Genomic DNA, 112,052 nt, shown 5'->3' on the forward strand with positions numbered 1-112,052 from the left:
CCCTCGGGCGAAGCTCCTGATCGAAGCCCCGGTAAACGGCGGCCGTAACTATAACGGTCCTAAGGTAGCGAAATTCCTTGTCGGGTAAGTTCCGACCTGCACGAATGGCGTAATGATGGCCACGCTGTCTCCACCCGAGACTCAGTGAAATTGAAATCGCAGTGAAGATGCTGTGTACCCGCGGCTAGACGGAAAGACCCCGTGAACCTTTACTATAGCTTCACACTGGATGCTGATGTTGCTTGTGTAGGATAGCTGGGAGGCTTGGAAACTCGGACGCCAGTTCGGGTGGAGCCAACCTTGAAATACCAGCCTGGCATCATTGGCGTTCTAACTCAGACCCGTCATCCGGGTCGAGGACAGTGTGTGGTGGGTAGTTTGACTGGGGCGGTCTCCTCCCAAAGCGTAACGGAGGAGCACGAAGGTACCCTCAGCACGGTTGGAAATCGTGCACTGAGTGCAAGAGCATAAGGGTGCTTGACTGCGAGACAGACACGTCGAGCAGGTACGAAAGTAGGTTCTAGTGATCCGGTGGTTCTGTATGGAAGGGCCATCGCTCAACGGATAAAAGGTACTCCGGGGATAACAGGCTGATACCGCCCAAGAGTTCACATCGACGGCGGTGTTTGGCACCTCGATGTCGGCTCATCACATCCTGGGGCTGAAGTCGGTCCCAAGGGTATGGCTGTTCGCCATTTAAAGTGGTACGCGAGCTGGGTTTAGAACGTCGTGAGACAGTTCGGTCCCTATCTGCCGTGGGCGTCGGAAGTTTGAGAAGCGCTGCTCCTAGTACGAGAGGACCGGAGTGGACGTACCTCTGGTGTTCCGGTTGTGATGCCAATCGCATTGCCGGGTAGCTATGTACGGACGGGATAACCGCTGAAAGCATCTAAGCGGGAAGCCCCCTTCAAGATGAGACTTCCCTGGGGCCTCGCGCCCCCTGAAGGGCCCAGCAAGACCAGCTGGTTGATAGGCACGGTGTGGAAGCGCAGCAATGCGTTGAGCTAACGTGTACTAATGGCCCGTGAGGCTTGACCATATAACCCCAAGGGGTCTGAGGTCACCTCGACAATTGCCGGATACCAAAGACGTATCGCGGTCAGCAGATCCATGTTGCGTCGTCGCGCGGCGGGCCGGAAGGCCTCGCGGGACGGCACCAGTTACGCCTGACGACCATAGCGTGCGGGAACCACCTGACCCCATGCCGAACTCAGCAGTGAAACCGCTCAGCGCCGATGGTAGTGTGGGGTCTCCCCATGCGAGAGTAGGTCATCGTCAGGCACCTATACCGTACCCCAGCTTCGAAAGAAGCTGGGGTATTTTATTGGTGTGGAGGAAAGCAAGGGGTCTCCTCATGGAGAGTCCCGGAACGCCGGCCGAGCCATCGTCAGGCACCTCTTCGAACCCCCTGTCCCCACGGACAGGGGGTTTTTGCGTTGGCCGGCCGTCAGCCTGCCGACCGGAAGGGGCGAGCCTAACGGCACAGCGCTTCCAGCGCCTCGATCGGCAGTTCACTTCCTCGTTGTGAGCGATGCTCATGGAGAGTGGCAAGGAAGGTTGTAGGCTGGCCCGTACGGGCGCTAGACTCTTGCGCTTTCATTCTGGTCTGGCTGCCCATGTCCACGTCCCGCACTGCCATTACCGCTAACGAGATTCTGTTCTACTGCCGCCCCGGCTTTGAAGCGGATCTCAGCGCTGAAATCACCGAAAAAACTGCCCGGCTGGGGCAGGCCGGTTACCCTGTCGCTGTTCCCAATAGCGGTTATGTTCGGTTTGTTCTGGTAGGTGATGCTTCCGCCAATGTCCTGCACCGAGCGTTATCTTTTGATGCGCTGATCTTTGCGCGTCAGTCTTTGGTGGCTTTGCCGCCTCTAGAGGGGCTTTCTCGAGAGGATCGTCTTACCCCTATCATTGAACTGATCGTTGCCAGTGGCTGGAGTTTCGAGTCGCTATATCAGGAAACGCCCGATACCAATGAGGCGAAAGCGCTCACTGGGTTAATGAAAGCATTGAAAAAGCCTTTGGAAAGCATGCTGCGCAAACGAGGTGCACTGCGTCGCAAAGCGGGCGGGCGCCGCCTGCACCTGTTCTGGAGCGAGGGTGACCGTGTGCAACTGGGCATAAGCTTTCCGGGGAATCGCAGCGATCACCTTAATGGGATATTGCGCCTGCGCTTCCCTCGCAGTGCCCCCAGTCGCTCTACGCTCAAGCTAGAAGAGGCTTGGCACATGTTCATTCCCTCCGAAGAGTGGCCCGAACGGCTACATGACGGTATGCAGGCAGCGGATCTGGGAGCGGCTCCCGGTGGCTGGACCTATCAACTGGTACGCAAAGGCATGTATGTCTATGCCATTGATAATGGTCCGATGAACAGCGAACTGATGGCGAGCGGCCAGGTAGAGCATCTACGTGAGGATGGTTTCGTCTGGGAGCCGCCTGCGCGGCTCGATTGGCTCGTCTGTGATATCGTGGATAAGCCGATGCGGGTGGTCGACATGATGGAGCGGTGGTTGGTCCGTCGTTGGTGTCGCTCCGCGATCTTCAATCTGAAGCTGCCCATGAAACAGCGCTGGCAGGAGGTCGATCGTTGTCTGGCAAGACTAACGGCATCACTCGAGGCGGCTCATGTCAGAGCCGAGATACGCTGTCGCCATCTCTACCATGACCGTGAGGAGGTTACCGTGTATGTTCGTCTGCTCGAGTGAGGAGACTGACGTCTACGCGGGCCGGCGCATTATCATTTTCTTCCCTCTACGAGGAAACAATGAACGAGATTCCTACTGTCGATAGTGAGCTGGATACTACCGGGCTGTACTGCCCCGAGCCCATCATGCTGATGCACAATCGCGTTCGCGATATGACGGCTGGGGAAATACTTCTGGTCGTCGCCACCGATCCGGCGACGACTCGGGATATTCCCAAGTTCTGTACCTTCCTGGGGCATGAACTTGTCGCTCAGCGCCAGGAAGGCGAACTCTATCGCTATTGGATCCGCCTGGCGTAGGTACGCTTTCAATGTCCCGGTGTGACCATCAGCGCTAGCGCTTCCAGAGTGTCCGGGTCCTCCTGCTTGATGAGGTTGGCTACCGTTCGCTGGAAGAAATACACCACGTTGTGACGGCTGTGCCCCGAATACAGGCAAGCATCGCCTGCCAGTACTGGCGTATGCTCGATCTTGCTTTCGTCGACCAGTAGAGCCTCGATTTCGCCATTGCTATAGAGCCGCCAGCCGAATACCTGCTTGAGTTGCCAGGGCTCGTCGCTTTCGTCCATGCATAGAGCATGTGTTCCCAGTGTATCGGGGAGCTGCTGGATCAGCGTTGGCTGGGAGGTCTCTTCGTAGTCGAAGTAAGCTGCCGCATGCTCTAGCTCGAATACCTTGTGGTCGGGTGGCGACTGGAAGATCTCCTCGGTTTCAGGATCGCGATAGCCAACGAAGTGGCCATGTTCGGGATCATCCAGCTCATGGCATGGCGTTAGTTCCTCCATCCAAGGTACCAATCCAACCACATCGCCTCCTTCACGCAATCCCCAGGCAAGCAACGGCATGCCGTAAAGTGTGTCGGGGTTGGAAGCAAGATGATAAATCATCTCCAGGCCATCCAGCTCGGGCGCCAAGCGAATCAGGCGACGCCTCGCTTTCAACCGGTGTCTCATCTCGTCCAGGTCGATGACCTGGGCGGGGCGGGGGGACAGTGGGATACCCATGGTTACCCTCCTCATCGGCAAGTAGACGGCCGTGGCCTCGCCTCACTATTAGCACAGGGTGACGAGTAAAGTTAACCCCCTTGATCATGACGTCTTTACCGAAGGCAGTTTTCCGCAGCTGCGCCAGATGTCCTGCCATAACGTGACATGGCGTTTTATCGCATTTTGAAAACGTGGCATGGGAGCAGCAGGATTGTCTTGGGAGAGCCAGGCATGACGATAGCGGTCGACAGCAGGACGCGACACGAGATAGGCGTCGAGCAGTGTATCCACGCCCGTCAACCAGAGTCGTGACAGGCGTTGAAGATCGGCCAGATACGGTTGAACCCTGCCGATGAAGTAAAGCATGAAAACATTGTACAGTCGCTCGGCTGCAGGATTGCTGTGTCCAAGATAGCAGACGGGGCGCTCGGCGAGGCGGCTCTCCAGGCTGTTGCTGGCTTCGTCGAGGCGCTGTGTCGCCAGCAGTAGAGAGCGTAGCAGTCGTGCACTCCATGGCTCGCTCTGCAACACGTACAGATGGCTTTCGAGCTCTTGTGGGTCGAGTTCCCAGTAAGGGTCGAACTGATGCCGAGTCGCGTGACGCAGATAGTCGATAGCCAGCAGCGCCTGCGTAAAAGGTACTGGCTCCCCGGGGGAAAGGGGCCGGCTGGCACGGGAAAAATTCTGTACCCACTCCTCGGAATCGAAGAGCACGTTCCAGCTTAGCCGAGGCAACTGTTGCGTCTTGGTCGACAGCAGGGCCAGAAGCCGTTGCCGAGTATCCTGCTCGAACTGCTTTGCCGTACCGTTTGCCCAACAGGCACGCAGCTTTCGCCACAAGGCTTGCTCATAGACCCAGCGTCGGCTGGGCAGCGCCATGCGTCCCAGTTGACTGTTGCGTTCAGCCACTAGCGAGACAATGCCGCATTCGCGCAGGGCATAGACATCGAGCATGCCTTGCCGCATCTCGGGAATGTCGAAAAGACGCGCATCGCGCGAGGGAAAGGCGGCCAGGTTGCGAGGTAAATGGGGAGTGGGCGCGGAGACGCCAAGCGTGTTGGCCAGACGATGCTGGTAATCTACCAGCATGGCGTCGGCTTCTCCTCGCGAATCACAACCGGCAAGTGTCGGGCCGAGCAGTAGTGAGATGAAGAGAATGACGAACAGGTCGTCAGTAGCCTTGTCGCGTATCGTCCACATGGAATCGTGCCTCGCCGTCGCTGGCCGACCTGCTGATGTGGTGCAGTCTAAGACCCAGCAGAAGAGCTGCCACCGTCAGGCCGGCATTGAGCCCGATCCAATAACCATGCACGCCAAGCGCAGGCACAACGCCCCCAAGGCCACGTCCCAGTAGATGACCGCCTCCCAGCCCGATGACCCAGTAGGACAGCAGGGTAATGACCATGATGATACGGGTATCCTTGTAACCCCGTAGGGCGCCGGCCATGTTGACCTGCAAGGAGTCGGAGATCTGGTAGAGCATGGCCAGCAGAATCAGCGACAAAGCCAGGTCCTGTACGGCCTCGTTATGAGTATAGAGGGCTATGGCCGGAGCCGAGGCAAACCATAGGATGGCATCGTTGAACAGGGCCACAACCAGACAGATGGCGATACCGTTCCAGGCCACGAAGCGTGCTTCCGCCGGCCGGCCCGTGCCCAGTGTGTTGCCTACGCGTACGGTGAGAGCCATACCCAGGGACAGCGGTAGCATGAACAGGATCGAAGTGAAATTGAGGGCCACCTGATGCGCGGCGACCACGATCTCCCCCAGGCCGGCGACGAAAAGCGCAATCAGAGTGAACAGTGTGACCTCGACGAAGATGGCCACGCCGATGGGCGCACCGACATGCAGCAGCTCGAGGATCATGGTACGCCGTGGCGGGACCGGAGATTGCCACAGCGACACGGGCAAATAGATGCGGCTACGCAGGGTATAGAGCACCATGGCCAGGCACATGACCCACATCGAGAGCGCCGTGGCGATACCGCAGCCCACTGCCCCGAGCGCCGGTAGCGAGGCGAGAACATCCGGCAGATAGGCGCCAAACAGCTGCGAAAGGCCATCGCCGCCATAGATCAGCACATAGTTGCAGGGAATATTGATGCCCAGTCCGATCAGGCTTATCCATAAGGCCGGGCGGGTATGATTCATGCCATCGGAGAAGGCGCGCAGGGCTTGATAGAGGCCGACGCCCGGCATGCCGAAGGCGACCGCAGCGAGATAGCCCGCCGAGAGCTCGGCAACGTGGATCGGCACGTGCATCAAGCGGAATACCGGCATAACCAGCGTCCATAGAAGCGCTGCGGATATCACTCCCAGAGCCAGCGCTATCCAGAACGCCTGATGGACATGGGGACGAATGTCATCCAGACGCCGGGCACCCACTAGCTGTGCCACTATGGGCGTCAGCCCCATCAGCGTGCCGGTCATGAATAGCATCAAGGGGAGCCACAGACTCGAACCGACCGATACGGCCGCCAGATCCGTGGCACTGGCGCGGCCGGCCATGATGACGTCGGTCGCTCCCATTCCCGATTGTGCCAGCTGGGCGCCGCAGATGGGGAGGGCAAGACGCAACAGCGCCGCCGTTTCGCGACGGCTCCGAGTCAATGTTGAGGAATGCGAGGCCAACGGGCGTCAACTCCTTGACGGGTAGAAGCGGGCATTCTAGCAAGCCGTGACGTACTGTGCTGCGGCACTATCCGCATCGCTATAATGCCAAGCCGCAGAGAGGAGGTCGCGTGACACATCACATCGACGATGCCATCGCCCTGTTCGATGGTCTTTTTCAGAACACTTACCATACTCGTCTGGTCCGGGGCGGGGATGAACCGCTATATCTACCTGCCTCGAGCGAAAGCGAATGGCATCAGGTGATCTTTGCCCGAGGGTTTTTCTCCAGCGCGCTGCATGAAGTCAGCCATTGGTGTATTGCCGGCGCTCGTCGTCGTCAGTTGGAGGATTACGGTTACTGGTACGAGCCGGATGGTCGGGATGCTGCTCGACAGCGAGCTTTCGAGAAGGTGGAAGTGGCCCCTCAGGCCCTGGAACTGCTCTTCTGCCAGGCATGTGGACTGCGTTTTCACGTCAGTGTCGATAACCTGGGCGAGGTGGAGGTCGATCGAGAGGCCTTTCGTGTTCAGGTGGAGGCGCGTGCCGAGCGTTATCGGCGGGAGGGGTTGCCGGACCGGGCCGAAGCTTTCAGACAAGCGTTGCAGGCCTTCTTTCGCGATCGGCTCACGCTTGCCCAAGCCGTTTCACGGGGACAGCTCGCCTTGATGAGGGTCAATGAAAAGATAAAGCAGGTTTAATATAAAGAGAGCTGCAAGCGTTTGGCGTAACGAAGGTCATCCGCAATGCTTCAGCCATCGGCTTGCAATCTGGCAGGAATATTCCAAGGTGAAAGAGGGCGACCGATAGTTTCGGTCGGTTAGGAAACCCGGTCCAAGGAGGACATCATGTTACACCGAATCGGAGCCATCCTGGCGGTGCTTGCTTCGCTATTTGCCATTTTCACTGCAGGCACTGCGCTCTACATGAGTGGCGTGGCGGGAGGAGTGGAACAGGACGCTGCCCGCGAGACCGTCACGGGCGTTGGCCTGGGCTGGCTTGAACTGCTGGTGGCGATCCTGGCGCTGATCCTGGGCGTCGCTGCGTTCTTTGCGCTTCGCCCTGGGGTCGGACTGGCGTTGACTATCGTGGGAGTGATAGGCGCGCTGCTGTCGAGCACTTCCAACATCGCTTTCATGCTGACCGTTGCCGTTGGCGGATTCATGGCTTACATGGGCCGCCGCCGGGCGCGCAAGCATGGCGTCGAGGATCCCTGATCCCTGATTGTCCTCAGGTCGTGTTCGACAGGCGCTGATGCAAATAGAGCATGACCTGCACTTCATGGTCCGGACGCATGGGTTCCAGCCCCAGCTCTGCAAACAGCTCACCACGCGCCCGGGCCCAATCCAGGGGCTCGATGTCCGGATAGAGTGTCTCGGCAGGCGCGAGTTCGATGAAAGGATCGACGCCATAGTCGTCGAACAGCAGCGAAAGCGCGGCTTCTTCATTGTTGATACCCGCCGTGTAAAGCGTGGCACTGTAGTGATCGCCTTCCAACTCGCGCAACACGTCCAGAGGACTCACTCCGAAGCTACGTAGCTCCTCGAGACTGTAATCCCCCAACTGGAGCAGTTCCTCATCCAGCCAGCTATCGTCAGGCTGAATCAGGGTATGCTTGATCTGGCCATTGGGCAGGGCCCATGCAATGGCAACCGGTAGCGCATTGTCATCACCAGTCTCGATAGCGATAAAACCAGGAAAGTCGGACATTTTCAGGTCTCCTCGTCGAGGCGGAAGAAACGCCTCGCGGTCTGGGTGGTGACGGTGGCGATATCACTCTCCTCTTCACCGCGCCAGTGCGCGATTTCACGCACGATCCAGGGTAGCAGGGCCGGCTCATGGCGCCGTCCCTTGAGCTTGGCGGGTAGATTGCGCGGCAGCAAATAGGGGCAGTCCGTTTCCACCATCAAGCGGTGGGCAGGAATATCACCGACCAGTTCACGCAAATGGTGTCCACGCCGCTCGTCACATAGCCATCCTGTCAAGCCGATATGCAGATCGAGATCCAGGTAACCGAACAGAGTGTCACGCTCGCCGGTAAAGCAGTGAATGACAGCGTCGCCGATATCGTCACGCCAGGCCCTGAGCATTTCCTGCATGCGCCGCCCCGCATCGCGTTCATGCAGGAACAGCGGCAGACGGCTCTCGGCGGCAAGTTGAAGTTGAGCTTCGAAGGCCTGCTCCTGGGCATGAGGCGTGGAAAAGTTGCGATTGAAATCGAGCCCACACTCACCGACGGCGACTACATGGGGCTGTCGGTGAAGATCTCGCATGGCGGCTTCGAGAGAGGCGTTCCACTGGCTGGCCTCGTGGGGGTGAACGCCGGCGGTGGCATACAGCCCTTCGTGGGTCTGGCTCAGCGCCAGGGCCTGCTCGGCGTGAATCAGGTCGGTTCCGGTCAGGATGAGGGTGGCTACGCCGGCGATGCGGGCACGGTCAAGAACGGCATCGAGGTCATGAGCGAAGCTCTCATGAGTCAGGTTGGCGCCGATATCGACCAGGGGGGCCGGCGAGCGGAAGCGTAACGCTTCGGGCAGAGCTTCGCTGGCAGGGGTATCGCGTCCGGTCACGAAGAGATCCTTTGACAGTAGAGATTCATGGTTGAGCGACAAGCCCTCGATACAAACTATTGTAACCAGCGGCATAACGAGCAGGCCATGCGTTACACTGTGGGATTGGCAAAACTCGATATGAGGTAGTCACGGGTGACACTGTTACGTCTGGAACAACTGCAGCTGGCCTATGGAACGCATGTCTTGCTGGATGGGGCAGACCTGGTACTGGAGAAAGGCGAGCGTCTGGCCCTGGTGGGGCGCAACGGGACCGGCAAGTCTACTCTGCTGCGGCTGGTTTCGGGCGAAATTCTGCCTGATGGAGGCAATGTCTGGCGGGCCCCGGGACTCAAGATCGGCGTACTGGCCCAGGAACTGCCGGAGGCGACGGGACAGACCATCTTTGATGTCGTGGCCGAGGGACTGCCGCAGGCTGGTGAGCTGTTGGCCGAATATCATCATCTGATCATGAGTGAGGCGCCGGACATGAGGCGTCTCGAGCAGTTGCAGACTCGGCTCGAGGCGATTGATGGGTGGTCGTTTCATCAGCGTATCGATACGGTGCTGACCCGCCTTGGGTTGCCTGCCGACACGCTGATGAGTGGTTTGTCCGGTGGATGGCGTCGTCGCGTGGCGTTGGCTCGAGCACTGGTGTCGGAGCCGGATCTGCTGCTGCTTGACGAGCCCACTAACCATCTCGATCTCGACACCATTACCTGGCTTGAGGAGCAGTTGCTGGCTTTCAACGGAGCCGTGCTGTTCATCACTCACGACCGGGCCTTTCTGTCACGTCTGGCAACCGCGATTCTGGAGCTCGACCGGGGGCGTCTGGGCCGTTATCCCGGCGAATATGCAAAGTACCAGGAACAGAAAGCTCACGAGCTGGAAGTCGAAGCGCGAGAACGGGCCGAGTTCGACAAGAAGCTTGCCCAGGAAGAGGCCTGGATTCGCCAAGGTATCAAGGCGAGGCGCACACGTAACGAAGGCCGGGTCAGGGCTCTGGAGCAGTTGCGGGTCGAGCGCGCCCAGCGTCGCGAGCGCCTGGGCCGAGCATCGTTGTCGGTCGATAGCGGAGAGCGCAGCGGCAAGCGTGTCGTCGAGCTCAAGGGCGTCAGTCAGCGCTATGGTGACGAATGGGTCATTCGCGATCTGAATCTCGAAATTCAGCGGGGAGACCGAATTGGCTTGATTGGCCGTAACGGGGCCGGCAAGACCACGCTGCTCAAGATATTGCTGGGGCAGCTCGAGCCGACCGAAGGGGAAGTGCGCCTGGGGACCAACCTGTCGATCGCCTACTTCGATCAGCTGCGTGCCGGGCTGGAGCCTGACCGTACGGTATACGACAACGTCGCTCAGGGCAGCGATCGCGTGACTGTCGGAGGCAAGGACAAGCACGTCATGAGCTACCTGCAGGATTTCCTGTTCACCCCCGAGCGTGCCCGGCAGCCGGTCAGGGCGTTATCCGGAGGAGAATCCAATCGTCTGTTGCTGGCGAAGCTGTTCACACAGCCCGCCAATGTCCTGGTGCTGGATGAGCCGACCAACGATCTGGATGTCGAGACGCTCGAGCTGCTCGAAGAGCTGTTGCTCGACTTCGACGGCACACTGCTGTTGGTTTCCCACGATCGCGCCTTCATGGACAATGTCGTGACCGGCGTGCTGGCCTTCGAGGGGGAGGGACGTGTGCGCGAGTATGTCGGGGGCTATTCGGACTGGATCCGTCAGGGTGGAAAACTGCCGCCTGCACCCGGAGAAATCGAGGGGAGAAAGGGGCGCAACCTCCCCAAGGCCGCGGAGACCTTGTCAGAATCGCATGACGCTGCACCGGTGGAAACGGTCAGAAAGAGAGCCAAGTTGTCCTACAAGCTTCAACGTGAGCTTGACATGCTGCCTTCGGTCATCGAATCGCTGGAGAGCGAGATTGCAACGTTCGAGGCGGAGATGGGCGCTTCGACCTTCTACCAGCAGGATGGCGACACCATTGCCCGCACACTGGATGCCTTGACGGCAAAGCAGGCCGAGCTGGATGCGGCGATGGAGCGCTGGATGGAACTCGAGGCCATGGCCGAAGGGGAAGACTGAAGCGACGTCGGCGAGCCGTTAGGCTCACCGACGCTTCCCGCGTGTCATTCTGCCGTTTCACCCTCCTTGCCGACACGTACCGCGAGTACGTCGCAACGGGCGCCATGCAATACACCCGTCGAGGTGGATCCCAGCAGCAGAGCAAAGCCATGGCGTCCGTGGGAGCCGACCACGATCAGATCGACATCATGCTTTTCGGCAAAACGATGGATCTCGGTATCCGGCATGCCCACCACGACATACTGGTCTTCGCGCGCCACGTCGTAGGGATCGGCGATCTCGGCCAGACGTTGCTTGGCGTGCTCGTCGAGCTGATCCTGGATGCTGGTGAGATCCATGGGGATGTCGCCGCCGTAGGCGAAGCCCAAGGGTTCGAGTGTATGTATGATCGATAGCTTGGCATCATTGCGACGTGCGATGGGAATGGCACGTTCAAGCACTTTGTAGGAATCCTTGGTCAGGTCGACCGCGACCAGGACATGTTGATATTCACTACTCATGGGCCTTCTCCCGTTGAAGGATGATGCCTCCACTCTAGGCGTGACGGCCGCATACGACAACGCTCTACATCAACGAAGCATGATTTCAGTCAACGAAGGCACAACGTTAGATGAAGCTTTTTCTGATTATCCTGTTCGCCATGCTGGTGATGCTGTCGCCAGTCCTATGGCTTCGCCCCAGTCGGCGTGAGTCTCGTCTCGGTACGGTGCGCCAGGAAGCGAAGGCGCGCGGCACGGAAGTCAGATTCGAGAATCCTCCGTTGGCCAATGCGCCGGGAGGAGTGGTGGCTTATCGATGGTATTACCCGCAGGCGACGCCCGGTGCCAAGTTCGTGGCGGTCCGCAACGCTGTTGCCAGCGAACAGTTGGAGACGTTCACGTCAGGTTGGCGCTGGCGTCAGGCACCGTTGCCGCCTATCGATTCCCGCAGACGAAAGGCAGTGGCAGCTACGCTCGATGACCTGCCCGAAGACGCCCTGCTACTCGAGTCGAGCAGTAGATCCCTGACCTTATGGTGGGGAGAATCGCTCGAGCCCGAAGCGGCTGGGGCCATGATCACCCAGATGCAGGCACTCATGACGCTCCTTGCCGGCAGCGGGCGAAGCGCTACAGCGAGCCGCCTCTCCGCTCGCCGGGAATGATCCGACCGACGCTACGCAGGCGTGTCGCGAGATTGCAGTCGCAAGACGTTGCGCTCGATACGGGTCAACAGGCCATCGAGTGTGCTGATGTCCTCCTGACTCAGTCCTTCGAGCATTTCCTGACGAACCTGGTCGACAATCGTCTCGATTTCCTGCAGAAGCGGTGTGGCGCGAGTCGTGAGAAAGACGCGTTTGGTGCGGCGGTCCTCGGCGCCCGGCCGACGCTCGATCAGTCCCTGCTCGGCCAATTGGTCAAGCGTGCGTACCAATGACGGCGCCTCGACACCGATGGCTCGAGCCAAGTCGCATTGCGGCTGGCCATCACCCATGCGCCATAAATGATACAGCGTGACCCAACGTGTCTGAGTCAGTCCCAGCGGTGCCAGCCGTTCATCAATGATGGCACGCCACATGCGTGGCAATCGAGTGAGTTTGAATCCTATATCCTTGTGCATGACGCTCCGGGTTATCGATGAATAAGAATAATTTTCCGAACACGTAGTGCGCGATACGAGTTAAGTGCTGTATAGCATGTTAACTTTCCTGTTCGATGCCTGCCAGCAGAGAGACCCATTTCACCGACTATGGTATCGAACGTCCGCAAAGTTGCGCATTTTCTGAATAAGGAGACCGTCCGGGTACAACCGGTGCGGTAGCGACTTGAAAGCGCCACCGGGCTGAGCCAGGCGCCGTATGTGGCTGAGAAGAAGTGGCAACGGAACATAACATGTATGTAAAATGATTTTTTGACTTGCGTCAGCGCAGAAAAGGTGGGAGAAGCGATGATGGAAGGGGGTGAACCAGCAGTGGTTCAAGGAAAGCGACCTTCCATCCACATGACGAGGACGCGGCAGGTCACACCTCATATTTTCTCCGTGTCCCATGAGGCGAGCTGCTGATACGGCAGTCATTTATCTGATGGGATCCAAGGGGCGGAAGCGAAATGCACATCACACGTTATACCGACTATGCCTTGCGGGTACTGATCTACCTCAATGCCCAGGGGCGGGAGTTATCGACCATCCAGTCCGTGGCGGACAGTTACGAGATTTCCAAGAACCATTTGATGAAGGTGGTGCATCAACTGACGCTAGGGGGATACGTCGAGTCCGTAAGAGGCAAGAATGGAGGGATCCGGCTCGCCAGGCCCGCGGAAGAGATCAATATCGGTGCCCTGGTTCGCGAAACCGAGCCGGACATGCTGCTGGTCGAATGCTTTCGCGCCCAGAACGAATGCGTGATCACTCCGGTATGTGCACTCAAGCCGATGCTGGCGGAAGCGCTCAGGGCCTTTCTGGAGGTTCTGGATCGTTACACTCTGGCCGATATCGTTCACTCCCGCCATCAGGCACGGTTGAGTGGCTTGTTGGGAATCGAGCTGGTCAACCTGGAAGTGGAATGAATGCCGGCTTCGCGACAGCGAGCGCCACGTATCGAATCCTAATGCTGCGGTACCCCTTTCACTCTAGTGTCAGTTCGCTCGACCAGACGATGCATTCGTGCCTGCCGACGTCGGCTAGACATTCCTCTGCCGGCGCAGCTCACCGTGTCGGCCGCTCTTGATTGCGGATCGGCTTGCCAGCATCGTGGCGATCGGAACAAGAACCGGTCAAGCAGGCTCATTTTCCCGTTCACAGTCCTGTCGAGCAATGTGAGGTATAAAGTAAGGGCGTGTCGGCCTGATTTGCCCTGATGACTCGACCATGCGCTACCTTGGTGGCACTTGACGCGGGCAGTCTCCTGACGCAAGCTGACGCGTATTCAAACGCTTGTATGAACCTGGTTGGCATGCGATCGCGGCCGACCCGTATCTGGCCGGTACGTTGCGTTGCGGAGTGAAATCCGGCATCGCAAGGTTCCAACCACCAACCGCGTGGAGATTCCTGGATGATTTACCAAGGCAATGCCATTTCGGTGGCGAAGAACGGCGACGATATCGCCACGCTGACCTTCGACCTGCAGGGCGAATCCGTCAACAAAATGTCCAGCGCCGTCATCGCTGAGCTGGAAGAGGCGGTCAAGGCCGTTCGTGCCGAAAGCGGACTCAAGGGATTATTAATCACCAGCGGCAAGGACGTGTTCATCGTCGGCGCCGATATCACCGAATTCCACGCCATGTTCGCCAAGGACGAAGCGTCACTCGTCGAGATGAACATGACGGTTCATGCCCTGTTCAATGCCATCGAAGACCTGCCGTTCCCAACGGCTACGGCCATTAACGGCATGGCGCTGGGAGGTGGTTTCGAAGTGACGCTGGCGACTGATTTCCGGGTCATGAGCGATCGCGCCAAGGTCGGACTACCGGAAACCAAGCTGGGCATTCTTCCCGGCTGGGGTGGCTGTGTCCGCCTGCCTCGCGTGATAGGCGCTGACAACGCCATCGAGTGGATCGCCGGAGGAACCGAGAACCGGGCCGACGCCGCTCTCAAGATGGGGGCGGTGGATGCCGTAGTGCCAGGCGAGCAGCTCGAGGCAGCGGCGCTCGACATCCTCAAGCGTGCCAACGCCGGCGAGCTGGATTATCAGGCACGCCGTGAGGAGAAGAAGGCTCCGCTCAAGCTCAATGCGATCGAGCAGATGATGGCTTTCGAGACTGCCAAGGGATTCGTGGCCGGCAAGGCGGGTCCGCATTACCCCGCGCCGGTCGAAGCCATCAAGGTAATCCAGAAAGGGGCCGGAGAAGGGCGCGAAAAGGCTCAGGCCATCGAGGCCAAGGGCTTCGCCAAGCTGGCCAAGACCGAAGTGTGCTTCAATCTGGTCGGCCTGTTCCTCAATGATCAGCTCGTCAAGAAGAAGGGCGGCCAGTACGAGAAACAGGCGGCAGCCGTCAACAAGACGGCCGTGCTCGGCGCGGGCATCATGGGTGGCGGCATCGCCTACCAGAGCGCCTACAAGGGAACGCCGATCCTGATGAAGGATATCAAGGAGGAGGCGATCCAACTGGGTCTCAAGGAAGCCCGCAAGCTGCTTTCCAAGCAGGTCGAGCGCGGCAAGATGAATACCGCCAAGATGGCCGAGGCCCTGTCCAACATTCGTCCCACGCTCTCCTACGGTGACTTCGCCGATGTGGATCTGGTGGTCGAAGCAGTGGTCGAGAACCCCAAGATCAAGGATGCGGTGCTCAGGGAAGTGGAGGAGTGTGTCGGCGAGAATGCCATTCTGGCTTCCAACACCTCGACGATTTCCATCAATCGCCTGGCGACCCATCTCAAGCGCCCCGAGAATTTCTGCGGCATGCACTTCTTCAATCCGGTGCATCGTATGCCGCTGGTAGAGGTTATCCGTGGCGAAAAGACCTCGGATGCCGCCGTCGCCGCGACCGTGGCCTACGCCCGCAAGATGGGCAAGACGCCTATCGTGGTCAACGATTGCCCGGGGTTCCTGGTCAATCGCGTGCTGTTTCCCTACTTCGGCGGATTCAGCTTCCTGGTAGAGCAGGGGGCCGACTTCCAGCGTATCGACAAGGTGATGGAGAAGTTCGGCTGGCCGATGGGTCCGGCTTACCTGCTCGACGTGGTGGGCATGGATACCGCTGTGCATGCCAATGATGTCATGGCCGAGGGCTTCCCCGATCGCATGGCGCGCGAAGGCAAGACGGCGATCGAGATCATGTATGACAACCAGCGTCTGGGCCAGAAGAATGGCAAGGGCTTCTATCTGTACGAGGAAGACCGCAAGGGCAAGCCCAAGAAGGTGAGCGACGACCAGGCCTATGAGCTGATCAAGCCGGTGACCAGGGAGAATCGGGAATTCTCCGATGAAGAGATTATCGCGCGCATGATGGTGCCGTTGTGCATGGAGACCGTGCGCTGTCTTGAGGATGGGATCGTGGGAACTCCCGCCGAAGCTGACATGGCACTGATCTATGGCATCGGTTTCCCTCCGTTCCGAGGCGGTGCACTGCGCTACATCGATGCCATGGGCGTTTCCGAGTTCGTTACGCTGGCGGATCGTCTCGCCGACGAACTTGGCCCGCTCTATCGCCCGACCGACAAGCTGCGCGAGATGGCCAACAACGGCACGCGTTTCTACGCCTGACCCCGGCCCCGCAACAGGAGATTAGGAATGAGTCTGAATCCGAGAGACATCGTGGTGGTCGACGGCGTACGTACTGCCATGGCCAAGGCCAAGAACGGCGCCTTTCGTAATGTGCGCGCCGAAAATCTGTCTGCTGCAGTCATGCAGGCACTGTTTGATCGCAATGCCGGCCTGAACCCGGCCGAAGTCGACGACGTCATCTGGGGCTGCGTCAACCAGACCCTGGAGCAGGCCATGAACATCGCCCGTAACGCGGCGATCATGACCGGCATCCCCAACACCGTGCCTGCGCAGACCGTCAATCGGCTTTGCGGCTCGTCGATGAGTGCGCTGCACATCGCTGCAGCTAACATCAAGGCCGGCATGGGCGACTTCTATGTCATCGGTGGCGTGGAGCACATGGAACATGTGCCCATGACCCATGGCGTCGATGTCAATCCGGCCGCGAGCAAACATGCCGCCAAGGCTGCCATGATGATGGGCCTGACAGCCGAGCTGTTGGGCAAGATGCATGGCATCTCCCGCGAGGATCAGGATGCGTTTGGGGTTCGCTCGCATCAGCGTGCCTGGGCGGCCAATCAGAACGGCCACTTCGACAACGAGATCGTGGGGATCGAAGGGCATGACGAGCGCAGCTTCCGTGCTCTGATCCAGCACGATGAGGTGGTGCGCCCCGAAGCCAGCATGGAAACGATGGGCTCACTGCGCCCGGTGTTCGATCCGCGTAACGGTACGGTTACCGCGGGTACGTCTTCAGCCCTGTCGGTAGGGGCGTCGGCGATGGCGGTCATGAGCTACGAGCGTGCCCAGGCAATGGGGCTGGAGCCCATCGCGCGCATCCTCTCGACCGGTGTGGCCGGCTGTGATGCTTCGATCATGGGGTACGGCCCGGTGCCGGCCACCAAGAAGGCCCTCAAGGCTGCAGGATTGAAGATCGAGGATATCCAGTCCGTCGAACTCAACGAGGCCTTTGCCGCGCAGTCGCTACCGGTACTCAAGGATCTGAAGCTGCTCGATAGAATGGATGAGATGGTCAACCTCAATGGCGGTGCCATTGCACTGGGTCACCCGTTGGGTTGTTCCGGGGCACGCATCTGCACCACGCTGCTCAACGTGATGCGCCAGCAGGATACCCAGATCGGCCTGGCCACCATGTGTATCGGCATGGGGCAAGGGGTTGCGACAGTTTTCGAACGGCTGAAATAACACGGCTGTGATAACTGGTCGAACTTAAGCAGAAACATGAACGCGGCGCTTGATGCGCCGCGTTCATGTATTGCGACAATGTGCCTGTCAGTGGAATTCAATTGCGCTCAAGGGGATTCGACGCGCCGATAGCGCGCTTCGATAAAGCTGTAGACGGCAAAGCTCAACAGCCCCAGCGAGACGATGACGAGCAGTACCGTGCCATAGGGCTGCGTACGCAGGGCATCGAAGACTCCCGCGAGTCCCTTGGCTTCGGATGAGTCATAGTGAAAGGCGGCGCTGATCAGAAAGAGCCCGATCATGCCGAAGACCAGGCCCTTGGCCAGCAGTCCGAAGCGACAGATATGACAGATCGTGCCCAGCCGGTTCCGGCTGACCTTGAAATGCTTCATGAATGTTGCCCGCCAACCCTTGATTCCCTGGGCGAGTCCTGCGGCAACCACGGCGATGCCGATGAGGGCCACTAACCAGCGCCCCCACTCATGCTGCATCAGTTGTGCGGTCCAGCCCTGATTTCCTTCGCTGCTCTGCTGCGGATTGCCCATTACCAGCCGGAAGGCGGTCAGAGCGAGAGAGAGGTGAATGAGTCCGCTGATGATCAGGGAAGCACGAATGATCACCGCCTTGGCACTCCAGCCATGGTGATCGGCATCGGCGATCCCCTGTACGAAACGCCACAGCGAGTAGCCGACAAGTCCTGCACCGATCAGCGCCAGACAGGTCTGGCCGAAGGGCTCATCGATGAGAACCGTCAACGCACCCTTCGAATCGGTCGTCTTGCCGCCGGGAGCGAAGGCGGACCACAGGGCAAGGCCTCCTACCAGAAAATAGACGACACCACGAGCGGCATAACCCAGACGTGCGATCCAACTGAACTTGGCGGGAATACCCATTTCCTCAGCCGTTGTATTTGCCACAAATACTCCTTCCGAGTCCGGCAGACTATAAATAAAATGAATTGCCTTCACCCTGAGCGACGCAGCTCAACGTGCAAGCTCAACTGCTTGTCCGCTCACTGAATGTCGAGGCATAGCAGGGAGGGGAGCTGACCTCATGGCCGGTGGCGTCGAGGTCTTCCTTGGCCAGGGCATCGAGAATGGCCTGACGCAGGATGGGAAGGTGAGAATTCTCCAGATCGCGCGCGGCACTGAGAAGGGTCAAGCGCCCCTGTCGAGCCCAGCGCATCAGCGGCAGCAGGCAATCCGCAGCCTCCTCGATCTCCCAGCGGTAGCGACGTGCGAAAACACCGTCACCGATCTCGCTCTGGTGCCATTGGCGGCGCAAGACATTGGAAGGGCTGGCATCGCGATACCAGTCGGTAAGCATCAGATTGTCACGGCGTTTACCGCGCGGCCAAAGACGATCCACGAGTACACGGGACCCGTCATGGGGATCGGCTTCACTGTAAATTCGCTTGAGCACGATATCGTAGGGCATGCGGAAATCCTTCCTTGGAACGCTACCTTCTTGATCAGTCTAGACGATCCTGTCGCTTCGGGCAGGTAGCCATGATGCAGATGGCGACATCAGGCGATCTGATACGCGTAAGGCATTTCGGCAAGCATGCCGCGGCCACCGGCCAGGGTCAGGGCCAGATCATGGAGCGCTTCCCAGACGGGCAGAGCGTGGGTGCCCTTGACCGCCAGATCGATGCGCTGTGAGAACAGCAGTAACTTGTGCATCCGGCGGTGGGGTAGGCGATTGAGCGCCTGCTGGTAGGCGGGGCGGCGTTTGTCGGGAATCATGGGGCGCTGCGCCTTGCAGGCGTGTTCCAGGCTCTGGCCCTGGTCGAGATGCTGATACAGGGAAAGCAGGATACGCAGTTCGCGGGTCAGGGCCCAGAGCACCACGGGGGCTTCGATACCTTCACCGCGCAGACCCCGCATGATGCGGGATACCCGTTCACGCTCGCCTAGCAGGCATGCCTCGGCAAGCGTAAAGACATCATAGCGAGCGCTGTCCTCCACCCCATTGGCGATGGCGTCGGTATTGAGCCTGGCGCCCGGGGGCATCATCAGCGCCAGCTTCTGCAGCTCCTGGTCGGCGGCAAGCAGGTTGCCCTCGGTGCGCTCACCGAGTAGGCGGGCGGCATCCATGTCGAGCTGAAGCCCGTGACGCGTAGCGCGATCGCGCATCCAGAAGCCCAGGCGCTGATGATCCACCGGCCATACCGGTACGAAGAGCCCGATCTTGTCCAGTGCCTTGAACCATTTGCTGGTCTGGATCTTGCGGTCGAGCCGGGCTGCACTGATCAGCAATACATTGTCGCTATCCTTGGCCTGCTCCGCGTAGGCTTCGAGTACCTTGCCCCCTTCCTGGCCGGGGGATTGCCCACCCAGGCGGAGTTCGATCAACTTGGCGCTGGCGAATAGCGAAAGGCTGGCGGCGGACTCGGTGAGCCGGCCCCATTGGAAGCCGTTCTCGACATGCAGGACTTCACGCTCCTCGATACCTTTCTGCCGGGCCGCCACACGTACGGCATCGCAGGCTTCCATGTGGATCAAGGGCTCGTCGCCCGCCACGATGATGATAGGCGAGAGACGCTTGGCCAAGGCCTCGGGAAGCTTGTCGGGAAAGACTTTCATGAGGCTTGGAGAGCTCTCAGGCGTTCGACGAGCTGGCGGGCCGCTTCCTGACGTAATTGATGGATGGCGTCTTCCAACTGGTCATCGCGGGCCAGCAGGTTCTCGTCGCTGACGAGCACCGTGTTCGAGACTTCCAGCCACTGCTGATCGAGCAGATAGGCGCCGTCAGCCACGCGCTGCACGGAGAAGGGCGCCCGCAATATCAGGCGCCTCTCCTGGCTACCGGTATCGTTGCTGGTGAGTCGCTGCTGGATGATCTGCTCCTCACCGAGATTGACACGTATGGCAGCCTGCTCGTCGAGACGGGCTCCCGAGCGCTCCAGTGCCGTGACTACAGTGTCGGTCAGAGGAGAGACGTCGCCCTCCAGATCCAAGGCCGGCAGCGTCTGCGTCGAGGCGCCCAGGCCGCGAAGGTGGAAACCGCAACCGGACAACAGCATTGCGCTTGTGGCCAGGCTCAGTGAGTGAAGCAGGAAAGTGCGGCGTTTCACGCAAGCCTCCTAGCAGTCCCGGCCCGTGGCCGAAAAATGGAACGATGCCATGCCGGCCCGACACGACGGCATGGCTTGCCTCCCGAGGAACGAATACCTGTCCCTGAGGAGCCGGATCAGTTGGCGACGATATTGACCAGCTTGCCGGGCACGACGATCACCTTGCGCACGTTCTTGCCTTCGATGTGGCGCTGGACGTTCTCGTTGGCCATGGCCTGGGCTTCGATCTCCTGCTTGCTCGCGGACGCGGCCACCTCGAGACGTGCACGTACCTTGCCGTTGACCTGCACCACCAACTCCAGGCTGTCCTTGACCATGGCCGAGTCGTCGGCCACCGGCCAGGGGGCATCGACGATCGGGTCGGCGTGGCCGAGTTCCGCCCATAGAGCATGGCAGGCATGCGGCGTGATCGGAGAGAGCAGCAGGACACAGGCCTCCACTGCTTCGCGTGCCACGGCCAGGTCCTGCGGCGAGGCATTGTCGCTTTCGCTCTGGAAGCGGCCGAGCGCGTTGCTCAGTTCCATTACGGCAGCAATCGCCGTGTTGAAGGTGGTACGCCGACCGATGTCGTCACTGGCCTTGCTGATGGTCTCGTGGGTCTTGCGGCGTAGCGCCTTCTGGTCATCATTCAGTGCGGCGACATCGAGTGCCGCTGGGGTGCCGGCAGCAAGATGCTCGGCCACCAGGCGCCACAGACGCTTGAGGAAGCGGCTGGCGCCCTCGACGCCAGAGTCCGACCACTCCAGGGACTGTTCCGGTGGGGCGGCGAACATCATGAACAGGCGCACGGTGTCGGCACCGAAGCGGTCGATCATCGACTGCGGATCGACGCCGTTATTCTTCGACTTGGACATCTTCTCGATGCCGCCCATCTCCACCGGTCGTCCGTCACTTGCCAGCACCGCACTGACCGGGCGTCCCTTCTCGTCGCGCTTGACTTCGACATCGGCGGGGTTGAACCAGTCCTTGCCGCCATCTTCGCTAGCGCGGTAGAAGGTCTCGGCAATGACCATGCCCTGGGTAAGCAGGCGTTGAAATGGCTCGTCGCAGTCGACCAGACCGAAGTCGCGCATCAGCTTGTGAAAGAAGCGGGCATAGAGCAGGTGCAGAATGGCGTGTTCGATACCGCCGATATACAGATCGACCGGAAGCCAGTACTTGGCGCGCTCGTCGAGCATGGCCTCCATGTTGTCGGCGCAGCAGAACCGCGCGTAGTACCACGAGGACTCCATGAAGGTGTCGAAGGTATCGGTTTCGCGGGTCCAGCCGTCACCCAGATCGTAGAATGCCGGCATCTTCTTGAGAGGCGAGCCGGAGGCGTCGACTTCGACCTCGAGCGGCAGTTCGACCGGCAGTTCCTCGTCGGAAAGCGGCACGGTCTGCCCCTCGGGGCCGTACTTGACCGGAATCGGTGCCCCCCAGTAGCGCTGGCGTGCCACGCCCCAGTCGCGCAGCCGGAAGTTGATCTTCACCTCACCGCACCCCAGGGACTCGAGCTTGGCGGCGATGGCGTCGAAGGCCGCTTGAAACTCGAGGCCATCGAACTCACCGGAATTGATCAGACGCCCATGCTCGGTATAAGCGCCCTCGGACAGATCAGGGGCCTCGCCGCTCTCGCTGGCGATCACCGGCTCGATGGGCAGACCGTACTTGGTCGCGAATTCCCAGTCGCGCTGGTCGTGGGCCGGGACCGCCATGACAGCCCCCGTGCCGTATTCCATGAGCACGAAGTTGGCCACGTAGATGGGGACCTCGCGTCCGGTCAATGGATGCACGGCTCGAAAGCCGGTGTCCATGCCGCGCTTCTCCATGGTGGCCAGCTCGGCCTCGGAACTGCCGCCCTGGGCGCACTCGACCAGGAATTCCGCCATCGCCGGGTCGTTCTCGGCGGCGGCACGCGCCAGCGGATGCCCGGCGGCCACGCCGACATAGGTCACGCCCAGCAGGGTGTCGGGGCGCGTGGTGTAGACGCTCAGCCGGTCATTGTGGCCGGCGACGGCGAAGACCAGCTCCACGCCCTTGGACTTGCCGATCCAGTTGCGCTGCATGGTCTTGACCTGCTCGGGCCAGTCGACTTTGTCGAGGTCCGCAAGCAGCTCTTCGGCATAGTCGGTGATCTTCAGGAACCAGAGCGGGATTTCCTTGCGTTCGACCCGCGCACCGCTACGCCAGCCACGACCATCGATGACCTGTTCGTTGGCGAGCACGGTCTGATCCACCGGATCCCAGTTGACCGTGGACATCTTCTTGTAGACCAGCCCCTTGTCGACCAGCTTGGCGAAGAACCATTGCTCCCAGCGGTAATAGTCGACGTCGCAGGTCGCGAATTCGCGGCTCCAGTCATAGGCGAAGCCCAGCGCCTTGAGCTGGCTGCGCATGTAATCGATGTTATCGTAGGTCCAGGCGCCCGGTGCGACACGGTTCTTGATCGCGGCGTTTTCCGCCGGCATGCCGAAGGCGTCCCAGCCCATGGGTTGTAGGACGTTCTTGCCTTGCATGCGCTGGAAGCGGGAAATCACGTCGCCGATGGTGTAGTTGCGCACATGCCCCATGTGCAGTTTGCCGCTGGGGTAGGGGAACATCGACAGGCAGTAGAACTTCTCGCGTGTCGCATCCTCTATGGCCTTGAAGCACTGGTTCTTGTCCCAGTATTGCTGGGCGGCTTGTTCGATGACGTGGGGCGTGTACTGTGCATCCATCGGTTTCGTCTGGCACCTTGCGTTCGGCTTTGGCTGTTTGACGATGACGGCTCGCCCCTGGTATGGGAGCCCGGCCATCGCCGGTGCGATAATTCCCAGTCTGTCCGCGTTGGAGAGCGTAAAAAAGCGGGCTGGGTCAGTGATTCGATTGGCCCACAAGCATACCCTAGACCTGTCCCGGCAGGTAGGGGCGCCATTCAGGTTCAGTATCGGGTAAGGAGAAAGCGATGAGCGAACGGCAGGAGCGGGAACATCGGTTGCGTGACGCCTACGAACGCATGCTGTCACGCCTGGAGGGAGGCGCAGACGAGCTTTCCTGGGAGGGACTGCAGCGCGAACTGGATGAGGCGGTGGAGTTCGAGGCCGAGTTCGAGGAGTTTTCCAAGGATGAGCTGGCGTTGTTGCGTGCCTGGGTCGAGCGTGACCTGCGGGATCTACGCCGCTACCTGGCCGCAGGCGGCTCGGGAGTGGCCAGCTGGCTGGGCATCGATCTGGAGGTCCTGTCGCGCCGCGTCGTCGACGCGCTGCTGTCGGTGGCCGATCGCAGCGTGATCGAGCGGGAACAGCTCACCGATGACCTGGAAGCCTCGCGTGCCGATTACGTCGAGGGTGAAATCGCCGTACCGGGGCGCATGACTTGCGTGCATTGCGGCGCCCCGGTCGTACTCGAGAGTGTTACCCGCCTGGAGCCTTGTCATCAGTGCGGGCATCGCTATTTCGAGCGCATATCGGCGGCGTGATGGCTTCGATCGTGCCGCCGCGCCGCGCAATCGCTCAGGAGTGCCGCGCAGAGCGGGGCCTGCGTAATCCGGGAACCATCAACAGGGCAGCCAATAGCCAGGTCGGCCAGCTACCGGTGCGGGTGAACGGTGTAACGCCCGCCATGGCATGCACATCGCCGACCACGCTGGCGGTTTCGAATTGTGGCGCGCGTGCGGTCACCCGGCCGAGCGGATCGATGATCGCCGTGACGCCATTGCTGGTGGCGCGCAACACGTAGCGGCCGTTCTCCCTGGCCCGCAGCCGCGCCATCTGCAGATGCTGCAGCGGGCCGATGGAGCGGCCGAACCAGGTATCGTTGGAGACTGTCAGCAGCACATCGGCCTTCCGGGCACGCCTGGCCACTAGGTCGGGATAGATGATCTCGTAACAGATGGCGATACCCAGGTTCACTTCGCCGGCGCGCAGCGGGCGGGGATTGGCGGTGCCGGACGAGAAGCTCGACATGGGCAGATCGAAGAAGGCGATGACGCCACGCAGCAGGCCTTCCAGCGGTAGATATTCACCGAACGGTACCAGGTGCTCCTTGCGATACTCTCCCTGCATGTTGCCGACGCCGATCACCGCGTTGTAGTAACGGCCGTCGGCGTCGCGCTGAACGATGCCGGTCAACAGCGCGGTGTCAGGCGCCAGGGTCGCCTGCAGACGCTCCAGAACGGGCCGGGCTTCCTGATCGAGCATGGGCAGTGCGGTTTCCGGCCAGACGATCAGATCCACATCATCGGCCTGTTGCCGGGTCAGTGTCGTGTAGGTGTTGGCCGCCGCGCGCTGGCCTTCCGTCGTCCACTTGCTCAACTGCGGGAGGTTGCCCTGCAGCAAGGCCACCCGGGCGGGCTCTCCGGTAGGGGTGGTCCACTGGGTGGGTAGCAGCGCCGCCGTAGCCCACAGCGTGGCGATCGGGATGGCGCACCACCAGCGACGTCTCAGCAGCTCCACACCCAGGGTGCCGGTCAGCGCGGTGATCAATGACAGCAGGTAGACACCCCCCACCGGGGCCCACGAGGCCAGTGGGGAGTCGATATGTGCACTGCCGAGCAGCAGCCAGGGGAAGCCGGTAAACAGGTAGGTGCGCAGCACCTCGCCCAGCACCCAGGCGCCGGCAAAGGTGAGAAAGGCCAGGCGTGGACCGAACAGGCGGCGATAGAGCCCGAAGGTGACAGCCGGGAACAGGGCCAGCGTAGCGGCCAGTAGCGCGGTGAGAAACACGGCCAGCGGGACGCCGGTATAGCCGTAGTCGTGGATCGAGACATAGATCCAGGAGGTGCCGGAACCGAACAGGCCGAGACCATAACTCCAGCCGCGCAAAGCCGCCTGAGCCGGCGATATCCGATGCAGGCCCACATAGGTCAGCGCCACGGCAACCGGGCCGAGCCACCAGAGCGAGAAGGGCGCAAAGGTTAGAGTGGTCAATACGCCCGCCAGTAGAGCGGCGATGTGTCCCACCCAGAGGGGAGAATAATTCAGTGATGCGCGACGCATAGGGCACTCCTTGACAGTCGTGCCCCTTATACCAGATCCCCGGTGCGGCGGGAAAAGCGCTTAGAGATATCGTAACGGAATACGGTATGAACGATGCGGATCATTCGTGCTGGGGATCGAGCTGAAGCTCCTCGTCGGGAATCCGCGAGGCCTGAAGCAGGCGAATGCGGCGATTGTCGGCATTGAGGACAGTGAAGCGCCATTCACCGAGATCGGCATATTCGTTGCGGCGCGGCAGGTGGCCGAAGCGTTGCATGACCAGTCCACCGACGGTATCGAACTCCTCGTCGGAGAATTCGGTGTCGAAGCGCTCGTTGAAATCCTCGATCGGCGTCAGGGCACGAATGGCGTAGACACCATCGCCAAGGTTGCGGATGTCGTCGTCCTCGTCGATATCGTGTTCATCCTCGATATCGCCGACGATCTGCTCGAGAATGTCTTCGATGGTGACGATGCCTGCCGTTCCGCCGTACTCGTCCACCACGATGGCCATGTGGTTGTGCGTGTCGCGAAACTCCTTGAGCAGACTGTTCAGGCGTTTGGATTCCGGAATGAACATGGCGGGACGCAGCACATCGCGTAGCTGGAACGTCTCGCGCTCCTTCGGGCCGGCCTTGAGCAACGGAAGCAGATCCTTGACCAGCAGCACACCGATCACCTCGTCCAGATTCTCGCCGATCACGGGGTAACGGGAATGCGCGGTTTCGAGAATGATGGGCAGGCAGTCTTCGGGGCGCTGATTGACAGGGATCGCGGCCACCTGGGAGCGGGGGATCATGACCTCACGCGCCTGCTGATCGCTGATCTGAAAGGCGCCTTCGATAATGGTCAGGGCATCCTGATCGAGTCGCAGGCGCGCGCCGGCTTCACGCAGAAAGGTCAGCAGCTCGTCGCGGGAGCTGGGTTCATCGGAATCGCTGGAGAAGGCGCTGAACAATTTGTCGAGCCAGGACTTGTTGCCCTGGCCGCTCGATCGGTCTTCGCTCATGCGTCTGGTCTCATGTCCTCATGGTGGATGGCGCAGATAGGCAGGCCGTCACGCAACTTCGCATCGTTTGCCTGTCGCATCAGTCATCTGGCGCATAGGGGTCGGCGATACCGAGAGTCTCGAGGAGCTCGCGCTCCACAGTTTCCATCTCCTCGGCTTCCTCATCATCTATATGGTCGTAACCCAGCAAATGCAAGCAGCCGTGAATGACCATATGGGCGTAGTGGTGCAATAACGGCTTGCCCTGCTCGTGGGCCTCGCGTGATACCACGGCATGGCAGATCACCAGATCGCCCAGCAAGGGCAGCTCCAGCCCCGGAGGCGCCTCGAAGGGGAAGGAGAGCACATTGGTGGGCTTGTCCTTGTGGCGATAGTCGCGATTGAGCGCCTGGCTCTCGTCAGGCTCGACGAAGCGAATCGTCAGCTCGCATCGCGCCTCGTCCGGATGAATGGCCAGTACGACGCCCACCCAGGCCTCAAGATCGGCCTGGGCAGGCAGCAGAGCGGCGCTATCGTCATCGACCGCGACCTGGCGGTCGATTTCGGTGCTGGCGTTCATGACGAAGCGTCATCCTGGCGCGGCGCGAGCCCGTTGGCCGCGTCACGGCGCGCCTGCTCCTCGCGGCGGGCCTGTTCGCGCTCCAGCTTGCGCTGGCGGGTCTGCTCCTCCTCGGCGGCCTCGAACACGTCGTAGGCCTCGATGATGCGCTGGACCAGGGGATGACGGACCACATCCTTCGATGCGAAGTGAGTGATGCCGATCCCCGGCGTTTCCTTGAGCACATCAAGGACATGGATCAGACCTGAACTGGAACCGCGCGGCAGGTCGACCTGGGTGACGTCGCCGGTGATCACCGCCGTGGAGCCGAAACCGATACGCGTGAGGAACATCTTCATCTGCTCGCGCGTGGTGTTCTGGCTCTCGTCGAGAATGATGAAGGCATTGTTGAGCGTACGACCGCGCATGTAGGCCAGCGGTGCCACCTCGATGACCTGACGCTCGATCAGCTTGCCGACCTGCTCGAAGCCGAGCATCTCGTACAGGGCGTCATAGAGCGGGCGCAGATAGGGATCGATCTTCTGGGCCAGATCCCCCGGCAGGAAGCCGAGCTTCTCGCCGGCCTCGACTGCCGGGCGCACCAGCAGGATGCGACGGACCTCCTGCTGGTTGAGTGCCTCGACGGCAGCGGCGACGGCCAGGTAGGTCTTGCCGGTCCCCGCCGGGCCGATGCCGAAATTGATGTCGTGCTTGCGAATGCTGGTGACGTAGCTCTGCTGGTTGAGCCCGCGGGGCTTGATCAATGCGCGAGGCGTGCGCAGGATGACGCCGCCGGCTTCACCGTCGTCCTGTCCATCCTCCTCTTCGAGGGCCTCAAGTCCCGATTCCTGAAGGAACAGGTGTACCGTATCCGGCATCAGGTCGCTGGCTTCCGCTTCGCGATAGAGATGCTCGAGAACGTTGGCCGCTGCCTTGACGCGTGGGCCGGGGCCGGCGAGCTGGAAGGTGTTGCCGCGGTTGCGCAGGGTAACGCCCAGACGGGACTCGACGAGCTTGAGATGCTCGTCCTGCTGACCGCAGAGATTGGCCAGCCGCATGGGGTCGTTGGGCTCGAGAGTCAAAGTGAGGATGCGATGTGCCTGAGAACTGTTCTGGCTCAAGTCGTAGGAGTCCGTGCGTTGCGAGTGAATGACCAGCTTACTGCCCCGGCGTGGACCGGGGCAATCGTCGTCTGGGCCAAGCCCGTTTCAGAACCGGCCTGTCACGATCAATATAGCGCGGGTGAGGCGAGTTCGCCGCGTAGCGAGTGGGGCAGAGCCTCGGTGATCTCGACATCGACGAAGTGACCGATCAGGTCGGTCGGGTTGGGAGCGCGAAAATTGACCACCCGGTTGTTTTCGGTGCGTCCGGAGAGCTGGCCGGGGTCCTTGGGGGCGAAGCCGGTCACCAGGATGCGCTCGACGTTGCCCACCATGCGTCGGCTGATCTGCATGACCTGCTGGTTGATACGCTCCTGAAGAATCGCCAGGCGCTGCTTCTTGACCGCTTCCGGCGTTTCGTCTTCGAGCTGCGCTGCCGGCGTGCCGGGACGTGCGGAGTAGACGAAACTGAACGAGGCGTCGAAGCCGATCCGCTGAATCAGGTCCATGGTGTCCATGAAGTCCTGTTCGGTTTCGCCGGGAAAGCCGATGATGAAGTCCGACGAGAAGCTGATATCGGGGCGTAGTGTGCGGATACGCTCCATCTTGGCGATGTATTCGTCACGGGTATGGCCGCGCTTCATGGCTGCCAGGATCCGGTCGGAACCGGACTGCACCGGCAAGTGCAGGTGGCTGACCAGTTCGGGTATCTCGCCGTAAGCCTCGATCAGGCTATCGGAGAACTCTACCGGATGTGAGGTGGTAAAGCGGATGCGGTCGATACCGTCGACGGCCGCCACGCAACTGATCAGCTCGGCGAGATCGATCTCGTCGCCCAACTGATTCAGGCCGCGGTAGGCATTGACGTTCTGTCCCAGCAGGTTGATTTCGCGCACGCCCTGGTCGGCGAGGTGGATAACCTCTTCCATGACCGCCTCGAAGGGGCGTGAAACCTCTTCGCCACGGGTATAGGGCACCACGCAGAACGTGCAGTACTTCGAGCAGCCCTCCATGATCGAGACGAACGCCGTGGCGCCATCCGAAGAGGGCTTGGGCAGATGGTCGAACTTTTCGATCTCGGGAAAGGTCACATCGACCACGGAGATCGGCTCGGCGCTGCGGTTGCGGGTGTCGAGCATGGCCGGGACGCGGTGCAGCGTCTGGGGGCCGAAGACCATGTCGACGTGCGGTGCCCGTTTGCGGATGTTGTCGCCTTCCTGGCTGGCCACACAGCCACCGACTCCGATGACCAGGCCCGGCTTGTTCTCCTTGAGCTTTTTCCAGCGGCCGAGCTGATGGAAGACCTTCTCCTGAGCCTTCTCGCGGATCGAGCAGGTGTTGAGCAGAATGACGTCGGCTTCGCGCTCGTCGTCGGTCAGTTCCATCTGGTGGGATTCGCCGAGCAGATCCGCCATGCGCGCAGAATCGTACTCGTTCATCTGGCAGCCGTGAGTCTTGATGAAGAGTTTTTTCGCCATACCGATAGCGTCGCGGCGCTTGAACGCCGGACATGTCCGTTGAGTGGGGTGAGTGTACGTCTATGCCCCGGGGATGTGCCCAGGCGGCGAACGGGATAAGGCCGACGATTATACGGGCGAGAGTCGTCGGGAACCAGCCCTATCAGAGGCCCGAAGCGCAAGGGCGAAAGGGGCTGTGGTATCCTTGCGGGCTACGCAGTGGTCGCGATCCGAAGATCGCGGCACACCGACACTTTCCATGACAAATTGAAGTCTCAGAGAGCGGGGCAACATGGCGTCGAAGCCAATCTATCGGGTAGTGTTTCACAATCAGGGAGAGGTCTGGGAGCTTTATGCCCGGGATATCTATCAGAGCGACCTATGGGGATTCATCGAAGTCGAGGCGTTCGTTTTCGACAAGGCGTCACGTGTGGTGGTCGATCCCTCGGTGGAGAAGCTGCGCCGTACCTTCGATGGCGTGAATCGAAGCTATATTCCGTTGAATGCCATCGTGCGTATCGATGAAGTCGAGCGTGAGGGAACGCCCAAGGCGGTCAAGATGGAGGGCAAGGTCGCGGAGTTTCCCCGTCCCATGTCCTGGCCCCCGCGCGATGACGGCTGAACCGTGATCGACACGTCGATGAAATGTATCCGAAGCAGGCAGTGCGGTTGCTAAAAGATTGTTTTTATTGCCTCGTTGCTGAAGCTACACGGTAGTCGGCGATTACGGGCCGGCTGGTTAAATTTTGCCCAATCTGTGTGGGGTGCAGATGTTTCGGTAGCATGCGCCGTGCAATTGGATATTTTTCCCAAGACTTATCCACAGAAAGTGTGGATGACGAAAGCGGGAGTTGCGAGTGGACAGGAAGTCCACCGCTGTCTCATCGTCGAAGACGTCAACGCTCCATGAGCCAAACATGAGTTTCGAAGAACACGACGATATGCGAAGAATCAAACACGTAATGATCGGTCTGGCGCTTGGAGCCCTGGCCCTGAATAGCAGCGCTCAGGCGCAGTCGACTCGCTGGGTAGCCGACGACCTAACCACGTTCGTGCGCAGCGGGCCGACCGATGAGTATCGGATCGTGGGGACGCTGACCAGTGGTGACAGGGTCGCACTGCTGGAAAGCAGTGGCGATTACAGTCGTGTCCGCGGCGAGGATGGCGAAGCCGTATGGGTGCTGACCCGCGATCTTCAGGAGACGCAGAGCGTACAGGAGCGATTGCCGGAACTGCAGTCCCGGGTGGAAACATTGAGCGCCGAGCTCGAAGGCATCAACGACGAGTGGGAGCGCCGTGTCAGCACCATGACCGATACGCTGGAGGTACGCCAGGAGCGTATTGCCGAGCTGGAGTCGCGCAATGTGGAACTCGATCGGCAGAGCACTCAGGCAGCGGAGACGATCCGCCGTCTGCAGGCGCGTCTGGATACTCAGGAGCAGGATCTGCTGATGCGCTATTTCATGTACGGCGGCGGCGTGGCCGGTGCAGGCCTGATTCTCGGCCTGATCGTTCCCCATCTGCCACGTCGACGCAAACGGCGTGATCGCTGGTTCTGAGCCGGTCTGGAGGGCGAGGTAACGTCATGGCTGGTGATCAATGGCTTGAGCGTTGGCGCGAAGGGCGTACCGGATTTCATCTCGATGCGCCGCATCCGGCGCTAGAACGGTACTGGGCGAGCCTGGGCGTGACCCGGGCGGGCAAGGTATTGGTGCCCTTGTGTGGAAAGAGTCTCGACATGCGCTGGCTGGCGGAACAGGGCCATCCCGTGCTCGGCATCGAGTTGTCCCGGATCGCTATCGAGCAGTTCCTCAGCGAGGGCCAAGGGGATGTGGCGCGTTACCGTCAAGGCTATTTCGACTGCTATCGCCAGGGGTATGTCGAGCTGTGGTGCGGTGACTTCTTTCATGTGCATATTGCGCAGGCGACGGAGCTCTCGGGTTTCTATGACCGGGCGGCACTCATCGCCCTGCCGCCCGCCACGCGTCACCGTTATGCCTTTCACCTCGCCCAGTTGTTGCCCCCGGGGGCGTGCGGATTGCTGATTGGTCTGACGCACTCAGGTGGTCCCGACCAAGGGCCGCCCTACTCGGTGAATGCCGAGGAGGTGCAACAGCTGTTCCTGCCCAACTTCGAGCTCGAATGTCTCGAAGTGGGCAGCCCGGATAGCAAGGGATATCGCGAAAGCATCTGGCGGATGAGACGCAGGGGGCTGCAGGAGACTTGAGCGATGCGCTGCATGGCCAAGCGATCTGGCGCTTCGTCCGGGCCGTCCCGGTCATGGAGGCCGGAATGGCCCGGATATTATGTGACGCTGATGCTAGAGGGGATCATTGCCACCAGAGATACCCGGGCTTGAGCGGATCAAGGGTGTTCGTGAAGTTATTGCCTTGTGTCTCGTGTCGCGATGCGAAAGCGCGTTCTTCCGAACCATGCTGACGCTGGCCGCTTTCGGCAGACCCTGTCGTACGATCGTGTCGCTGCGTAGTCGCCATGGCATGGCTCGCACCGTTGCTATCGTGGGCTCCATGAGCCGACTCACCGGGCTCATATTGCGTATTCAGCGTCTGATGAGCATGAGTTTCTCCCGGAGAGGCACCGCTGGCATTGGCTGCTAAAGGAAAGAGAACGGCTAGGGAAACGGCTGCGATAACGTGAGCAGGCAACAGGCTTTTCATTTTTCAACACTCCCGGTGTCATTGTCAGTTTACCGAATTTGTTAGCAAACTAACTATGAGCACAGTATGAGAGCTGCCAGGGCTTTATAGAAATTAATTGGATCTATCTGTTAGATTGAATTTAATTATTTTTGGATGGACGGCCTGATCGATGCGTCGCCAAGGTAGGCGAGAAATCATACGTCTGTCTGGATCGCAGGGAGATCTATGCGCACGTCAATCCGAGCGCGGTTCGTCTGGGGGATAAGATCGGTTGTGTACGATCTGGTCACGCTGACAGCCACCAGCTTCGACCGGTTACCTAAAGCTTTCGCAAATCACTGGATTGCATTGAAGGAGTGGAGCGGGCAACGAGATTCGAACTCGCGACCCTCAGCTTGGGAAGCTGATGCTCTACCAACTGAGCTATACCCGCCCGAAGTCATGATCATAATGAGTCCGATAAAGGCAGGCAAGCCCGTCAATGCAGCGATCTGAACGTCTGGATGCATGCAGGCAGATGAAAAATTTTTGATTAGAAGAGAACTTTTCGTATTTGTGCGGTCTGACTAGACAAGAGACATCCATCCAGCAGTCGCTGATGACCGTCTTGAGCTTCTGTTCTCGATCTTGACCGCCGCGCATCATGCGCGGCGGTTTTTTTATGTTCCCGTTATGTCCCGACGGACTCAGAATCGGCCGCGCATCGAGGCCAGCGCGCCCAGCACGTCGTGGCGGGTGACGATACCCATCAGGCGTTCGTTCTCGACGACCGGGTAGACCTTGGGTTTGTTGCCCAGCATTTCCTGAGCCAGATCGACGATGCTCTTGCGGGGCGTGACTGTCAGGACCTCATGGCGCATCAGTTCGCGCACCAGCGCGGGCTGACCGCAGTGATAGGCGCTGTCGAGCAGCTTGCCCAGCACGTCCTGTTCGGAGATGAAGCCAATCAGATGGTTGCGCTCGTCGACCACCGGCGCACCTGGCAGACGATGCAGGGCTAGCCCGGCCACCAGCGTGGCGACCGAAGTGGTGCCGGCCACGCAATAGCAGTCTCGAGACATGATTTCGCCGACGATGATCGGTGCCTTGGGAGTCGTCATGGTCATCTCCTCCTGCCAAGGACGATCGTGGCGGACGTCTTCCTGACGTACGATCAATCCCGGTCCGCGCTCCATGCAACGTTCCGAATTGCCGAGCCAACTGCACGTTGGCATCTCGCGCAGTGCCGTACGTCGCTTCTCTTCGACCATCGGGACGATAAACGGCCTGTCGCGCATTGCGGGTGTCGCTTCTTGACCTCAGCATAGTTCAGGCTGGCGGTGGTCATCCGCGGATCGCTGGACGCGACACCCAGCGGTGTCAGGTGACGCTCCGCTTCGCGAAGTAACGTGCCAGATCGTCGAAGCCGCCGATGTACTCCCCGTCGATCCACACCTGCGGCACGGTGGTGCGTCCTGTCATGGCTCGCAGTGTGCGGCTGGTCACGTCGCGCTGACCGATGAGGATCTCTTCGACGCTGTAATCGCCGCGATCGAGCATTTCCTTGGCGCGGGTGCAGTAGGGGCAGCCCGGCTTGGCGAGCAGGGTGGCGAAACTGGGACGTCCGGCTTCGGGATTGAGATAGTCGAGCAGAGTGTCGGCGTCCGAGACCTCGAACGGGTCACTGGATTGCTGCGGCTCGATGAACTGCTTTTCGATGATGCCGTTGCGCACCAGCATGGAGTAGCGCCAGGAGCGCTTGCCGAGGCCGAGATCGGACTTGTCGACCAGCATGCCCATGGCTTCGGTGAATTCGCCGTTACCGTCGGAGAGCAGGGTCAGGTTCCCGGCTTCCTGCTCCTGCCCCCAGGCTTCCATGACGAAGGGATCGTTGACGGACAGGCAGACGATCTCGTCGACCCCGCTGGTATAGAAACGGTCGGCGAGTTCGTCGTAACGGGGCAGGTGGGAGGACGAGCAGGTCGGGGTGTAGGCACCCGGCAGAGCGAATACCACCACGTTGCGCCCCTTGAATAGCGCCTCGCTGGTCACGTCGATCAGTTGTCCGTCACGGCGGATCTTGAACGTGGCCTGGGGAACTTGTTGCCCTTCGCGATTCTCCAATTTCATAACGATCCGGATACCTGAAAGTAAGCGGAGCAGTATGCCGAGAGCTGATTGGTTGATGAATTCGATTGCATATAATGCCTTGATAAATATTTTTGATGATTAATCGATTCCCCTTCTCGGCAGGAAAAGAGCGATAAGCCTATCTACACTGATGCGGTGACAGGGCTGCTTTCCTACAGTGATCGTCTGCCATCGCCAATACGAGGAAGCATGTTATGGATGCTCGTGAGTACATGGCCAGAAAGGGGCTTGATCCTGAAAGGGAAGAGGACAAGCCGTTGACACTGGAAGAGCAGGCTTGGGCCAGAGCCCTGGAATCGGCTTCGAAGCGTCCGCGTAGCGGTACGCCGCATGACTGGGAGGACTGGGAGCGTCATCATGACGCTCTGGCGACCGGGGCACGTGAGCTGCCGCAAAAAATCGATTCTCAGGCGCATGGTCACAAGAGTCGCCAAGGCACGGATGATGATGGTGATCACTCGCGAGAGAAGTGATCTTCGTCTCATGCCAGTGAGCCGAGTGAACGGATAAGCCGCCGATGCCCGGCCGAAAGGAAGAAGCAACCAGTGATTATCGCGCCCAGGCACATGCCTGGATGGATTTAAGGAAAGAAAGGAGATTCTGACATGGATATCGTTCGCATCATTCTCGCCATCCTGCTTCCGCCCGTAGGGGTGTTTCTGCAGGTGGGCTTAGGTCTGCAATTCTGGATCAACATCGTGCTGACCCTGCTGGGCTACATTCCCGGCATCATTCATGCGGTGTGGGTCATCGCCACGCGCTAATATCTTCACCTTTGCTTGCTTTCAGCCCCATTCCGGTGACCGGGATGGGGCTTGTCGTGTCCAGCCGTAGACATCATGCTCGAGTGTAGCGATAGAACAGGGTCTCGTTCTTGCGCGGGCCCTGGATCCGCCACTCGAGTCGAAACCCGTCTTCGGTGAAGTCAATCCGGGCCGAATATTCATCGGCTGCGCAGAGGTGGGCGTGTTCACTGCACAAGCCTTCGCCTAGCGGATCCGCCACCAGATCGAAAAGCCATACGGCATGGGCCGGTCCGCGTCGCTCGTGATAGAGGCCGATCCGCTCTTCCTGCATTTCCCAGCGGTAGACATTGCGAAAGGGGATGCCGCCAGGCGCCTTGCCTGGCGGCGCGGAGGTGACATGAAACTGGCCGCTTTCGTGGAAGCGGATCACGTTATCGGTCTGTTCCACTTCGACATCACCGATGCCTTCTCCGGACCAGGCGCACCGGGAGCCGGTCCCCGAGCGGGATTGAAACTGCAGGGTTCGAATACTGGGCAGACATTGTGCAAGGCGTATAATGGCAGTCAACTTTATTACCGTTTGAGGTTTACTGATGGGTTATCTGGTTGGCGTCACACTACTCTGGGCTTTTTCCTTCAGTCTTATCGGCGTCTATCTGTCCGGTCAGGTGGACAGTTATTTCGCCGTACTGACCCGGATCGCCCTGGCGACCGCCATCTTTCTGCCGTTTCTGCGCCTGCGCGCGGTGAGCGCCAGGATGATGCTGCAACTGATGGGAATCGGAGCCATACAGCTCGGACTGATGTACATCTTCTTCTATCAGTCGTTCTTGTTGCTGAGTGTGCCCGAGGTGCTGCTGTTCACCATCTTCACGCCGCTCTATATCACCCTGATCAATGACTTGATGGAGGGTCGCTTCTCGCCATTCTATCTGCTCACGGCGGCAATTGCCGTGCTGGGAGCCGCGGTGATCCGCTACCAGGGCGTCGATAGCGGCTACTGGTGGGGATTTCTGGTCGTTCAGGGCGCCAACATGTGTTTTGCGCTGGGTCAGGTGGCCTATCGTCAGCTGGTTGCGCGGGCGCGTCTCGAGATTCCTCAGCATCAGATCTTCGGTTGGTTCTTCCTGGGGGCGCTATGCCTGGCGTTAATCGCCTTTCTGTTGTTCGGGGATGCGACACGCCTCCCGACCCGCCCCGTACAATGGGGCATTCTCGGCTGGTTGGGGCTGGTCGCCTCCGGCCTGGGTTACTTTCTCTGGAATAAGGGCGCCTGCCGTGTCGACGCCGGGGCGCTGGCAATCATGAACAATGCCCTGATTCCCGCGGGCCTGTTGGTCAACCTGTTGATCTGGAACCGCGAGGCCGAACTGACGCGACTGGGGATCGGCGGAAGCATCATCCTCATATCGCTGTTGCTCAACGAGTGGTGGGCTCGGCGTCGCGAGCAGAGTCGTGCAAGGGCCTAAGGATTGTCGCACCCTGGCGGAGGTTTTCTGCCGCTGCGGAGACGACCTCCGCCTGCTCCGAGTCGGCTGCCAACTAGGGGCGAGGTGGCAGAGGCAGGCTCTCCGGCCAGGAGGGGCCGACCACAAAGAGCCGCAGCCAGTGATCGGGAGGAGAGTATAGAACCAGCTGACATGGCGCGTGCCAGCGAGCGAAGTGCCGGGCGAGACCGGCATCCAGTGCCTGACTGTCAAGCAACTGCTCGCGCCGTGGCGGGGCCAGCCAGTGGGGCTTGCCCAGCAGCGCGCCCTGGCGGAATTCCGCCAGGGCCGCGCGCAGAGTCGGCCACTGCTCCAGAGGAAGCCAGAGCCCTTGCAGGGCGTCGCAGGCGGCGGCTTCAGGGGCAGGCAGCGGTTGGCCCCAGCGCTGAAACAGCACGCCGGGCATGGCGAGCCGTTGGCGCAGTGGCGGAGCACTTCTGGGCAGGCCCGGCGCCTCGAGTGAAGCGAGGATGGCAGCGGCCTGCGGCCACTTGGCAAGCGGCAGCTGGTGGCTGAGGGTGCGTTGCGTTTTGATGGCGAGTGAATCGACGCCTCCCGGCCCTATCCAGCGGGCCGGGTGCGTCGGGCCTCCCGGTCCTTCGGGCAGCCCCAGGTAGAATTTCAGCGCCACCTCGAGATGCACCATGGCGGTGTCGGCGGTGCTGTAGAGCAGGTCGAGCTCCCCGAGCGTGCGGCCCGCCTCGCGTATCGCGACATTATGGGCCAGTAATTGCGTGTCGGGAGCCTGGGTCAGCAGAAACTGCCACAATCGTTCATGATAAAGACCCAAGCGCCCGCGCAGGCTGGCACTCACGTAGTGTTCGAGCTCCTGTGGGGCTTGCTGGAGAGCCTGTAGCCAGCGCATGCGCCGGTCCGGGTCTGCCAGCCCCAGTTCCTCGAGCGGCGGCCGGCCCGGATACACCGTGGCCAGCAGGTCGGGGGCGTGCAGCAGCCAGGCCAGATCACGCACCTGAGGATGGAAGAGGCGTTCGAGATCGGCAGTCAGGGCCGCCGGGCGGGCGGACATACGCATGATATCGGACATTCGGCGGGCCACGGATCAGGATTCTGGGAGTCTGAGCAATGCTCGGGCGGGATGCAACGATCGGCCGGCGCGCCGCCAGGCGAGGTTTGCCCGTGTTCCGCGCAGCCCGCATAATGGCAGGCCGCGACGCCGGAGGACATTCATGGAGCAGTTCAGGAACATCGGTCTGATTGGTCGGCTCGGCAGCGCCAGGGTAGTGGATACCCTTAAGCGGCTGATCCGCTTCCTCAATGATCGCGGGCTGAATGTGATCCTTGAGGAGCGCACGGCCACCGTGCTGCTCAATCATGGCCAGCAGGAGGCCAGCCGGCGCATGCTGGGGGAGATCTGCGATCTGGTCATCGTGGTGGGAGGGGACGGCAGCCTGCTGGGCGCTGCCCGCGCCCTGTGTCGTACCGGCACACCGGTGCTGGGCGTCAATCGCGGCCGGTTGGGGTTTCTCACCGACATTCTGCCGGACGACGTGGAGATGAAGGTCGGTGAGGTACTCAATGGAGAGTACGATAGCGAGGAGCGCTTTCTGCTGGACGCCGAGGTCTATCGGGACGGACGACTGGTCGGTACGGCGGACGGCCTCAACGATGTCGTCATTCATCCCGGCAAGGCCGCGCGCATGATCGAGTTCGAGCTGTTCATCGAGGAGCAGTTCGTCTACAGCCAGCGTTCCGACGGGCTGATCATCGCCACTCCGACCGGCTCCACGGCCTATGCGCTTTCCGGTGGCGGCCCCATCGTGCATCCCCGGCTCGAGGCCATCACCCTGGTGCCGATGTTCCCGCATACGCTGTCGAGCCGCCCGATCGTGGTCGATGCGGCCAGCGAGATCAAGATTCACATCGGCGAGACCAACCAGGCTTATCCTCATGTCAGTTGCGATGGGCAGACCCAGGTCGTCTCCAAGCCGGGAGACGTCCTCTACGTGCGCCGTAAGCCGCATCGCTTGAAGCTGATCCATCCACGAGGTCACAGCTACTTCGAAACCTGTCGTACCAAGCTCGGCTGGAGCAGCCGACTGGGCGAGTGAGAGGATAGACATGATCACGAACTCTCTCGAAGGTTACGACCTCATCGGGGACGTGCACGGCTGCGGCAGTACGCTCGCGGCCCTGTTGGAGAAGCTGGGCTACCATCAGCATGGTGGGGTCTACCGCCATCCCAGGCGCAAGGTCATCTTCCTGGGCGATCTCATCGATCGTGGGCCGCGTATTCGTCTGGCGCTGTCGATCGCCTGGCGCATGGTCGACTCCGGCGAGGCCTTCATCGTGATGGGCAACCATGAATACAATGCGCTGACCTATTGCCGGCAGGGGCCGCCGGGATCGGGACAGGAGTGGCTGCGCGACCACACGCCGCGTCACAATCGCGTCATCCGCGAGACGCTGGAGCAGTTTCGCGAACATCCCGATGAATGGGAGAAGTATCTCGACTGGTTCATGGACATCCCGCTGTGTCTGGAGCGTGACGGTCTGCGCGTGGTCCATGCCTGTTGGGACGCGCCGCTGGTCGAGGCGTTTCTGGCGCGTTTTCCGGATGGGCGCATGGACCAGGCGTTCCTTCTCGAGTCGGTGCACCAGGGCACGTTCGCCTACCGGGTGCTGGATCGTTTGACCCGGGGCGTGCACCTGCGCCTGCCTGAAGGCCTGGCGATTCAGTCGGGCGATGGCTTCACCCGACAGACCTTTCGGACCCACTTCTGGACCCGTACGCCCCAGACCTATGGTGACGTGATCTTCCAGCCCGACAATCTGCCGGGAAGCCTGGAAGATCGCGTGCTCAGCGATGAGGAAAAGGCCCGGCTGGCCTACTATGGTCCCGATGAGCCACCTCTGTTCGTAGGCCACTACTGGTGCGAAGGAATTCCTGCCCTGCCGGCGCCCAACATTGCCTGTCTGGACTACAGCGCGGTCAAGTATGGACGTCTGGTGGCGTATCGCTGGAATGGCGAAAGGCAGTTGAGCGCCGAACGTTTCGTGTGGATCAGGGTGCCGCGCAGCGAGCTGTCGCAGCCGCGCCCGTGGGAGATCGATGTGGATTGAGAATGTTGCGCCTGCCGGCCGGGCGGGCGGGCCTTCTCAACGCCTGGAGACATTCAGGAGAAATTTTTTTAAATTTTTTTGAATCGCGTGGAACTCGAGAGCGTCGCTGGCGTCATAGCAAGTGTTCCCTTGAATGATCCCTTGCTCATTGTCCGGCGGCTCTCTCCGCCGGACTTCTTTTTTTGTGTCCCGCATTCCGTCTCCCGCATTCCCTATTTTGCCCCAACAAGTGGTTCTGAGCGTTGGCCAGGGCCAGAACGGGCACGAGCCAGGAACAACAGCATGTACAAGGCGTTACAGCTACCTCGCGAGTCGGATACACGTGCCTTGCGCCAAGCGCTATGGGCACACCGCATTGGTCACCGCGTCACCGAGGAGGGCGACCTGCAGATCGTCTGGCTGGCCGATCCCGCCCAGCACGATGAAATGCTCGCTCTGCTGGAGCGCTGGCAGCGTGGCGAGCCGCTACCTGCCGCCGCAGCGCAAAAGAGAGCCCCACCGAGCGTGGTTCGCGGCGCCTTCATGCAGGCTCCGCTCACGGCGCTGTTGATCGCGGCATGCCTGGTCGTCTTTGGCCTGCTGGCCGCCTTCGGCGATGCGGTAGTACTGAAAATGACCATCGTGCCGGTCGTCGTTGCCGAGGATCAGTTATGGATCGGCAATCTGATGCACCATACCCTGGGCGGCGGAGAAGTCTGGCGCTTGCTGAGCCCGGCGTTGCTGCACTTCGGCTGGATGCATCTGATCTTCAATATGCTGTGGCTGTGGTATTTCGGAAGGCAGATCGAGGCGCTGCAGGGCAAGGGACGTCTGTTGCTGGTGGTGATCCTCGGCGCGTTGCTTTCCAATCTGGCACAGTACGCCACCGGCACGGTGCTGTTCGGCGGCATGTCCGGAGTCGATTATGCCTTGCTGGGCTATGTCTGGCTGATGTCGCGGCGCCTTCCCGAAAGCGGCTTCTTCGTTCCGCAGATGCTGGTAGTCTTCATGCTGATCTGGATGGTCTTCACCATGACCGATGTTGCCGGTGTCGTCGGTTTCGGCAACGTGGCGAACGAGGCCCATCTGGGAGGGCTGTTGGTGGGGCTGGCGCTGGGCTGGGTCGCCAGTCGCCGGCGTGCCTGACCTGCGCGGCCATGAGCGAAGTGCAGCCATGAACGAAGTGGTAGTGAAGGACGTAACAGATACCGCCTGGACATGAGCGGTACGAAACGAACGTGGAGAGAGCCCCATGGGTGAGATGACCTTCGACAGGATGGTAAGCCAGATGACGCCTGCCATCTACGAGAGCCTCAAGCAGGCGGTACAACTGCGTAAGTGGCCCGATGGACGCCGGTTGACACCTGAGCAGACCGAGCTTTGTCTGGAAGCGGTCATCAAGTACGAGGCCGAGCACAAGGTGCCGGAGGAGCAGCGCGTCGGCTACATCGGAACGGTCAATTGCAAGAGCGAGAATCCCCAGGATGGAGATGCCATCAAGTGGGTGAACTGATCGCGACGCAGGCGGCTTCGCCGGGGGCGGAGCAGCGCGGGGAGATCCGCGGGAGCTTGAGCAAGATGGGCATCGTGCCGGCTGGCGGGAACGCCCCGGTACGTTATGTGCTACGAGTCGGCGAGCATCGAGTGGATCTCAATGCGCGACTGGGCCAGCCGCTGCGCCTGACGCACACCGGGGCGATTCATTGCGCCCATTGTGGACGCAGGACGAAAAAGAGCTTCGGCCAGGGGCATTGCTACCCCTGCTTCAAGCAACTGGCACAGTGCGACACCTGCATCGTCAAACCCGAAACCTGCCATTTCTTCGCCGGTACCTGCCGGGATCCGGCCTGGGGGGAGCGTCACTGTTTTCAGCCGCATGTGGTGTACCTTGCCAATTCCTCGGGCCTCAAGGTCGGCATCACCCGCATGACGCAACTGCCCACGCGCTGGCTGGATCAGGGGGCGATTCAGGCGTTGCCGATCCTCGAAGTCGATACCCGTCAGCAGTCGGGGTTGGTCGAGATGCTGTTCAAGGAAGAGGTCGCCGATCGCACCAACTGGCGAGCCATGCTCAAGGGCGATGTCGCCCCGCTGGATCTGCGCGAGGCACGCGAGCGGCTAATGGCGCGTCTGGCCGGCGGTTTGGTCAGCCTGCGTGAGCGCTTCGGGAGCGATGCGCTGCGGACGCTGGATGCCGAGCCGGTGACCTTCGATTATCCGGTACTCGAGGCGCCAGAAAAGATCGTCTCCCACAACTTCGACAAGGTTGCCGATGTCTCGGGCATCCTGATGGGACTCAAGGGGCAATACCTGATTCTCGATACCGGCGTCATCAACTTGCGCAAGTTCACCGGTTACGACGTCACGTTGGCGTCGTGATCCGTTGGGGGCGCATGATTCGCTGCCTGAGCGACAGCGCCATGCTATGTTGAGGCGACCGACCATAACGATAAGGACTTCACGATGCGCAAGCTGCCCTGTCTGCTGTTGACGCTGGGGATCGCCACGGCCAGTGCCGCCACCCAGGCGCAGGAGAAGACGCTGGCGATCGGCACGTTGAGCTGGGCCGAGAACATTGCCGTCGCCAACATGTGGAAGCTGATTCTCGAGGACGAGGCCGACTATCGGGTCAAGCTGTCCAATGTAGGCAAGAGCCCGTTGTTCAGCGGAGTGGCCAATGGTGATTTCGATGTGTCGCTGGAAACCTGGCTGCCCACGACCGACGCGGCGTTTCTGGAGCCCTACGGCGAGCGCATCGCGGTACACGATGCCTGGTATGACGGAGCCGGGATGGGGCTGGTGGTGCCCGACTATGTCTCGATCGATACGATCCCCGAACTGGCCGAGCATGGCGACGAATTCCAGTACCAGGGACAACCGACCATTGTCGGCATCGATCCCGGCTCATCGATTTCCGGACTCACCGATGAGGCTATCGAGGCGTACGGACTGGACATGCAGCAGATCAGCAGCTCCGAAGCGGCGATGATGGCGGCCCTGGACGATGCCTACAAGCGCCAGGAGCCGATCGTCGTGACGCTGTGGAGTCCTCACTGGGCTTTTGCCGAATACGATCTCAAGTATCTCGAGGATCCGCAGAATCTCTATGGCGACAACGAAGCCATCCACTGGTTTTCCCGGCAGGGATTCAGTGAGGACGATCCCTGGCTGACTGCGGTATTGAACGCCTGGCAGATGGATGACGACTCGCTGGGCAGCCTGATGGCTTCCATCGAGACGGCAGGTGACCCCGAGGAGGGCGCGCAGGCCTGGATCGACGAACATCGGGCGCTGATCGATGACTGGCTGGCGGCCGGTGACGCCGCGAAGTAAACGTCGGTCGCTGACGAGAAACCCCGGTATCGCACCGGGGTTTCTCGTTCTCGCAGGCCCGCCTGTCGATCTATCGCGCCATCAGCCCGGCGAGTGGCGGCGGCGATCCTCCATGCGCTCCAGGAAGACCTCCATCACCTTCGAGTACAGGCGCGGCCCGAGTACCACGTCCTCGACGCCGGCATCCAGGTTGGGGTTGTCGTTGACCTCGATGACCACCACGCGTTCACCGATCTGCTTGAGGTCCACGCCGTAAAGCCCATCGCCGATCAGCCGGGTGGCCTTGAGGGCGGCCTTGACCACTGCCTTGGGAACCTCGGAGGGATCGTGAGTGGTAAACCCGCCGCTGCGGGTCTTGCCGCTGGAATGATCGTAGATCTGCCAGTGGCCACGCGCCATGTAGTAGCGGCTGGCAAACAGCACCTGCCCGTCCAGCACTCCAATACGCCAATCGAAATCGGTAGGCAGCCACTCCTGCAGCAGCAGCAGTGCCGAAGACTCGAACAGACGCTGCGCCTCCTGCTGCAACTGTTCGACGGAATTGATCTTGACCACCCCCTTGGAGAAGGCACCGTCGGGTACCTTGAGGACCAGCGGGTAGTTCAAATCGGCCGCCTTCTCTGCAAGGCGCTTGAGATCGTCGCGATAGAGCAACTGACCGCCCGGTGCCGGAATGCCCTTGGCATGCAGCAGGGCGTGCAGAAAGATCTTGTTGGTGCAGCGCAGGATCGAGCGTGGATCGTCGATGACCACCAAACCTTCGTGTTCAGCCCGCTTGGCCATGCGATAGGTGTGATGATCCAGCCGGGTCGTCTCACGGATGAACAGGGCATCGAACTCGGCCAGCCGTCCTTCGTCACGCTTGGTGATCAGTGAGACATCGATCCCCATTGTCCGCCCGGCACGGATGAAATGCTTCAGGGCGCTCCTGTTGCTCGGGGGCAGGGCCTCCTTGGGGTCGACCAGAATGGCCAGATCGAAGCGATAACGCTTGCGCGCCTTGGGCGTGCGCCAGACCTTGCGCGAATGACGGTTGAGCGCCGCTGCGAACAGGTCCTCCTCGGACGGGTGCAGCGCGGTGAGCCCCAAGGGTTTGAGCCGGGACAGACGCCATACGCCGTGGCGTTTGGAGAAGCGTGCTTCCAGCAAGGGGCAGGGCAGGCGTTCGAACAGGCGCCGCGCCAATTTGCCCAGGCCTTCATGGTTGCACTCGCCGAACAGGATGCGCAGGGTCAGGCTGTCGCCGGGCAGGACGCCACGCTTCTCCAGTTCGCTCATCAACGGTTCGAGAGACTCGAGCTGCAGATCCACCAAGGCCTTGCGCGACAACTGATTGAGCGTTTCTACCGTGGGCAGCACCCGCTGGCTGCGGGCCTGGGCCAAAAGTGATACGTAGTAACCCGTTTCAAGATAATCGAGCGCGCCGCAGAGGTTGATGATATGTGTCGTATCACCATTGTCTGCGGCATTTTCCAGAGCCAGGTATTCGGCGGCGGAAATCAGGTCATCGGAAGGGTAGTACGGGCGCCAGTCGGACGGACGGTCGACGACAATGCGCAGACGTGACATGGGCGAATTTTTCCTGTCATCAAAGGGCCCGAAACAGGCCGGAAAGGCATCTAGAATGAAGGTGGCAACGGCTGTGAACAATAGGGTCACAGCGTGAAATAATTTCATGTGGCGCGTCGATGACAACGCTGCCGAAGAAACCCAAAATCGCGCGCAAATCTATGGTTTCCCGAGAGCCTCATCATGTCCCGTACGCTTCGCCCCGCCAATGCCGCCGACCTCGACGCCCTGTGCCGGCTCGAAGATGAGAGCTTCGACGGCGACCGCTTCAGCCGTCGTCAGCTGGCGCATCTGCTGACACGGGCCAAGGCCTTCAATCTGCTGGCAGTGGACGAGAGCGGTCACCTGCTTGGCTATGGCACCCTGCTGTTTCGCCGCAATAGCCATATGGCGCGCCTGTATTCCTTCTGTGTCCATCCCGAGGCGCGCGGCGGCGGCCTGGGCCGGGCGTTGCTCGAATCGCTCGAAAGCGAGGCGCTGGCCCGGGGAGCCCAGCGCATCCAGCTCGAGGTGCGTGCCGACAACCGGGTGGCGATGGGGCTTTATCGGCGCATGGGGTATCTGCCGCTGCGCTGGCTGGATGATTATTATGCCGATGGTTGCGCTGCCTGGCAGATGGAGAAGCGTCTGGAGTCCGCACCGGCCCTGCGTGACGCGGGATAGACCAGTCAGCGAAGATGCATGGTCGGCGTGCTTGGGCTAGCATAGCGCTCTCGATTGCCATTCTGGAGCTGTCCCATGCCGTCTTTCGATATCGTCTCGGAACTCGATAAGCACGAAATCACCAACGCCGTGGATCAGGCCAATCGCGAACTGGCTACCCGCTTCGATTTTCGCGGTGTCACCGCCAGCTTCAGCGAGGAGGGGGATAGCGTGCAGATGGAGGCCGATGCCGACTTCCAGTTGCGGCAGATGATCGACATTCTCAAGGGGCGGCTGATTGCCCGCGGCATCGACGTGGCCTGCCTGGAAGAAAAGGACGCCGAGACCGGCGGTGTGCGGGCGCGCCAGCAGGTCCTGCTGCGTCAGGGCATCGAGCAGACGCTGGCCAAGAAGATCGTCAAGACGCTCAAGGACGCCAAGCTCAAGGTGCAGGCGCAGATCCAGGGCGACAAGGTGCGGGTCACCGGCAAGAAGCGCGACGACCTACAACAGGCCATTGCGCTGCTGAAAGGCGACGAGTCCATCGACATGCCATTGCAGTTCAACAACTTCCGCGACTGATGCCGCCCGCTGGCCGGGACTCGGCGGGAGTATGGTTCCGTTGATATTGCTGAATCGCTGTGTTCATGTCGTGGCGTGTAGCTACACTAGGGAACAGGCACTGGCCGGGCATGATAGTCTTTGTCTTGTCATGGAATAGGGACGGATCATTTCCCAACCGCCGCCCGCTGCGCTTGAATACCTGTGTGCCACCGGATCCTTGCCATGCCAGGCGTCCCGTCCGTGGATTCGGTGGCGCCTTCATGAACCCGAGGGAGCCGATTGCATGTTCCAGTTGCGAAATGCCATCTTCGTCACTCTGGCGGCCCTGAGCTTTACCCTCGGTGTGGTGGGGCTGTTTCTTCCCGTCATGCCTACTACCTGTTTCATGCTGCTGGCCGTGTGGCTGGCTTCCAAGGGATCTCCTCGCTTTGCCATGTGGATCCGTCAGCATCCCCGCTTCGGCCCCTCCATTCAGGCATGGGAATGCGAGCGTGCCATTCCCCGCCACGCCAAGACGCTTGCTGCCGTCATGCTGGGGGCGTCCATGCTGTTGCTGGCCTTCGTCATCGAGTCGTTATTGCTGCGGGTGGCTTTGATCGTTTCGCTGGCTCTGTTGACGGCCTGGATCGTCACGCGTCCCGAGCCCGGTGCAACCCAGTCGCCGCTTTCGCGGTCGTCCTCCCGTCGGTGAGGCTTGTGCCTGGCGCCTCCTGCGATCCTGAAGCACTCTCCAGTGGCTCGGCTACCCATCGCGGCGAACGTGATGGCCGTCGGATAACCTTTCGTCCCTTTGAGCCAGGTCCGTTCCCCGCCGTACAATGAGAAAGACTTACGAACAGGAGCGTTCCGCAATGTCAGAAACCACCGCGTCTGGTTTGGCCACATCCGAGCCGACTGCCGCTGAGCCGCAGGCGATTCATCTCGAGGATTATCTACCGCCGGCCTACCGGGTCACCCATACCGAGCTCAAGTTCGATCTTGACGCCTCCGCCACGCATGTCACCGCCCGGCTGCATCTGGAGCGCCATCCGCAGCGTCAGTCGGCAGAGGCGGGCGATCTGCCGCTGGTCCTGGAGGGCGAGCACCTGACACTCGAGCGTGTCGCCATCGATGGTCAGGAACTGCAGGAAGGCGAATACAGCGTCGACGAGCATCACTTGACGATCCATCAGGTGCCGGAGCGTTTCCTGCTCGATACCCAGGTGAAAATCGATCCTTCCGCCAACACGGCACTGGAGGGGCTGTATCTCTCCAATGGCATGTTCTGCACGCAGTGCGAAGCCGAGGGCTTCCGGCGCATCACTTATTATCCCGATCGTCCGGATGTGATGGCGACGTTCTCCACTACGGTAATCGGCGACCGCGAGCAGCTGCCCGTGCTGCTCTCCAACGGTAATCCGGTGGAGCGTGGCGAACTGCCGAACGGCAAGCACTTCGTGACCTGGGAGGACCCCTATCCCAAGCCGTGTTACCTGTTCGCGTTGGTCGCCGGCAAGCTCGAGAAGGTGGAGGATCACTTCACCACCATGAGCGGGCGCGATGTGCTGCTGCAACTGTGGGTCGAGCCGGAGAACCTCGACAAGACCGAGCACGCCATGCGTTCGCTCAAGGCCTCGATGAAATGGGACGAAGAAACCTACGGCCGCGAATACGACCTCGACCGCTTCATGATCGTGGCCGTCAATGATTTCAACATGGGCGCGATGGAGAACAAGGGGCTCAACATCTTCAACAGCGCCGCCGTGCTGACCCATCCGCAGACCGCCACCGATGCCGCCTTCCAACGCGTCGAGGGCGTGGTGGCGCATGAGTATTTCCACAACTGGTCGGGCAACCGCGTGACCTGCCGCGACTGGTTCCAGCTCTCGCTCAAGGAGGGTTTCACCGTCTTCCGCGATCAGAGCTTCTCCGCCGACATGAACTCGGCGCCGGTCAAGCGCATCGAGGATGTCTCCTTCCTGCGCACTGCACAGTTCGCCGAAGATGCCGGGCCCACCGCGCACCCGGTGCGCCCGGACCATTACATCGAAATCTCCAACTTCTATACGCTGACCATCTACGAGAAGGGCTCCGAGATCGTGCGCATGCTGCGCAATCTGCTGGGCTGGGAAACCTTCCGCAAAGGCTCCGATCTCTATTTCGAGCGCTTCGACGGCCAGGCGGTGACCATCGAGGATTTCGTCGGCTGCATGGAGGAGGTTTCGAACCTCGATCTCGACCAGTTCATGCGCTGGTATTCCCAGGCCGGCACGCCGGAGATCGACGCCCACGGCGAGTATGACTACGCCAATGGCGAATACCACCTGCGCCTCTCCCAACGCACCCCGGTGACCCCCGGACAGCCGCACAAGCGGCCCCTGCATATTCCGGTGCGTATCGGCCTGGTGGGAACCAAGTCCGGGCGTGATCTCGCGCTGACCCTGGATGGCCCCGATGGCAAGGAGAGTCTGGGCACCGAGACTGTGCTCGACCTCTGCGCCGAAGAGCAGAGTTACGTATTCACCGATGTCGCCGAGGCGCCGGTGCCGTCACTGCTGCGCGGTTTTTCGGCGCCGGTCAAGCTGCGCTTCCCGTACTCACGCGAGGAGCTCTCCTTCCTGCTGCAGAATGACTCGGACGGCTTCAATCGCTGGGATGCCGGTCAGCGCCTGGCGATGCTGGCGCTGGACGACCTGATCGCCGCGCACCGCAACGGCGTGGAAAAGGTCATGGACAGCCGTGTGGTGGAGGCCTTCCGGGCGCTGTTGACCGCACCGGTGGAGGATAAGGCGGTATTGGCGGAGATGCTTACGTTACCCTCCGAGGCCTATATCGCCGAGCAGCAGCCGGTCGTCGACGTGGATGCGATTCACGCGGCGCGCGATTTCGTCAAGCAGTCGCTGGCATTGGCGTTGCGCGACGAGTTCCTGGCGGTCTACCAGGCCAACCGGAGCGATGAACCCTACGAACCTTCGGCGGAGCAGATCGCCAGACGCAGCCTCAAGAACGTGGCGCTCGCCTATCTGATGAGCGTCGAGGACGAGGAGGGCGTGAAGCTGGCCGAGGAGCAGTTCGAGGCGGGGCACAACATGACCGATGTGCGTGCCGCGCTGACGTTGCTGGCGCACAGTTCGCGCGATGGGCTTGCCGGCCCCGCGCTCAAGCGCTTCGGTGAGAAATGGGCGCATGATCCGCTGGTCATGGATCAATGGTTCACCATTCAGGTCACCCGCCCGCAGGAGGACGTGCTGGAACGGGTCAAATATCTGATGGCGCATCCGGCATTCTCGCTGAAGAATCCCAACAAGGTGCGGGCGTTGATCGGCGCCTTTGCGCAGAACCGGGTCAACTTCCACCGTCTGGATGGCCAGGGATATCAGTTGCTGGCGGATGTAGTGATCGAGCTCAACCGGCTCAATCCGGAAATCGCGGCGCGGATCGTTACGCCCCTGACACGTTGGCAACGCTTTGACGAGAAGCGCCAGGCGCTGATGAAACGTCAGCTCGAGCGCATCCGTGACGAAAAGCTCTCGCCGAATGTCTATGAAGTGGTGGAAAAGGCGTTGGCGGTATAGCGACGGGCTTTCTGCCGCTTGGCATTACGACGACAGGCCGCTCCCATGAGCGGCCTGTCTTGTTTGCCGGTGCGTTGGCCTATGCCTGTCCGCTATAGCGGGCCAGAGGATGATAGGCGGGACCTTCAATGACCGAGCCGTCGGTGTCGAATCGGCTGCCGTGACAGGGGCAGTCCCAGGAGATATCGGCACCGTTCCAGTGCACCAGGCACTTCATGTGCGGACACACGGCGGAAACCACCGAGAGCTCGCCCGACGGAGTGCGATAGGCGGCGAGTTTTTCGCCGTCATGAGTCACCACTCTGGCCTCGCCGGGCGCAATCTCGTCAAGTGCCTTGAGACGTGGCGTCGTCAGGTAGTCCTTGGCCAGGTGCTTGGTGACATGCACGTTCTCCTTGAGCCATCCCTTGACGGACTTGCCAGGCGTGAAGCGTCTGGCGTCGAAGCGCTCATGCCAGGGATTGTGGCGGCCGGTGATCAGATCGCTCAGGATCATGCCGGCCAGGGTGCCCCAGGTCAGCCCATCGGCAGCGAAGCCGGTCGCGACATAAGCGTTATCCGCGCCGTGCATTCTGCCGATATAGGGCAGTCCGTCAGCGGAGCTGAACTGCTGGGCAGACCAGGCGTGCTCGAATCCTGCCACGTCGAAGTGTTGGCGCAAATAGTCGCGTAGCCGCTCGAAGTGGCCCTGTCCCAGTTCGCCTTCTCCGACCAGGTGCTCCTCGCCGACCACCATGAGGTAGTCATGACCGGCGTAGTGATAACTACGCAGGGAGTGTGCAGTGTCGAGCAGCCAGAAAACCCCCTCGGGATAAGTCGCGCCAGGGTTGAGGCGCGCACTCACGCCATGCTCGCGGGAGGGCTCCATGCCTGTCTGGAGGATCTGAATGCCCTTGGGCGTATGCGTGGCGTGAACGATGTGCGCTGCCTTGACCACGGCGCTGTCGGTCTTGACCAGGCCTTCCCGATAATCGACGTCGCTCACGCTGCTGTATTCGTGGATGCTCACGCCTAGTTGACTGATGGCGTGAGCCAGCCCCTGCGTGTAGCGTAGGGGGTTGAACTGGACCTGATTGTCGAGTTTCAACCCGCGATGCATCGTGATGGGCAATGCGGCCTGTTCAGCCCGGTTGACGGTAAGCCCCGCGCTCTCCAGTGCGTCACGTTCCTTTTCGAGAGCCTCGAAGAGCGTGTCGTTGGCAGTGGTCACGAGCCTGTACAGCGGGCGGCGATGAAACTGACAATCGATGGAGAAGCGTTCCACCAGGCTCTGCATATGATCGATGGCTTGGATACGAGAGGCGACCACATCGCGGATGACATCGTCACCCCACTTGCTGCGGATCTTCGCCAACCCCTTGGCCACGGTGCTGTAGAGATTGCCGGTCGAGTTGCCGGTGTTGCCCTCGCCGATACGCCGCGCCTCGAGCACAACGACGCGCTTACCGGCCTCGGCAAGTTGCAGGGCCGTCGTCAGCCCCGTGATGCCTCCACCGATGATCGCCACATCGGCGGTGACATCTTCCTGTATCGCGGGATAGGTATGCCCCTCGAGTCGAGCAGCTTTCCATACGGATTCCATAACGCCTCCCTACGTGCAGACACTTCCCTATAGACCCTTTTCAGTTATAGAGGCTCTGCGCAGAGGTGTACAACGCGGTATCCATACGACATGGCGGTGCAATCCGGGAGACAACGCAAACGGGCCGCTCCTGAGAGCGGCCCGTCCTTTGCAGAGGATGCGCGTCCCCACGTCATGGCGTGATCCGGTTACTGGCCGCGGTGAAGCCCATCAGCGAGATATCCAGATCCATCCGGTTTCCCTGCGGACTGATCAGACTCAGCGTCGCCGTGCTGCCATTACGCAACTGCTGAAGCAGTGCCGAATCGACCGGTATGTCGGCCCGGCATCCCTCCTGCTGGCAGAACTGATAAGGAAACTGGATCGGTTCGCCATTGTCGATGGTCAGTTGCAGTCCCGGAGCCAGGCGAACGCCCAGCGGCAGCAGGAAGGCCATCACCGCGCCATCGATCTGCGGCGGGTAGGCCAGCCCCACGCGCATCAGCGGGCGATCGCTTTGCGGATTGTTGACCAGCTGGGTCATCGTGCAATTACCCTGGCCGCTGTCGCTAGGGCAATGCACCTCCCAATCCTGGAAGCGCTGGGTATCGACGCTGGCGTCATCGGGGGGCTGCTGGGCAAGGGTGGTGGGGACCACCCCCATCATCAACAGCAATAGCGAAGCGGCTTGCAGACGGTGTACGAGACGGTTCAGCATGAGAGGAAGCTCCTGGAAATCGAGGTCATGGCGTTCGGTTCAAGGTAGTTCAACATGGCGTGAGGCTCGTGGCGAGCCGCAGCCACCAGGACGGGCGAGTCAGCTGATCAACCACCCCAGCACGACCAGGGCCAGAAAGATCAACATCAGTCCGCCGACAATGGAGCGGCGCAACAGGGCGCGAATGCCGTTGTAGAGCAGCAGCAGGCCGATGATCAGCACGGCGATGCCGAAGAGCGACGACTCCATGCCGAGCGAACCGGTAAGGCCCAGGATAAAGTCATGCGCTGCGATCAATATTCCCGCAAATAGGCTGGAAAGCGCCTCGACGATCACGCGGATCGCGTCACCTAACTTGTCACCCAGCCAGTTGAAAAAGTCTTCCATGCGCGTACACCTGACGGATTAGTTGGGTATGGTTTGGAGATCCTGCGTCGATTCCGGCTTTGACTGCTGCGCGCGCAGCCACTGGATTTCGTCTGGCCAGATGTCGGGATCGATGGTTTCCAGAATCATGGGAATATTGTCGATGCGAGGATCGCGCATGAGGGTGGTGAAAGCCTCCAGGCCGATGTTGCCTTGCCCCAGGCTGTGGTGACGGTCGACACGGCTGGCTAAGGCGCTCTTGGCATCATTCAGATGCATGCCGCGCAGGTACCGGAAACCCACCACGGCATCGAATTCGTCCAGTGTGGCAGTGCATGCCTCGGCGGTACGCAGATCGTAACCGGCGGCAAAGGCATGGCAGGTATCGATGCATACGCCCACCCGCGTCTTGTCATCGACCTGCTCGATGATTTCCGCCAGATGCTCGAAACGGTATCCCAGATTGCTGCCTTGACCCGCGGTGTTCTCGATCACGGCAATCACATGCCGGGTGCGGGAAACGGCCTCGTTGATCGATTCGGCAATCCGCTTCAGGCACTCGCTCTCGGAGATTCTCTTCAGGTGAGAGCCGGGATGAAAGTTGAGAAGGCGCAAGCCGAGCTGTTCGCAGCGTTGGAACTCGTCGAGAAACGCCTCGCGTGACTTCTCGAGCCCTTCGCGATCGGGATGACCGAGATTGATCAGATAGCTGTCGTGGGGAAGGATCTGCTCGGGACCGAAGCGATATGTCTCGCAGGCTTTTCGAAAGGCCTCGATAGTGCTGTCGGTCAGTGGTTTGGCGTGCCACTGTCGTTGGTTCTTGGTGAACAGTGCAAAGGCACTGGCACCGATCCGATGCGCGCGAATTACCGCCTGATCGACACCGCCTGCAGCGCTGACATGCGCCCCGAGATATTTCATAGCCGCCACACATCGTCTCAAAAACTGCCATGGTAGAGCATTTGCGCAAGACGCCCCAAGCCCTGCCAGGGAAGCCCTGCCATGGCGGCATGTCATGGCGAAGCCGCATCTCTCTTGATTCATCTTTTTTAGCAAGAATGAATTTATCGGTTGACGTCGGCCAGATAATCTTTATTACTTGATAAGCGGGACGGCGTTTTGCTTCCCGCTCAACCCTCAGGAACTGAACCGATGTTGATTCAAAGCTGGCGTACCGCAGACGTGAATGCAGCAGCCATGAATAATCATGGCCTGCGAGCCTTCGTCTGTCCGCGTGCCGCCTTCTGAATCACCCATGGCCGCGGATCTTACCGCGGCCCGTCGATCTCCGATCCTCTTTCCTGCCCCGATAAGGTCCCGGCCTCCTCTCAAAGGAGATTGTGACATGACGCTATCGGACCTTTTTCGCGCTGCACGTCGTCTGCTGAAGAGCACTCGCCGGAGTCGGCACGACTTCCAGTCATTGGCGCATCTGGATGCGCGCCTGCTGCGGGATATTGGCCTGCGCCTCGAACATGGTGTCGTCATGCCGTTCGCCGATGACGATTCTGCGCTAGGGCAAGCCGTTTCGCCGGTTCGGGACAGTCGTGAAGAGGCATGGAGTCCGCCGAAACTCTGTCCCCGCTGTGGAGAACCGCTGACGTAGCCATGCCACGGCCGCGGGAGGCGGCCGTGGCATTCCGTGAACAGGCAGGCCCGGGAGAAGCCTGCCTGTCCGCACGTACGACCGGAAGGGAAGCCGTCAATGAGTCATATACGATGGTTGTACCGTTGCGCTTGATTTATCAGGTGTTTTCGCCATGTCGGAATTATTTTTGCGATCCCTTGAGCCTTCGCTAGATTCAAGTGACATATGCAAAAGTATCTTCAGGAGCGACCATGGCGAAGGACAAAGGGGAGCCGGCCCAGCGCGGGCGTCAGGCGGACAAGCCCAAGCAGATACCCAAGGCAGGCTGGCGCGACGTGCTGTTGCGCACGAAGGTCGAAATGTCGCGTGATCATGTGAGTCTGATTGCGGCTGGCGTCGCCTTCTATGGGTTGCTGGCCATCTTTCCGGCGATTGTCGCGCTCATCTCGATCTGGGGAATGGTCTTCGATCCGCAGCAGATCGAACAGCAGATCGCAGCCGTCAGCACTTTCATTCCTCAGCAAGCGGCCGACATCATTCAGGGGCAAGCGCAGAAAGTCGCATCGAACGCAGGGGCCGGCATCAGCCTGGCGGCGATCGGTGGCATTCTGTTTGCGGTCTATAGCGCCTCCAAGGGTGTGAACGGATTCATCGAAGGACTGAACGTCATTTATGAAGAAGACGAGGCGCGTGGATTTTTCAAACGCTTACTGGTGACGCTGTCGTTGACGCTCGGGTTGATGATCATGACGATCGTCACGCTGGCCGCCATCATTCTGGTGCCCGTGATCGCCGGGTACCTGCCGTTCGGCGACCTCGTTCAAACGTTGATCAATCTGGCCCGCTGGCCGCTTCTGCTATTGCTGGTCATGTTTTCGATCGCAGTGCTCTATCGCTTTGCGCCTCATCGTGATGCTCCGCGCTGGAGATGGGTCAGCATCGGCACGGTTACCGCGACGCTATTGTGGATTGCCGGTTCGATCGGTTTCTCGATCTATGTGCGTAACTTTGGCAGCTACAACGAGACCTACGGTTCACTCGGCGCAGTAGTGGTGTTGCTGATGTGGTTCTGGCTGTCGGCATTCATCGTGCTGATGGGGGCCGAGCTGAACAGCGAAATGGAGCGTCAGACCGAGCAGGACACGACGCAGGGCGAGGCCAGGCCTCTCGGCCAACGTGACGCTTATGCGGCGGATACGGTAGGAGAAAAGCCTTGAACGCTACATGCGCCGTCAATAGCGGCGAGCAGGAAGAATCAGCCGGCGTATCCAGGTCCAGCGATTGACGACCAGTGCCAGAAAGATCAGCGCGCAACCGAACAGCTGGAGCGGGTTCATGGTTTCACCGAACCAGTAGGCGGCGAACAGGGCGGTCCAGACCGCTTCCAGCATCATGATCACCGCTGCATGGCTTGGGGTGGTCAGGCCCTGCGCATAGATCTGGATGAAAAAACGCAGGGTACTGGCAAGCAGAATGCTGGCAAAAAGCCAGCCGAGGATGGCGGGGCTTGCTCGACTGGGCCATATCTCGGTGAACACCGATAACAGTAGCGTCACTATGCCGACCACTACCAGTTGTATGGCGGTGAGCGGGACGGCGGGAACCGATCTGACCACCCGAGAGTTACAATTGAACAGGAAGGCGAAGGTGACGGCGGAGGCCAGAAACAGCCATTGGCCGGGCTCGACCCGAAAACCGTGGCTGAGCGACAGGCAGGCGAATCCCGTCATGGCAACCGGCAGGGCGGTCCAGGTCGTACGCGGCGGGATATCGCCGAACAGCAAGCGCGCCATCACCGGTACCAGAAGAATTCCCAGGCTATTGATAAAAGCCCCTTCGCCCAGGTGAGTGGTATGAAAGAGCCCCAGGCTCCAGAAGCCCATGGCAGCGGCAAATACAAGGCCCACGCCGGTGGCCTTGAGCAGGTCCGGCCGTCTCAGGACGCGGATCCCCGGCCAGCCGAATGCACCCAGTATCAGGCCTGCCAGCAGAAAGCGCGTGCCGATGAACAGCAGCGGAGGCATGCCGGCCAGAGCCTCCTTGGAGAATATCCAGCCCAATGCTGCCAGTAGCGTGACCAAGAGCAACAGAATATCGGCCTTGCGGGCATTATCGGCGTGGGGCATGGAAGCTCTTGTGAAGGTCGATTGTTGTGAAGATCGATTGTGGGCCACGGCTTCAATGTGACAGCCGGTCAGGGATAAGCGTCGGCAGGCGAAGCGGTTTAGGAGTGTGAGACGCACGCGCATAGCCGCTGCAGGCAGGCCCGGCGCAACGAAGCACGACATCGAATGGATGTTAACGTTGCAATGGTTCGCTTGGCCAGCCCCGCAGGCGGAACTCGAGGCCTGAATGCGAGGCCAAGCGAAAGGGAATCAGCGTGGCCTGACATTCTCAATGACGATGCGGCTCTCGGGAATCATGGGCATTCTCGACAGATCGACATGCAGGTCCTGCGCTGGCATATCGTACTCCATGGCACCGGTGAGCTTATCGACGGCCACTTTCATCAGCGCAATGGTAATCCATTCGCCGGGGCAGCGGTGGTTGAGGTAGTGATCGCCGCCGCCCTGAGGAATGAAGTCGAACGGACTGCCGTCCCAGTTCTGGAACCTTTCGGGGCGGAATACGAGCGGATCCTTCCAGCTGCGGGAATCCCGGCAGGTCCCGTAGAGATCCAGCAGGACCCGGGTTCCCTTGGGGAAAGAGTATCCTCTCCACACGAAGTTCCGTCTGACTCTGGCGGTCATGAACGGAAAGAAGGCATAAATCCTGCGCACTTCCTGCACGAAGGGCTCCAGCAGCCGGTTATCGTCCTGTAATTTCTGCCGCCATTGGGGGTGTTGATGCAACATCAGAGCGGCGAAGGCGATGAAACGGGCCACTGCAACGGTGGGGCGCAGCACGTTGAGCAGCTCCACCGAGGCGACGCGAGTCTCCAGAAGATCGCCTTTCTCGTTCCGATGCCAGCTGAAGACGTTCAGGGCACGCCCTTCGTCGACTTCCAGTTGGCCACTGCGGACCCGATCGATCAACTCGCAGCCCCAGGACTCGGAGCGATCGCGGGCGCGCTTCGCCTGAAGGTGTCGGGGGCCGACGCCTCCTGCGCCATCGATCATGTCGGCCATGTCCTGCGTACGCTGGCGAACCTCCTCTTCGGGCAGTGGCACACCGCTCCAGGCACAAACGGTACGACAGAGCAGTTCCTGTACCTCATGAAACAGTGTCGTGCTCTCCCTCCCGGCCCAGCGGTCGATGTATGTCTTCCACTGCGCTTCGCTGAGGCGGGCGATGTCCTCGATGCCTTCCTGTGTCATCAGGGACATGAACATACGTTTGCGGACCCGGTGGGCCTCGCCGTCCAGCCCCTGCACGCCGCCCCGGCCGACCAGCGTCCTCTGCAGCAGCAAGGGAAGCGCATCCTCGCGCACGAAGCGCTCATTGTCGTAGAAGAGTTCCGCAGCATCGGCGCCTGTCATGCAGATGGTGTTCTGCAGGAGGAGCCGGGTCTGGAATATATCGCTCTGATGGCGCTGACAATGCCTGGAAATGAAATCGTAACCGTCACGCAACAGGGCCAGAGAACTTTCCAGGCTCGTATCGTGAGGAATCTGCGGCATGTGATGGACTCCTGTCGTGCTTCGGATAGACGCCACGGTGGCACACGCTTCAATCTGGTTCAGCGGGGCGGCTCTGTCGAGCGCAGGGAAGGGAGTCTGACCTCCAATTCAGGCGCTTCAATCCGGGGAGTTCAGCATGCAGGCGGGCCGGGATCAGCGTGGCGATTCCACCGGTACCGCCGCATGGCTGATCACCTGACGCAATATGAAGCTCGAATGCGCTCCGGTGACACCCTCGATGCGCGTGATCTTGTTGAGTAGCAGGTCCTGATAATCCTCCATGTCGCGGACCACCACCTTGAGCTGGTAGTCGGCTTCCTGGCCGGTAATCAACAGACACTCCTGGACTTGGGGCAGGGCCGCGATCTTTTCCTCGAAGTTGGCGAAGCGCTCGGGCGTATGGCGATCCATGGCAATATGCAGCAGTGCCATCAGGCTGTAGCCCATGCGCTTGGCATCGACCAGCGCCCGATAGCCGCTGATCAGGCCACTCTCCTCCAGGGCTCGCACGCGGCGCAGGCAGGGAGAGGGTGACAAGCCGATACGCTCGGCAAGCTCCTGGTTGCTGAGACGTCCGTCACGCTGTAGTTCCTCCAGAATGCGGCGATCGTAACGATCCAGGGTGGAGGCAATATCCTTTGAAGTCATGGTTGCGCAATATTCTCTCTTGATTGTGTATGGTTTGAGCATTTTATGCCAAAAGTCACGATTCGTGCCGTCACTTCGCAATTCCTGACCCTGAGAAATGACGTAAGCTTTCCATATTGTCAAAACGATGCTTACCCGCTCCAAGGCAACGCACTTCACGAGAGTCCTGCCTTGTCCCGGCTCACGAGGCCGGTGAGCGTACAAGAAACCTCATCCGGCGCGCCTCTGATCGCAGCGCCTTCGATCCGGCAAGGACGTAACCATGACCCGCTCTCAACATACCGCTTTCGATCCTACCAAGTATCGTCCCGCCGAGACGGTACCGCTCACCCATCGTCAGTGGCCGTCTCGTACGCTATCCCGGGCCCCTGTCTGGGCCAGTGTGGATCTGCGCGACGGTAACCAGGCGCTGCTCGAGCCGATGAGCGTGGAACAGAAGAAGCGGCTGTGGGCGTTGCTGGTCAAGATCGGCATCAAGGAAATCGAGGTTGGCTTTCCCTCGGCCAGTCAGCACGACTACGACTTCGTGCGCTGGCTGATCGAAGAGAATCAGATACCCGACGACGTCCATATCCAGGTATTGGTCCAGGCGCGAGAGCATCTGATCGAACGCACCTTCGAGTCACTGATCGGCGTCGAGCGTGCCATCGTGCATGTCTACAATTCGACCTCCAAGGTGCAGCGCGAGCGGGTCTTCGAGCAGGAGCGTGAAGGCATCGTCGAGATCGCCCGTCAGGGCGCGCGCTGGGTGCAGGAACATGCGTTGCGTTATCCCGATACGCAGTGGACCTTCCAGTATTCGCCGGAGAGTTTCACCAGTACCGAGCCGGATTTCGCAGTGACGATCTGCGAGGCGGTGATGGATGTCTGGCAGCCCACCCCGGAGAAGCCGTGCATTATCAATCTGCCGGCTACCGTCGAGGTGGGCCCGGTCAATCATTTCGCTGACCAGATCGAATACTTCGTCACGCATCTCAAGAACCGCGACAGCGCGATCATCTCGCTGCACACCCATAACGACCGCGGCGGTGCCGCCGCCGCTGCGGAGCTGGGCCTGCTGGCCGGCGCGGATCGGGTCGAGGGCACCCTGCTGGGCAACGGTGAACGCACCGGCAACATGGATATCGTGACTCTGGCGATGAATCTCTACAGCCAGGGCATCGATCCGCAGCTCGATCTCTCCAATCCTGACGAGATAATTCAGGTCTGCACCGAATGCACCAATCTGCCGGTGCATCCGCGTCATCCCTGGATCGGTGAGCTGGTCTATACCGCCTTCTCCGGCAGCCATCAGGATGCGATTCGCAAGTGTCTGCACAAGCAACAGAGCGACGAGGCCTGGCAGGTCGCCTATCTGCCTATCGATCCCCATGACCTGGGGCGCGATTTCCAGGCGGTGATCCGCGTAAACAGCCAGTCCGGCAAGGGCGGCATGGCCTTCCTGCTGGAGCGCGACTTCGGCATCAGCCTGCCGCGCTGGATGACGCTGGAGCTGGCACCTCACGTGCAGGAGGCCAGCGAGCAGATCACCGGTGAGCTGTCGAGCCAGGCGATCCGCGACATCCTGCTCGAAACCTTCGTCAGCGATGCTCCATTGAGCCTGAAGGGCTATCGTCTCGATCGCGAAGGGGCGGAACGGCTGACCGCGACCATCGTCAAGGACGGCGAAACGCTCGCACTGGAAGGGCAGGGCAACGGCGCGATCTCCGCCTTCATGAATGCCTGGCAGCGCCATACCGGGCAGTCGGTCAACGTGGTCGACTACAGCGAACATGCGCTGGGGGAAGGCAGCGACGCGGTCGCCATCGCGTTCGTGCAGCTCAATGTCGATGGCCGCCGGGTCAGTGGCATGGCCGAGGATGGCGACACTGTCAGCGCTTCGCTCAAGGCGGTATTGTCGGCGCTCAACCGCACGGCGGATGTGGATGCTGTAACGAGACCGAGTCCGCAGGACGCGGTGAGCGTCTAGCTCCAGTATCTCTCGAAACTCGTGCAACGGCCGCCCTGAAGGCGGCCGTTTTCAGTTCGGCGCGATCAGGAAGGATCATCCAGACCATGGCGCTCATGCCAAGCGGCCAAGGATTCGTCGGGATACTCGTCAAAGCTGCGGTCGTTCTCGCCGGGGTGGTACATCACCCAATCGGGTTTGGAGCCGAGCATCATGTGTGTGCGATCCGGCGGCACGGGCAGGGGCGTATCGATGGCACCGGCATGAGGATGCACGAGATCGGGCCATTCGGGGGACCATAGCCAGAGCGCGGTGCCGCATTCACGGCAGAAGCGCCGCTCGGCGCTGCTGATCGAGCCATCTTCCATGTGGGCACGGTAGGTATTGATGTGCTCTTCCCCTTCCACCTTCAGTGTGTCGGCACGTGCCCCCAGGTTGATGGCGAAACCGCCGGTACCCGCCGTCTTGCGGCAGATGCTGCAGTAGCAGAGGTTGAACGGATAAGGAGCATCGGCTTCCACGCTGAAGTGGACTGCGCCGCAGTGACAGCTGCCGTCGAGATGCATGGGGCTCTCCTGTCATCGTTGGGATTACTGTCTCGGTGGCCCGGCCAATGATCGGTCGGTCGTCAGAAAGTGTAGATCCTTTCGCCACCGCCGGGTGACCAAGAGCGGATTGAACCGATCATGGCATGAACCGCGATCAATTATCGCTGCGTACCTGGGCATGACTGATCAGCGCGAAGATAAAGGTGCCGCCGATAACGTTGCCGGCCAGAACGGGAAACATGAAGTGAAAGAGGTATTCCGACCAGGACGCCTCGCCATGGAACACCAGAAACAGAATTTCGGTGGAGCCGACGATGATATGGGTGAATTCACCCAAGGCGACCAGATACGTCATGATGATGATGACCCAGATCTTGGCCTGATCCGCCGCGGGCATCAGCCACACCATGGTGGCGATGATCCAGCCGGCAAAGATCCCCTTGGCGAACATCTCCCCCTCGGTGTTGGCCATCACCCCCCGGCCCAGGCTGAGAAAGGCTTCGCGCGTCTCGTCGTCGAGTACGGGCATGGTCTTGAGAGCGTAGGCGAAAATCATGGCACCAATGATATTGCCCACGTATACCACGCTCCACAGACGCAGCATTCCCAGGAGGTTGCGCAAACTGGGCGAGGTCATCACCGGCAGAACAGCCGTCAGCGTGTTTTCCGTGAAGAGTTGCTGCTTGGCCAGGCCGATGACCAGGAAGCCCACCGTGTAGCCCAATGCTTCCACAAGAAAAGCGGTATCGCTATCCGGCAGGTGTGAGCGCAGCAGGCCCATGGTCACCATGGAAAAGCTGATCGATATCCCTGCCGCCACGGCGGACCAGAACAGTGCCGATGCCGTGCGCGTCAGCTCTTTTTCGCCTCCCTCTCGTATGGCCTTGTGTACGCCGACGGCTTCGGCGGGCGATTCCCGCTCGTGTTTCGGTTCCAGCTTCTGCGATGACGGACCGGACTGCTGCGCCATGGAATTCTCTCCTCATCCTTGAGAAAGCGTTTGCTGAATGTGGCTGATCCCGGCAACTCCTGCAAGAAGAGGTGCTAGCTGACTATCTTTAGTATGTTGAGTCATAACGCAAGGAGGCGTGAACATGCTGGATATTTCGGCACCGCACTGGGAAATGCTCCTGCATCTGGGCGCGGCGTGGCTGGCTGGTAGCCTGATCGGGCTGGAACGCACCTATCATAGCCGGCCTGCGGGATTTCGTACTCATGCGCTGGTCTGCGTGGCCTCGGCACTGCTGATGATGGTCTCCAACTACCAGTGGATCTGGCTGGGCGAGAACTTTGCCGAAGAGGCCATCCGCACCGATCCGACCCGTATGGCCCAAGGCATCATGACCGGTATCGGTTTTCTCGGTGCCGGGGTGATATTCAAGGAAGGTTTGACGGTGCGTGGCCTGACGACAGCAGCTTCGATCTGGGTCACCTCGGCGCTGGGCATCCTGTATGGGGTGGGATTTCTTTTCCCGGCAGTCCTCGTGACGATCGTCACGCTACTTACCTTATCCATGTTTCGCTTGGTGGAACGTCGTATCCCCACCCAGACCTTTGCCCACCACGTGCTGCGCTTTCACAGTGATCAGGCCTGGAGCGAAGCCAAGGTGCGTGACCTGATGAAAGAGCACGGCTTTTTCATCACCGGTCTCGAGTACCGGCTTGCCAGGGAGGGGGCGGTTTACGAGTATAGCCTGGTGCTGAAGACCAACGATCGGGGCAATATCGCGCGGCTTGCCGAACATCTCAAGCATCTCGAAGGGCTGCTGGAGTATCGCCTGGCCCCTCGCGACGTGTAAGCGGTACCTGCCAGGACTTTGCAGCGGACGAGGTAGCCCGTAATGTAGCGGGTCTTTCACTGCCGTGGAGCTATCGTGTCTGCCTCTGTCCGTGGTCCCTGGTTACTGCCGCTACTGGTCGGCTTCGTCATGCTGTCGCCGTTGGCGATCGATATCTATCTGCCCTCGTTGACTGCCATGGCGGCGGATTTCGATCAGCCCTTCGCCGCACTGCAGTTAACAGTCACCCTGTTTCTGCTCAGTGTCGGAATAGGCCAGATACTGGTGGGCCCTCTGACGGATCGCTACGGTCGCCGCCCCGTCCTGCTGAGCGGTATTGGCGTTTACGTACTGGGCGCTCTGGTGGGGCTGAGTGCAGCCTCGCTCGGCCCGCTGTATGTCTCTCGCGTACTGCAGGGGCTGGGTGCCTGTGCCTGCATGACGGTGGCCTTCGCCGCCGTACGCGACTGCTTCACTGCAGAGCAGGGAGCCAAGCTGTACAGCTATCTCAATGGGGCGTTATGCGTCATTCCGGCGCTGGCACCGGTTATCGGCGGCGTGTTGGCGGTCACGTTCGGCTGGCGCAGCAACTTTGCCTTCATGATGGGCTTTGCGGCACTGCTAGGCGCCTTGTCACTGTGGCGCTTTGCCGAAACGCGGCCGCCACAGACCGTCGATGCTCCCCGGCTATATCAATGGCAGCGCTACCGCCCGGTGCTGGGGAGTGCTCGTTTCGTCTATTTCGCTGGGCTCGCCGGTGTCACCATGTCGGCGATTCTGATGTACGTCTCGACGGCTCCTGTCATCCTGGTGGATCGGCTCGGTCTGTCGGAACTGGCCTTTAGTGGCTGGTTCGGTGCCAATGCGCTGCTCAATATCACGGCTTTCTTTCTGGCGCCACGCGTCATTCATCGCTTCGGCAGGCTGCGCACCGTTCGGATGGGGCTTTGTCTGATCCTGCTCGCGGGGCTTCTGCATGCATTGGCGGTACTGACGCTACCCTTGCAGGTATGGAATTATATGGGGCCGGTGGGCATCCTGTCGGTAGGGTTCTCCTTGGCCTTGGGTGCGGCATCGAGTCTGGCGCTGGAGCCGTTTCACGAGCGGGCCGGTACGGCAGCAGCCTTGCTGGGCGCTCTGCAGCTCGGTGGAGGAGCGCTGATTGCCACGTTACTGCTGGCAACGTCTCTGTCGCCGCAGTGGGCACTGGCATTCATCTGCGTCGTGCTGGTGTCACCGTTGCTGGGAATGTCGTTCAGGGTCGACGCATGGCGCTGAGGAAAGAGATTCGCCTACCTGTCATGGGTATGTAAGCGTGTCTATCGGTAATCGTTCATGAGGGCAGGGCATGTTCATCGTTTCGCTGGAATACGTGATGGCGCCGGAGGCGGTCGAGCCGCATCGCATGGCCCATATGGCTTGGGTGAGAGCGGGTTTCGAACAGGGCGTCTTCATCGCTTCCGGTCGCAAGGAGCCGCGTACCGGTGGCATCATTCTGGCCAGAATATCGTCACGCAAGCGACTGCAGGCTATTCTCGAGGAAGATCCGTTCATTGTCGCCGGGGTGGCACGTTACGAGTTGGTCGAGTTCATGCCGACAACGGTGGGCACGGGTTTCGAGGCGTTGAAAGGGCTTTGAGATCCACGCTGCCACCGTCCCGGTACCACGCTAAGGACAGTCAAACATGGCCGCAAAAGGTGCGGATGCACGTCTGATTCTGAATGGCAAGTCTGCCCAGCAACCTGAAGTACGTGAGGCCGTAATGGCGCTGCGGGGCGCTGGGTTCACCATTGATGTTCGTGTCACCTGGGAGGGGGGGGACGCGGCGAGCTGGGCGCAGGAGGCCGCCGCGGCGGGTATCGGGCGGGTCATTGCCGGCGGCGGCGATGGCACCGTCAACGAGATCGTCACCGGGCTCATGCACCTGCCCAAACACCAGCGTCCGGCGTTGGGCATACTGCCGCTGGGCAGTGCCAATGACTTCGCCAACGGATTGACCCTGCCGCTCGAGGCATATGAAGCGCTGGAAATGGCTCTGCAGATGTCGCCGCGCATGGTGGATGTCGGATGTCTTGATGGTGACGCTTTCATCAATATGGTATCCGGTGGGTTCGGTGCCGAAATCACCACCTCGACCCCGGTGGGGCTCAAGCGCTTGCTGGGGGGTGGGGCCTATTCGTTGATGGGCATGCTCAAAGCCTGGAATTACCATCCCTACCAGGGCCATCTACGCTGGCAGGACGGCGAGAGTTCCGTGCCGCTGTTTCTGCTGGCGCTGGGCAACGGCTGCCAGGCGGGAGGGGGGCAGCGTCTGGCGCCACTGGCACGGCTGGACGATGGCCTGCTGGAAGTTCTGATCGTTCGTCATTTCAGCTCCTTGCATGAAATGAAACAGGTCATCGATGAACTCGAAAACCTGCCTGAAAGCGGTGACTTCGTACACTATATCCAGTCGCCCTGGCTGGAGTTCGCCAGCGACAGCCCGTTTCCGCTCAACCTCGATGGCGAGCCGCGCCATCACCGTCGTTTCCGGGCCGAGCTCGAGCATCAGGCGCTGCCGCTGTTGATGCCGCAGTCATGTCCGCTCATGACTCCCGGTCATTCCCTGCACTCCCTCGTCGGGTAGGCAGCCTCGGCGGCGGCAGCGATTCTGACCATTGTGAAATCAGCCGGAGAAACCGTGATTATGGACTCATTCATGCAGGCGGCCATCGAGGAAGCCCGCAAGGGGCTCGAGAGTGGCGGCGTTCCGATTGGCTCCGTGCTGGTACATCGGGGTGCGATCATCGGACGAGGCCACAACCAGCGCCAGCAGAAGGGCAGTGCGATTCTGCATGGTGAGATGGATGCTCTGGAAAATGCCGGTCGTCAGCCGGCCTCGGTATATCGCGAGTCGGTGCTCTATACCACGCTGTCGCCTTGCTCCATGTGCAGCGGTGCAATCCTGCTGTATGGCATTCCCCGGGTGGTGATCGGTGAAAATACCACCTTCATGGGGGACGAGGCCTTGCTGCGCTCGCGTGGCGTAGAACTCGAAGTGCTTGACGACCCTGACTGTCAGTCGATGATGGCCCGTTTCATCGAGCAGCGGCCCGAGATGTGGAACGAGGATATCGGCGAGAGCTGACGCTCTGAGCGGGAGGCGCTGCCTTGCGAGGCTGGTCAGCAAGATGCAGTTGGCCAGGCCTCGGTACCGGAGCAAAGCGGTACGTTGGCGACATTCAAGGACGTGAAGATGGCACTCAGACTGTGTTGGATCGTCACGATAGCACCTCTTCTCCTTGGCCTGGGGGCGTGTGCCAGGGACGGCAGCGGTATGCCCGCGACCACGAGCGAGGCGAAAACCTATGCCGTGGCCGAGATGACATCAACTGGCGACGAGCGAAGTGCCTCCCGGTATCTGGCTATCGATCGCCAGTCACGCGAAGAAGCATTGCGTTTGCAACGCCAGCCAGCGCGCAAGGCTGACGGGGCTGTCGAAAATTCGCCGGATAGGGAGAACGCAGGAAGGCGGGAGGCCAGGTTGCGCGGGGCGGATCGATCACTGGACAGGCGGCGGTCGGCACCGGAAGCGTCCCGCCCATCGGCGGCCATGGGGAGCGAGGCGCTGGTACCGAAAAGCGCTTCCGATCCCTGGTAGCCGCTGCCAGGCTCCCGCGCCTTGCGATGCGACAGAACGGCACTCGCCAAGCGAGAGGTGCAAATCCATCGAGCACAAAAAAGCCCACCGCAAAGTGGGCTTTTCAGATTCCGCCGGTATCGCCGACGGTCTCTGCTTCAAGCAGTCAGTGCGCGCTTTGCTCAGTTGACCAGCTTGATGTTGGCGGCCTGAAGGCCTTTTTTGCCCTGAGTGACTTCAAAGGAGACCTTCTGGCCATCCTGCAGGGTCTTGAAGCCTTCAGCCTGGATTTCGGAGAAGTGAGCGAACAGGTCATCACCGCCGTCGTCCGGAGAGATGAAGCCATAGCCTTTGGTGTCGTTGAACCACTTGACAGTGCCAGTTGCCATTGTCGATTTCCTTAACTTACATAATGATGTTGCCGAGCCACGTCCGAGGGTAGGGCCCGAAGTGCGTAGGTAAGACGAGGAGGGAATGCGCAGGGGACATCGAGGGAATCGATTAACAGCCAACGTCATTCTACCTGCAAACCAACGCAGCGGATGCGCATCGTCACCGAGTGCGTCAATCTGGGTTCAGAACGCCTTGGTGTATGATGCCCGCACATGCACATTAGATGGAAAAACGATGAACGTCCAGAATGTAAATTGTCATGCTGACAAAAGCGGACGAGCGGTTGTTTGGTCCTATATGGCGCGGCTCGGACGTCGCTTGTCACCCTTGGGATTCTTCATGTGAGATGCCGATTATCGTCGGTGGATGAAGGCGGTATGATCGGGCAAGACAAGGCGAGCATGTTCTCTCAAGGAACATTGGCGCGAATTGGGCATCACCTAAACAGGGCGGAGCGCAACCGCGACAGGTATTGCTTGTCACAACGAGCTGATCATCGACCGTCCCAGGGGGGACGATCATCAACAGAAAAGGAGCGGGTTCGTGTCCTACACCTCCGTTACAGCGAGCGACACTCATAGCAAGCTGGTGGGGTACTGCTTGTGGATCTTCGGCTTTACCGGTGCCCATCGCTTTTATTATGGAAAACCGGTGACCGGGACGATATGGTTTTTTACCTTCGGTCTGTTCGGGATTGGCTGGCTGATCGATCTGTTCCTGATCCCCGGCATGGATCGCCAGGCCGATATGCGATTCCAGGCGGGGCCCGTCAATTACACGTTGGCCTGGGTGCTGCTGACTTTCCTCGGGGTCTTCGGCATACACCGCATGTATATGGGCAAGTGGCTGACGGGACTGATCTATTTGCTAACCGGTGGGCTGTTTCTCATCGGCGTGCTGTATGACTTCTGGACACTCAACGACCAGATTTCGCTAAGGCATTCGCAGCGCGATATCTTCAGTTGAGCCGTGTGAATGAATATCGTCCCTTAATTGCGAGTCGGTCACCCCATGTTTTTCGATGCCCAGTTCTGGCCCTTTCTTGTGGCGATCACCTTGCTGACGCTGACGCCCGGCGTGGATACGCTACTGGTGATACGCAATACGTCGCGTGGCGGTGTGCGCGATGGCGTCCTGACCAGCCTGGCGATCTGCAGCGGCCTGTTCGTGCATGCCGCGGTATCGGCAGCGGGCATTTCCCTGATACTGCTGCAGTCCGCCTGGGCGTTCGGCATGCTCAAGCTGGCCGGCGCCGGCTATCTGATCTGGCTCGGACTCAAGAGCTTGCAAAGTGCCAGGCGAGGTGTCCCGCTTCCTGTCGAAGGTGTCATGGGAGCCTGTCGGCGTGTGGCTGTCTGGGTGCCGTTGCGCGAAGGGTTTCTCTCCAACGTGCTCAATCCTAAAACGATAGTGTTCTACATGGCGTTTCTGCCGCAATTCATCAGTGCCGGCGACCCGGCGTTGCTAAAGTCCTTGTGGTTGGCAGGCGTGCACTTCCTGATTGCCAACCTCTGGCAGATCGGCGTGGCGTTGATGGTGAGCGGGGCGGGACGGCTGCTGGCTAATACGCGGGTGTCACGCTGTCTGGACGGCGTGACAGGACTGGTCATGGTCGCTTTTGGTCTCAAGCTGGCGCTGGCACAGCGTCCCTGAAGAGCGAAGAGCGAGCGGCTCCCATGGAGCCGCTCGCATAAACCACTCTACTTGCCGGCTCAATTGCGTGCCAGCAGCGAGGCATCGTAGCGGCCCGACGTTTCGGCCGGAGACAGCATTGCCACCTCCTGTGTGTCGCCGCCCTTGGCTAGGCTCTCGAAGATGACGCGGTAGGCCAGGACCGCCTGGACATAGTCCCGGGTTTCGCGGAAGGGAATGCTTTCGACGAAGAGATCGAATTCCTGCGGGGCGTCACGCAGCCAGCGATCGACGCGTCCCGGCCCGGCATTGTAGGCCGCAGTCGCCGCGATACGATTGCCGCGGTAGCGGTCGAGCATGTCCTTGATGTAGGCGCTGCCCAGCTGGATGTTGGTCTGCGGGTCCAGCAGCCCGGCCGCGCTCGGGGCAGGAATGCCCAGCGTCCGGCTCACCAGCTTGGCAGTGCCCGGCATCAGTTGCATGAGTCCCCGGGCGCCGACCGGCGACATGGCCTCAGGGTTGAAGGCGCTCTCGCGTCGTGCGATACCCATCAGTAGATAGGGATCGACATTGGCAGCGCTGCTCCATTTCATGAAACTGTCGCGATAGGCGGCGGGGAAGCGCCATTCCAGGGCATCCCAGAGCTTGGCGGTGATGGTGGAGTGGACTGTCATGGCATACCAGCCGCGCTCCAGGGCGTAATCCGCCAGCGCTTTCGCTTCGTCTTCGCTGGCCCGGGCGACGGCAGCGTACCATTCGCTGCGTGCCAGCCCATGCTCCCCGATGCGCATCAGGGCCTCGGTACGCTGCACGGCGGGACTCAGCGCGACCAGCTCCCGTTGCAGAGGAGTGAAGGTGGCGGGCGTATGGTTCAGGTCGTAGGGACGTCCGAGACGGTCGGCTGCGGCAAAGCCGAAGAAGCTGCGCTCGCTGGCGGCAGCGGCATAGGCCTTCTCTGCCGTCCGGGAGTCGCCGAGCTGCTCGAGCGCGCGCCCTAGCCAGTACTGCCAGCGGGCATCCTGACGCGGGTCATCGGGCATGGCATGCACCCAGTCAATGACTTCCTGCCATTGCCTTTCGGCCAGCGCACGACGCACACGCAGCTCAAGAAGATCACCGTCGGCGAGGCGTGGCAGGACTTCGTCGACCCAGCCCTGATTGTTCTCGACTTCACGCGCCATGGTGTAAAAGGCCAAGTCGTGCTCGATAGCGTGACGCTGGGTATCGCTGACCGGGACATGGGGGCCAATCTTGCGCCAGGCTTCAAGCGCGGCCTCGGTGTCGGCGCGGGTGAAGCCGTACATGGCCGCGGCGAACATGGCGCCGCTTCCTTCACCGCCGGGGCCGACATTGACCGGCACCTGCGTGATGGCAGCGTAGTCCTTGCTCAAGCGTTGCACGGCGTCGAGGCCGTCCTGCCACTGGCTACCCAGTTGGCGGCCAAGATACTTCATCAGACCGCTTTCGCCCGCTTCCCAAGCCAGCATCATGCGCACCCAGACGTCTTGATCGGTAATCTCGCCTCGCGCACGTAAGGTGTCGAACAGCGTATCGCAGGCGTCGGGCTGGGATCTGCCCACTCGCCACAGCGCCCGGCCGCCTTCGGCGGCTCGTGCAGGCTCCGTGTCGAGCAGGGCGGTGTAGTAGTAACACTGACGAATGACGCCGGCCGGTTCGCCGTCGCTGATCGTCAGCAGATCCTGGTAGCGTCCGGCTCTACCGAAACTCAGTTGGGCCTGCCCCCGCATCCAGTCGCTGAGTGGCGAGTCGGCGTAGCGTTCGAGATAGCTCTGTACTTCGGCAGTTGCGGCACTGGAAAGGCGTGAAAGCAGGCGATGATATTCCACGTATCCGGCAAGGATGTGATCTTCGACGGCGACCTGCTCGATACGCTCCCATTGATGATGGCGGGCTGCGGCCAGCGCCTGCTTCATGGCCTGATCGCTGGCGTCGAGGGCGAAGGCGTTGCCCATGACAGTAAAACTCAGCGTACCGGCGACCAGCAGGGCCAGCCAGCGTCTTGGTGGGCACAGTCTCGACATGACCCGGTATCTCCTATGCTTGCCTGGCAGGGGGCGTATTTGTGCATCCTCTCTTAAGCGCGCGGCGTTGAGTAGTGTCGTTAAGAAGAGACAATGCGTAACCAAAGTGTAAGTGCTCGCTTATTGTGTCGTAAAGGAGAGTCATCATGAAGCTATTTCGAATGTGGGGCGTGTGGTCGCGCCTGAAACGCCGGGGTGGGGCGCTGATGAAGATCAGCCGGGCGCTACGGGTATTCGTACCGATGACTCGCGATGTGCTCAGTGGCCGCTATCGTCCGGTACCCTGGGCGGCCTTTTTCTGGATGCTGGCGTCGCTGGGCTATCTGATCCTGCCTTTCGACCTGATACCCGATGTCCTGCTGTTGGTAGGGTTGGTGGATGATGTCTTCATCGTCGGCTGGCTGCTGACCCGGGTGGACAATGCCTTGGCCGATTATCGCCGCTGGAAGGGGATCGACCCGCCGCCCGAATTGGAAGAGCACCGTGACTAGCCTTTTGGTCGATTGTGCCTGCTGACGTACCGGCCTATCGTGGCCCTAGGTATGAAACGAGGGTTTGAAATGGCTGACGACTCCTGCCCTGCGCTGACACGAACGCCTGACGCATGGCGCCAGGCCCTGTCACGGTTTGTCCGGGTCATCCCGCATACCCGTGAATTGGGGCTCGAGGTGGTGGAGGCAGCGCCGCCCATGGTGCGCATGCGCCTGCCCTGGCATGACGATTTGCAGGGCGACTCCCGGCGTGGGCTGGTGCATGGCGGTGTGCTGTCGATGCTGTTGGACACGCTGTGCGGCAGTGCCGTGCTGTGTGGCCTGCCGTCGCCGGAAGTCTGTCCGACCCTGGACCTGCGCGTCGACCACTTTCGCCCGGCCATGTCTGGAAGAGACCTCTTCGGTGAGGCGCGGGTGGTGCATGTTACGGCCTCGATGGTCTTCACCGAGGGAACGCTGTGGCAGGAAGAAGGACGTCCGGTCGCCCGCGGCGTGGGTAATTTCGTGCGCTTGGGGGAGCGCAATACACCGCCCGGCTTCGCTGCGGCACTGTTCGGTGACGATGCTTCAGGGGAGAGGAAATGACCATGCAGGAACCGGCCAGCATGCAGGATTGGCTGATGGAGATGCGCCAGGCACGCAATCTCGAGGCGGTACTGGCGGATATGCCGTACGCCCGGCGTATCGGTGTCAGCGCCATCCATGATGCCCAGGGGTGGTGCTTCACCCTGGCGGCCAACGACCACAACGTCGGTAACGTCCTGCTGCAGGCCGTGCATGGTGGCGTGGTGGCGGCATTCATGGAAACCGCTGCCACCCTGGATGCCATGCTCGCCGTGAAGACGGCCCGCCTGCCCAAGATCATCGATTTCTCCATCGACTATCTGCGCCCGGCGAAGCTCAAGGCGACGCACGCTCGGTGCGAGCTGCTGCGTGAGGGCAGCCGCCTGGCCAACGTGCGCGTACGGGCCTGGCAGGAGGATGAGGCGAATCCGGTGGCCACGGCACGCATGCATTTCATGCTCGATTCTGTCTGATACGAAGGTTCGGCGTAAGCCGAGCGCTTGAAAAGTGTCCGGCAAGCCCCATATCGGAGGACATCGTCAATTCCGACACGCCATGAGGGGCTCGCCACATGACCACCGCCACCCATGAAGAAACTCTGGGTTTTCAGACCGAAGTCAAGCAACTGCTGCACCTGATGATCCACTCCCTGTATTCCAACCGGGAGATATTCCTGCGCGAGCTGATTTCCAACGCTGCCGACGCCTGCGACAAGCTGCGCTATGAAGCGCTCGATAACGATGCCCTCTACGAGGGTGACAGTGAGCTGCGGGTCGAGATCGAGCACGACGCTGAAGCCGGTACCATCACGCTGCGTGACAACGGCATCGGCATGAGCCGCGAGGAAGTCGTCAAGAATCTGGGCACCATCGCTCGCTCCGGTACCGCCGAGTTCCTCAAGCAGCTCTCCGGCGAGAAGCAGAAGGATGCCAAGCTGATCGGTCAGTTTGGTGTCGGCTTCTATTCCGGCTTCATTGTCGCCGATGAGATCACCGTACGTTCCCGCCGCGCCGGCCTGCCTGCCGATCAGGGCGTGGAGTGGCGCTCCCGGGGCGAAGGCGAATTCACCGTGGCGGACGTCGACAAGCCGCAGCGGGGAACGGAAATCGTTCTGCATCTCAAGAGTGATGCCAAGGAGTTTGCCGACGACTATCGTCTGAAGTCGCTGGTACGCAAGTACTCCGACCATATCGAAGTGCCGGTGCGCATGCCCACAACCGAAACCGCCAAGGACGATGACGGCAACGAGATCGAAGGCAGCGAAGTCGTCACCTGGGAAACCGTCAACGAAGCGCAGGCGCTGTGGGTACGTCCCAAGTCCGAGATCAGCGACGAGGAATACACGGCGTTCTACAAGCATGTGGCCCATGACTTCAGCGATCCGCTGATCTGGAGCCACAACAAGGTCGAGGGCAAGCTCGAGTACACCAGCCTGCTGTTCGTCCCCGGCCGTGCGCCGTTCGATCTGTATGAACGCGATGGCGCGCGCGGCCTGAAGCTCTACATACAGCGCGTGTTCATCATGGACGACGCCGAGCAGTTCCTGCCGCTGTATCTGCGCTTCATCAAGGGCGTGGTCGATACCAAGGATCTGTCGCTCAATGTCTCCCGCGAGCTGCTGCAGCAGGATCCGCAGGTCGACAAGATGAAGTCGGCGTTGACCAAGCGCGCCTTGGACATGCTCAAGAAGCTGGCCAAGGACGAGGAGAAGTACCAGACCTTCTGGAACACCTTCGGCAGCGTGCTGAAGGAAGGCCCGGCCGAGGACTTCGCCAACCGCGACAAGATCAGCGAGCTGCTGCGCTTCTCCACGACTCACACCGACAGTGCCGTACAGGACCAGTCGTTGGCCGATTACGTGGGACGCATGAAGGAAGGTCAGCAGAAGATCTACTATATCGTCGCCGACAGCTTCAATGCGGCGCGTCATAGCCCGCATCTGGAGATCTTCCGCAAGAAGGGCGTCGAGGTGCTGTTGCTCAGCGATCGCGTCGATGAATGGCTGATGAGCCATCTCAACGAGTTCGACGGCAAGGGCTTCGTCGACGTGGCCAAGGGCGAGCTGGACCTGGGCGACATCGAGGGCGAAGAGGAGAAGAAGGCGCAGGAGGAGACTGCCAAGGCCAAGGAGGATCTGGTCAAGCGCGTCAAGGAGGCACTGGGTGACGAGGTGCAGGAGGTCAAGGTCACGCATCGTCTGACCGATTCTCCGGCCTGTGTGGTGCTGCCCGAACATGAGATGGGCTTCCAGATGCGCCGGTTGATGGAGGCGGCGGGCCAGAAGCTGCCCGAGGTCAAGCCGATTCTCGAACTCAATCCCGAGCATGCATTGGTGGCGCGGCTCGAGACTGCCTCGGATGCTTCCTTCGCCGATCTTGCGCATATCCTGCTCGATCAGGCGATCATCGCCGAAGGTGGCCACCTCGAGGACCCGGCGGCTTACGTCAAGCGTCTCAACGGTTTACTGACCGCCTAAGCCTCTGCGGGCAGGCAAGCGCTGACCCGGCCGGCCCAAGTGGCCGGCCGTTTCGTTTGGCAGACGAATTTAATGCTTAGCGCTGACGAAGGATGCTGCTAATCTTGCCCACTCCCATCCATGGAGGGGTCGTGATGCAACGACGCTTTCTACCTGCCCGGCGATGGCGGGCACCTCTCGCCCTCGCAGTTGTCTTGAGTCTTGGTGTCAGTTTCGCCCCGTTTCCGATGACGGCTCAGGCCGAACCTTCATCCGAAACCGTACGTGACTCCAAGTTCTCTCCCGTCGATCCGCTCGAAGCGCTGCCCGACCTGCGAGAAATCTCCGCCGGCCCCCAGCGCAAGGCGGCCTTTCTCGAACTGGTCGTGCCCCTGGTCGAAACCGAAAATGCCCGAATCGCCGCTGATCGACAGTGGCTACTGGCACTGCGTGATCGCAAGGGCGCCTTGGGCGAGGCCGAGCGGACCCGCCTTGCGGATATCTGCAGCAGTTACGGTCTCGAGTGCGACGAGGGCAAGGTCAGCAAGCGGCTGCTGATGCGCGTCGACACTCTCCCTCTCGAGATGGTGGTCATCCAGGCGGTTGAAGAGTCGGGGTGGGGAACGTCGCGATTCGCCCGCGAAGGCAACAACCTGTTCGGCCTGCGCTGCTTCAGTCAGCAGTGCGGTATCGGTCAGCAAGGCTCGTCGCGTCGTTACCAGAGCTTCGCGACGGTTCAGGACAGCGTGCGGGCTTATCTGCACAATCTGAATACCCACGGGGCCTACGAGAGCATGCGCAAGCGTCGTGCCACCCTGGCCAGTAGCGGAAGCGCCGTGACCGCCGCGGCACTGATTCCGACGCTGGAGAGCTACTCCGTGCGGGATGACTACTTCGACGTGCTGCTGTCGCTGTTGCGCACCAACGGCCGCCTGATCCGCTACCATAGCAGCGAAGACAGCCCGGCCTGATACGCGCTCACGTCCATTCGTTTCGTCAGTTAAATCCATGGCGCCAGCTTGACCGGGGCGCCATGGATTTTCTCATGAGGCGACTCTTCTTGTTGAAAATAATTGCATCATTCAAGCTGAAACCTACGCTCCGACGGATCCCTCATAGGTCCTATTGAGTGGTCGAAAAATTTATGTCTTCCCGGGTATGCCGCGTAATTATTATATTGTTGCCGGATTGCCCGGGACACTTGCCAATACTCCTTTCCTCTAACATAAAGATAAGCTTATGGCTGCCATAAGCTTTTCATGTTTATGTGATTTTCAATGAATTTTCCATAGCCAACAGTAGGTTATGCTTTTTTTTCGGCTATAAGCGAAGCGTTATGGTTAATATAACATGCTGTTTATGAATGGGTTTTTATAAAACTCGTCTTGACCTTCAGACGCTTTTAGCAAAACAATGATTTCCTTTCATTCCTGTAATAGTCAATCGTGTCACTTGTAGGGTGAATCGCATGGGAGCACGGACGCGTCCTGCCAACGATCTATCAGGTCGGTCAGACCAGGTCGCCAAGTCAGATGCCGGATATAGAAATACCGCGATACCACGACTTTTTGCAGACAAGGAGCGATAGGATGCAGAAGACAACGATGTCGGCGCGAAACGTTGCGCCCTTAAGCCACATGGAGCGTTGCGAGGGGGACCTGTCGTGAGGATTGGAGCACCCAAGGAGACGGCGCGGGGTGAGGCGCGCGTCGCGCTGACCCCGGAGAGCGCCCAGCATATCCAGAAACTGGGGCATGAGTGTTTCGTGGAGACCGGCGCTGGTGAGCTGGCAGGCTTCAATGATGATGCCTATCGAGACGCAGGGGTTACCGTCGTGGATACCGCCCAGGCTCTCTGGGACGGCGTTGATATCGTCATCAAGGTTCGCGAGCCCTCCGAAGAGGAAGCCGACCGCCTGCGTAAAGATCAGACACTGATCTCGTTCTTCTGGCCGGCCCAGAACGAAGCGATGCTCGAGCGCTGCAAGGACCGGGGCGCCAGCGTGATCGCCATGGATATGGTGCCGCGAATCTCACGCGCCCAGAAGATGGATGCCCTGTCGAGTACCGCCAATATTGCCGGTTACCGCGCGGTGATCGAGGCAGGCAACCAGTTCGGGCGCTTCTTCACCGGACAGGTCACGGCGGCGGGCAAGGTGCCGCCGGCCAAGGTGCTGGTAGTCGGCGCCGGGGTGGCGGGGCTTGCGGCCATCGGTACTGCCACCAGTCTCGGGGCGGTAGTGCGGGCCTTCGACGTACGCCCCGAAGTGGCCGAGCAGATCGAGTCGATGGGCGCCGAATTTCTGTTTCTCGACTTCGAGGACAGCCAGGACGGTTCGGGCAGTGGCGGCTATGCGGCGCCTTCGAGCCCCGAGTTCCGCGAAAAGCAGTTGGCGCTGTTCCGCAGCCAGGCACCCGAGGTGGATATCGTCATCACCACCGCACTGATCCCGGGCCGGCCGGCACCCAAGCTGTGGCTCGAGGACATGGTCAAGGCCATGAAGCCCGGCTCGGTGATCGTCGATCTGGCCGCCGAAAAGGGCGGTAACTGCGATCTGACCGTACCCGATGAGCGCATCGTCACCGATAACGGCGTGATCGTCGTCGGCTATACCGATTTCCCGTCGCGGATGGCCACCCAGGCCTCGCTGCTCTACGCCACCAATATCCGTCACATGCTTACCGATCTCACGCCGGAGAAGGATGGCGTGATCAAGCACAACATGGAGGACGATGTCATCCGTGGTGCCACGGTGACTCACGAGGGCGAGATCACCTTCCCGCCGCCGCCGCCCAAGGTGAAAGCCATCGGGGCCGCCAAGCCCAAGGAGAAGCCCAAGGAACCCACGCCGGAGGAAAGGAAAGCCGCCGAGCACGCCGCCTTCATGGCCCAGACCAAGCGCCAGGTCACGCTGCTCGCCGTAGGCGGTGCGTTGATGCTGTTGCTGGGTCAGGTGGCACCGGCGTCGTTCATGCAGCACTTCATCGTCTTCGCCCTGTCCTGTTTCGTGGGCTTCCAGGTGATCTGGGGCGTGAGCCACTCGCTGCACACGCCGCTGATGGCGGTCACCAATGCCATCTCCGGCATCATCGTGCTGGGGGCGGTACTGCAGATCGGCTCTGGCAGTTGGCTGGTCGGACTGCTGGCGGGGATCTCGGTGCTGATCGCCACCATCAATATCGTGGGCGGCTTCCTGGTGACACGCCGGATGCTGGCCATGTTCCAGAAATCCTAAGCGGCGGAGACACGACATGTTGAGTCAGGGATTCGTATCTGCCGCGTCGATTGCGGCAAGTGTGCTGTTCATTCTCTCGCTGGGAGGATTGAGCAATCAGGAGAAGGCCAAGCGGGCGGTATGGTACGGCATCGTCGGCATGGCCGTAGCGGTCTTCTTCACCGCCTTCGGGCCGGGCATCGGTGGCTACTGGTGGATGATCCCGATGATGATCATCGGGGCGGCGATCGGGGCCTATCTGGCCAAGAAGGTCGACATGACCGAGATGCCGCAGCTGGTTGCAGCGCTTCACTCCTTCGTGGGGTTGGCCGCAGTGTTCGTCGGTTTCAATGCCGATCTGGAGCGGCGTCGCGTACTGGCCAGCCAGCTCTACGGCATTGCCAGCGAGCGCTTCTCCGCCTTCGCCGCCCTGGTGGCGCACAAGACACCCGCGGAGCTCACTTTCCTGCAGGTGGAAGTGGTACTGGGCGTGTTCATCGGTGCAGTGACCTTCACCGGATCGGTGGTCGCCTTCGGCAAGCTCGCCGGCAAGATCGACGGCAAGCCGCGCCAGTTGCCGGGAGGGCACATGCTCAATGCCGGAGCGGCGGTACTGGCACTGTTGCTGGCGATCGCCTACCTCAACGGTGCAGGTTTCTGGACACTCCTGCTGCTGGCGGCTCTGGCGTTCTTCATCGGCTATCACCTGATCATGGGCATCGGCGGGGCCGACATGCCGGTGGTGGTCTCGATGCTCAACAGCTACTCCGGCTGGGCGGCGGCGGCCATCGGTTTCACCCTCTCCAACGATCTGCTGATCGTGACCGGTGCCCTGGTGGGGTCCTCAGGTGCCATCCTTTCCTACATCATGTGCAAGGCGATGAACCGTAACTTCATCAACGTGATCCTGGGAGGCTTCGGCGGCAGCAAAGGGGAGGCCGCGGAGATCGAGGGCGAGCAAGTGGCCATCGACACCAGCGGTGTGGCCAACGCGCTCAACGATGCCGACAGTGTCATCATCGTGCCAGGCTACGGCATGGCGGTCGCCCAGGCGCAAAATGCGGTCAGTGAGCTCACCCGCAAGCTACGCGCCGCCGGCAAGACGGTACGTTTCGCCATCCACCCGGTGGCCGGGCGCCTGCCGGGGCACATGAACGTGCTGCTCGCGGAGGCCAAGGTGCCCTACGACATCGTGCTGGAGATGGATGAGATCAACGACGATTTCGCCGAGACCGACGTGGTGATCGTCATCGGCTCCAATGACATCGTCAACCCCGCCGCCCAGGAAGACCCCAACAGTCCCATCGCCGGCATGCCGGTACTGAAAGTCTGGGAGGCCAAGCAGGTGTTCGTCTGCAAGCGAGGGCAGGGAACCGGCTATTCAGGCATCGAGAACCCGTTGTTCTTCAAGGACAATACCCGCATGCTCTATGGCGATGCCAAATCCAGCATCGGGGCTCTGGTACCGATGATCGAGTAAAGCCACAAGGTAAGTAACGCCTGGACTGGCAGATCAGTCCAGGCGCTCCAGGCACTGTCAACGCCCCGATCCGGGGCGTTATTCGTTACAATGAACCTATCATTTTGCGTCTAGGAAGCGAGCATGACTGAGGATCGCCTGAAGGTCGCGGTACTGGGCGGAGGAAGCTTCGGCACCGCCATCGCCAGCATTGCCGCCGACAATGGAGCCCGGGTGCGTCAGTGGCTGCGTGATCCCGAGCTGGTAGCGCAGATCAACCGCGAGCATCGCAATGGCCGGTATCTGCCCGACTACGCCATCAATTCCGCGGTGGTCGCCTCGGAGGAGATGTCGGCAGCGCTCGAGGATGCGGAGCTCGTCTTCATCGCCATCCCCTCGAAGGCTTTCGCGGCGGTGGTACGTCAGGCGCGTCCTTGGCTGAATGCCCGCCAGATACTGGTCAGCACCACCAAGGGCATCCAGGCGGAAGGGTTCAAGCTGATGAGTGAGATACTCGTCGAGGAAACGGGCTTTTCGCATATCGGCGTGCTTTCCGGCCCCAACCTGGCCACCGAAATCGCTCAGAAACAACTCACTGCCACGGTGATCGCCAGCGACGATGCCTTGACCCGCGCCCGGGTCCAGACCGCGCTGGGCTGTGATTATTTTCGCGTCTATGCCAGCAATGACCGCTACGGCGTCGAACTGGGCGGCGCACTCAAGAATATCTACGCCATCGCTGCCGGCATGGCCGCGGCGCTGGGCATGGGCGAAAACACCCGCAGCATGCTGATGACCCGTGCGCTGGCCGAAATGAGTCGCTTCGCCGTGGCGCTGGGGGCCAATCCCATGACCTTCATCGGCCTGGCCGGGGTGGGAGACCTCATCGTCACATGCTCGTCGAGCCTGTCGCGCAACTACCGGGTGGGCTATGCACTCGGCGAGGGGCGGACTCTGGAAGAAGCCGTGGAGTCGCTCGGCCAGGTTGCCGAAGGGGTCAACACGGTGAGCCTGGTCTGCGAGCGGGCGCGGCGTGACGGCATCTACATGCCTCTGGCGGAGGGGCTTTACCAGGTCCTGTTCAATGGCGTGCCGGCCCGGCGCATGGCGCAGATGCTGATGCAGAACGAACAGAGCAGTGACGTGGAGTTCGTGCTGTCGCGCGAGGATGTCGTTCAGGCCCGTCGGCTCGAGCCCGGGGCGGAGAAAGACACATGATGTTACTGATCATGCGCCATGGCGAGGCGGCGCCGGGATTTCCCGATGAACAGCGCAGGCTGACCGCGCGCGGTGAAGAGGAGGCCGAGCGCATGGCACGGTGGCTGCGCTCGCGTCTCGACGATCGGGGACGACAGGCGCTGCGCATTGCCGCGAGCCCTCTCGTGCGAGCGCAGCAAACGGCGAAGCGAGTCGCCGAAGCGCTAGGCAAGGAGATCGAAACGGTATCGTGCCTGACGCCGGATGACCCTCCGGAAGCGGTAATCGACTGGCTGCAGGAGCACGGCGATGACACGCCATGGTTGCTGGTCAGTCACATGCCGCTGGTTGGCAGTCTCGTCGGCCGACTGGTGGATGGCGAACGCCGGGCCAGCCGTCCGATGGCCACGGCGACTGTCGCTCTGCTGGAAGCCGACGTGTGGGCCGCCGGCTGCGCGCAACTGATCGACTGGCGGGCTCCCGCGGACGTTTCCTGAGCCGGAAAAGCAGCATGCTGGCGCCAGTACGATACTTGAGCCATTCGCGAAGCGGTGGTCGCGAGCAGCACGAAGTGGTGAACGGGGGCTTCAGATCAAGCCGCTGACACGCAGCGCGAACACTCCCGCGGTAATGGTCACACTGGCCATCAAGGTAGTGATGGCGATGATGTTCGCCGCCAGGTTGGCGTTGCCGCCCATCGCTTTGACCATCACGAAGCTTGCCGCTGCCGTTGGGCTGGCGAAGAACAGAAACAGCAGGCCGAGCTCGGGGCCGGAGAAACCGACCAGCCAGGCCGTGGCGGTGGCGAGGATCGGTAACAGCACCATCTTCATCAGGCTGGCGTCGAAGGCGGTGGTACTGTCGTTGCGAAGGGCACCTACGGATAGCGTGCCGCCGATGCAGATCAGGGCCAGGGGCAGGGTAAGCGAGGCGAAGTAGTTGCCGCTGGTCATGACCCAGCCGGGGAGCGAGATGCCGGACCAGGCGGTCGGGATGGCCAGCAGTACGGCGATGATCAGGGGGTTGCGGATGATGTGCGTCAGGACGTTGCGCCAGTCGGCGCGCTCGCCTGGCTGATAGGTCGCCAGTACCACCACCGACAGCGCATTGTAGGAAAGAATCACCACTCCCAGCAGCAACCCGCCGGCGGAGAGCCCGTAATCGCCGTACATGCTGGCGGCCAGCGCAATGCCGACGATGCCGCAGTTGCCACGAAAGGCGCCCTGCACGTAAACCCCGCGATCGGAATGGGGCACGCGCCAACTGGCCCACAGCCAGCTAAGCAGGAATGTCGTCAGGGTAGCGACGGCAAAAAAGCCCAGCAGTTTGGGATTGAGCGTGGCGTCGAGGTCGGCACGGATGATGCTGAGAAAGATCAGGGTCGGCATGGTGGCCTTGAACACCAGGGCCGACGCCATCGAGATGAAGTGTGCATCGATCCAGCCGATACGCTTCAGACCGATGCCGATGAACACCATGGCAAATACCGGCAGAGTCACCTCAAGGGTGTGGGTGAAAACGGCGATAAGATCCATGCAGCGCCTCAGCCCCCCTGCCTGACGAGTACCAGACCCACCACGATAGCTGCGGCAACGATGAGCCAGAACAACCGGTTTCTCAGACGGGTATCGCGAGTGGGACGAGGCTTGGGCACGACGGTTTCCTTGATCCTGGATAAAGAGAATGCCGCAGGACGCCGGCACGGGCAGAGGGACACAACGAATGTCCACTCCCGAGCGGCCATCGCAGGCTTTGGCAGACAGGCGTTTCATGGTAAACCCGTTAGTCTGCTACGCCTAGCGGTGCAGCCAAGCGCATCATTGGCTCGAACGCTCTGCCAGGCGACCCGCCCACAATAATACGGAGTTTCCCATGACCGATCCCGAAACGCTGACGCTGGCCGAAGGCCGGATCGCGGCCCTGAGCTGGGGCGATACCGACGCCCCCGTGTGGCTGGCGCTGCATGGCTGGCTCGACAATGCCGCCAGCTTCAGCCGCCTGGCACCGCTGCTCGCGGAGCAGTTGGGCCTTCGCATCGTGGCCATCGATTTCGCCGGTCACGGCCTGTCGCAGCCGCGTCCTGCGGGGGGCGATTATGCCATGTGGGACTATGTGGGCGACGTGATCGATGTACTCGATGCGTTGGCGCTGGACAGGGCTACGCTACTGGCTCACTCCATGGGCGCGGGAGTGGCCTGCCTCACGGCTGCGACCCTGCCGGAGCGCGTCGAGCGCCTGGTGTTGATCGATGGGCTGGGGGCGTTGACCACCCCCGTCGAGGATACGGTCAAGCAGCTTCGCAAGGGATTGCTGGATCACCGCCGCCCGGCATCCGGCGTGCCGCGCTATCCGGACCTGGAGACGGCGATTGCGGCCCGCGTTGCCGGCGGCGTGACCCCGATCGATGCCGCCACCGCGGCACCGCTGGTGGCACGCAACGTAGAAGACGACGGCACGGGGCATGTACGGTTGCGTACCGATACGCGACTACTGCGACCGTCGCTGGTGCGATTCACACCGGAGCAGGTGCTGGTCATCCTCAAGGCGATCGAGGCGCCGGTGCTATTGATCGAGGGTGAAGAAGGGATCATGGTTAAGCGTGACTTTGCATCACAGGCTCGTGGCGCAGTGCGGTGCTTGTGCCGCGAGGTACTGCCGGGTGGTCATCATCTGCATCTCGAAACCGGTGCGGTGTCGCGCGTGGCGCAGACCATCGTCGGGCACGTACATCGGCCGTCGAAGGCCGGTTAGAGACGCCAGGCATGCCGGAAGCGCAATGACGACAGAGGTCGGAGGGAGGCGATGAACAAGCGTATCGCACTGGTGCTGGGAAGCGGCGGTGCGCGCGGCTATGCACATATTGGAGTCATCGACGAGGTCACGGCGCGCGGTTATGACATCGTGGCGATCTCGGGATGTTCGATGGGAGCGGTGATCGGCGGCATATACGCGGCGGGGCAGCTCGAGGGCTATCGCGACTGGGTATGCCGGCTCGACTACTTCGATGTGCTGCGCCTGGTCGACGTGACCTGGAGTCCGATGGGGGCGATGCGGGCCAGCAAGGTGATGAGCAAACTTTCGGGGCTGATCGGCGAGACACGTATCGAGGAGTTGCCGATTCCCTTCACGACCGTGGCCACCGACCTGGTGCGTCAGCGTGAGGTCTGGTTTCAGAGCGGCCCTTTGTTGCAGGCCATTCGCGCTTCCATCGCCGTGCCCGGGCTCATTACGCCGGTCCATCTGGGGGAGCAGGTGCTGGTGGATGGCGGATTGCTCAATCCCCTGCCGATCATCCCGACCGTGTCGGCGCATGCCGATCTGATCCTTGCGGTCAACGCCACGGCCCAGTCCTCACGCCCCGTGTCGCTCGAGGAGTTGCTTCCTCCCGAAGAGGCGGCGGCAGAGGAAGCCCGGGAACAGGCCCGCGCGGCGGCCGGCCAGCGCTTCAGTGGCTGGCTGGGCGGTATGCGTCAGCGCGCCCTGCGCATGCTCGATGTGGGGACTGCTGACATGGGAGGGGAGAGCGATGAGGTGGAAGGGCGTCCCCACGCAGCCAGTGAACGGGCCTGGGGACGACTGGACATGGTGCTGTCTTCCTTCGACATTGCCCAGGCGGCCCTGGCCAAGTACAAGGTGGCGGGGTATCCGCCGGATGTACTGGTCGAGATCCCCAAGACGGTATGCAACGCCTACGAGTTCCACCGTGCCGAGGCCCTGATCAGACTCGGGCGTCATTTGGCGGCACAGGCCATCGATCGCTACGAGGGCAAGCGTGAGACGTCCCGTGTCGGCGAGCGTGCCGCGTCCGCCGAGCGGCCGGTTTCGCCCCATCTCCCGCCGGCGAGGAAGTGACCGGAAAGGTGACTACATGTCCCGGCGTGTGCGCAGCAGAACGTAGACGGCACCCGTGCCGCCATCCAGATCCAGAGCCGAACAGAAGGCCAGCACCGCCGGCCATTCCCGCAGCCAGGCGTTGACATGGCTCTTGATGACCGGGTAGTCGGTCATGCCGCTGCTGATGTTGGTGCGCGCCTTGCCGTGCACCACGAGCACACAACGTGCACGCTGCGCTCGCGCATCGGTGAGAAAGCTCTCCAGTTCGGCGCGGGCCTCGTCGACGGTGTAGCCGTGCAGGTCCAGTCCCGCCTCCCAAGGGATCTGGCCGCGCTTGAGCTGGCTGCGGGTGCGGTGGGGCAGGTCGGGCAGGGCGAAGTCGAGGCTCTGGCTGGGACGTATCGGCTCTACCCGACCGTCCGAAGTGCGGCTGGTCGGGGCATCCGCCGCGGCACTGGCGGCAGCGGCACGCCGTTCGGCCAGACTGGCCTTGTCCTGGTGACGCCTGCGGCCGGGGTCGGCGCGGTTGCTGGTCAGACGACGCACTCCGGCTTCCTCCAGCGCCTGGCGAAACAGCGAGATCTCCTCGTCGTCGGGCGTACCGGGGCGTCGGCTCATGGGCATTCCTGTTGTCGGCGTCGAGAGTGGAGAGGAATGTTCCAGTATACTGGCTTGCCGACGGCTGTGAACCGGCGCCGGGCACGGTTACAATCGGCGGCTGTTTTCCTTTCCATCCTTCTATTATGGGGCGTCACGTGTCTGACTCCGGACTGTCTGCTGTTTCGACCCTTGCGCTTGACGATGGTGCCTTGGCCGAGGAGCTGATCACCCTGCGCGATTGCCTGCGTTGGGCGAGCAGCGAGTTTCATGCCCATCGCCTGCATTTCGGCCATGGTACCGCCAGTGCCTGGGACGAGGCGGTGGCGCTGGTGCTGGGGGCGTTGCACCTGCCATGGGACATCGACCCTGCAGTGCTGGATGCACGGCTGCTGCTCGTCGAGCGCAAGCGTGTCGTGGCACTGATTCGTGCGCGTATCGAAACCCGCACGCCGTTGCCCTACCTGCTCGGCGAGGCCTTCTTTGCCGGCTACCCCTTCGAGGTGGATGAGCGTGTGCTGATTCCGCGCTCCCCCATCGCCGAACTGGTCGAGCACGGCTTCGTGGCCTGGTTCCCCAATGAGCCTCCCGCTCGGGTGCTGGATCTGTGTACCGGTTCGGGCTGCATGGGGATCGCCACGGCGCTCAACCTGCCCACCGCCGAGGTCGATCTGGTCGATATCAGCGAAGATGCCCTGGCCGTGGCCAAGGCCAACATCGTCCGTCACGACGTCGGCACGCGGGTGCGCGCCGTGCACTCCGACCTGTTCGATGCCGTGGCGGGACAGCAGTATGACCTGATCATCTCCAATCCTCCCTACGTCGACGAGCGCGATCTGGCGGCGATGCCCGCCGAGTTTCGCCACGAGCCCGCCCTGGCGCTGGGCGCGGGCAAGGACGGCCTGGATATCGTGCGACGCATCCTGCGCGAGGCGCGCCAGTACCTGACCAAGGAGGGCGTGCTGATCGTCGAGGTCGGCAATTCCGAACGTCACCTGGAGGCGGCCTTCCCCAAGGTGCCGTTCCTGTGGCTGGAGTTCGAGCGGGGCGGGCAGGGCGTCTTCGCCTTGACCGCCCGTGAGCTTGACGAGCATGCGGCGTCTTTCGCCTGAGGATTCGAGGAATACGCAATGTCCGGCAACACCTTCGGTAAGCTGTTTACCGTTACCACCTTCGGTGAAAGTCACGGGCCCGCACTGGGCGCCATCGTCGATGGTTGCCCACCGGGACTGGCATTGAGCGAAGCCGACCTGCAGGGCGATCTCGACCGTCGTCGTCCGGGGACCTCGCGCCACACCACCCAGCGTCGCGAAGCCGATCAGGTGCGCATCCTCTCCGGCGTCTTCGAGGGCGTGACCACCGGCACGCCGATCGGTCTGCTGATCGAAAACACCGACCAGCGCTCCAAGGATTACTCGAAGATCAAGGATCAGTTCCGCCCGGCCCATGCGGACTATACCTACCATCATAAGTACGGCACCCGCGACTATCGCGGCGGCGGGCGCTCCAGTGCCCGCGAGACGGCGATGCGCGTGGCGGCCGGGGCGATCGCCAAGAAGTACCTGGCCGGACAAGGCATCCGCATTCGCGGTTACATGAGCCAGTTGGGTTCGCTCGAGATCGCCTTCAAGTCCTGGGACAGCGTCGACGAGAATGCCTTCTTCTGCCCCGATCCCGAGCGGGTACCCGAGCTCGAGGCATTCATGGATCAGCTGCGTCGCGATCAGGACTCCGTGGGGGCGCGCATCACCGTGGTTGCCGAAGGCGTACCGACGGGGCTGGGCGAACCGGTCTTCGATCGCCTCGACGCCGAGCTGGCGCATGGGCTGATGAGCATCAATGCGGTGAAGGGCGTGGAAATCGGTGACGGTTTCGCCAGCATCGCCCAGCGCGGCAGCGAACACCGCGACGAGATGACGCCCGAAGGCTTTCTCTCCAACCATGCCGGCGGCGTGCTGGGTGGCATCTCCTCGGGGCAGCCGATCGTCGCGCACCTGGCGCTCAAGCCCACCTCCAGCATTACCCTGCCGGGGCGTTCCATCGACGTGCACGGCAATCCGGTCGAGGTGGTCACCAAAGGACGTCATGACCCCTGCGTGGGGATTCGCGCCACGCCCATCGCCGAGGCGATGATGGCGCTGACGCTGATGGATCATCTGCTGCGTCACCGCGCCCAGAACATGGACGTGAGTGTCGCGACTCCCCGCCTGCGCTGATCTGCCGCTTCTCGCCGCCACCGAACGTGGGGGCGGGAGGCGGCCTGCCGGCTATCTGTCGGCTCTTGCCGCTTCCAACAGTTCCAGCATGGCATGCGCCGCGTTCGACAGCGTGCGGCTCTTGTGCACCAGATAGCCCAGCGGACGCTCGATGGGAAGGTGCGCGATGGGCAGCACCTCGATGTCGTCGTCGATCAACGTTTCCGGCAGTACGCTCCAGCCCAGCCCGATGGCGACCATCATTTTCAGAGTCTCGAGGTAGTTGGTCGATAGGGCCACGTTGACCTTGAGCCCTTCGCGCACGAAGGTGTCGACCACGATGCCGCGCGTGAAGGTCAGATGCCCGGGCAGTACCGCGTCATACCGGGACAGTTCCGATAACGGTAGTCGCTCGCGGCCGGCCAGCGGATGCTCATGGCCGCATACGAAGCGCAACTGGTCGACCCACACCGGTACCACCGTCAATTGCGGGGCGGGATCGGGAGCGAGCGTGACCACGGCCAGCTCCAGTTCGCCGTCGAGCACTCCCTGGTAGGCCTGCTCCGAATCCAGAAAGCGCATGTCCATCCTCACGCCCGGGTAGGTCTGGGTGTAGCGCTTGAGTATGGGTGGCAGGCGGTGCAGGCCGACATGATGGCTGGTGGCCATGGTCAGGCTGCCCTGAACTTCGCCATCCAGATTGGAGAGCGCGCGTCGACTGTCATCGAACATTACCAGGATCTGACGGGCCCGGGGCAGCAGGATCCGGCCCGCCTCGGTCAGGGTCACGCGACGATTGATGCGATCGAACAGTCGGGCATCGATCTGGGCTTCCAGTGTGGCGATACGCTTGCTGACCGCCGGCTGAGTGAGATGCAGCAGTTCGCCGGCAGCCGAGAAGGAGCCGGTATCCGCCACGGCGAGAAAGGCCTGCAGGCTTTGCGTATCCATGTCGGTTCCCACAATATCGAGTATGCGATTCTAATTTATTCCTTTTTGGAATCCAAAGCATAAATAACATGAATTGCCTTTATGGAAAGTTCTCCGTAGTCTCGGTATTGCCGAAGTGCAAATATCCTATCGGCACCCTTTATCACGAGACGCCACGAGAGCGTCACTAACGCGCCAGCGGGCGCCGGGGCCGGCGCCCCGTGGGAGGAGATCCATGGCAGGCCAGACACTCTACGACAAGTTGTGGTCACAGCACTTGGTCAAGTCGCGCGACGATGGCACCGCGCTGATCTATATCGATCGCCAGCTGCTGCACGAGGTCACGTCGCCGCAGGCCTTCGAAGGCCTGCGCCTGGCGAACCGCAAACCGTGGCGTCTGGATGCCAACCTGGCAACACCCGACCACAACGTGCCAACCACGATCAAGGAGCGCGCTGCGGGCAATGCCGGTATCGTCGATCCGGTCTCGCTGATCCAGGTGCAGACGCTCGATGACAATTGCGAAGCCTTTGGTATCGAGGAGTTTCGTATCAACGATGCGCGTCAGGGCATCGTGCATGTCGTCGGCCCCGAGCAGGGCGCGACCCTGCCGGGCATGACCGTGGTATGCGGCGATTCGCATACTGCGACCCATGGCGCCTTCGCCGCGCTGGCCCACGGCATCGGCACTTCCGAGGTCGAGCATGTTCTCGCTACCCAGTGCCTGATTCAGCGCAAGATGAAGAACATGCAGGTGCGCGTCGAGGGCAAGCTGGGCGCCGGCGTGACGGCCAAGGACATCGTGCTTGCCGTGATCGGCAGGATCGGTACCGCCGGCGGCACCGGCTATGCCATCGAGTTCGCCGGCAGCGCGATTCGCGACCTTTCCATGGAAGGGCGCATGACCATCTGCAACATGGCCATCGAGGCAGGTGCCCGTGTAGGCCTGGTGGCGGTCGACGCTACTACCATCGAGTACCTGCGCGATCGTCCCTATGCGCCGAATGCCGAGCAGTGGGATGCCGCCGTGGCCCGCTGGCGCGAGCTGGTCTCCGATGACGACGCGCCGTTCGACAAGGTGGTCGAACTCGATGCCGCTGCGATCGAGCCGCAGGTCAGCTGGGGGACCAGCCCGGAGATGGTCGCCGGAATCAATGACATGGTACCGGATCCTCAGGAAGCCGCCGACGACACCGTCCGGCGCGGCATTGTTCGGGCCCTGGAATATATGGGACTGGCGCCGAAGCAGAAGATCACCGACATCCGCCTCGACAAGGTGTTCATCGGCTCCTGCACCAATTCGCGCATCGAGGATCTGCGCGAGGCGGCCAGGGTCGCCCAGGGCAAGAAGGTCGCCGACAGCATCAAGCTGGCGATGGTCGTGCCCGGCTCGGGACTGGTCAAGCGTCAGGCCGAAGCCGAGGGGCTGGACAGGATCTTCGTCGAGGCCGGTTTCGAATGGCGCGAGCCGGGCTGCTCCATGTGCCTGGCGATGAATGCCGACAAGCTCGGCGCCGGCGAGCACTGCGCCTCGACCTCGAACCGCAACTTCGAGGGACGCCAGGGTTACGGCGGGCGTACCCATCTGGTGAGTCCCGCCATGGCTGCGGCAGCCGCCATCGCCGGGCATTTCGTCGACGTGCGTGACTTCGTCAACCAGCCCCAGCCGCAGGAGGCCTGAGCATGGAAAAGTTCGTTCGCAAGCAGGGGCTCGTCGCACCGCTCGATCGCGCCAATGTCGATACCGACCTGATCATTCCCAAGCAGTTTCTGAAATCGATCAAGCGTACCGGCTTCGGCCCCAACCTGTTCGACGAATTGCGCTATCTCGATGAAGGGTATCCGGGGCAGGACGTGGCGGGGCGGCCGCTGAATCCCGATTTCGTCCTCAACCAGCCGCGCTATCAGGGGGCCAGCGTGCTGCTGGCACGACGCAACTTCGGCTGCGGCAGCTCCCGTGAACACGCACCCTGGGCATTGGAGGATTACGGCTTTCGCGTGGTCATCGCGCCGAGTTTCGCCGATATCTTCTATAACAATGCCTTCAAGAACGGCATCCTGCTGATCACCTTCGACGAGGATACGGTCGACCGGCTGTTCCAAGAAGTCGAGGCTAGCGAGGGCTATCGCCTGGACGTCGATCTCGAGGCGCAGACCGTGACCACACCCGGTGGCGAGGTGCTGAACTTCGAGGTGGACGAATTCCGCAAGCACTGTCTGCTCAATGGGCTCGATGATATCGGTCTGACGCTGCAGGACGAGGCGGCGATTCGCAGCTTCGAGCAGCGTCATCGCCAGACCAACCCCTGGTTGTTCCGGGGCTGAGCGCACAATAACAACGCTGGACACGCATGACAGGGATGCCAACGCGCAAGGAAGCGCCTCATTCATGGATACGTGGCTCCTTTCGGTGGAGACGCGTCAGCTTTAGAGACACACGACATGAGCCGTAAGATTCTTGTTCTGCCGGGCGACGGTATCGGTCCGGAAATCACCGCCGAAGCCGTCAAGATCCTCGCCGCTTGCCGCGAGGCGGGCCTCGACATCACCCTGGAGGAGGGAGCGGTCGGCGGCGCGGCCATCGATGCGCATGGCGAGCCGCTGCCGGCCGAGACGCTGGACAAGGCCCGATCGGCCGATGCCATTCTGCTCGGCGCGGTAGGCGGCCCGCAGTGGGACAAGCTCGAGGACATTTCCAGGCGTCCCGAGAAGGGGCTGCTGGGGCTGCGCAAGAATCTCAACCTGTTCGGCAACTTGCGTCCGGCGATCCTCTATCCGCAGCTCGCCGAGGCGTCGAGCCTCAAGCCCGAGATCGTCTCGGGCCTGGACATCATGATCGTGCGCGAGTTGACCGGCGGCATCTATTTCGGCCAGCCGCGCGGTATCGAGGAGCGCGGCGGGCAGCGCGTGGGCTTCAACACCTACGTCTACTCCGAGGCGGAGATCGAGCGCATCGGCCGCGTTGCCTTCGAGATGGCGCAGAAACGCGGCAAGAAGTTGTGCTCGGTGGACAAGGCCAACGTGCTCGAGGTCACCATTCTCTGGCGCGAGGTGATGGAACGGCTGGCGGCGGACTATCCCGACGTCGAGCTGTCGCACATGTACGTCGACAATGCCGCCATGCAACTGGTGCGTGCGCCCAAGCAGTTCGACGTGATCGTCACCGGCAACATGTTCGGCGACATCCTCTCCGACGAAGCCGCCATGCTCACCGGCTCGATCGGCATGCTGCCCTCGGCTTCGCTCAACGAGAGCGGTCAGGGCATGTACGAGCCGTGTCACGGCAGTGCCCCGGACATCGCCGGGCAGGGTATTGCCAACCCGCTGGCGACTATTCTCTCCGTGGCGATGCTGCTGCGTTACTCCCTGGATGCCCCGGCGCTTGCCGAGCGCATCGAAAAAGCGGTCGGCACAGTGCTCGACGAAGGCCTGCGCACCGCGGACATCGCCTATCCCGGCACACGGAAGGTATCGACAAGCGAAATGGGCGAGGCCGTACTGGCCGCCTTTCGTAGACTCTAAATCCTATGAGGTCCGTGGCACCCGCGGGCCCGCGCTCCCCTGAGGGCGCACATACTCAGAATCCCAGGAGGATATGACTCATGTTGAAAGTCGGATTTGTCGGTTGGCGTGGCATGGTGGGCTCGGTGCTCATGGATCGTATGCGCGAGGAAAATGACTTCGCGGGGCTTGAGCCGGTGTTCTTCACCACTTCTCAGGTCGGCCAGCCCGGGCCCGACGTGGGTGTCGACGTGCCTGACCTGAAGGATGCCTTCGATATCGATGCGCTCAAGGCGCTCGACGTCATCGTGACCTGTCAGGGCGGCGACTATACCGGGAAGGTCTACAAGCCGTTGCGCGAGGCGGGCTGGAACGGCTATTGGATCGATGCCGCCAGCACGCTGCGCATGGCGGACGAGGCGACCATCGTCCTCGACCCAGTCAACCGCCATGTCATCGATGCTCAACTGGCCAAGGGGGCGAAGACCTTCGTCGGTGGCAACTGCACCGTCAGCCTGATGCTGATGGGGCTGGGGGGGCTGTTCGAGGCCGGCATGATCGAGTGGATGACCTCGATGACCTACCAGGCCGCCTCCGGCGCCGGGGCCCAGAACATGCGCGAACTGCTCAATCAGATGGGAGCGTTGCGTGACGGGGTCGTCAGTGAACTGCTCGATCCGAAGAGCGCCATTCTCGAGATCGACCGCAAGGTCTCCACCGCCATGCGCGGCGCCGACTTCCCCATCGACCAGTTCGGCGCGCCGCTGGCGGGCGGGCTGCTGCCCTGGATCGACAAGGCGATGGACAACGGCCAGAGCAAGGAGGAGTGGAAGGCTGGCGTCGAGACCAACAAGATCCTTGCCACCGGCGACCATCCGGTACCCATCGATGGGCTCTGTGTGCGTATCGGCGCGATGCGTTCGCATTCCCAGGCGTTCACCATCAAGCTCAAGCAGGACGTGCCGCTCGACGAGATAGAGGACCGTATCGCCAAGCACAACGATTGGGTCAAGGTCGTGCCCAACGACAAGGAGTCCACGATCCAGCAACTGACGCCGGCGGCCGTCACCGGAACGCTGGGCGTGCCGGTGGGGCGTCTACGCAAGCTGGCCATGGGCGGTGAATACCTGACCGCCTTCTCGGTAGGCGACCAGCTGCTCTGGGGGGCCGCCGAGCCGCTCAAGCGTATGCTGACGATTCTGCGTGAGCAGTGATGCATGGCTCCATGCGGTTCGCAACGCCTCCTTCGGGAGGCGTTTTCATGTCAATTCCACGAATAAGCATGTGATTAGCCGTGTGCGTTTGATGACGATCGTCCTCCTGAAAGGGTATGGTAGAGATAGAATGAAACATATTGTTACCTGATGTCGCGCGCTGGCGTTCTGAGCTGGTGCGTTGCGGGGCCTGCGAGAACGTAGAGGATCGTCATGAGGCGCAAGAGTTCATGGGGCGTATTGCTGGGGCTGGCCGCTTTCAGCCCGGTGGTGATGGCGCTCGGTATTGCCGAGCCGCAACTGCGTTCGAGCTTGAACGAGCCGTTACACGCCACCTTGACGCTGACGGACACGCAGGGACTGGACAGTTCGCAATTGCATGTCGGCCTGGCGAGCGAAAGCGCCTATGACCGCGCCGGGGTGCAACGTACCGCGCTGATAGAAAGTCTTCACCTGCAGGTGGAGAAAGCGTCTGGTGGCCTGCAGCTGGTGATGACCAGCCCGCATCCGATCCGCGAGCCCTTTCTCGATCTGCTGCTGGTGCTGGAGTGGCCCCACGGTCAGCTTCAGCGTCAGGTGACACTGCTTTTCGATCCCGCCGGCTATCAGTCGGCGCCGGCGCTAGTAGGTGGGCAAGCCGGTGCCGCCGATGCGGTGCCGGTACCAGCGCAGGCGACCCCGCAGGGCAAGCCCATGCCCGAGCGTCGCCAGGCGGAGAGGCGGGTCGAAATCCGCCCGGGCGATACGCTCTGGAACGTCGCCAGCCGGGTCCGGCCGTCGCCGGACATCAACCTTCGCCAGGTCATGCTGGCGCTTTACGAAGCCAATCCCGGTGCCTTTCCCGGCAACAACATGAATAGCCTGCGCGCCGGTGCCGTTCTCGAAGTACCCTCCTTGTCGGTCATGCAGGCGGAGGATGCGCAGCAGGCCGCCGAGAAAATCCGTTCCCAGTATCAGCAGTGGCTTGCCGGGAGCGGTGGGGACGACGCGACGGTGACATCCGGCAGTCACGCTTCCGAGCCCGAGCCCGACGAGGGCACCATGGTCTCCACCGAAGTCGCCTCCGGAGCGAGCAATGGCGAAGCCCGCCCGCGTCTGACACTGCTCAGCGATGATTGGCAGGGCAGCGGGGAGGGAGAGGACGGCGAACTTGCGAAGCGTCTGCATGAGCTGGAGGCCGCCTGGGAAACCCGCCGGACCGAGTTCGAGGAGATGGTGCAGCAGCGCGAACAACTGAGCGCTGAGGTCGAAGGATTGCGTGAACAGATCGCCGCACTGCGCGAAGCCCTCGACGACCGGGAGACGCCGGGCGCCGAGGGGCGAATCGTGCCCGCGGCCACCGATGCCGTGGCGATGGCAGGGGCGCCAAGTGCCGTTGCTGCGACGCAGGCGGCAGTGCCGGATGTCGCCTCTCGTCCTGACGGGCCGAGAGACGCTGCCCGCTTCCGGTGGCAGAATGCCCTGGAGCAATGGCAGTGGTTAGCCGCGGGGCTGGCCGGACTCTTGCTGGGGCTGCTGCTCTGGCGTCGCCGCCAGCGTCAGGAGGAGTCGGCGGCTGCGCCATCCGAGCCGGCTGCCGCCATCGCAGTGTCCGAGCAGGCAAGGCCGGCGTCGCCGGATGAGACGCTGACGGCCACCGCGATCAGCGAGGCCGACATCTATATCGCTTACCGACGCTATCCCCAGGCGCGGGAGTGGCTGCAGGAACGCCTGGAAGCGTCACCCGGCAACGAGGCGCTGCGCCTGAAACTCCTGACGGTGCTGGGTGAGCTGGGTGATGTGTCGGGCGTCGAACGAGAAGGCCGACGCCTGCGGGAATCGACGCGCGCCGACATCCGCCAGGAAGCGTTGCGCCTCTGCCAGCATTACGCTACTCATGCCGCTTCACGTGATCGCCATGAAGACACGCCATCTTCGTCGAAGGGGACCCTGCGCGGCGGGAAGAACGCAGCGGCGCCGGCACATGCATCGGCGCGCGTTATGTCCGACACGATAGTGTCGGGCTCCGACGGCTTGGATGTCGCCACCGCATGGCGCCATGACGATGCTCCACTGGAGGTGCCATCCGGCAGGGGCGAGGCGCCGTCGCTTGAAATCGTCGGGAATGAAGCTTCAGAGACGCCGCCGGAACCAAGGACGCCGGAAGCGCAACTGTCGCTTGCCGATGCTGAAGCCGAACTACCGCGTAATCCCGAAATGAAGGCCGGAGAGGCAGCGTCAGAGAGGCCTTTCGTGGCATATGAACCTCCGACATTGAACACGCCAGCGGTGCAGAACGAGCAGGATGGTGCATTACAGCAGCCGAGCATCGATTATGAACTGCCCGAGGTCGGCACGGAGCCTGCGCCTTCGGCACCCGCAACCCCGGCGTCTGGCTTCTCCGAGCAGGAGTGGGAGATCGAGGAGGTAGCATTCGAGGCCCTGCATCTGGATAATGAGCCCTCCTTCAAGCGCGGTGCGCGTTGATCGCGGCTTGATCCTGGGAGTGACGAGCACGAGGCGCCGGTCGGGCGCGATGGCTCGAATCTCCCGACTGTTCATACGCTACCGAACCTGGCCGGTCAGGTTCCTCGACGTAAGATTGTGGGCCCATGCCGTTCTTCACCTTCCTGGATGACACTCAACGCCACGTCGGACGCCTTGCGTTGGGTGTGGAATACGATGGTAGCGCCTACTGTGGCTGGCAGCGTCTGAAGCACGCCCCGTCGGTGCAGGCAGCTCTGGAAGCTGCGCTATCCAGAGTGGCCGGTGCGCCGATCCGGGCGCTATGCAGCGGGCGTACCGATACCGGGGTGCATGCCACCCGTCAGGTGGTACACATCGATACCGAAGTGCCGCGTTCGCAGAAGGCCTGGGTATTCGGCGCCAACGCCAATCTGCCCCGCGACATCGCGGTGCGCTGGGCGGTGCCGGTGGAGCGCGATTTTCATGCACGCTTTTCCGCCCTGGGCCGGCGCTATCAGTATCTGATTCTCAATCAGCCCAACCGGCCGGTGCTCGAGCGTGCCAATGCCACCTGGTGTCGCGAACCGCTGGATGCCGAGCGCATGCACGCCGCCGCCCAGGCGTTGGTGGGCGAGCATGACTTCTCGAGTTTTCGCGCCGCGGGTTGTCAGTCGAAGACGCCGTGGCGGCATCTCCATTTCATTGAAGTGCAGCGCCATGGCCCGCTGGTGGTCATCGACGTCCAGGCCAACGCCTTTGTGCATCACATGATCCGCAATATCGTCGGCGCGCTGGTCGTGGTCGGCAAGGGCGAGCAGGACGAAGGTCACATGAGGCGATTGCTCGCGCTGCAGGACCGCTCCCTGGCCAATGCCACGGCGCCGGGGTGCGGGCTGCACTTCGTCGATTCGCTCTATGACGAGCGCTTCAATCTGCCGCGCGAGCCGCTGGGACCTAATCTGCTGGCCTTTCGTGGCGAGTGGACAGGCGAGCGGCTCCTGCCCGAAAGCCGCTTCGTCCGGCCGAGGAGAGCACAATGCGTACCCGAGTGAAAATCTGTGGCCTGACCCGTGAAGAGGATGTCGAGGCGGCAGTCGAGGCAGGTGCCGATGCTCTTGGTTTCGTGATGTGGCCGGGCAGTGCCCGGGCCATCGACGAGGCTCGGCTGGCCGAACTGGCGGCGCGGGTGCCCGCATTCGTCACGCGAGTCGGGCTGTTCGTCGATCAGGACGCCGCATTCATCCGGCGCTGCGAGGCGCATCTCGATCTGCTGCAGTTTCATGGCGAGGAGGGCCCGCAGGCCTGCCACGGCTTCACGCGACCCTGGATCAAGGCGCTGCGCATGCGTGAAGGCATCGATCTGCACGCCGCGGCACGCGATTACCACGGGGCCTGCGGACTGCTGCTCGATGCCTACAAACCCGGCGTGCCGGGGGGGACGGGGGAGACCTTCGACTGGTCGCGGATCCCCCCCGACCTGGCAAAACCTGTTATCCTCGCTGGAGGTCTCGATCCGGCCAACGTCGGCGAGGCCATCCGCGCGGTCCGGCCCCATGCCGTCGATGTCTCGGGAGGCGTCGAGCGGGCCAGGGGCGTCAAGGACCCCGCCAGGATTCAGGCATTTCTCCATCAAGTGTTCCTAGGTCTAGCCTGAAAGGCCGACAAAACGTCGTGCATTGCAGCAGGCCGTAACTCAAGCCCATGAGGTGTCTTTCGTGACCAAGTTCAGCGACCTGACCCGACTGCCGGATGCCCGTGGCCATTTTGGCCCGTACGGTGGCCGGTTCGTCTCGGAGACTCTGAGCTTCGCCCTGGATGAGCTGGAGAAGACCTATATGAGTCTTCGCAACGATCCCGATTTCCAGGCGGAATTCGACTATGACCTGGCCCACTACGTCGGCCGCCCGTCTCCGCTGTATCACGCTGAACGATGGTCCCGCCAGCTCGGCGGCGCGCAGATCTGGCTCAAGCGCGAGGATCTCAACCATACCGGTGCGCACAAGGTGAACAACACCATCGGACAGGCGCTGCTGGCCAAGAAGAGCGGCAAGCCGCGGGTGATCGCCGAGACCGGCGCCGGACAGCACGGGGTGGCCACCGCCACGGTCGCGGCGCGTCTGGGGCTCAAGTGCGATATCTACATGGGGGCCGAGGACGTCGAGCGCCAGAAGCTCAATGTCTACCGCATGCACCTGCTGGGTGCCAACGTGATTCCGGTGGAGTCCGGCTCGCGGACGCTGAAGGATGCCATGAACGAGGCGCTGCGCGACTGGGTGACCAACGTCGACGACACCTTCTACATCATCGGTACCGTCGCCGGCCCGCATCCGTATCCGATGCTGGTGCGCGACTTCAACTCGGTGGTGGGGCGCGAGGCGCGCGCGCAGTCGCTCGAGCAGATCGGGCGTCTGCCCGATGCGCTGGTCGCGTGCGTGGGCGGCGGGTCGAACGCCATGGGACTGTTCTATCCCTTCGTCGAGGACGAGGAGGTCGCCATGTACGGTGTCGAGGCCGGTGGCGACGGCGTCGAGACCGGCCGGCATGCGGCGCCGTTGACCGCCAACGCCCCGGCGGGCGTACTGCACGGCAACCGCACCTACCTGATGTCCGACGAGGGCGGGCAGATCGCCGACACTCACTCCATCTCCGCCGGGCTCGACTATCCCGGCGTGGGGCCCGAGCACGCGCTGTGGAAGGATGTCGGGCGCGTCACGTACGTTGCCGCCAATGACGACGAGGTGCTCGAGGCATTTCGCGAGCTGACCCACGTCGAAGGCATCATGCCGGCACTGGAATCGGCCCACGCCATGGCGCATGCCAAGAAGCTGGCCCGCGAGATGCGTCCCGATCAGCATATCATCGCCAACCTGTCCGGGCGGGGCGACAAGGATATCCTGACGGTAGCCAAGATCGATGGCGTCGAATTCTAAAGGCGGAGTCCAGAACATGAATCGTATTGACCAACGCTTCGCCGCTCTCAAGGAGCAGGGCCGAACCGCGCTGATTCCCTATATCACGGCGGGTGATCCGGCACCGGAGCACACGGTCGGCTTCATGCATGCGCTGGTCGAAGCCGGGGCCGATGTTCTCGAACTCGGCGTGCCGTTCTCCGACCCCATGGCCGACGGCCCGGTGATCCAGAAGGCCTGCGAACGGGCGCTGGCGCACGGTACGCGCCTGAGCCATGTTCTCGACATGGTCCGCGAGTTCCGGACCCGGGATGGCGAGACGCCTATCGTGCTGATGGGCTACCTCAACCCCATCGAGCGCATGGGCTACCAGGCGTTTGCCGACATGGCGCGGGACGTCGGGGTCGATGGCGTGCTGGTCGTCGACATGCCGCCCGAGGAAACGGGGGAGGTCGCCGAGCGGTTCAAGGCGAGCGGACTGCAGTCGATCTTTCTGGTCGCCCCTACCACCTCGCCGGCACGTGCCGCTACAATATGCGCCCATGGTGAAGGCTACCTGTATTACGTCTCCCTCAAGGGCGTGACCGGGGCCGCGACGACGCTCGACGTCGATGCCGTGGATCGCCAGCTGAAGGGCCTGCGCGAGCTGACGAGCCTGCCGCTGTGTGTCGGCTTCGGTATTCGCGACGGACAATCCGCGGCGGCTGTCGGGCAGGTGGCGGATGGCGTCATTGTCGGCAGCGCGCTGGTGGGGCGTATCGCCGAACATGCGAATGCGCCCGAGCGTATCCCCGGCGAGCTCAAGGCCGTCCTGGGCGAGATGCGCGAAGCGCTCGATCGCTGAGCCGTACAGGCGGCCTTTGATTTCAACACTCGTAGGCCCGGCGCCGCCTCGCGAGCCGGGTGACCGACAAGCAACACGGAACTTTTCCTGACCATGAGCTGGCTAGACAAGATCGTGCCGTCCATGAGCCGCACTCAGCGCAGCGACCGTCGCAACAGTGTGCCCGACGGCTTGTGGCGCAAGTGTCCCAAGTGTGAATCCGTGCTCTATCTTCCCGAGCTCGAAAAGCACTACAACGTCTGTCCCAAGTGCGACCATCACCTGCGATTGACGGCACGCAAGCGGCTGAACTGGTTTCTCGACGCCGAGGGACGCGAGGAGATCGCCGCCGATCTGCAGCCGGTCGATCGCCTCAAGTTCCGCGACTCCAAGAAATACAAGGATCGCCTCGCGGCGGCCCAGAAGGAGACCGACGAGAACGATGCGCTGATCGTCATGCGCGGGACTCTCGACGGACTGCCGGTGGTGGCCGTGGCATTCGAGTTCACCTTCATGGGCGGCTCGATGGGCGCGGTGGTCGGTGAGAAGTTCGTGCGTGCAGCGACACTGGCGCTGGAGGAGAACATTCCCCTGGTGTGCTTTGCCGCGTCGGGCGGGGCGCGCATGCAGGAGGCCCTGTTCTCGCTGATGCAGATGGCCAAGACCTCGGCGGCGCTGGAGCGCCTCAAGCAGGCGGGCGTACCGTACATCTCCGTGCTCACCGATCCGGTGTTCGGCGGCGTCTCGGCATCCCTGGCCATGCTCGGCGATCTCAACGTGGCCGAGCCCTACGCGCTGATCGGTTTTGCCGGGCCGCGCGTCATCGAGCAGACCGTACGCGAAAAGCTGCCGGAAGGCTTCCAGCGCAGCGAATTCCTGCTCGAGCACGGCACGGTGGACATGATCGTTCACCGTAGCGAGCTGCGCGAGCGTCTGGGTGGCGTCCTGCGCAAGCTGACCCATCAGCCGGTGACCGGCGGTGTCGCGCCTGCGCCGGTCGAGGAGGGCACCGCCGAATCGTCACTGGATGACTTGGATACTCCCCAGGCCGAACCCTGAATGTCCGCTCCCCTGACTCTGTCGGATTGGCTGGCGCGCCTCGAGCGCCAGCATCCCGTCGCCATCGACCTCGGTCTCGAGCGTGTCGCCGAGGTCGCTCGTCGCCTGGGCCTGCTCGAGCGGCGTCTGGCGGGACGCGTCATCACCGTGGCCGGCACCAACGGCAAGGGTTCGACGGTCGCCATGCTCGAGGCACTGGCGCAGGCGCATGGACGAACGACCGCGACCTATACGTCGCCGCATCTGCTGCGCTACAACGAGCGCCTGCGACTCAGCGGGCGCGAAGCCAGCGATGACGCACTGGTCACGGGGTTCGAGCGTGTCGAGGCCGCGCGCCTTGACGGCGAGCCCATCAGCCTGACCTATTTCGAAGCCGGGACGCTGGCCGCGTTGTGGCTTATCGGCGAAGCGCAGCCGGACCTGGCTATCCTCGAGGTCGGCCTGGGCGGGCGGCTGGATGCGGTCAACGTCATCGATGCCGACATTGCCGTGATCACCACCATTGCGCAGGATCATGCCGATTTCCTGGGTACCGACCTCGATGGCATCGGCCGCGAGAAGGCCGGTATCATGCGTGCCGGCTGCCCCGTCGTACTGGGCAGCGAGCATCTTCCAGCCAGTGTGTCCGACACGGCCGATGCCCTGAAAGCACCTCAGTTTGCGCTGGGCCGCGATTTCGTTCGCAGCGGAGGCGCTGGCAAGTGGCAGTGGCACGGGCGCGATGGTGGGGAGGGCAAGTTACATCTCGAGGCGTTGCCCGATCCTGGTCTGCCGCTGGACAATGCCGCCTCGGCACTGCAGGCCTTCGCGCTGACAGGCGGAGGGCTCGATACGAGAGCCTGTGCCGATGCGCTGGCGTCGGTATCCCTGCCGGGGCGCATGCAGTGGCGCGGGCCGTGGTGTCTGGACGTGGGCCACAACCCTCACGCGGCGCACTATCTCGCCGCACAGCTGGCCGGGCGTGAACGTCCCGAGCGGCGCATCGGCCTGCTGGGCATGCTGGGCGACAAGGATGCCCGGGGCGTCATCGCCGCGCTGTCGCCGGTCATCGATGCGTGGGTGGCGGTCGGCCTCGAAGGTACACGTGCACGCAGCAGCATGGAGCTGGCCGGGCTGCTGCGCGAGCAGGCGCAGACGGTACTCCATGAAGCGGCGTCGCCTGCCGAAGGGGTCGCCTGGCTGCAGCCACGGCTGACAGCGAATGAGGAGGTGCTCGTCTGTGGCTCGTTTCACACCGTGGCCGGTGCTCTCGAGTGCTTGACGGCAATAGAAGGATAGCGTCATGAAATACGGAATGCGTGAGCGCATCAGCGGGGCCCTTATCCTTGCGGCTCTCGGCGCCATTTTCCTGCCCATGCTGTTCGATGAACCGACGCCGCGGGGCGAGCGCCCCGAGCCAGTACTGACGATCGAGCAGCCGATTCCCGTCGATCGCAAGCCGGTCGCTGCACCCGAGCCACCGGCGTCACTCGACCGCCCGGTTACCGCCGTCCCCCAGGCGCGCGAGCAGCAGCCACCGGCAGTGACCGATTTGCCCTCGAGTCCTCCTGAGGCGACGGCTACGGCATCTTCCTCCGAGACCGAGTCCCGCTCTTCCACGCCATCCAGCGAGGCTGATCCGATTGCGGAGATTGCCCAGTCGAAAGCGGCGTCTAAGACGTCGAAGCCCTCGACATCGATCGCCAGCGATTCCGACGGTGAGTGGGCCGTGCAGGTCGGCAGTTTCGGCAAGTCGGACAACGCCGAGCGTCTGACCCAGCAGCTCAAGGAGCAGGGGTTCACGGCTTACCGACAGTCGCGCGACAATAACCTGACCACCGTCTACGTGGGTCCCTTCGCCTCGTCGGAAACGGGGGAACAGGCGCGTGCGGAGCTCAAGCAGAAAGCCAACATCCAGGGCCTGCTGATTCGCATCAAGGAGTAGGAATGACCCTGACATGGCTCGACTGGGCCTTTTTGCTGGTCCTGACGGTCTCGATGCTGGCCGGTTTCCTGCGCGGGCTGGTCCGCGAGGCGCTGGGGCTTGCAACCTGGGTCGTTGCGCTGCTGGCGGCACGGCTGTTTGCCCAGCCGGTAGGCGACATGCTGGAGGGCGTCATTGCGCATCCCGATGCGCGTCTGGTGCTGGGCTTCGTGCTGGTGATCTTCGTGGTGGTCATGCTGTGCGGTTTCCTGATCCGGTTGATCAATGCCGCGGTGGAGTGGGTCGGCATGGGATTCTTCAACCGCGTGGCCGGCAGTGTGTTCGGGGCGTTGCGCGGGGCGGCGATTCTGGTGCTGGTCACCATCGTCATCAGCCTGACGCCTCTTGGCGATATTTCGGCCTGGCGTCAGGCCGAGTTGCGACCCGCTTTCGAGCAACTGCGCAACTGGTCGGTCAGCCGCCTGGAGGCCTGGGATGTCAACGCCGCGTCCGCCTCCGGCCTGATCGATCGATTGCCATCCGCAATGCCCGAGACGTTGCCGGTGCCTCTCGACTCCACACGCTTCGAGGAGCAATCCCCTTTCGGGGCCGGAGAGCCTCGCAACTGATGTCACGCAACTGAGCGTCGCCAACCGCAAGGGAGCGTGTCCGACGAGGCCTTCGGAGGTGGTAGGCGGCAGGCAACGAGTGGGTGGAATGTGAATTTATCGCTCACAAAGAAGTCTCTCTAGGGGCTCTTCTCGCGTCGGTGTCGCCTGGCGATGGCGGACGTGCACGATTCAATGAGATGACGGCGAGGCGGCGTACGCCTTGCTCAGGGTCTTCAACGCAAGCGAGGTAAGGCGGAATGTGCGGTATCGTGGGCCTCATGGCCAATCAGGCGGTCAACCAGTCGTTGTACGATGCAATGACGGTACTACAGCACCGTGGGCAGGACGCCGCCGGAATCATGACATGGCACGAGGGACGCTTCCTGCTGCGCAAGAGCAACGGTCTGGTGCGTGACGTCTTTCATACGCGTCACATGAACCGGCTGAAGGGCAACATGGGCATCGGCCACGTACGCTATCCGACCGCCGGCTCGTCGAGCGAGGCGGAGTCCCAGCCGTTTTACGTCAATTCGCCTTACGGCATTTCGCTGGCGCACAACGGCAACCTGACCAACTCCGATCAGCTCAAACAGGAGCTGTATTCCACCGATCTGCGCCATATCAATACCAGCTCCGACTCCGAGGTGCTGCTCAACGTCTTCGCCCACGAACTGGGCAAGCAGGGCCATCATCTGACGCCCGAGGATATCTTCGATGCCGTGCGCCGCGTGCATCGGCGTTGTCGCGGCGGGTATGCGGCGGTGGCCTTCATCAACGGCTTCGGCATGGTCGCCTTCCGCGATCCTTACGGTATCCGTCCGGTGGTCTTCGGTACCCGTGAGACAGAGGAAGGGGCGGATGTGATGATTGCCTCCGAGTCGGTGGCCCTGGACGTGGGTGGCTTTGCGCTCGACCGCGACCTGGCACCGGGCGAGGCGATCTTCGTCGACCTGCAGCGCAATATCCATACCCAGCAGTGCGCGGATCGTCCGCTGCTGTCGCCATGCATCTTCGAGCACGTCTATCTGGCGCGCCCGGATTCCATCCTCGATGGTGCCTACGTCTACGGCACGCGAATGGAGATGGGGCGTATGCTGGGCGACCGTATTCTCCAGGAATGGCCGGATCACGACATCGACGTGGTGATTCCGATTCCCGACACCTCGCGGACTTCGGCGCTGGAGCTGGCCCAGCATCTCGGCGTGAAGTTTCGTGAGGGTTTCATGAAGAACCGCTACATCGGGCGGACCTTCATCATGCCGGGACAGACCCAGCGCAAGAAGTCGGTGCGCCAGAAGCTCAATGCCATCGATATCGAATTCGCGGGCAAGAACGTGCTGCTGGTGGATGATTCCATCGTGCGGGGGACCACCTGCAAGCAGATCATCCAGATGGCCCGTGAAGCCGGTGCCAACAAGGTCTATTTCGCTTCCGCGGCACCGCCGGTACGCTACCCCAATGTCTATGGCATCGACATGCCGGTGGCTCGGGAGCTGATCGCCCATGGGCGCAGCGAAGCCGAGGTGGGCGAGCTGATCGGCGCTGATCGCATCTTCTATCAGGACCTGGAAGATCTGAAGGCGGCCTGTCGCAAGGTGAATCCGGTGATCGAGCAGTTCGATTGCTCGGTCTTCGATGGCGAGTACGTTACCGGTGACATCGACGAGGCCTATCTGGCCGCTCTGGAAGCCTTGCGCAGTGATGCCGTGAAGCACCAGGCAGGCGATGCCCATTCGGTGGTCGATCTGCATAACGACGTCGAGAATTACGACTGAGAGCCCAATCCCGTGCCGGACCGAGAACCGGCACGGCCGTAACGTTTCACGCGGTGCGGGCGAGGCTCGCCGGAGAGAAGGAAGTGCTGATCCATGAACGATGACTATCTGAACGACGTGGCGCTGGCTACCCTGGCGATTCGTGCGGGGCATGAGCGTACCGCCGAGCAGGAGCACGGCGAGCCGATCTTCCCCACCTCGAGTTTCGTCTACGCCAGTGCGGCGGAGGCGGCGCGCAAGTTCAGCGGTGAAGAGCCCGGCAACATCTATTCGCGTTTCACCAACCCCACGGTGCGGACCTTCGAGAAGCGTCTGGCGGCGCTGGAGGGCGGTGAGCGCTGCGTGGCGACCAGCTCCGGCATGGCGGCGATTCTCTCCACGGCATTGGCTCTACTGCAGGCCGGTGACGAAATCGTCGCATCGCGTTCGGTATTCGGCTCGACCGTCAGTCTGTTCAGCAAGTATCTGGGCAAGTTCGGCATTACCACGCGCTACGTGGAACTGGGCAATCTGGAGGCCTGGGAGGCCGCCATCACCCCTCAGACCAAGCTGCTGTTCGCCGAAACGCCTTCCAACCCGCTGTCGGAACTGGTCGACATCGCGGCCCTGGCCGAACTGGCCCACCGCCACGGGGCTTGGCTTGCCATCGACAACTGCTTCCTGACGCCTGCACTGCAACGCCCGCTGGATCTCGGCGCGGACCTGGTCATCCATTCGGCGACCAAGTACCTCGACGGCCAGGGTCGCGCCATCGGTGGCGCGGTAGTCGGGCGCCACCAGGAGCTCGAGGAGCTATTCGGGGTCGTGCGTACCTGTGGGCCGAGCCTGAGTCCTTTCAATGCCTGGATCTTTCTCAAGGGGCTGGAAACGCTCGGCCTGCGGATGAAGGCGCACTGCGACAATGCCCTGGCCCTGGCACGCTGGCTGGAGGCTCAGCCCGCGGTGGAGCGTGTGCATTTCAGTGGTCTTGAAAGCCACCCCCAGCATGATCTGGCCCAGCGGCAGCAGAGGGGGGCGGGAGCGGTGCTGGGCGTGGAGATCAAGGGCGGACGGGACGGTGCCTGGACGGTCATCGATGCCACCCGCATCATGTCGATCACCGGCAATCTGGGCGATGTAAAGACCACCATCACGCATCCGGGCACCACCACGCATGGGCGTCTCTCGGAAGAACAGAAGGCGGCGGCCGGGATACGCGAAGGGCTGATCCGCATCGCCGTGGGCCTCGAGGATATCGAGGATCTCAAGCAGGACCTCGCGCGGGGCTTGCAGCAACTTTAATGTTTAGCGCCACGGCCTGATGACTCGACACCTCGCATGCGCGAGGTGTTTTTTTATGTCGGGTCGCCTGGGTTGATTCAGGTCATCCCCTTCCCTTGGGCAACGGCTATTGTTTCCCTGTGGTAAATGATGCGTTCACGTCCGATGGGGTGTTGTCACGCCAGGGGCGGCATATGCTAGGGCAGACGAAGAATGGCTACGCTCGATCAAGGAGAAGCGCATGTGGCGCAACACGACTCGCGGTTGGGGGGGAGTGAGCATCGGGCTGCACTGGCTGAGTGCCCTGGCGGTCTTCGGGCTTTTTGCCCTCGGATGGTGGATGACCGGGCTGGGTTACTATGATCGCTGGTATCAGCTTGGTCCCTGGTGGCACAAATCGCTCGGCCTGTTGCTGTTGGCGGTCACCGTGCTGCGGGTCGTCTGGCGTCTGATGCAGCCGACGCCGCGGGCACATGGGCATCGGGCCGAACGCTGGGCTGCGCATGCCGGGCACTGGCTGCTCTATGTGCTGATGTTCGTCGTGATGATCAGCGGCTATCTGATCCCTACGGCCGAGGGCCGGGGCATCAGCGTGTTCGGGCTCTTCGAGGTGCCGGCGCTGGTCAGCGGTTTGCCCAACCAGGCTACCGTGGCGGGTGACGTTCACTGGTATGCCGCCTGGGCGTTGGTGATACTCGCCATGGGCCACATGCTGGCAGCCTTCAAGCATCATTGGAAAGACCGGCATGACACCCTGATACGCATGCTCGATCCCCGTCATGCCCGGCAGCACTAGGATCCCTTTTCATTCGCTGCGCTCGGCTATACGGTAGAAGACCCATGGCATCGGACATGCCGGGTCGAAGCGAGCATGACGGGACTGGAAAGAGTTGGAGTGCAAGAGTCGGGATGCAAGAGTTGGGATGCATGGTGGCACGACTAGCAGGCGAAGTGGATTCATTTGACTCACAAGGAGCGAAAGCGATGTTCAAGAAAACGGCATTGACAGCGGCATTGATGGCGGCCTCCATGGTTCCCCTGTCCCAGGCTCAGGCAGCCGACTACGTGATCGACACCGAAGGTCAGCACGCCTTCGTTCAGTTCAAGATCAGCCACTTGGGCTACTCCTATGTTCTGGGCACGTTCCCGGACTTCTCGGGCAATTTTACTTATGACCCGGAAAGCCCCGAGGATTCCAGCGTCAATGCCACCATTCAAGTGGCCAGCCTCGACAGCGATAATGCCGAGCGTGACAAGCATGTCCTCAGTGAGGACTTCCTGAACGCGAGCGAATATCCGGAAGCGACCTTCAAGTCCACCGGGTTCGAATCCACCGGTGACGGCGAAGGCGAACTGACCGGAGATCTTACGCTGCACGGCGAGACCCAGCCGATCACCATCGATGTCCACCATATCGGGGGCGGGGAAGATCCGTGGGGAGGATATCGCCAAGGCTTCGAAGGCACGACGACGCTGACGCTGTCTGATTTCGGTATCGATACCAGCATGCTCGGCCCGTCCGCTTCCGAGGTGGAGATGTATCTGGTCATCGAGGGTATCCGCCAGTAACGATATGGCGATACGACTCTGCTGAGCCGGCCCCGTGAAGCGCTTCACGGGGCCGGTTTTCGTCTGGGCGGTAGCCAGCATGGCGGCGCTCGCTTGCATGCTCAGGCAATCTGCCCTGAGGTGCCTATACTCATCAGGCATCGCGAGATCGACCCGGGCGCGTCGTGCCTGCTGACGACGGGCAAGATCGCCGGGAAGCGACCGGCGCCGGGCGCTGATCGCGAAGCGGGTTTCTCTGGTGCCGGCAGTGCCGGTGCGTCATTTCCGATTGATGAGGTGTTACATGCCACAAGCTCCACGTTCATTGCCCCGCCTGGGGTTGGGTACCTACCGCCTGCAAGGCGAGGCCGTCATTGCCTCGGTGACTTCTGCCCTGGAGCTGGGCTACCGGCTTATCGATACGGCGCAGATGTACGGCAACGAGAGCGAAGTGGGCGAGGCGATACGTCAGAGCGGCGTCCCCCGGGACGACATCTTCCTGACCACCAAGGTCTGGTGGGACCGGCTCACCCATGATGAACTCATCGCCAGTCTCGAGGAGAGCGTGAAAAAGCTCGATGTCGACCAGGTGGATCTGGCGTTGATCCATTGGCCGTCTCCCCGCGACGAGGTCCCGATGGAAAGGACACTGGCCGCCCTCAACGAGGCACGGGAAAGGGGGCTCACCCGGCACATCGGTGTTTCCAATTTCACCATGGCGCAGATCGACAGGGCCCTGGCGGCCCCGGGCGGCGAGCACCTGATGACCAATCAGATCGAAGTGCATCCTTACCTGGCCAACCGCAGACTGGTGGAGCATTGCCAGGCGAAGGGGCTGCAGGTTACCGGTTACATGCCGCTGGCTGTGGGCAAGGTGATGCAGGATCCGATCCTGCAAGATATCGCCAAGGTGCACGAAGTCTCCCCGGCGCAGGTGGCGCTGGCCTGGGTCGCGGCACGTGATATCACGGTCATTCCCTCTTCGACCCGGGCGGCGCATCAAAAGGCGAACCTGGACGCCATGCACCTGAAACTGTCCGATGACGATATCCGGCGTATCGATGCACTGGATGCCGGCGAGCGCATCGCCAATCCCGATTTTGCTCCCGACTGGGACGAATGATACCGCTTCGGTAGCTATCCACCCGCCTCTCTGCAGAACGGGGCGGAGTGCAGTTCGGCGGCGTTTGCGTGCTTTGATGATAAGATAGGGTGTCACCGCTCAGGACGATCCTTGCAGGCCATGTCCCCGACCATCGATTCAGGACATTGCCGAGACCGTCGCGAGCGAGCATCCACAATTGACGTGGAGTCACATCAATGCACCGGGGGAAGAATGGCATGGGAACCGGCCTGCAGGTAGGGCACTTGGTTCGGGGTGGTCTGCTGACTTGTGAGGCGTCCCTCTCGTTGGGGGAGGCTGCGCAGCGCATGTTTCAGGCGCGGGTCAGCTGCATTCTGGTCGTCGAGCATGATGAGATATGCGGTATCTGGAGCGAAGGTGACGCCCGGCGTCTCGATTTCGCTGATCGTACCCTGCTTTCCATGCCCATATCACGCCTGATGAGCAGTCCCGTGGTACGCATTGCACATGACACCGATCTCAACGAGGCCGCGCTGTTGATGAAGCGCAAGCGCCTGCGGCGGCTTCTGGTCGAGGATGGCGAGGGATGCCCGCTGGGAATGCTCACTCTGTCGGACATCGTGCGCGAACAGGGCATGGAATACTATCTGACGATGCGCGACGTGGGCAGTACTGTCATGCGACCGCCATTGATCCTTCAGGCCGATCTGGCACTCGACGAAGCGGTGACGCGTCTGCGGGAGGCCAACGTCGATGCAGCGGTCATCGATTACGGCGAGCAGAGCTACGGCATCCTCACCGAGCGTGATCTGATCGCAGCACTGGCCGGGGCGCTGCCCGGCGAGCGAGCCAGTGACGTCTGCAGCCGCAATCTGTTGTCGGTACCGTACACCATGGGGCTGGTACGGGCCGTGACCCTGCTGCGTGACAGGGATTTCCGCCATCTGGGGGTGCAGGATGCCAAGGGCCGATTGTGTGGCTTGCTATCCTATGCGGATATCGTGGCAAGCATCGAATACGAGGTGATGGATCAACTCAAGGAGGCGCTGGCCGAGCGTGACCATGCCCTGCGGGCTTCATCCGAGCATCTGCGGTTGGCCCAGCGCGTCATCAATGCCTCGGTGGATGGCATCATCATCACCGATGCGCATGGCATCATCCAGTCGGTCAACCCCAGCTTTACCACGCTTACCGGGTACAGCGCCGAGGAAGCCGTCGGCAAGACGCCGGGGATCCTGAGTTCGGGGCGTCAGGATGGTGCCTTCTACCGGCGCATGTGGAGCGCGCTGCTTGAACAGGACTACTGGCAGGGCGAGATATGGAACCGGCGCAAAAACGGCGAAATCTATCCCGAATGGCTAACCATCACGGCAATCCGCGATGACGAAGGTGAACTTCAGCAGTTCGCGGCGATCTTCAGCGATATCTCCGATCGCAAGCGCCAGGAGGCGCAGATTCACCGCTTGGCGTATTTCGATGACTTGACGGGGCTGGCCAATCGTCGGCTGTTTCTGGATCGTCTTGGCCAGGCGCTGGCCAGTGCGCATCGTCATCAGCATCGCATGGCCGTGCTGTTTCTCGATCTCGATCTGTTCAAGCGCATCAACGATACCCTGGGGCACCACATTGGTGATCAGGTGCTGCGTGACATCGCGCGACGTCTGCAGGTGGTGGTGGGAGAGGGGGAGTCCGTGGCGCGTCTGGGGGGTGACGAATTCACCATTCTCGTGCCGGAGCTGACCGACCCTGCTGACCTCGAGCGTCTTTCCGAGCGGCTGATCGTCGAGATATGCCGGCCGCTCGATGTGTTGGGGCATCAGCTTGGCGTTTCCACCAGTATCGGCATCAGCGTCTACCCTGAGGATGGCGATACGCCCGAGCGGTTGCTCAAGCATGCCGATACCGCGATGTACCGGGCCAAGGAATCGGGGCGTAATCAGTTTCGTTTCTATACGTCGAACATGGGCCAGCATAATCGCCAGGCGCTGACACTCGAACACAGCCTGCGCCGAGCGCTCGATGCGCAGGCGCTGGAGCTCGTCTATCAGCCCAAGGTTTCGCTGATCGATGGGCGGCTGACGGGATTCGAGGCGCTGCTTCGCTGGAACGACCCGGAGCTTGGCGTGGTCTCGCCGGCGCAGTTCATTCCGCTGGCGGAAAAGCTCGGCATGATCGAACGCATCGGCAGTTGGGTGCTCGATCGCGTCTGCGAACAGCAGCAAGCCTGGGTGGACCTGCCCCGGGTGCCTATTGCCGTCAACGTATCGGCCAGTCAGTTGAGCGAGGAGCGTTTCGTCGATGCGCTCGAGACGCGGCTATCGGAGCATGAGCTGGAATCTTCGCTACTGGAGCTGGAGCTGACCGAGAGCTGTCTGATTCCCGATCATTCGGACGTGACGCAGCGCGTTCTTCAACGGCTGCGTGCACTGGGGGTCCGACTGTCGGTCGACGATTTCGGCACTGGCTATTCATCGCTGTCCTATCTGCGTCGGCTGCCTATCAACACCTTGAAAATCGATGCCTGCTTCGTGCATGACCTGCCCAACAGCCGTGAGGATAGCCAGATCATCCGCGCGATGATCGCCATGGCCGATGCATTGGGGCTGGAGGTGGTGGCCGAAGGCGTGGAGACCGCGGCACAGGTCGCCTTTCTGCGTGAGGAGGGCTGTGCCACGGGGCAGGGTTACTGGCTGTCGCGCCCGCTCGATGCCGCCCAGGCCCGCCACTGGCTGGTCCGACACGCCAGCGCGGAAGACACCACCGGCGCTTCACCGTAGACATTATCCGCTTCGAACCTTTTCATTCATCAAGACTTGAGATCCGACGTGCAGGAACCTTCTTCGTTACGCCGGCAGCTATGGCAGCAGACCTGGCCGATGGCCATTGGAGTGCTGTCACTGCTGGGTTTCCAACTGGTCGACAGTGCTTTCATTGCGCGATTGGGCACCGTACCGCTGGCCGCACAGTCATTCACCTTTCCGTTGTCGTTTCTGATGATCGGCGTTCAGGTCGGACTGGGGATTGCCATCGCCGCGCTGGTGTCTCGTGCACTCGGTGCCGGAGAATCGGCGCGCGCGCGCCGGCTGGGCAGCCTGGTACTGATCGGCGGCAGCGCTGCCATTGCACTGCTGGCCGTGGTGCTCTGGGCGTTACAGATACCGATCTTCCGGCGTCTGGGCGCGGACGGTGAAACATTGATCCTGATTCGTACCTACTGGGCGCCGCAGTTGTTCGCCAATTGGCTGGGGGCGCTTCTGTACTTCGGTTACAGCCTGTTCCGGGCTCATGGTGATACGCGTCTGCCAGGCAAGATGATGGTGCTGACGAGCTTGCTCAACCTGGGGCTCGATCCGTTGTTGATCTATGGGGCCGGGCCGTTTCCCGGTCTGGGCCTGCCGGGGGCTGCCTGGGCGACGGCGCTGTCTTTCGGTACGGGACTGGTCATCCTGATGCGTCGCCTGGGGCGGCAGGACTGGCTGAGTCGCGAAGGGCTGGCAGAAGAGAGTCGCCGCTCCGCCGGGACCTTTCTGGGAATCGCCGGGCCGGCGATGGTCAGTCAGCTCATGCCTCCCTTGTCTGCCATGCTGGCAACGGCGATCGTGGCGAGGCTGGGGGAAACGGCCGTTGCGGCCTGGGGGCTGGCCAGCCGTCTGGAGACGGTTTGCTTGATGGTGGTGCTGGCATTGACCATGTCGTTGCCTCCTTGGCTCGGGCGCTGTTACGGGTCCGATGATTGGCCGCGTATCCGCCAATTGATGCGTATCGCCATCCGTGCCGTCGTGGCATGGCAACTGGGGCTGGGGATTGTCATGGCGCTGGCGGCGCCCTGGGTGGCACAGGCCCTGTCCGGCAATCCCGAGGTACGTGGCGATCTGGCCACGCTGATCCGTGCCATGCTGCCCAGCTATTCACTGCTGGGGCTGTGCATACTGGTGGTGTCGGCGTCCAACGCCCTGGGCTGGCCGTTCCGCGCCATGGTGCTGTCTTTCGTACGCCTGTTCGTCTGCTATCTGCCCGGCGTGTGGCTGGGCGTTACGCTGGGGGGGATGACGGGGCTGGCACTGGGGGCGGCATTGGGCAATGTGCTGGCCGGCGTGCTGGCGCTGGGGCTTTTCCATCGCTCGCTGGGCAATCGTGGGGCGGAGCCGGGCTCGAGTGGCCTTCTGAAGGACAGCTTACTGTAGCCGCCGTGCCTCGATAGACCAATGCAGCCTGACAAAAACGCCCGGGCTCGGCCCGGGCGTCGATGCGTATTGCGGTGCATTACGCTACTTCGACACGGCGGCGATGGCCTGGGTGACGTAGGGCAGATTCTCGGTGGAAAGCCCCGCCACGTTGGCCCGGCCTGAACGCACCATGTAGATGCCGAACTCGTCGCGCAGGCGGTCCACCTGTTCGGGCTTGAGGCCGGTATAGGAGAACATGCCGCGCTGCTCGGCGACGTGGGCAAAGGCCTTGTCCAGCCCGTAGGGCTTGAGTGCATCGACGAAATCGCGGCGCAGCCCGTTGATGCGATCGCGCATTTCGGTGAGCTCCTCGCGCCAGGTCGCTGCCAGTTCCGCGGATTCCAGTATCTCGCAGACGATGGCGCTGCCATGAGCCGGCGGGTTGGAGTAGTTCTCGCGGGCGACGATGGCCATCTGCGAACGAACGTTTTCCATCTGCTCGGCGTCCTTGGCAATCAGGATCAGACAGCCGGTGCGCTCGCGATAGAGGCCGAAGTTTTTCGAGCAGGAGCTGGTGATGATCATCTCATCGAGATTCTCGGCCAGCAGGCGTGCGCCGTAAGCGTCCTCTTCCAGGCCGTCGCCGAAGCCCTGATAGGCGAAGTCCACCAAGGGCAGGAGGTTGCGCTCCTTGACCACTTCCAGCACCTGCTGCCATTGGGCGTTGGAAAGATCGAAGCCCGAGGGGTTGTGGCAGCAGGCGTGCAGCAGCACCACGTCACCCTGAGGGATCTGCTTGAGGGCTGCCAGCATGCCGTCGAAGTCGAGGCGATTGTCGGCGTCGACGTACGGATACTTCTTCAGCGGGACGTCGGCAGCCTCGAAGATGCCCAGATGGTTTGGCCAGGTGGGGTCGGAAACCCAGATCCCCTTGCCGGGCAACTGGGTCTTGATGAAGTCGGCCGCCAGACGCAGGGCGCCGGTTCCCCCGGGGGACTGGGTGGCGCTGGCCCGGTTGGCAGCCAACACGGGGGATGAGTCGCCGAGTACCAGCGAAAGGATGAACTGGCCGAAGCGCGGGTCACCATGAGAGCCGATATAGCTCTTGGTTGTCTCGTTCTTCAGCAGCAGCGCCTCGGCTTCCTTGACGGCCCGCATCACCGGGGTGATGCCG

Annotated in this window: 107 protein-coding genes, 1 tRNA gene and 2 rRNA genes (2 of these 110 running past the window's edge); 71 read left to right on the forward strand and 39 right to left on the reverse strand. The window is 61.6% G+C overall.

The window, feature by feature from the left end; translation table 11 throughout:
- From ACYQ12_RS07030 to tusA, 4 genes are all read left to right on the forward strand, one after another.
- Window positions 1–1,039, forward strand: a 23S ribosomal RNA gene (locus ACYQ12_RS07030) (it extends 1,850 nt beyond the left edge of the window).
- A 126-nt stretch (window positions 1,040–1,165) separates the two neighbouring features.
- Window positions 1,166–1,281: ribosomal RNA gene (rrf, locus tag ACYQ12_RS07035) — 5S ribosomal RNA — on the forward strand.
- Between the two features lie 335 nt (window positions 1,282–1,616).
- Window positions 1,617–2,705 (forward strand): 23S rRNA (cytidine(2498)-2'-O)-methyltransferase RlmM, encoded by a 1,089-nt coding sequence (rlmM, locus tag ACYQ12_RS07040; protein ID WP_459869462.1) that lies wholly within the window; start codon window positions 1,617–1,619, stop codon window positions 2,703–2,705.
- Window positions 2,706–2,764: 59 nt separating this feature from the next.
- The gene (tusA, locus tag ACYQ12_RS07045; RefSeq protein WP_459869464.1) at window positions 2,765–3,004 is read left to right on the forward strand and encodes a sulfurtransferase TusA; all 240 of its coding nucleotides are present in this window, start codon (window positions 2,765–2,767) and stop codon (window positions 3,002–3,004) included.
- An 8-nt stretch (window positions 3,005–3,012) separates the two neighbouring features.
- Here tusA and ACYQ12_RS07050 read toward each other — a convergent pair whose 3' ends face one another.
- The 3 genes from ACYQ12_RS07050 to ACYQ12_RS07060 form a co-directional block, all read right to left on the reverse strand.
- Window positions 3,013–3,708: a hypothetical protein gene (locus tag ACYQ12_RS07050; protein ID WP_459869466.1), complete on the reverse strand. Its 696-nt coding sequence runs from the start codon at window positions 3,706–3,708 to the stop codon at window positions 3,013–3,015.
- 84 nt (window positions 3,709–3,792) lie between these two features.
- Window positions 3,793–4,890, reverse strand: a complete 1,098-nt coding sequence (locus ACYQ12_RS07055) for a DUF3080 family protein (protein WP_459869468.1) — start codon at window positions 4,888–4,890, stop codon at window positions 3,793–3,795.
- The gene (locus tag ACYQ12_RS07060) at window positions 4,862–6,322 is read right to left on the reverse strand and encodes an MATE family efflux transporter (protein WP_459869470.1); all 1,461 of its coding nucleotides are present in this window, start codon (window positions 6,320–6,322) and stop codon (window positions 4,862–4,864) included. The genes ACYQ12_RS07055 and ACYQ12_RS07060 overlap by 29 nt, the downstream gene beginning before the upstream one ends.
- Window positions 6,323–6,432: 110 nt before the next feature.
- Between ACYQ12_RS07060 and ACYQ12_RS07065 the strand changes: the two genes are divergently transcribed.
- Together ACYQ12_RS07065 and ACYQ12_RS07070 are read left to right on the forward strand one after the other, a co-directional pair.
- Window positions 6,433–7,002 carry an elongation factor P hydroxylase gene (locus ACYQ12_RS07065; protein ID WP_459869472.1) on the forward strand — a complete coding sequence of 190 codons (570 nt, stop codon included), beginning with the start codon at window positions 6,433–6,435 and terminating at the stop codon, window positions 7,000–7,002.
- A gap of 147 nt (window positions 7,003–7,149) precedes the next feature.
- Complete coding sequence (locus tag ACYQ12_RS07070; RefSeq protein WP_459869474.1) at window positions 7,150–7,518, forward strand: hypothetical protein; 369 nt, start codon at window positions 7,150–7,152, stop codon at window positions 7,516–7,518.
- Between the two features lie 13 nt (window positions 7,519–7,531).
- Here ACYQ12_RS07070 and ACYQ12_RS07075 read toward each other — a convergent pair whose 3' ends face one another.
- Window positions 7,532–8,011 (reverse strand): hypothetical protein, encoded by a 480-nt coding sequence (locus ACYQ12_RS07075; RefSeq protein ID WP_459869476.1) that lies wholly within the window; start codon window positions 8,009–8,011, stop codon window positions 7,532–7,534.
- 2 nt (window positions 8,012–8,013) lie between these two features.
- Window positions 8,014–8,871 carry a TatD family hydrolase gene (locus ACYQ12_RS07080; RefSeq protein ID WP_459869478.1) on the reverse strand — a complete coding sequence of 286 codons (858 nt, stop codon included), beginning with the start codon at window positions 8,869–8,871 and terminating at the stop codon, window positions 8,014–8,016.
- Window positions 8,872–9,006: 135 nt separating this feature from the next.
- Between ACYQ12_RS07080 and ACYQ12_RS07085 the strand changes: the two genes are divergently transcribed.
- A complete protein-coding gene (locus ACYQ12_RS07085) occupies window positions 9,007–10,935 on the forward strand; it encodes an ATP-binding cassette domain-containing protein (protein WP_459869480.1) in 1,929 nt (642 codons plus the stop codon).
- A 44-nt stretch (window positions 10,936–10,979) separates the two neighbouring features.
- Here ACYQ12_RS07085 and ACYQ12_RS07090 read toward each other — a convergent pair whose 3' ends face one another.
- Window positions 10,980–11,435, reverse strand: a complete 456-nt coding sequence (locus tag ACYQ12_RS07090) for a universal stress protein (RefSeq protein WP_459869482.1) — start codon at window positions 11,433–11,435, stop codon at window positions 10,980–10,982.
- A 110-nt stretch (window positions 11,436–11,545) separates the two neighbouring features.
- On the opposite strand from ACYQ12_RS07090, the gene ACYQ12_RS07095 reads away from it, so the two are divergent.
- A complete protein-coding gene (locus ACYQ12_RS07095; RefSeq protein ID WP_459869484.1) occupies window positions 11,546–12,076 on the forward strand; it encodes a preprotein translocase subunit YajC in 531 nt (176 codons plus the stop codon).
- An 11-nt stretch (window positions 12,077–12,087) separates the two neighbouring features.
- On the opposite strand, the gene slyA is transcribed toward ACYQ12_RS07095, so the two are convergent.
- On the reverse strand, window positions 12,088–12,531 hold the full coding sequence (slyA, locus tag ACYQ12_RS07100; RefSeq protein WP_459869486.1) for a transcriptional regulator SlyA: 444 nt from the start codon (window positions 12,529–12,531) through the stop codon (window positions 12,088–12,090).
- 488 nt (window positions 12,532–13,019) lie between these two features.
- Between slyA and ACYQ12_RS07105 the strand changes: the two genes are divergently transcribed.
- The 3 genes from ACYQ12_RS07105 to fadA all read left to right on the forward strand — a co-directional run bounded on the left by ACYQ12_RS07105 (window position 13,020) and on the right by fadA (window position 17,320).
- Entirely contained in the window at window positions 13,020–13,478 is a 459-nt protein-coding gene (locus ACYQ12_RS07105) for an RrF2 family transcriptional regulator (protein WP_459869488.1), read from the forward strand.
- Between the two features lie 485 nt (window positions 13,479–13,963).
- Window positions 13,964–16,114, forward strand: a complete 2,151-nt coding sequence (gene fadB / locus ACYQ12_RS07110; RefSeq protein WP_459869490.1) for a fatty acid oxidation complex subunit alpha FadB — start codon at window positions 13,964–13,966, stop codon at window positions 16,112–16,114.
- A 27-nt stretch (window positions 16,115–16,141) separates the two neighbouring features.
- Window positions 16,142–17,320, forward strand: coding sequence for an acetyl-CoA C-acyltransferase FadA (gene fadA / locus ACYQ12_RS07115; RefSeq protein WP_459869492.1), 1,179 nt, complete (start codon window positions 16,142–16,144; stop codon window positions 17,318–17,320).
- Between the two features lie 107 nt (window positions 17,321–17,427).
- On the opposite strand, the gene ACYQ12_RS07120 is transcribed toward fadA, so the two are convergent.
- The 5 genes from ACYQ12_RS07120 to leuS form a co-directional block, all read right to left on the reverse strand.
- Window positions 17,428–18,237, reverse strand: coding sequence for a DUF1206 domain-containing protein (locus ACYQ12_RS07120; protein WP_459869494.1), 810 nt, complete (start codon window positions 18,235–18,237; stop codon window positions 17,428–17,430).
- A 79-nt stretch (window positions 18,238–18,316) separates the two neighbouring features.
- A complete protein-coding gene (locus ACYQ12_RS07125; RefSeq protein WP_459869496.1) occupies window positions 18,317–18,757 on the reverse strand; it encodes a DUF488 domain-containing protein in 441 nt (146 codons plus the stop codon).
- Window positions 18,758–18,846: 89 nt separating this feature from the next.
- Window positions 18,847–19,905 carry a DNA polymerase III subunit delta gene (holA, locus tag ACYQ12_RS07130; RefSeq protein ID WP_459869498.1) on the reverse strand — a complete coding sequence of 353 codons (1,059 nt, stop codon included), beginning with the start codon at window positions 19,903–19,905 and terminating at the stop codon, window positions 18,847–18,849.
- Window positions 19,902–20,396, reverse strand: a complete 495-nt coding sequence (locus ACYQ12_RS07135) for an LPS-assembly lipoprotein LptE (RefSeq protein ID WP_459869500.1) — start codon at window positions 20,394–20,396, stop codon at window positions 19,902–19,904. The genes holA and ACYQ12_RS07135 overlap by 4 nt, the downstream gene beginning before the upstream one ends.
- 116 nt (window positions 20,397–20,512) lie before the next feature.
- Entirely contained in the window at window positions 20,513–23,095 is a 2,583-nt protein-coding gene (leuS, locus tag ACYQ12_RS07140) for a leucine--tRNA ligase (RefSeq protein WP_459869502.1), read from the reverse strand.
- A gap of 227 nt (window positions 23,096–23,322) precedes the next feature.
- On the opposite strand from leuS, the gene ACYQ12_RS07145 reads away from it, so the two are divergent.
- Window positions 23,323–23,835: a zinc ribbon-containing protein gene (locus tag ACYQ12_RS07145; protein WP_459869504.1), complete on the forward strand. Its 513-nt coding sequence runs from the start codon at window positions 23,323–23,325 to the stop codon at window positions 23,833–23,835.
- Between the two features lie 34 nt (window positions 23,836–23,869).
- On the opposite strand, the gene lnt is transcribed toward ACYQ12_RS07145, so the two are convergent.
- The 5 genes from lnt to miaB form a co-directional block, all read right to left on the reverse strand.
- Entirely contained in the window at window positions 23,870–25,354 is a 1,485-nt protein-coding gene (gene lnt, locus ACYQ12_RS07150) for an apolipoprotein N-acyltransferase (protein ID WP_459869506.1), read from the reverse strand.
- Between the two features lie 100 nt (window positions 25,355–25,454).
- The gene (locus ACYQ12_RS07155) at window positions 25,455–26,342 is read right to left on the reverse strand and encodes a CorC family transporter (RefSeq protein ID WP_459869508.1); all 888 of its coding nucleotides are present in this window, start codon (window positions 26,340–26,342) and stop codon (window positions 25,455–25,457) included.
- Between the two features lie 79 nt (window positions 26,343–26,421).
- Entirely contained in the window at window positions 26,422–26,901 is a 480-nt protein-coding gene (ybeY, locus tag ACYQ12_RS07160; RefSeq protein WP_459869510.1) for an rRNA maturation RNase YbeY, read from the reverse strand.
- Window positions 26,898–28,001, reverse strand: coding sequence for a PhoH family protein (locus tag ACYQ12_RS07165; protein ID WP_459869512.1), 1,104 nt, complete (start codon window positions 27,999–28,001; stop codon window positions 26,898–26,900). Before ACYQ12_RS07165 ends, ybeY begins: the two co-directional genes overlap by 4 nt.
- A 107-nt stretch (window positions 28,002–28,108) precedes the next feature.
- Window positions 28,109–29,458 carry a tRNA (N6-isopentenyl adenosine(37)-C2)-methylthiotransferase MiaB gene (gene miaB, locus ACYQ12_RS07170; RefSeq protein WP_459869514.1) on the reverse strand — a complete coding sequence of 450 codons (1,350 nt, stop codon included), beginning with the start codon at window positions 29,456–29,458 and terminating at the stop codon, window positions 28,109–28,111.
- A gap of 271 nt (window positions 29,459–29,729) precedes the next feature.
- Between miaB and ACYQ12_RS07175 the strand changes: the two genes are divergently transcribed.
- The 3 genes from ACYQ12_RS07175 (at window position 29,730) to ACYQ12_RS07185 (ending at window position 31,664) form a co-directional block, all read left to right on the forward strand.
- The gene (locus ACYQ12_RS07175; RefSeq protein WP_459869516.1) at window positions 29,730–30,059 is read left to right on the forward strand and encodes a DUF1820 family protein; all 330 of its coding nucleotides are present in this window, start codon (window positions 29,730–29,732) and stop codon (window positions 30,057–30,059) included.
- 295 nt (window positions 30,060–30,354) lie between these two features.
- Window positions 30,355–30,996 carry a TIGR04211 family SH3 domain-containing protein gene (locus ACYQ12_RS07180; protein ID WP_459869518.1) on the forward strand — a complete coding sequence of 214 codons (642 nt, stop codon included), beginning with the start codon at window positions 30,355–30,357 and terminating at the stop codon, window positions 30,994–30,996.
- Between the two features lie 26 nt (window positions 30,997–31,022).
- Window positions 31,023–31,664, forward strand: a complete 642-nt coding sequence (locus ACYQ12_RS07185; RefSeq protein WP_459869520.1) for a thiopurine S-methyltransferase — start codon at window positions 31,023–31,025, stop codon at window positions 31,662–31,664.
- 103 nt (window positions 31,665–31,767) lie between these two features.
- Here the strand turns inward: ACYQ12_RS07185 and ACYQ12_RS07190 are convergent, their stop codons facing one another.
- The 4 genes from ACYQ12_RS07190 to ACYQ12_RS07205 form a co-directional block, all read right to left on the reverse strand.
- Window positions 31,768–32,115, reverse strand: coding sequence for a hypothetical protein (locus ACYQ12_RS07190; protein WP_459869522.1), 348 nt, complete (start codon window positions 32,113–32,115; stop codon window positions 31,768–31,770).
- A 339-nt stretch (window positions 32,116–32,454) separates the two neighbouring features.
- Window positions 32,455–32,530 (reverse strand) — tRNA-Gly (locus ACYQ12_RS07195).
- A gap of 253 nt (window positions 32,531–32,783) precedes the next feature.
- A complete protein-coding gene (locus ACYQ12_RS07200; protein ID WP_459874478.1) occupies window positions 32,784–33,197 on the reverse strand; it encodes a CBS domain-containing protein in 414 nt (137 codons plus the stop codon).
- 259 nt (window positions 33,198–33,456) lie between these two features.
- Window positions 33,457–34,206 (reverse strand): glutathione peroxidase, encoded by a 750-nt coding sequence (locus ACYQ12_RS07205; protein ID WP_459869524.1) that lies wholly within the window; start codon window positions 34,204–34,206, stop codon window positions 33,457–33,459.
- A gap of 215 nt (window positions 34,207–34,421) precedes the next feature.
- Here ACYQ12_RS07205 and ACYQ12_RS07210 point away from each other — a divergent pair, with 215 nt between their 5' ends.
- Both ACYQ12_RS07210 and ACYQ12_RS07215 read left to right on the forward strand, forming a co-directional pair.
- Entirely contained in the window at window positions 34,422–34,700 is a 279-nt protein-coding gene (locus tag ACYQ12_RS07210; RefSeq protein ID WP_459869527.1) for a hypothetical protein, read from the forward strand.
- A gap of 132 nt (window positions 34,701–34,832) precedes the next feature.
- On the forward strand, window positions 34,833–34,991 hold the full coding sequence (locus ACYQ12_RS07215; protein ID WP_459869530.1) for a YqaE/Pmp3 family membrane protein: 159 nt from the start codon (window positions 34,833–34,835) through the stop codon (window positions 34,989–34,991).
- Window positions 34,992–35,064: 73 nt separating this feature from the next.
- On the opposite strand, the gene ACYQ12_RS07220 is transcribed toward ACYQ12_RS07215, so the two are convergent.
- Entirely contained in the window at window positions 35,065–35,541 is a 477-nt protein-coding gene (locus ACYQ12_RS07220) for a DUF6314 family protein (protein WP_459869533.1), read from the reverse strand.
- Between the two features lie 25 nt (window positions 35,542–35,566).
- Between ACYQ12_RS07220 and ACYQ12_RS07225 the strand changes: the two genes are divergently transcribed.
- Window positions 35,567–36,442: a carboxylate/amino acid/amine transporter gene (locus ACYQ12_RS07225; protein ID WP_459869536.1), complete on the forward strand. Its 876-nt coding sequence runs from the start codon at window positions 35,567–35,569 to the stop codon at window positions 36,440–36,442.
- Between the two features lie 73 nt (window positions 36,443–36,515).
- On the opposite strand, the gene ACYQ12_RS07230 is transcribed toward ACYQ12_RS07225, so the two are convergent.
- Complete coding sequence (locus ACYQ12_RS07230) at window positions 36,516–37,493, reverse strand: DUF1853 family protein (protein WP_459869539.1); 978 nt, start codon at window positions 37,491–37,493, stop codon at window positions 36,516–36,518.
- Between the two features lie 154 nt (window positions 37,494–37,647).
- On the opposite strand from ACYQ12_RS07230, the gene ACYQ12_RS07235 reads away from it, so the two are divergent.
- The 6 genes from ACYQ12_RS07235 to ACYQ12_RS07260 all read left to right on the forward strand — a co-directional run bounded on the left by ACYQ12_RS07235 (window position 37,648) and on the right by ACYQ12_RS07260 (window position 42,853).
- Window positions 37,648–38,529 carry an NAD(+) kinase gene (locus ACYQ12_RS07235; RefSeq protein WP_459869541.1) on the forward strand — a complete coding sequence of 294 codons (882 nt, stop codon included), beginning with the start codon at window positions 37,648–37,650 and terminating at the stop codon, window positions 38,527–38,529.
- 10 nt (window positions 38,530–38,539) lie between these two features.
- A complete protein-coding gene (locus tag ACYQ12_RS07240) occupies window positions 38,540–39,541 on the forward strand; it encodes a metallophosphoesterase (RefSeq protein ID WP_459869544.1) in 1,002 nt (333 codons plus the stop codon).
- A 282-nt stretch (window positions 39,542–39,823) separates the two neighbouring features.
- Window positions 39,824–40,666 (forward strand): rhomboid family intramembrane serine protease, encoded by an 843-nt coding sequence (locus tag ACYQ12_RS07245; RefSeq protein ID WP_459869547.1) that lies wholly within the window; start codon window positions 39,824–39,826, stop codon window positions 40,664–40,666.
- 106 nt (window positions 40,667–40,772) lie between these two features.
- A complete protein-coding gene (locus tag ACYQ12_RS07250) occupies window positions 40,773–41,033 on the forward strand; it encodes a YeaC family protein (protein ID WP_459869550.1) in 261 nt (86 codons plus the stop codon).
- Window positions 41,034–41,098: 65 nt separating this feature from the next.
- Complete coding sequence (locus ACYQ12_RS07255) at window positions 41,099–41,899, forward strand: DUF2797 domain-containing protein (protein ID WP_459874479.1); 801 nt, start codon at window positions 41,099–41,101, stop codon at window positions 41,897–41,899.
- Between the two features lie 84 nt (window positions 41,900–41,983).
- Window positions 41,984–42,853, forward strand: coding sequence for a glycine betaine ABC transporter substrate-binding protein (locus tag ACYQ12_RS07260; protein WP_459869553.1), 870 nt, complete (start codon window positions 41,984–41,986; stop codon window positions 42,851–42,853).
- Window positions 42,854–42,934: 81 nt separating this feature from the next.
- On the opposite strand, the gene ACYQ12_RS07265 is transcribed toward ACYQ12_RS07260, so the two are convergent.
- Complete coding sequence (locus tag ACYQ12_RS07265) at window positions 42,935–44,422, reverse strand: RimK family ATP-grasp domain-containing protein (RefSeq protein ID WP_459869556.1); 1,488 nt, start codon at window positions 44,420–44,422, stop codon at window positions 42,935–42,937.
- 183 nt (window positions 44,423–44,605) lie between these two features.
- Between ACYQ12_RS07265 and ACYQ12_RS07270 the strand changes: the two genes are divergently transcribed.
- The 4 genes from ACYQ12_RS07270 (at window position 44,606) to pepN (ending at window position 49,182) form a co-directional block, all read left to right on the forward strand.
- A complete protein-coding gene (locus ACYQ12_RS07270; protein WP_459869558.1) occupies window positions 44,606–45,085 on the forward strand; it encodes a GNAT family N-acetyltransferase in 480 nt (159 codons plus the stop codon).
- A gap of 75 nt (window positions 45,086–45,160) precedes the next feature.
- Window positions 45,161–45,646, forward strand: coding sequence for a YajQ family cyclic di-GMP-binding protein (locus ACYQ12_RS07275; RefSeq protein ID WP_459869561.1), 486 nt, complete (start codon window positions 45,161–45,163; stop codon window positions 45,644–45,646).
- Between the two features lie 265 nt (window positions 45,647–45,911).
- Window positions 45,912–46,319 carry a YbaN family protein gene (locus ACYQ12_RS07280; protein ID WP_459869563.1) on the forward strand — a complete coding sequence of 136 codons (408 nt, stop codon included), beginning with the start codon at window positions 45,912–45,914 and terminating at the stop codon, window positions 46,317–46,319.
- Window positions 46,320–46,479: 160 nt separating this feature from the next.
- Window positions 46,480–49,182, forward strand: a complete 2,703-nt coding sequence (gene pepN, locus ACYQ12_RS07285; RefSeq protein ID WP_459869566.1) for an aminopeptidase N — start codon at window positions 46,480–46,482, stop codon at window positions 49,180–49,182.
- A 79-nt stretch (window positions 49,183–49,261) separates the two neighbouring features.
- Here pepN and ACYQ12_RS07290 read toward each other — a convergent pair whose 3' ends face one another.
- The 4 genes from ACYQ12_RS07290 to nfo form a co-directional block, all read right to left on the reverse strand.
- Window positions 49,262–50,764, reverse strand: a complete 1,503-nt coding sequence (locus ACYQ12_RS07290; RefSeq protein ID WP_459869568.1) for an FAD-dependent oxidoreductase — start codon at window positions 50,762–50,764, stop codon at window positions 49,262–49,264.
- Window positions 50,765–50,936: 172 nt separating this feature from the next.
- The gene (locus tag ACYQ12_RS07295) at window positions 50,937–51,461 is read right to left on the reverse strand and encodes an invasion associated locus B family protein (protein ID WP_459869571.1); all 525 of its coding nucleotides are present in this window, start codon (window positions 51,459–51,461) and stop codon (window positions 50,937–50,939) included.
- A 99-nt stretch (window positions 51,462–51,560) separates the two neighbouring features.
- Window positions 51,561–51,848, reverse strand: coding sequence for a hypothetical protein (locus tag ACYQ12_RS07300; protein WP_459869574.1), 288 nt, complete (start codon window positions 51,846–51,848; stop codon window positions 51,561–51,563).
- Window positions 51,849–51,866: 18 nt separating this feature from the next.
- Complete coding sequence (nfo, locus tag ACYQ12_RS07305; RefSeq protein ID WP_459869577.1) at window positions 51,867–52,748, reverse strand: deoxyribonuclease IV; 882 nt, start codon at window positions 52,746–52,748, stop codon at window positions 51,867–51,869.
- A gap of 424 nt (window positions 52,749–53,172) precedes the next feature.
- Between nfo and ACYQ12_RS07310 the strand changes: the two genes are divergently transcribed.
- Together ACYQ12_RS07310 and ACYQ12_RS07315 are read left to right on the forward strand one after the other, a co-directional pair.
- Window positions 53,173–53,433 carry a hypothetical protein gene (locus ACYQ12_RS07310; protein WP_459869580.1) on the forward strand — a complete coding sequence of 87 codons (261 nt, stop codon included), beginning with the start codon at window positions 53,173–53,175 and terminating at the stop codon, window positions 53,431–53,433.
- Window positions 53,434–53,666: 233 nt separating this feature from the next.
- Window positions 53,667–54,632, forward strand: a complete 966-nt coding sequence (locus ACYQ12_RS07315; RefSeq protein WP_459869583.1) for a YihY/virulence factor BrkB family protein — start codon at window positions 53,667–53,669, stop codon at window positions 54,630–54,632.
- Window positions 54,633–54,647: 15 nt separating this feature from the next.
- Here ACYQ12_RS07315 and ACYQ12_RS07320 read toward each other — a convergent pair whose 3' ends face one another.
- From ACYQ12_RS07320 to ACYQ12_RS07330, 3 genes are all read right to left on the reverse strand, one after another.
- Window positions 54,648–55,541 carry a DMT family transporter gene (locus tag ACYQ12_RS07320; RefSeq protein WP_459869585.1) on the reverse strand — a complete coding sequence of 298 codons (894 nt, stop codon included), beginning with the start codon at window positions 55,539–55,541 and terminating at the stop codon, window positions 54,648–54,650.
- A 249-nt stretch (window positions 55,542–55,790) separates the two neighbouring features.
- Entirely contained in the window at window positions 55,791–57,035 is a 1,245-nt protein-coding gene (locus tag ACYQ12_RS07325; RefSeq protein ID WP_459869588.1) for a cytochrome P450, read from the reverse strand.
- A gap of 153 nt (window positions 57,036–57,188) precedes the next feature.
- A complete protein-coding gene (locus tag ACYQ12_RS07330; RefSeq protein WP_459869591.1) occupies window positions 57,189–57,683 on the reverse strand; it encodes an Lrp/AsnC family transcriptional regulator in 495 nt (164 codons plus the stop codon).
- A gap of 262 nt (window positions 57,684–57,945) precedes the next feature.
- Here ACYQ12_RS07330 and leuA point away from each other — a divergent pair, with 262 nt between their 5' ends.
- Window positions 57,946–59,652: a 2-isopropylmalate synthase gene (gene leuA / locus ACYQ12_RS07335; protein ID WP_459869594.1), complete on the forward strand. Its 1,707-nt coding sequence runs from the start codon at window positions 57,946–57,948 to the stop codon at window positions 59,650–59,652.
- A gap of 65 nt (window positions 59,653–59,717) precedes the next feature.
- On the opposite strand, the gene ACYQ12_RS07340 is transcribed toward leuA, so the two are convergent.
- On the reverse strand, window positions 59,718–60,197 hold the full coding sequence (locus ACYQ12_RS07340) for a GFA family protein (RefSeq protein ID WP_459869596.1): 480 nt from the start codon (window positions 60,195–60,197) through the stop codon (window positions 59,718–59,720).
- A 136-nt stretch (window positions 60,198–60,333) separates the two neighbouring features.
- Window positions 60,334–61,149 carry a formate/nitrite transporter family protein gene (locus ACYQ12_RS07345; RefSeq protein WP_459869599.1) on the reverse strand — a complete coding sequence of 272 codons (816 nt, stop codon included), beginning with the start codon at window positions 61,147–61,149 and terminating at the stop codon, window positions 60,334–60,336.
- Between the two features lie 124 nt (window positions 61,150–61,273).
- Between ACYQ12_RS07345 and ACYQ12_RS07350 the strand changes: the two genes are divergently transcribed.
- From ACYQ12_RS07350 to ACYQ12_RS07370, 5 genes are all read left to right on the forward strand, one after another.
- Entirely contained in the window at window positions 61,274–61,978 is a 705-nt protein-coding gene (locus tag ACYQ12_RS07350; RefSeq protein WP_459869601.1) for an MgtC/SapB family protein, read from the forward strand.
- 75 nt (window positions 61,979–62,053) lie between these two features.
- Window positions 62,054–63,235: a multidrug effflux MFS transporter gene (locus ACYQ12_RS07355; RefSeq protein WP_459869604.1), complete on the forward strand. Its 1,182-nt coding sequence runs from the start codon at window positions 62,054–62,056 to the stop codon at window positions 63,233–63,235.
- A 70-nt stretch (window positions 63,236–63,305) separates the two neighbouring features.
- A complete protein-coding gene (locus tag ACYQ12_RS07360; RefSeq protein WP_459869606.1) occupies window positions 63,306–63,596 on the forward strand; it encodes a YciI family protein in 291 nt (96 codons plus the stop codon).
- Window positions 63,597–63,642: 46 nt separating this feature from the next.
- Window positions 63,643–64,584, forward strand: coding sequence for a lipid kinase YegS (gene yegS / locus ACYQ12_RS07365; protein ID WP_459869609.1), 942 nt, complete (start codon window positions 63,643–63,645; stop codon window positions 64,582–64,584).
- A 60-nt stretch (window positions 64,585–64,644) separates the two neighbouring features.
- Complete coding sequence (locus ACYQ12_RS07370) at window positions 64,645–65,085, forward strand: nucleoside deaminase (RefSeq protein WP_459874480.1); 441 nt, start codon at window positions 64,645–64,647, stop codon at window positions 65,083–65,085.
- 674 nt (window positions 65,086–65,759) lie between these two features.
- On the opposite strand, the gene ACYQ12_RS07375 is transcribed toward ACYQ12_RS07370, so the two are convergent.
- The gene (locus ACYQ12_RS07375) at window positions 65,760–65,966 is read right to left on the reverse strand and encodes a cold-shock protein (RefSeq protein WP_459869612.1); all 207 of its coding nucleotides are present in this window, start codon (window positions 65,964–65,966) and stop codon (window positions 65,760–65,762) included.
- 547 nt (window positions 65,967–66,513) lie between these two features.
- On the opposite strand from ACYQ12_RS07375, the gene ACYQ12_RS07380 reads away from it, so the two are divergent.
- Complete coding sequence (locus tag ACYQ12_RS07380) at window positions 66,514–66,936, forward strand: NINE protein (RefSeq protein ID WP_459869614.1); 423 nt, start codon at window positions 66,514–66,516, stop codon at window positions 66,934–66,936.
- Window positions 66,937–66,981: 45 nt separating this feature from the next.
- Window positions 66,982–67,623, forward strand: a complete 642-nt coding sequence (locus ACYQ12_RS07385) for a LysE family translocator (RefSeq protein ID WP_459869616.1) — start codon at window positions 66,982–66,984, stop codon at window positions 67,621–67,623.
- A gap of 59 nt (window positions 67,624–67,682) precedes the next feature.
- Here the strand turns inward: ACYQ12_RS07385 and ACYQ12_RS07390 are convergent, their stop codons facing one another.
- Window positions 67,683–69,644, reverse strand: a complete 1,962-nt coding sequence (locus ACYQ12_RS07390; protein WP_459869619.1) for a transglycosylase SLT domain-containing protein — start codon at window positions 69,642–69,644, stop codon at window positions 67,683–67,685.
- 146 nt (window positions 69,645–69,790) lie between these two features.
- Between ACYQ12_RS07390 and ACYQ12_RS07395 the strand changes: the two genes are divergently transcribed.
- From ACYQ12_RS07395 to sixA, 9 genes are all read left to right on the forward strand, one after another.
- Window positions 69,791–70,135, forward strand: coding sequence for a YkvA family protein (locus tag ACYQ12_RS07395; RefSeq protein WP_459869622.1), 345 nt, complete (start codon window positions 69,791–69,793; stop codon window positions 70,133–70,135).
- Between the two features lie 69 nt (window positions 70,136–70,204).
- Window positions 70,205–70,720 carry a PaaI family thioesterase gene (locus ACYQ12_RS07400; protein WP_459869625.1) on the forward strand — a complete coding sequence of 172 codons (516 nt, stop codon included), beginning with the start codon at window positions 70,205–70,207 and terminating at the stop codon, window positions 70,718–70,720.
- Entirely contained in the window at window positions 70,717–71,172 is a 456-nt protein-coding gene (locus ACYQ12_RS07405) for a PaaI family thioesterase (protein WP_459869628.1), read from the forward strand. Before ACYQ12_RS07400 ends, ACYQ12_RS07405 begins: the two co-directional genes overlap by 4 nt.
- Window positions 71,173–71,270: 98 nt before the next feature.
- Entirely contained in the window at window positions 71,271–73,175 is a 1,905-nt protein-coding gene (gene htpG / locus ACYQ12_RS07410) for a molecular chaperone HtpG (protein ID WP_459869630.1), read from the forward strand.
- 194 nt (window positions 73,176–73,369) lie between these two features.
- Window positions 73,370–74,125: a protein bax gene (locus ACYQ12_RS07415; protein ID WP_459869633.1), complete on the forward strand. Its 756-nt coding sequence runs from the start codon at window positions 73,370–73,372 to the stop codon at window positions 74,123–74,125.
- Window positions 74,126–74,817: 692 nt separating this feature from the next.
- Entirely contained in the window at window positions 74,818–76,389 is a 1,572-nt protein-coding gene (locus tag ACYQ12_RS07420) for a Re/Si-specific NAD(P)(+) transhydrogenase subunit alpha (protein WP_459869636.1), read from the forward strand.
- Between the two features lie 16 nt (window positions 76,390–76,405).
- Complete coding sequence (locus tag ACYQ12_RS07425; protein ID WP_459869639.1) at window positions 76,406–77,848, forward strand: NAD(P)(+) transhydrogenase (Re/Si-specific) subunit beta; 1,443 nt, start codon at window positions 76,406–76,408, stop codon at window positions 77,846–77,848.
- A 123-nt stretch (window positions 77,849–77,971) separates the two neighbouring features.
- Complete coding sequence (locus ACYQ12_RS07430) at window positions 77,972–79,045, forward strand: NAD(P)H-dependent glycerol-3-phosphate dehydrogenase (protein ID WP_459869642.1); 1,074 nt, start codon at window positions 77,972–77,974, stop codon at window positions 79,043–79,045.
- A complete protein-coding gene (gene sixA, locus ACYQ12_RS07435) occupies window positions 79,042–79,521 on the forward strand; it encodes a phosphohistidine phosphatase SixA (protein WP_459869645.1) in 480 nt (159 codons plus the stop codon). Before ACYQ12_RS07430 ends, sixA begins: the two co-directional genes overlap by 4 nt.
- Before the next feature lie 90 nt (window positions 79,522–79,611).
- Here the strand turns inward: sixA and ACYQ12_RS07440 are convergent, their stop codons facing one another.
- Window positions 79,612–80,559 carry an AEC family transporter gene (locus tag ACYQ12_RS07440; RefSeq protein ID WP_459869648.1) on the reverse strand — a complete coding sequence of 316 codons (948 nt, stop codon included), beginning with the start codon at window positions 80,557–80,559 and terminating at the stop codon, window positions 79,612–79,614.
- Window positions 80,560–80,896: 337 nt separating this feature from the next.
- Between ACYQ12_RS07440 and ACYQ12_RS07445 the strand changes: the two genes are divergently transcribed.
- Entirely contained in the window at window positions 80,897–81,775 is an 879-nt protein-coding gene (locus ACYQ12_RS07445; RefSeq protein ID WP_459869650.1) for an alpha/beta fold hydrolase, read from the forward strand.
- Between the two features lie 51 nt (window positions 81,776–81,826).
- Window positions 81,827–82,876: a patatin-like phospholipase family protein gene (locus ACYQ12_RS07450; RefSeq protein ID WP_459869652.1), complete on the forward strand. Its 1,050-nt coding sequence runs from the start codon at window positions 81,827–81,829 to the stop codon at window positions 82,874–82,876.
- A gap of 12 nt (window positions 82,877–82,888) precedes the next feature.
- Here ACYQ12_RS07450 and ACYQ12_RS07455 read toward each other — a convergent pair whose 3' ends face one another.
- Window positions 82,889–83,476: a Smr/MutS family protein gene (locus tag ACYQ12_RS07455; protein WP_459869654.1), complete on the reverse strand. Its 588-nt coding sequence runs from the start codon at window positions 83,474–83,476 to the stop codon at window positions 82,889–82,891.
- 137 nt (window positions 83,477–83,613) lie between these two features.
- Between ACYQ12_RS07455 and prmB the strand changes: the two genes are divergently transcribed.
- Entirely contained in the window at window positions 83,614–84,567 is a 954-nt protein-coding gene (gene prmB / locus ACYQ12_RS07460) for a 50S ribosomal protein L3 N(5)-glutamine methyltransferase (protein ID WP_459869657.1), read from the forward strand.
- 18 nt (window positions 84,568–84,585) lie between these two features.
- Window positions 84,586–85,671, forward strand: coding sequence for a chorismate synthase (gene aroC / locus ACYQ12_RS07465; RefSeq protein ID WP_459869660.1), 1,086 nt, complete (start codon window positions 84,586–84,588; stop codon window positions 85,669–85,671).
- Window positions 85,672–85,722: 51 nt separating this feature from the next.
- Here the strand turns inward: aroC and ACYQ12_RS07470 are convergent, their stop codons facing one another.
- On the reverse strand, window positions 85,723–86,601 hold the full coding sequence (locus tag ACYQ12_RS07470) for a LysR family transcriptional regulator (RefSeq protein ID WP_459869662.1): 879 nt from the start codon (window positions 86,599–86,601) through the stop codon (window positions 85,723–85,725).
- Window positions 86,602–86,815: 214 nt separating this feature from the next.
- Here ACYQ12_RS07470 and leuC point away from each other — a divergent pair, with 214 nt between their 5' ends.
- The 20 genes from leuC (at window position 86,816) to ACYQ12_RS07570 (ending at window position 110,896) form a co-directional block, all read left to right on the forward strand.
- On the forward strand, window positions 86,816–88,261 hold the full coding sequence (gene leuC / locus ACYQ12_RS07475) for a 3-isopropylmalate dehydratase large subunit (protein WP_459869670.1): 1,446 nt from the start codon (window positions 86,816–86,818) through the stop codon (window positions 88,259–88,261).
- 2 nt (window positions 88,262–88,263) lie between these two features.
- Entirely contained in the window at window positions 88,264–88,905 is a 642-nt protein-coding gene (gene leuD / locus ACYQ12_RS07480; protein WP_459869675.1) for a 3-isopropylmalate dehydratase small subunit, read from the forward strand.
- A 117-nt stretch (window positions 88,906–89,022) separates the two neighbouring features.
- Window positions 89,023–90,102: a 3-isopropylmalate dehydrogenase gene (gene leuB / locus ACYQ12_RS07485; protein ID WP_459869677.1), complete on the forward strand. Its 1,080-nt coding sequence runs from the start codon at window positions 89,023–89,025 to the stop codon at window positions 90,100–90,102.
- A gap of 80 nt (window positions 90,103–90,182) precedes the next feature.
- A complete protein-coding gene (asd, locus tag ACYQ12_RS07490; protein WP_459869680.1) occupies window positions 90,183–91,295 on the forward strand; it encodes an aspartate-semialdehyde dehydrogenase in 1,113 nt (370 codons plus the stop codon).
- A 213-nt stretch (window positions 91,296–91,508) separates the two neighbouring features.
- Window positions 91,509–93,761, forward strand: coding sequence for a type IV pilus assembly protein FimV (locus tag ACYQ12_RS07495; RefSeq protein ID WP_459869682.1), 2,253 nt, complete (start codon window positions 91,509–91,511; stop codon window positions 93,759–93,761).
- 125 nt (window positions 93,762–93,886) lie between these two features.
- The gene (gene truA, locus ACYQ12_RS07500; protein WP_459869684.1) at window positions 93,887–94,792 is read left to right on the forward strand and encodes a tRNA pseudouridine(38-40) synthase TruA; all 906 of its coding nucleotides are present in this window, start codon (window positions 93,887–93,889) and stop codon (window positions 94,790–94,792) included.
- The gene (locus tag ACYQ12_RS07505; RefSeq protein WP_459869687.1) at window positions 94,777–95,394 is read left to right on the forward strand and encodes a phosphoribosylanthranilate isomerase; all 618 of its coding nucleotides are present in this window, start codon (window positions 94,777–94,779) and stop codon (window positions 95,392–95,394) included. Before truA ends, ACYQ12_RS07505 begins: the two co-directional genes overlap by 16 nt.
- A 61-nt stretch (window positions 95,395–95,455) precedes the next feature.
- Window positions 95,456–96,670, forward strand: a complete 1,215-nt coding sequence (gene trpB, locus ACYQ12_RS07510; RefSeq protein ID WP_459869689.1) for a tryptophan synthase subunit beta — start codon at window positions 95,456–95,458, stop codon at window positions 96,668–96,670.
- Window positions 96,671–96,686: 16 nt separating this feature from the next.
- Window positions 96,687–97,493: a tryptophan synthase subunit alpha gene (gene trpA, locus ACYQ12_RS07515; protein ID WP_459869690.1), complete on the forward strand. Its 807-nt coding sequence runs from the start codon at window positions 96,687–96,689 to the stop codon at window positions 97,491–97,493.
- 93 nt (window positions 97,494–97,586) lie between these two features.
- Complete coding sequence (gene accD, locus ACYQ12_RS07520) at window positions 97,587–98,531, forward strand: acetyl-CoA carboxylase, carboxyltransferase subunit beta (protein WP_459869693.1); 945 nt, start codon at window positions 97,587–97,589, stop codon at window positions 98,529–98,531.
- Complete coding sequence (gene folC / locus ACYQ12_RS07525; RefSeq protein ID WP_459869696.1) at window positions 98,532–99,809, forward strand: bifunctional tetrahydrofolate synthase/dihydrofolate synthase; 1,278 nt, start codon at window positions 98,532–98,534, stop codon at window positions 99,807–99,809.
- A 4-nt stretch (window positions 99,810–99,813) separates the two neighbouring features.
- Window positions 99,814–100,455: an SPOR domain-containing protein gene (locus ACYQ12_RS07530; RefSeq protein WP_459869699.1), complete on the forward strand. Its 642-nt coding sequence runs from the start codon at window positions 99,814–99,816 to the stop codon at window positions 100,453–100,455.
- A 2-nt stretch (window positions 100,456–100,457) separates the two neighbouring features.
- The gene (locus ACYQ12_RS07535; protein ID WP_459869701.1) at window positions 100,458–101,063 is read left to right on the forward strand and encodes a CvpA family protein; all 606 of its coding nucleotides are present in this window, start codon (window positions 100,458–100,460) and stop codon (window positions 101,061–101,063) included.
- Window positions 101,064–101,302: 239 nt separating this feature from the next.
- A complete protein-coding gene (gene purF / locus ACYQ12_RS07540) occupies window positions 101,303–102,820 on the forward strand; it encodes an amidophosphoribosyltransferase (protein ID WP_459869704.1) in 1,518 nt (505 codons plus the stop codon).
- A gap of 93 nt (window positions 102,821–102,913) precedes the next feature.
- The gene (locus ACYQ12_RS07545; RefSeq protein WP_459869707.1) at window positions 102,914–104,101 is read left to right on the forward strand and encodes an O-succinylhomoserine sulfhydrylase; all 1,188 of its coding nucleotides are present in this window, start codon (window positions 102,914–102,916) and stop codon (window positions 104,099–104,101) included.
- Window positions 104,102–104,321: 220 nt separating this feature from the next.
- Window positions 104,322–104,876, forward strand: a complete 555-nt coding sequence (locus ACYQ12_RS07550) for a cytochrome b (protein WP_459869708.1) — start codon at window positions 104,322–104,324, stop codon at window positions 104,874–104,876.
- Window positions 104,877–105,064: 188 nt separating this feature from the next.
- A complete protein-coding gene (locus ACYQ12_RS07555) occupies window positions 105,065–105,649 on the forward strand; it encodes a YceI family protein (RefSeq protein WP_459869710.1) in 585 nt (194 codons plus the stop codon).
- A 283-nt stretch (window positions 105,650–105,932) separates the two neighbouring features.
- On the forward strand, window positions 105,933–106,751 hold the full coding sequence (gene dkgB, locus ACYQ12_RS07560) for a 2,5-didehydrogluconate reductase DkgB (RefSeq protein WP_459869712.1): 819 nt from the start codon (window positions 105,933–105,935) through the stop codon (window positions 106,749–106,751).
- 218 nt (window positions 106,752–106,969) lie between these two features.
- Window positions 106,970–109,489, forward strand: coding sequence for an EAL domain-containing protein (locus tag ACYQ12_RS07565; protein ID WP_459869714.1), 2,520 nt, complete (start codon window positions 106,970–106,972; stop codon window positions 109,487–109,489).
- Window positions 109,490–109,588: 99 nt separating this feature from the next.
- Complete coding sequence (locus tag ACYQ12_RS07570; RefSeq protein ID WP_459874481.1) at window positions 109,589–110,896, forward strand: MATE family efflux transporter; 1,308 nt, start codon at window positions 109,589–109,591, stop codon at window positions 110,894–110,896.
- 84 nt (window positions 110,897–110,980) lie between these two features.
- Here the strand turns inward: ACYQ12_RS07570 and ACYQ12_RS07575 are convergent, their stop codons facing one another.
- Window positions 110,981–112,052 carry the 3' portion of an amino acid aminotransferase gene (locus ACYQ12_RS07575; RefSeq protein WP_459869717.1) on the reverse strand. It continues 119 nt past the right edge of the window, so the window shows 1,072 of its 1,191 coding nt (coding positions 120–1,191); its start codon lies beyond the right edge, outside the window — the gene reads right to left on this strand; it ends in the stop codon at window positions 110,981–110,983.

This window comes from Halomonas shantousis (assembly GCF_054654615.1).

What these genes read in the sequence shown, in the direction of transcription:
- ACYQ12_RS07440 (WP_459869648.1), bottom strand. Translation starts at nt 80,559, where the DNA reads ATGGATCTTATCGCCGTTTTCACCCACACCCTTGAGGTGACTCTGCCG.
- miaB (WP_459869514.1), bottom strand. Translation starts at nt 29,458, where the DNA reads ATGGCGAAAAAACTCTTCATCAAGACTCACGGCTGCCAGATGAACGAG.
- ACYQ12_RS07190 (WP_459869522.1), bottom strand. Translation starts at nt 32,115, where the DNA reads ATGAAAAGCCTGTTGCCTGCTCACGTTATCGCAGCCGTTTCCCTAGCC.
- ACYQ12_RS07455 (WP_459869654.1), bottom strand. Translation starts at nt 83,476, where the DNA reads ATGAGCCGACGCCCCGGTACGCCCGACGACGAGGAGATCTCGCTGTTT.
- nfo (WP_459869577.1), bottom strand. Translation starts at nt 52,748, where the DNA reads ATGAAATATCTCGGGGCGCATGTCAGCGCTGCAGGCGGTGTCGATCAG.
- ACYQ12_RS07275 (WP_459869561.1), top strand. Translation starts at nt 45,161, where the DNA reads ATGCCGTCTTTCGATATCGTCTCGGAACTCGATAAGCACGAAATCACC.
- ACYQ12_RS07125 (WP_459869496.1), bottom strand. Translation starts at nt 18,757, where the DNA reads ATGCCCTACGATATCGTGCTCAAGCGAATTTACAGTGAAGCCGATCCC.
- ybeY (WP_459869510.1), bottom strand. Translation starts at nt 26,901, where the DNA reads ATGAACGCCAGCACCGAAATCGACCGCCAGGTCGCGGTCGATGACGAT.
- ACYQ12_RS07385 (WP_459869616.1), top strand. Translation starts at nt 66,982, where the DNA reads ATGTTTTTCGATGCCCAGTTCTGGCCCTTTCTTGTGGCGATCACCTTG.
- ACYQ12_RS07145 (WP_459869504.1), top strand. Translation starts at nt 23,323, where the DNA reads ATGAGCGAACGGCAGGAGCGGGAACATCGGTTGCGTGACGCCTACGAA.
- ACYQ12_RS07075 (WP_459869476.1), bottom strand. Translation starts at nt 8,011, where the DNA reads ATGTCCGACTTTCCTGGTTTTATCGCTATCGAGACTGGTGATGACAAT.
- ACYQ12_RS07280 (WP_459869563.1), top strand. Translation starts at nt 45,912, where the DNA reads ATGTTCCAGTTGCGAAATGCCATCTTCGTCACTCTGGCGGCCCTGAGC.
- asd (WP_459869680.1), top strand. Translation starts at nt 90,183, where the DNA reads ATGTTGAAAGTCGGATTTGTCGGTTGGCGTGGCATGGTGGGCTCGGTG.
- fadB (WP_459869490.1), top strand. Translation starts at nt 13,964, where the DNA reads ATGATTTACCAAGGCAATGCCATTTCGGTGGCGAAGAACGGCGACGAT.
- lnt (WP_459869506.1), bottom strand. Translation starts at nt 25,354, where the DNA reads ATGCGTCGCGCATCACTGAATTATTCTCCCCTCTGGGTGGGACACATC.
- ACYQ12_RS07450 (WP_459869652.1), top strand. Translation starts at nt 81,827, where the DNA reads ATGAACAAGCGTATCGCACTGGTGCTGGGAAGCGGCGGTGCGCGCGGC.
- accD (WP_459869693.1), top strand. Translation starts at nt 97,587, where the DNA reads ATGAGCTGGCTAGACAAGATCGTGCCGTCCATGAGCCGCACTCAGCGC.
- aroC (WP_459869660.1), top strand. Translation starts at nt 84,586, where the DNA reads ATGTCCGGCAACACCTTCGGTAAGCTGTTTACCGTTACCACCTTCGGT.
- ACYQ12_RS07295 (WP_459869571.1), bottom strand. Translation starts at nt 51,461, where the DNA reads ATGCTGAACCGTCTCGTACACCGTCTGCAAGCCGCTTCGCTATTGCTG.
- ACYQ12_RS07445 (WP_459869650.1), top strand. Translation starts at nt 80,897, where the DNA reads ATGACCGATCCCGAAACGCTGACGCTGGCCGAAGGCCGGATCGCGGCC.
- leuS (WP_459869502.1), bottom strand. Translation starts at nt 23,095, where the DNA reads ATGGATGCACAGTACACGCCCCACGTCATCGAACAAGCCGCCCAGCAA.
- ACYQ12_RS07105 (WP_459869488.1), top strand. Translation starts at nt 13,020, where the DNA reads ATGCACATCACACGTTATACCGACTATGCCTTGCGGGTACTGATCTAC.
- ACYQ12_RS07180 (WP_459869518.1), top strand. Translation starts at nt 30,355, where the DNA reads ATGAGTTTCGAAGAACACGACGATATGCGAAGAATCAAACACGTAATG.
- ACYQ12_RS07320 (WP_459869585.1), bottom strand. Translation starts at nt 55,541, where the DNA reads ATGCCCCACGCCGATAATGCCCGCAAGGCCGATATTCTGTTGCTCTTG.
- pepN (WP_459869566.1), top strand. Translation starts at nt 46,480, where the DNA reads ATGTCAGAAACCACCGCGTCTGGTTTGGCCACATCCGAGCCGACTGCC.
- ACYQ12_RS07470 (WP_459869662.1), bottom strand. Translation starts at nt 86,601, where the DNA reads ATGGATACGCAAAGCCTGCAGGCCTTTCTCGCCGTGGCGGATACCGGC.
- ACYQ12_RS07050 (WP_459869466.1), bottom strand. Translation starts at nt 3,708, where the DNA reads ATGGGTATCCCACTGTCCCCCCGCCCCGCCCAGGTCATCGACCTGGAC.
- ACYQ12_RS07430 (WP_459869642.1), top strand. Translation starts at nt 77,972, where the DNA reads ATGACTGAGGATCGCCTGAAGGTCGCGGTACTGGGCGGAGGAAGCTTC.
- ACYQ12_RS07535 (WP_459869701.1), top strand. Translation starts at nt 100,458, where the DNA reads ATGACCCTGACATGGCTCGACTGGGCCTTTTTGCTGGTCCTGACGGTC.
- leuA (WP_459869594.1), top strand. Translation starts at nt 57,946, where the DNA reads ATGACCCGCTCTCAACATACCGCTTTCGATCCTACCAAGTATCGTCCC.
- ACYQ12_RS07155 (WP_459869508.1), bottom strand. Translation starts at nt 26,342, where the DNA reads ATGAGCGAAGACCGATCGAGCGGCCAGGGCAACAAGTCCTGGCTCGAC.
- ACYQ12_RS07495 (WP_459869682.1), top strand. Translation starts at nt 91,509, where the DNA reads ATGAGGCGCAAGAGTTCATGGGGCGTATTGCTGGGGCTGGCCGCTTTC.
- leuB (WP_459869677.1), top strand. Translation starts at nt 89,023, where the DNA reads ATGAGCCGTAAGATTCTTGTTCTGCCGGGCGACGGTATCGGTCCGGAA.
- ACYQ12_RS07390 (WP_459869619.1), bottom strand. Translation starts at nt 69,644, where the DNA reads ATGTCGAGACTGTGCCCACCAAGACGCTGGCTGGCCCTGCTGGTCGCC.
- yegS (WP_459869609.1), top strand. Translation starts at nt 63,643, where the DNA reads ATGGCCGCAAAAGGTGCGGATGCACGTCTGATTCTGAATGGCAAGTCT.
- ACYQ12_RS07315 (WP_459869583.1), top strand. Translation starts at nt 53,667, where the DNA reads ATGGCGAAGGACAAAGGGGAGCCGGCCCAGCGCGGGCGTCAGGCGGAC.
- ACYQ12_RS07265 (WP_459869556.1), bottom strand. Translation starts at nt 44,422, where the DNA reads ATGTCACGTCTGCGCATTGTCGTCGACCGTCCGTCCGACTGGCGCCCG.
- ACYQ12_RS07505 (WP_459869687.1), top strand. Translation starts at nt 94,777, where the DNA reads ATGCGTACCCGAGTGAAAATCTGTGGCCTGACCCGTGAAGAGGATGTC.
- ACYQ12_RS07330 (WP_459869591.1), bottom strand. Translation starts at nt 57,683, where the DNA reads ATGACTTCAAAGGATATTGCCTCCACCCTGGATCGTTACGATCGCCGC.
- ACYQ12_RS07310 (WP_459869580.1), top strand. Translation starts at nt 53,173, where the DNA reads ATGACGCTATCGGACCTTTTTCGCGCTGCACGTCGTCTGCTGAAGAGC.
- trpA (WP_459869690.1), top strand. Translation starts at nt 96,687, where the DNA reads ATGAATCGTATTGACCAACGCTTCGCCGCTCTCAAGGAGCAGGGCCGA.
- slyA (WP_459869486.1), bottom strand. Translation starts at nt 12,531, where the DNA reads ATGCACAAGGATATAGGATTCAAACTCACTCGATTGCCACGCATGTGG.
- ACYQ12_RS07250 (WP_459869550.1), top strand. Translation starts at nt 40,773, where the DNA reads ATGGGTGAGATGACCTTCGACAGGATGGTAAGCCAGATGACGCCTGCC.
- ACYQ12_RS07400 (WP_459869625.1), top strand. Translation starts at nt 70,205, where the DNA reads ATGGCTGACGACTCCTGCCCTGCGCTGACACGAACGCCTGACGCATGG.
- ACYQ12_RS07175 (WP_459869516.1), top strand. Translation starts at nt 29,730, where the DNA reads ATGGCGTCGAAGCCAATCTATCGGGTAGTGTTTCACAATCAGGGAGAG.
- ACYQ12_RS07325 (WP_459869588.1), bottom strand. Translation starts at nt 57,035, where the DNA reads ATGCCGCAGATTCCTCACGATACGAGCCTGGAAAGTTCTCTGGCCCTG.
- ACYQ12_RS07565 (WP_459869714.1), top strand. Translation starts at nt 106,970, where the DNA reads ATGGGAACCGGCCTGCAGGTAGGGCACTTGGTTCGGGGTGGTCTGCTG.
- ACYQ12_RS07290 (WP_459869568.1), bottom strand. Translation starts at nt 50,764, where the DNA reads ATGGAATCCGTATGGAAAGCTGCTCGACTCGAGGGGCATACCTATCCC.
- purF (WP_459869704.1), top strand. Translation starts at nt 101,303, where the DNA reads ATGTGCGGTATCGTGGGCCTCATGGCCAATCAGGCGGTCAACCAGTCG.
- ACYQ12_RS07555 (WP_459869710.1), top strand. Translation starts at nt 105,065, where the DNA reads ATGTTCAAGAAAACGGCATTGACAGCGGCATTGATGGCGGCCTCCATG.
- ACYQ12_RS07225 (WP_459869536.1), top strand. Translation starts at nt 35,567, where the DNA reads ATGGGTTATCTGGTTGGCGTCACACTACTCTGGGCTTTTTCCTTCAGT.
- ACYQ12_RS07360 (WP_459869606.1), top strand. Translation starts at nt 63,306, where the DNA reads ATGTTCATCGTTTCGCTGGAATACGTGATGGCGCCGGAGGCGGTCGAG.
- ACYQ12_RS07090 (WP_459869482.1), bottom strand. Translation starts at nt 11,435, where the DNA reads ATGAGTAGTGAATATCAACATGTCCTGGTCGCGGTCGACCTGACCAAG.
- ACYQ12_RS07095 (WP_459869484.1), top strand. Translation starts at nt 11,546, where the DNA reads ATGAAGCTTTTTCTGATTATCCTGTTCGCCATGCTGGTGATGCTGTCG.
- ACYQ12_RS07570 (WP_459874481.1), top strand. Translation starts at nt 109,589, where the DNA reads ATGGCCATTGGAGTGCTGTCACTGCTGGGTTTCCAACTGGTCGACAGT.
- truA (WP_459869684.1), top strand. Translation starts at nt 93,887, where the DNA reads ATGCCGTTCTTCACCTTCCTGGATGACACTCAACGCCACGTCGGACGC.
- ACYQ12_RS07345 (WP_459869599.1), bottom strand. Translation starts at nt 61,149, where the DNA reads ATGGCGCAGCAGTCCGGTCCGTCATCGCAGAAGCTGGAACCGAAACAC.
- ACYQ12_RS07230 (WP_459869539.1), bottom strand. Translation starts at nt 37,493, where the DNA reads ATGCGTATGTCCGCCCGCCCGGCGGCCCTGACTGCCGATCTCGAACGC.
- ACYQ12_RS07245 (WP_459869547.1), top strand. Translation starts at nt 39,824, where the DNA reads ATGTACAAGGCGTTACAGCTACCTCGCGAGTCGGATACACGTGCCTTG.
- fadA (WP_459869492.1), top strand. Translation starts at nt 16,142, where the DNA reads ATGAGTCTGAATCCGAGAGACATCGTGGTGGTCGACGGCGTACGTACT.
- folC (WP_459869696.1), top strand. Translation starts at nt 98,532, where the DNA reads ATGTCCGCTCCCCTGACTCTGTCGGATTGGCTGGCGCGCCTCGAGCGC.
- sixA (WP_459869645.1), top strand. Translation starts at nt 79,042, where the DNA reads ATGATGTTACTGATCATGCGCCATGGCGAGGCGGCGCCGGGATTTCCC.
- ACYQ12_RS07205 (WP_459869524.1), bottom strand. Translation starts at nt 34,206, where the DNA reads ATGAAATTGGAGAATCGCGAAGGGCAACAAGTTCCCCAGGCCACGTTC.
- ACYQ12_RS07395 (WP_459869622.1), top strand. Translation starts at nt 69,791, where the DNA reads ATGAAGCTATTTCGAATGTGGGGCGTGTGGTCGCGCCTGAAACGCCGG.
- ACYQ12_RS07200 (WP_459874478.1), bottom strand. Translation starts at nt 33,197, where the DNA reads ATGACGACTCCCAAGGCACCGATCATCGTCGGCGAAATCATGTCTCGA.
- ACYQ12_RS07375 (WP_459869612.1), bottom strand. Translation starts at nt 65,966, where the DNA reads ATGGCAACTGGCACTGTCAAGTGGTTCAACGACACCAAAGGCTATGGC.
- ACYQ12_RS07055 (WP_459869468.1), bottom strand. Translation starts at nt 4,890, where the DNA reads ATGTGGACGATACGCGACAAGGCTACTGACGACCTGTTCGTCATTCTC.
- ACYQ12_RS07235 (WP_459869541.1), top strand. Translation starts at nt 37,648, where the DNA reads ATGGAGCAGTTCAGGAACATCGGTCTGATTGGTCGGCTCGGCAGCGCC.
- ACYQ12_RS07215 (WP_459869530.1), top strand. Translation starts at nt 34,833, where the DNA reads ATGGATATCGTTCGCATCATTCTCGCCATCCTGCTTCCGCCCGTAGGG.
- ACYQ12_RS07530 (WP_459869699.1), top strand. Translation starts at nt 99,814, where the DNA reads ATGAAATACGGAATGCGTGAGCGCATCAGCGGGGCCCTTATCCTTGCG.
- ACYQ12_RS07350 (WP_459869601.1), top strand. Translation starts at nt 61,274, where the DNA reads ATGCTGGATATTTCGGCACCGCACTGGGAAATGCTCCTGCATCTGGGC.
- ACYQ12_RS07185 (WP_459869520.1), top strand. Translation starts at nt 31,023, where the DNA reads ATGGCTGGTGATCAATGGCTTGAGCGTTGGCGCGAAGGGCGTACCGGA.
- dkgB (WP_459869712.1), top strand. Translation starts at nt 105,933, where the DNA reads ATGCCACAAGCTCCACGTTCATTGCCCCGCCTGGGGTTGGGTACCTAC.
- ACYQ12_RS07545 (WP_459869707.1), top strand. Translation starts at nt 102,914, where the DNA reads ATGAACGATGACTATCTGAACGACGTGGCGCTGGCTACCCTGGCGATT.
- htpG (WP_459869630.1), top strand. Translation starts at nt 71,271, where the DNA reads ATGACCACCGCCACCCATGAAGAAACTCTGGGTTTTCAGACCGAAGTC.
- ACYQ12_RS07370 (WP_459874480.1), top strand. Translation starts at nt 64,645, where the DNA reads ATGGACTCATTCATGCAGGCGGCCATCGAGGAAGCCCGCAAGGGGCTC.
- ACYQ12_RS07405 (WP_459869628.1), top strand. Translation starts at nt 70,717, where the DNA reads ATGACCATGCAGGAACCGGCCAGCATGCAGGATTGGCTGATGGAGATG.
- ACYQ12_RS07270 (WP_459869558.1), top strand. Translation starts at nt 44,606, where the DNA reads ATGTCCCGTACGCTTCGCCCCGCCAATGCCGCCGACCTCGACGCCCTG.
- holA (WP_459869498.1), bottom strand. Translation starts at nt 19,905, where the DNA reads ATGAAAGTCTTTCCCGACAAGCTTCCCGAGGCCTTGGCCAAGCGTCTC.
- ACYQ12_RS07240 (WP_459869544.1), top strand. Translation starts at nt 38,540, where the DNA reads ATGATCACGAACTCTCTCGAAGGTTACGACCTCATCGGGGACGTGCAC.
- ACYQ12_RS07210 (WP_459869527.1), top strand. Translation starts at nt 34,422, where the DNA reads ATGGATGCTCGTGAGTACATGGCCAGAAAGGGGCTTGATCCTGAAAGG.
- ACYQ12_RS07300 (WP_459869574.1), bottom strand. Translation starts at nt 51,848, where the DNA reads ATGGAAGACTTTTTCAACTGGCTGGGTGACAAGTTAGGTGACGCGATC.
- tusA (WP_459869464.1), top strand. Translation starts at nt 2,765, where the DNA reads ATGAACGAGATTCCTACTGTCGATAGTGAGCTGGATACTACCGGGCTG.
- leuD (WP_459869675.1), top strand. Translation starts at nt 88,264, where the DNA reads ATGGAAAAGTTCGTTCGCAAGCAGGGGCTCGTCGCACCGCTCGATCGC.
- rlmM (WP_459869462.1), top strand. Translation starts at nt 1,617, where the DNA reads ATGTCCACGTCCCGCACTGCCATTACCGCTAACGAGATTCTGTTCTAC.
- ACYQ12_RS07425 (WP_459869639.1), top strand. Translation starts at nt 76,406, where the DNA reads ATGTTGAGTCAGGGATTCGTATCTGCCGCGTCGATTGCGGCAAGTGTG.
- ACYQ12_RS07550 (WP_459869708.1), top strand. Translation starts at nt 104,322, where the DNA reads ATGTGGCGCAACACGACTCGCGGTTGGGGGGGAGTGAGCATCGGGCTG.
- ACYQ12_RS07260 (WP_459869553.1), top strand. Translation starts at nt 41,984, where the DNA reads ATGCGCAAGCTGCCCTGTCTGCTGTTGACGCTGGGGATCGCCACGGCC.
- ACYQ12_RS07070 (WP_459869474.1), top strand. Translation starts at nt 7,150, where the DNA reads ATGTTACACCGAATCGGAGCCATCCTGGCGGTGCTTGCTTCGCTATTT.
- ACYQ12_RS07255 (WP_459874479.1), top strand. Translation starts at nt 41,099, where the DNA reads ATGGGCATCGTGCCGGCTGGCGGGAACGCCCCGGTACGTTATGTGCTA.
- leuC (WP_459869670.1), top strand. Translation starts at nt 86,816, where the DNA reads ATGGCAGGCCAGACACTCTACGACAAGTTGTGGTCACAGCACTTGGTC.
- ACYQ12_RS07340 (WP_459869596.1), bottom strand. Translation starts at nt 60,197, where the DNA reads ATGCATCTCGACGGCAGCTGTCACTGCGGCGCAGTCCACTTCAGCGTG.